Genomic DNA, 115343 nt, shown 5'->3' on the forward strand with positions numbered 1-115343 from the left:
TACGTAGAATAACTTGACCACCATTTCCGCCTTCACCTACATCTAATAGCGTTACATCATCTTTTTCTAACGTTACCTTCATGCCGTAAATATCCACTAAGACCTTTTTGAAATCATCATAATAACTTACAGTAATCTCAATAGGGCCAAGTCCATAGATTGCTTTGTCTTCAGGTACAGGTCCATTTTTCCACGGTGTTCCAGGTGCTACACCTTCGTTATTTTCATCTGAAAATAACTGGTAGCGTTGCCCATCTTCTTCTTCAAATGGTAAGACTTTTTTACCAAATAAATCTTGAATACCTTCATGTTTTACACCAAATTCATCAAAACGTGCTTGATAATATTCTAAGGCTGCATCATTTGGAACTCTTAAACCAGTTCTTGTAATCGCATTTGTTCCACGACTACCTCTAGGATTGTTTGGGAAATCAAAGAATGTCATATCTGTACCAGGTGAACCTACATCATCAGCAAAGAAGGTGTGATATGTTTGAATGTCATCTTGGTTAACAGTTTTCTTAACAAGTCTCATACCGAGTACATCTGTCATAAATTCATAGTTTCTCATTGCATCATTTGTCATCGCTGTAACGTGATGTATTCCTTTTAAATTAGTCATTGTAATTCCTCCATATAATATGAAATATCATTTTATTTTAGTAAGCTTTCTGCGTGAATTCCTATTCTCTTAAATAGATCAATGGCCACTGCGACTTCTGAGTCATTTAATTCTTCAAAGACAGTATTTATCAGTGCTTCTTGTTCTACCACTCTCGTCTCCATATACTTTTTTCCTTCGTCAGTAATACATAAAAAAATCTTTCTTCTGTCTTTTGGACAAGGTTTTCTATAGACAAAACCTTTATCTTCTAACTTATCGATGACATAGGTAATACTTCCACTACCCATGAGAATCTTTTTGCCGATTGATTGTATTGCTTGATCACCTTTGTGATACAAGAGCTCTAGTACACCGTACTCATTAAGATTAATCTCTTTCTTTAAAAAGTCTTGCTTAATTAATTTCTGTACAGACTGAGATGATTTTATAAAGACCGTAAATGCTTTAATTCTCGAATTTTGTTCTGTCATCTGTCGCACCTCCAATTAATTCGAATTTGAATATATTAAATTTAATCTATATTTAGTATAAGGGCACTTTCTCAAAAAATCAACCATTTAATTTCGAAACTGAAATAAATCACTATACTGACTTGTCTGAATATTAATTGTATTTAGACGATTATTGTGTTATCTTTATTGAAAATTAATTTAAAGAGGTTAAGCAATGATAGAGATAAAAGAATTGACGACGATTGAAGAATTAAAAGCTTTAAAACATATTGAAAAGGCTGTCTGGGACATGGATCCTTTACCCACACATCAAACTCTCACCGCCGTTAAAAATGGCGGTCTTGTTATTGGTGCATATGATGGGGAGAATTTAATTGGCTTCTCTTATGGCTTTGCCGGCTTTAGTGGAAGTCAAACATATCTGTGCTCACATATGCTCGGTATTATTGATAATTATCGCTCTAAGAAAATTGGAGAAAAATTAAAACAAAAGCAGCGACAAGTTGCACTTAGAAAAGGCTATAGCAAAATGCATTGGACCTTTGATCCTCTTGAGACAAGAAATGCCTACTTAAATCTTTCAAAATTGCGGGGCATCGTTGATGTTTACATAGAAGATGCTTATGGGGCAATGGAAGATGGTTTAAATAAAGGTTTACCTTCTGACCGTTTTGAAGTGCATTGGTTTTTATCAAGTGAGCACGCTGATAAATACTCACCACCTACTATTGAGGCCGCTTCACTACTTAATAAGATTGCCTACAATAATGATGTTCCGACTTTTGGGGAACATTTAGAAGAAACACTATCACAGGAAACATATGGTGTTGTGGTCCCTAATAATATCCAGGAACTAAAGCAAGATGCTCCTGATATTGCTTTGGACTGGAGACTAAAAACTAGACGTCTCTTTCAGGAATTAATTACAGCAGGTTATGCCGCTGTTCATTTATACCCTCATGAACGAACAGCTACTTATATATTTGTAAAAAAAGAATCATTAAATTTAGGAGATGAACAGTAATGAGAATAGAGAAGGTTACATTGAGATTGATGGAGATGGAAATGAAAGCACCATTCACCACTAGTTTTGGTACTTTTAAAACACGAGAATTTATACTTGTAGAGGCTGTCGATGCTGATGGTACAAGTGGTTGGGGTGAAACAGTTGCTTTTAACGTTCCTTTCTATAGTGAAGAAACAGTTAAAACAAACTGGCATATGCTTGAAGATTACTTGATTCCATTGATTTTACATAAGGAAATTGAACATCCTGATGAAGTAAATGAAATCTTTGCACCAATCCGTAAAAATAATATGGCTAAAGCCGCTATAGAAGGTGCAATCTGGGATGTCTATGCCAAACAAAATAACATGAGTCTTGCCGAGGCCTTAGGTGGTAAGAGAGAAAGTATTGATGTAGGCATCAGCATCGGTATACAAGACACAGTTGAAGAATTAGTTGAGATTGTTAGAGGTTTTGTCAATGAAGGTTACAAACGCATAAAGGTTAAGATTAAACCCGATTGGGATGTTGAAGTTATGCGTACTTTAAGAAGCGAATTCCCGGATACAGCTATTATGGCTGATGCAAATTCCGCCTATAGTTTAAATGATACAGCGCTCTTAAAACAACTGGATGAATTTGATTTGATGATGATTGAACAACCACTCGCTTCAGATGACATCATCGATCATGCAAAACTACAAAAGGAGCTCTCTACACCCATTTGTTTAGATGAAAGTATTCACTCATTAGAAGATGCTAAAAAAGCAGTGGAATTAGGTAGTACAAAAATTATTAATATAAAAATCGGACGCGTGGGTGGTTTAACAGAAGCTGTTAAAATTCATGACTACTGTCAAGAAAACAATATCCCAGTCTGGTGTGGTGGCATGTTGGAATCAGGAATCGGACGTGCACATAACGTTGCCTTGACTACTTTGCCTAACTTCACTTTACCTGGCGACACTGCAAGTTCTAGTCGTTATTGGGAAAAAGACCTTATTGAGCCGGAAGTTGTCTCCGTAGATGGTCTTATCGAAGTACCTAAAGCTAAAGGTATTGGCTATGAAGTTAATTTAGAAACAGTAGATCAATTTACAGTAGATAAGAAAGAATTTAACTAAATGAGGTCCGGTATATGAAGCAGAGTTTAAAAATTGGTAGTGCCTTCGTTGGTCTAATTGTTGGTGCAGGATTTGCATCCGGCCAAGAAGTCATGCAATATTTCACAAGTTTTGGTATTTGGGGTACAGTCGGAGCAATTATCACCGGCTTACTCTTTATCTTTTTGGGCTATACTTTCGCTCAGCTTGGCGCAAGCTTAAAGGCCAGTTCCCACAGAGCAGTTCTTTATCACATAGGCGGTAAATATATCGGGCCTATTCTCGACTTAGTCATTACCTTTTTCTTATTTGGTGTCGCTGTCGTAATGTTTGCAGGTTCGGGATCGACATTTGAACAAATGTTTGGAATTTCTCCTATGGTTGGTAGCATCATCATGGTCGTTCTCACTATCTTAACCTTATTGTTAGACACTAATAAGATTATTAGTATTATCGCAGCAGTCACACCGTATTTAATCGCTGTTATTTTAATCATAGTCGCTTATTCCATTTTCACCATGGATATATCTCTAACAACTGCAGACGCTATTGCTAAAGAACAAACATCCGCTTCATCTAACTGGCTATTAAGTGCATTTTTATATGTCTCATATAATATTTCAGCTGGTGCTGCCCTACTCATTATTATGGCAGGACAAGTTAAAGACAAAAAAGTCGCTGGCATTGGAGGCATTATAGGTGGCGCAATTTTAGGTCTCTTAATCTTATTAATTCACACGGGTATGTTAGTAAGAATTGATATCATTCAAGGTGTTGATATGCCTACTTTAGAACTTGCAACAGCCATTCATCCTGCAGTGGGTATTCTAACTGCTATCGCTCTCTTAGGGATGATGTACAATACGGCAGTTGGTATGTTTTATTCATTTGCAGCTAGGTTCTTCACACCTGATACAAAGACTTTTAAAATCGCTGTAGTCATAATTGGTGCGGTTGGATTTTTTGCCAGCCTATTCGGATTCACAAACTTGGTAAGTTCAGTTTATTCTCTAATGGGCTATCTAGGCTTTGCATTGATTATTCTAGCTATCATTGCCTGGTTCAGAAAACTAAAAGATAACAATCTTAAGGAGGTATAAATATGTTAGAAGAATTACTCTCTTCCTACGATAAAAATCTATCTAAACATGGCATTGACGGCGAACGTTTAGCCAGCCGTCTTGAAGAAATATCAAAAATTGGTCGTTTAGAAAGCGGTGGAGTTTATCGCCAGGGATTTTCTAAAGAAGAAAAAGATGCAAAAGCACTTGTGTCTAAGTGGATGACAGAAGCAGGTTTAACCGTCGAAACTGATGCTGCTGGTAACGTCTTTGGTCGTCTTATAGGACAAGATGATAGTCAATCTATCGCTTCTGGTTCTCATCTTGACACTGTACCAGCTGGTGGGAATTTTGATGGTGTACTTGGTGTCTTAGCTGCTCTTGAAGTAGCAGAAGCATGGCAAGCTAATAACTATAAGCCACAAAAGTCATTTGAAGTGGTAATCTTTACTGATGAAGAAGGTGCAAGATTCTCAAGTGGAGTGTTTGGTAGTCGTGCTTTTATGGGTTATTTAGATGATGATTTACTAGCATCTTTAGAGGATGATAAAGGTCAGAATCTAAGTGAAGTTTTAAAAAATTATGGCTCTTCTCTAGAGGCATTTAAAAAAGTGAGTCGTAGAGACTGGACTTTCTTTGTTGAATCTCATATAGAACAAGGTAAACGATTAGAAAAACAAAATTTACCGGTTGGTATTGTGTCTGGTATTGCGGGACAGTCTTGGTTAGAGATTGAATTTACAGGGCTTGCGGGCCATGCGGGTAATACACCTATGAATGACCGACAAGATGCACTTGTTGCAGCAGGTCAATTTGTCAGTGATATTGAAGCTTTTCCTAGTGAATTTTCTGAGACTGCAGTTGCGACTGTGGGTAAATTTGAAGTACTGCCAAACGGTGCTAACGTTATTCCTGAAACCGTCAAACTTATTGTTGATATAAGAGATATATTCGAAGAAAGTCGAGATCAATTACTCAATAAAATTCACAAACATGCAGAGACGATCGCTTCAGACCGTGGTATCTCTTGTTCGGTTAAAAGAACTTCTAGTGTCAAACCGATTCCTATAGAAGAATCTTATAAAAAAGAGCTAAAAAGTATTTTAGATGATATGGGTATCGATAGTTTAGAAGTTCCTAGTGGCGCTGGTCATGATTCCATGAATATTGGCTTAGAAATTCCAGTTGCAATGATTTTTACAAGAAGTAAAGATGGAATCAGTCATAATCCCAAGGAATGGACAGACCTCAATGATATTGTCTTAACCACTCAAGTTCTAAAGCAATTTTTAGAAGTTCAAATGGAAAAATAAGCTTGTTTCACGTGAAAAAAGCTAGGAATCTTTTGATTCCTAGCTTTTCTTTTAAATCGGTTCACTTCTTATATGAAACCTGACTCCACGAGGGCCTTCAACACTGAACATTCCACCAATACCTTTAACTACATCTACAGTAATCTGTGTATGTTTCCAATATTCGTATTGCTTTTGATTCATATAAAAAGGTACACCTTCAATATCTCCTAAATATACATCGACATTTCCAATAATCATCATTTCTTTTTTTAAACACATGGGACTGGAGCCGTCACAGCAGCCTCCGGATTGATGGAAGATCAATTCTCCATGTTCTTTTTTTAATTCATTAATGAGTGATTTGGCCGCTTCAGTTGCTTGTACTTTTTCAAGTACCGCCATTTAGAAGAAACCTTTTGGTGATTCACTATAGCTCACTAAAAGATTCTTAGTTTGCTGGTAGTGTTCTAACATCATCTTATGATTCTCTCGGCCAATACCACTCATCTTATATCCGCCGAAAGCAGCGTGTGCTGGATAATCATGGTAAGTATTTACCCACACACGTCCAGCTTGGATTGCACGTCCTAATCTATATGCTCTATTCTGACTTCTAGTCCATACTCCCGCACCTAAGCCGTATAGTGTATCATTGGCAATTTCAATTGCTTCGTCATCATCTTTATAAGTTGCAACTGCAAGTACTGGTCCAAAAATTTCTTCTTGGAAGATTCTCATCTTGTTATTTCCTTTAAAGATTGTTGGTTCAAAGTAGTAACCATTCGAAAGCTCCCCTTCGATTTCTTTTATATTACCTCCAGTAAGAATCTCTGCCCCTTCTTTTCGCCCAATGTCTAAGTAAGATGCAATTTTCTCTTTTTGTTCATTAGATGTTTGTGCACCCATCATAGTATTCGGGTCAAGAGGATTACCGACTTTAATTTGTTCAACACGTTTAATTACACGTTCCATAAAGTCATCAAAGATATCTTCATGAACTAAGGCTCTTGAAGGACATGTACAAACTTCCCCTTGGTTTAAGGCAAACATGACCAGACCTTCTATCGCTTTATCTAGATATTCATCATCTTCGTCCATGACGTCTTTAGCAAAGATATTTGGCGATTTACCGCCTAATTCTAAAGTGACAGGTATGATGTTTTGACTGGCGTTTTGCATGATAATTCGTCCAGTTGTTGTTTCACCGGTAAAGGCAATTTTATTGATTCCTGAATGTGTCGCCAGAGCTTGTCCTGCCTCTGAACCAAAACCGTTAACAATATTTAAAACACCTTTTGGTAGTAAATCTTCAATCAGTTCTACAAGGTGTAAAATAGTCGTTGGTGTTTGTTCCGCTGGCTTTAAGACAATTGAATTCCCTGCTGCTAGTGCAGGTGCAATTTTCCAAGTCGCCATCAGTAATGGAAAGTTCCATGGAATAATTTGTCCTACAACGCCTAGAGGTTCATGGTAATGATAAGCAACAGTATCATTGTCTATCTGTGATATACCACCTTCTTGCGCTCTAATTACTCCCGCGAAATATCTAAAGTGATCAACAACAAGTGGTAAATCTGCATTCAAGGTTTCTCTTACTGCTTTACCATTTTCAAAAGTCTCTAATACAGCAAGCTCCTCTAAATGTTCTTCCACACGGTCAGCAATCTTCAGTAAAATATTACTTCTTTCTGTCGGTGATGTTAAGCCCCAAGATTTCTGTGCTTCTTTAGCCGCCTCTACTGCCTTGTCTACATCTGCTTCTTTCGAACGCGGCACCTTAGATACTACTTCTCCAATCACTGGTGATTCGTTATCAAAGTATTCACTATCTAACGGTGGTGTCCACTCTCCTCCAATGTAGTTCTCATATTGATTCTTAATTCTGTACTTAGCGCCATCTTTATTCGGAAATTCAAAGACCATTTTACAACCTCCTTGTTAATTTAATTCATCTCCATTTTAACTAAATTTACTGATAAATGTAAAGGCTTTCAATTTACAGATAATTTATCCTGTGTTACATTTTTACTAGTTAATTATTGGTAATCGTTCGCATCTATATAAATTTTCATATAGAATATAAATATAAAAGTGTGATGAGGAGGAGCGGATTTATGAGAGCTGAACTCACAAAATTCAAGGTTAAAGAGGGTAAGAGCGCCCTAGTTGATGAGTGGATTCAATATATGCAGAACAATATGGATGATGTCTTATTGAATCTTGAAGGCGAAAAAATGTATGTAGAGACGATCTTTAGAGAGGTCTTTATGGATGTTGAATACTTATACTGGTACAGTCTTCAGTCTGATAATCATGAAACTATTGTCGACGAAGACCTTGATGAAAAACATCTTGAGTATATGGATGCATGTATTGATAAAACTTTTAGACCTGCTGATATGCAAGCTGAAGTTATGATGTTACCTGACCATATCAAGAAATTTATGAGATAAACAAAAGCCGATTATCGCTTGATAATCGGCTTTTGTTTTTATATATTTTTTAATTTATTTGCCATTTCTATAGCAGTAATAGCTGCCTCAGAACCTTTATTACCCACCTTAACTCCTGCACGGTCTATGGCTTGCTCAATATTTTCCGTTGTAATTACTCCAAAAATCACTGGAATGCCTGTCGTTATACTAGCATTACTAATACCTTTCGCTGCTTCAGCACAGACATAATCATAGTGACTAGTTGCACCTCTAATAACACAACCAAGCGTTATAACGCTATCATAACGCCCTGTCTCTGCAAGTTTCTTAGCTGCTAGTGGTAGTTCAAAAGCACCTGGTACATGCAGAGAGTCAATATTGCTTGCCGTTACTCCATATTTCAAGAGAGTATGCTCTGCTCCTTTTAATAATTGCTCTGTTATAAAGCCATTGAATTCTGAAGTTACAATTGCAATCTTTAAATTTTCTCCATTCATAGATCCTTGAATTACATTCATACGATTATCTCCTTTAAAGTAAGTGTCCTAACTTTTCTCTTTTTGTATTTAAGTACGATGAGTTATATTCATTGCCAGAAACAATATGGGCTTCTCGATTTACCACAATACCTTCTTGTCTTAAGCCATCAATCTTTTTAGGATTATTAGATAGTAGTGTAACTTCTCTAAGGCCTAAATGTTTTAACATTGCTGCTGCGACATCGTATGTTCTTAAATCTGCATCAAATCCTAAATGTTCATTGGCTGCTACAGTGTCATAACCTTCTTCTATATACTCATAGGCCTTTAATTTATTAGCTAAGCCAATCCCTCGACCTTCTTGCCTCATGTAAAGGATCACACCATCTTCTTTAGCAATAATTTTTAAAGCTAAGTCTAATTGTTCTCCACAATCACAGCGTGCACTCTTAAAAACATCTCCAGTGAGGCATTCTGAATGAATTCTAACTTTCATCTTGTCTTTTATCTCACCATGCACCAATGCGATATGTTCCTTACCTTGTCCATCTGTATATCCATACATTTTAAAATTACCATATGCAGTTGGCATGTTGACAGTTGCTTCGTGCTGAACTAGTGTCTTATTTTCAATATACGATTTTAAGTCTTCAATGCTGATCATTTTAAGTCCATGTTTTTCTTTATACACTTCTAAATCATCTAGGCGTGCCATGGTGCCATCTTCATTCATAATTTCACAAATCACACCAACAGAATTTGCGCCAGAAAGTTTTGCTAGGTCCACTGCTGCTTCAGTATGCCCTTGTCTTTGTCTTACACCCCCATCTTTAGCAATCAATGGGAACACATGACCGGGCTGATTAAAATCGTGTGTTGTTACATTTTTATCTGTGAGAGCTTTTATTGTTTCAAATCGCTCATAAGCACTAATGCCCGTCGTTGAACTCACATGATCAATCGAGATTGTAAATGCGGTTTTAAACTCATCACTATTATGAGTAACCATTGGTATTAAACCAGCATTTTTTGCTATGTCACTGGAAATTGGCGCACATATTAATCCCCTAGCATGTGTAGCCATAAAGTTAATTGCTTCTGCATCAATATAGTCAGCAATCCCAACTAAGTCGCCTTCATTTTCTCTATTTTCATCATCAGTGACTATGATTAATTCACCTTTTTTGAGCGCAGTCAGTGCACTATCAACGGAATCAAACATGTAGCTCACCTACTTTTCCATTAGTCCTCAGATGCTCGACATGTTTTATAATCATATCTGTTTCAATATTTACAGCATCTCCATGTGTTCTGTAGATGATATTAGTTTCTTTTTGAGTTTCAGGAATAATATTAACTGTGATTGTATTCTGCTTATGATCCACAGCAAAGAGTGTTAAGCTGATGCCATCTAGAGTGACTGAGCCCCTTTCAACCATATATTTCATAAGAGACTCCTGACATTTAAACTTTAATACTAAGGCAGCACCATCTTTCGCAATATCTATCACCTTTCCAGTCCCTTCAACATGTCCTGAAACTAGATGACCACCTAATCTATCAGACAGTCTCATCGCTCGCTCCAAGTTAAGTAGGTCTCCTTCTTTCACTTGACTTAGATTAGTCAGTCGCTTGGTTTCATTAATCACATCAACTGAAAAAGAGTGCTCTTTTAATTTCGTCACTGTTAGGCAGACACCGTTGATTGCAATTGAGTCTCCAATATCTAAATCATTAAATTTTGTATTTTTAATCTCAAAACTAGTCACTTGCTTTGTATTTTGGATGTTTAAAATTGGTGAAGTCGCTTCGATTAATCCTGTGAACATTGTCGAGTCCTCCTGTAGGTAAGTTTTATGTCTGACTCGAGTTTTTCAACTTTGTGTAATATCAAATTATCAACAGTTACTTCTTTAGCTTGATGAATTTGATATTCAGAATAACCAAATATTTTCGGGGCAATGTAAATAATGAGGTCGTCGAATAAGTTATTATTTAAAAATGAAGTCAGAATTGTTGAACCTCCCTCTACTAAAAGTGAATGGATGCCTTCTTCTAAACAAATTTTTAGAATTTTATCCAACTCATATTCTCCGTAGTAGATTTGAAATTCATTTGAAAACTTCAAATTATCTTTATTTGTAGTAAATACTATTGGTTTTAATGGATGTTCAAATATATTAAGTTCTGACGATAAAAGTTTAGAACCTAACAAGATGACAGGTCTGATTTCTTTATCAATAGCTGAAATGCGGACGGTTAAATGCGGATTATCTTTTAATAAGGTGTTGCCACCAATTAAAATACCATCATGTATGCTTCTAAGCAGATGAACATCTTTCCTAGACTGTTCATTGCTCACCCAATAGCTATCACCATTTTCCCGTGCAATTTTGCCATCTAAGGTCATCGCCGTCTTCAAAGTGATAAATGGTCTGTCTTCTTTTAATTTAATATTAAATGGACGGTATAATTCAAAAATTTTAGGATGTTGAAGAAGGATTACTTCTATGCCATGAGCTTTTAATACTTTGAGACCGTCTACCTTACTATTGTGGTCACAAGAGGCGTAAAATACACGCTTTATTCCAGCTTCGATGAGTGCATCTGTACAAGGTGGCGTTTTACCATGATGTGAGCACGGTTCTAAAGTGACATAAATGTCTGCTCCTTTTGGTGATTCTGTACAAGCTTTTAAAGCAGCTCGTTCCGCGTGATTTTCTCCTTCTTTTAAATGTGCTCCAATACCAATGACACGTCCATTTTTGACAATTACCGCACCCACTGGTGGGTTGGCACCTGTTTGACCATATACCGTTTCTGCTAAAGAAACCGCTAAATTCATATACTGGTTCAAGTTTTACCTCCTGAATTAAAAAAGCGCCGATGGATATATCCATCGGCGCTAATAATGTATGCTAAATAACACTGTTAAAATTAACAAGGTTAAATAAACGTAGTTGTAGTACTACGCTGTGCTCATTATTCTTTCTACCATCCAGACTATACTGTCGGCTTCAGATTTTCACTGAATCAGCCATGCATGAAACATGCACAGGTCGCGGGCTATCACCGCCGGTTGGGAATTTCACCCTGCCCCGAAAGAATTGTATTCAGTTGAAAAACTCTGTCTAAACTATAGTACATTACTCAGAAAAAGACAAGATTACTAGCTCAGACCAAGTGAACCATGAATATATCCGCTTATTATAGGGAATAGTCGAACAAGAAAATTGGGGGCGATGAAATGACAAATCTTGAAGATAAATTAGCTGAATTAAGTAGAGAAACTCACACTCAAGGTATACCACTCATGATTGTAATTGAAGGTGCTCCTGCCTCAGGTAAATCTAGACTTGCTAATGCTTTATATATGACCCTAGATGCAAAATATACGAATTTCATAGCCAATAGACCACCTAGAGAGTCATATTTACGCTATCCTTTTTTACATCGTTATTGGTATCATTTGCCTAAAAGCGGGGATATAAATATACATTTTAGAAGTTGGTACTCTCAACTGATAGAACAAAAGGATTACCATCATACACATAACTTAAGAACAGATTTACCAGAGCTTGAAGCGGACATAGATAATTTTGAGAACACCTTAGTTAATAATGGCTATGAAATTATTAAGCTATATATCGATACGGATGAAAAAGCAAGAGAGCATCATATTGATAAACTAAAATCGAACCCTATACTACGCTGGAAAGCTGAAGAATTCCAAGAACAATTGATCCACCATGACTATGAAAAAGAAATGAGCTATTTTTTAAATAAAAAGACCGTTAGTCCTTGGTCAATCATCCATTTTCATAAAAAATCTCAAGCCATTGATGATATGTATAAAGTCATCATTCAAAGACTCCAGAAGCGCCTTGAGTATGAAAAAGACAAACAGACAGAAAGAATTAATGGTGATTTTTCTAATAACTTTAAGACAAAATTATTTAACTTTGACTTTGCAAACGAAAAAATTGATAAGCAAGATTACAAAGAACGTCTATTAGAGCTTCAAGAAAGAATGCGAGAAATACAATTTCAACTCTATCAAGAAAAAGTGCCTTTGATTCTCGTTTACGAGGGAATGGATGCTGCTGGAAAGGGTGGAAATATTAAACGGACAAGAAAGCCTTTAGATCCAACAGGCTATACTAACAACGCTATTAGTGCCCCTACTGATATTGAGCTTCAACATCATTATCTCTGGCGTTTTCATAAGCGTATTCCACGCACAGGCCATATCGCCTTCTTTGATAGGAGTTGGTACGGAAGAGTATTAGTTGAAAGAGTAGAAGGCTTAGCTAACCGAACAGAATGGCAACAAGCCTACAAAGAAATTAATGATTTCGAACAATCTCTTCACAACTCAAGAGCAATCATCATAAAATTTTTCTTATCCTTAGATAAAAACGAACAATTGAAACGCTTTAAACAACGACAAGAAACGCCTGAAAAAGAGTGGAAAATTACTGCTGAAGATTGGCGTAATAGAGAAAAATGGGACTTATACTTAGAGGCATCTGAAGATATGATTGAACATACATCAACTCTCTTTGCCCCTTGGTATGTTATCCCTGCTAATGACAAGCGCTATGCGAGAATTACTGCTTTAGAAACTATTATAAAAATATGTGAAGTTCATTTAAATGGAGTATAATAAACCTAATCAACAAACTAGGGGGATTATCATGAAGTATGTATTTTTAACAGGTACTAACAGAGGGTTAGGTCAGGCGGTCAGTCAAGCTTTGACTGATAGTCAAATAATCAGTATTACACGTAGCCCAGTAGAAGAAACAGGAAATATTTATAAATCATTTCAAGTCAGTTTCACAGATACAGAAGAACTAGAAGATAAGTTGTCAGATATTTATACATCAATCAACCCTGAAGAGGGCGATGAAATTTATCTACTAAACATTGCTGGTTCAGTTAATCCGGTTAAATCATTAGCTAATCTCGGTGGTCAAGAGATGCTTGATAATTATAAAATAAACACACTTGCACCAACCTTACTTATTAAAGGTTTTGTGAAGCACTTTCAAGACTTCCAAGGTGAAAAAAGAATAGTGACAGTTTCAAGTGGTGCAGCAGTCAATGGTATTGAAGGCTGGGGTGCTTACTGTAGTTCAAAAGCTGCAATTGATATGGTGCACGATGTCTTAAGTAAAGAAAATAAACATCAAGCTAATAACGTTAAAAGCGCTATATTTTATCCTGGTGTTATCGATACTGGTATGCAAGAAACAATCCGTTCTTCTGATATAGAAGAATTTCCTAACCTTGATCGTTTTAAAGAATATAAAGAAAATGATGTCTTAAGAGACGCTAAAGAAGTTGCTAACGCTTTAATTAAAGTTGTAACGTTAGACGATTTCGGTTCAGATGAAAGCTACAATGTAAAGGATTATATATAGTATTTTACCGTTATAACGCATGTCGTTATAACGGTTTTGTTTTTGTGTAGTCTCATAAATTTAGGGTATAGAATAATAAATATGATTAGGAGGAGTAAGATGAATATTAAAGAAGAAGCTAAAAACTTAGAAGGTTGGACTTTAGAAGATGAGCGTATTATTAAAAAATTTAAGTTTGATACTTTCGTAGCAGGTATTGAGTTTGTTAATAAACTTGCAGAGTATGCTGAAGAGGTCCAGCACCACCCAGGTATTAGAATTAATTACTCTACCATTACAGTGATTTGGACAACATTCTCTACTCATGAACTAAAAGAAAAAGATATCGAAGGTGCTAAAGCTACAGATAAATTATATGGCTAGTAGGTGAATCATGTGAATAATGATGCCGTTTATTTATTAGGTGAAGTTAGAAAAATACGACAAGATGTTTTACAAAAATCCCGAAAACTTCTACAAGACTGGGATATAGACAATGCGAATAGTGACTACAAAGACAGTCTTATTAATTTGGCAAATTATATCGCATTTAGAAGCGAAGATCACAGACAAATACAAAATGACTTGATTCCTTGGGGAGTTTCATCTTTAGGACGCTTAGAACCAAACGTTCTAAATAGCCTTGATGCAGTAATTAAAACTCTAGGCTATATCGTGGGACAAGACCAAACAGACACTGATTATCATGTATACAAAGATGGAGAAGATCGACATAGTAAGTTAAACCACAACACAGAAGTACTATTAGGGCGAGTACCAGATAATCGTCAAACTCACATCATGGTGACTATGCCTAGTATAGCAAGTCATGATTACGAACTTGTTGAATCACTTATGAAAAATGGTATGAATACTGCTCGCATCAACTGTGCACATGATGATAAAAATATATGGGGAGAAATGATCACAAATATTGAGAAAGCATGTCGAAATACAGGAAAGTCTTGTAAAATCCTGATGGACATAAGTGGTCCAAAGGTACGCATTAAAAATTTATTAACATCAAAAAGAAATCCTAAACTAAAACTTGGAGAACTTTTTCTTTTATCTAATCAAGAAGCCATGACACTTCCGTCAAATATAGAAATTGCAGTCAACACAACTGTACCTGACGCCTTAAAAAATGTTGAACTTGGGCAGTTAATTAAGATTGATGATGGAACTGTTGAGGCTGTTGTTAAGGCAGTGATTGATGAAGGATTTTTATTAGAAGTGACGAAAGCCTCAAAAGAAAAAGGTATCAAAATTAAAACTGAAAAAGGCGTAAATTTTCCTGATTTAGACATTGATTTAAACATTTTAACTGACAAAGATTTAGAAGATTTAACTTTTGCGAGTCAGCATGCAGACATCATTGCATTTTCTTTTGTTAAAAGTAAAGATGATATGGCTTATATTGAAAAAGTATTATCAAAATCACTTCCTAGACAGAGGAAGGACTTGCCAATTGTTGCTAAGATAGAGACTGTAGAAGCAATCAAAGCTTTTCCTGAGATTATAGCAGAAGCCGCTTCAAAACGTCCTTTTGGAATTATGTTAGCAAGAGGGGACTTGGCTGTTGAAATCGGCTATGAGAGACTCAGTGAAATACAAGAGGAGTTACTATGGATTTGTGAGGCAGCTCATATTCCAATGATATGGGCAACACAGGTCTTAGAATCTCTTATAAAAAATGGCATTCCGACTCGCTCTGAAATTTCCGATGTAGTTGCTGGTGCTAGAGCAGAGTGTATCATGCTAAACAAGGGTGATTATATTGTAGAAGGTGTTAAAACTGTCGATGACATACTAAGTAAGAGTGAAGGTCATAACTATAAAAAAACTGCTATGTTAAGAGCGTTAAATATATCTAAAAACTTATTTAGCTAAGAAAAGGATGATTTCATGTCAGTACTGGACAATATCGAAGCCCCACATAAATTCAAATATAGAGGTGGTCAAGTGCAGTTCCACCTACATTATACTTTTAAATGTAATAACCGAGTCTTTTTTTCTAAGACAAGCCATAAAGATTTAATCGATCATGAATATAAATTGAGAGTTGATGTCAATTCAACTATTAATGATCGGGGCTTAGGATCTGATTTTATGGATATTGATAAGATGTATAAAGAAAAAATCGCAGTGTATTTAGATAATCAAATTCTGAATGAAACTTTAACAAATATGAATACAACTGCTGAAAATATCGCTTATTGGATTTTAGATCAATTTTCAGAACATCTAGAAGCTGAGGATGAAGTTGTCAGTGTCACACTGTATGAAAGTCCTAAGCATGGTTTAACAGTTTACAAGTAAGATAGACTTCACAAGATTCAACAACTGTACTATGATATAGATAATCAAATAATAACTCATCACCACTAGGGGTGCCAAATATGGCTGAGAATAACCCTTATTACCTGATCTAGATTATGCTAGCGTAGGGAAGTGGCATATTTTTATATGCACACCATTTCCGTTAGTGGTGTGTTTTTTTATTTGAAAAAATTAACGGAGGTTATGTTATGAACCAAAAACTCAGTTTATCTTTAACTGACATCTTGGTCACTGTTGTGATCGCTCTTATTTTCGCTGTTATTTATTCTTTATGGGATGGTGTATACACTATCTTGCAACCATTCGGACTTCATTTAAATGAGCTCGTCTATGGAATGTGGTTTATCGCAGCTATAGTTGCATATTTAATCATTAGAAAACCTGGTGTCGCACTGATTGCCGAGTTTGCTGCGGCATCTGGTGAGACCATTGTACTCTTGCAATTCGATATATCATTAATTATTTATGGGATTGTTCAAGGTTTAGTGTGTGAAATAGTATTTATGTTATTTAGATATAACAATACCAAAGTTTACACAGCTATTATCGCTGGTGTGGTTGCAGCGGTATCAACCTTACCGCTCGATTGGTACTATGGCTATCTAGGTCAAGTAGAGACATGGAATTTAATTTTAATGTTTTCACTAAGAATCCTTAGTGGTGCACTGCTTGCAGGTTACTTAGGTCATCAATTGTACAGGGGAGTTAAGGAAACTGGAGTGTTGAAATATGTCGGCAGAAGACATGAGGATTCCTATGAAAGTTAGTAAAGATGACTTATTCATTCAGGGTTTGGATCTAAATTTTCCTGAAGAAAAAAAGACATTCAACAAATTGAATCTTCACATTAAAGCAAAAGAAAAAGTTCTTTTACTTGGCCCATCTGGGTCAGGTAAAAGTACACTTCTTAATGTCTTAGGTGGTCTAATACCATCAGTCATTCACGCTTCTATGCAGGCTGACAATATACAATTAATAAGTAACAAAGCTTTTGTTTTCCAGGATCCAGATGCTCAGTTTACTATGCCTACAGTTGAAGAAGAACTCGCTTTTGTTTTAGAAAATCTACAGTTACCGAAAGTTGAAATAAGGGATAAAGCACTACAAATTCTAGAAAGTCTTAACTTACCAGTCTCACTAGATACAAATATCAATACACTGTCAGGTGGAATGAAGCAAAAGCTGTCTATTGCTTCTGCTCTCCTGCAAAACCCAAGTTGTTTATTCTTGGATGAACCATCTAGTATGCTCGATGAAGCAGCTCGAAAAACATTGTGGAACACTGTAGAGTCTATATGGGACAATTTAACAGTGATTATTATAGAACATCGTGTCGACTATATATGGGACAAAGTAGACCGTGTCTTGTTAATGAACAAAAATGGTGAGATTGTGGCTGATGACACACCACAAAATATTTTGGACAACTGTTTAAAACAATTAAACAATTTAGGAGTCTGGCACCCTTATTCATGGGAGCAGGCGCCAGTATTCAAAAAAATTAAGCCAGAGGAAGCTATACTGACTGTTGAAGATTTAACAATTAGAAGAAAAGATAAAACCTTGTTTACAGTAGATAAACTCACTGTGAATAAAGGGGAGTGGCTCACTCTAGAAGGACCAAACGGTTCAGGAAAAACTACCTTTTTAAACAGTATAATGAAACTCATTCCGAGTCATGGCTCTATAAAATTTAAAGGAAAAGTTATAAAGAAAACAAAGGATATCGTTGGGCAAGTTTATCCTGTTTTTCAAAATCCGGAATTACAATTTATTACCCATAAGGTCTATGATGAGATTTTTATCAACATGGAAAATCTATTCGATATTCAACAAGCTCAAAAAGAGACTGAAAGTTTGTTAAAAGCTTTTGATTTATCTCATGTGGCTCATTTAAATCCACTGGAGCTATCTATGGGACAGAAGCGTAGACTAAGTGTTGCAACTGCACTAGGTGGCTTACCTGATTTATTACTCTTAGATGAACCCACTTTTGGACTAGATCAGAAAAATACTTTTGATTTACTCAATCATTTCCATAATTTAATTTCTGAGGGTACTTCTATTATTATGATCTCACATGATTATAATATTTTAAAAAGATACCCAAGTCGAAGACTAGAGATAAGAAATGGTCAGCTCATAGAAAAAGAGGTTAGCTATGTTTGATTCAATAAGACTCTATGAAACTTTTATCAACCGTGTTAATCCTCTAAGTAAAATACTAATGGCTACACTGTTATTTGTAACGGTTCTTCTTATTCACAATCCGAACACTCTATTGTATTTCTTACTTTTTAATCTGATACTCTTAATCATCTTGAGCGGTATAAAACCGCAATATATTTTGGCTTTACTAGGTGCTATTTTTATTTCTGGAATCCTATCAAGTACCTATATGATACTATACGGACAAGGCGATACAACATTATATCGCTTAGGCATTATACACATCAGTCAAGAGAGTTTAATCAGAGGAATACATGTTGCAATGCGCGGCGTTATACTATCGTTATTTGGTGCGCTCATTATCTTTACCACTAGAATAACTGATATTTTTTACGCCTTAATGATTCACTTAAAGCTACCTCCAAAATATGCGTATTCATTTATGGCAGCAATCAGAATGGTGCCACTTATTATATCTGAATATATGCAGTTGAGGCAGGCTAAAAAAGTGCGTGCACCTTTAATAAATAAAAAGTATGTCACAGGTTTTGCAGCAGTTAAATCTACCATCATTACTTTGTTGAGCCAAAGTATACGACGTTCGTATCGCTTAAGTATTGCTATGGAATCAAAAGGATTTTCTAATAACAAACGCAGTTTTTACAGAGAAACTTCATTCTCGCGCTTAGATTTATATTTCTTTCTGCTGCTACTTATATCACTTCTTATATCAATATATCTAAGTCAGCATTGCTTTATATTTAATACAAACGATGCACGTTCAATTTAAACTCTTAACATTTGTTAAGAGTTTATTTATTTTTCAATAATTTTGTAAGCTCATGATATTATCAAGATGTAATAAGAAAATTATAATCTAACCTGAAAACATATTTCTTGGGGGTAACATAGTGACTAAGACAAAGGTTCTTGTAATCACAGGTTCATTTGGTCATGGGCATTTAATGGTCAGTAATGTACTAAATAAAGCGCTTCGCGATAAAAATATCGACGTTGTAACGCATGATCTATACCTTGAAGCACATCCTATCTTAACCCAGTGGATTAAAAGCTGGTACATGACTTGTTTTACTCATTTCAAACCAACTTATAAGTTTTTTTATTATGCAAGACAAGAAAAATTAGATTCATGCATCTATAAAACATATGGGCTAAGCTACTTAAAAGACATTATCAATAAGCATAAACCCGATATCATTTTAAATACATTCCCTACACCTGTACTAAGTATGGTGAAACAGAGATTTAGTCTAGACATCCCAATCCACACAGTAATTACAGACTACTGTGTTCACAAAAACTGGATTGTCGAAAATACAGATATTTACTATGTAGCTACCGAGAAAATGAGAAATGATTTAATCAAAAGGGGAGTAAATAAAAACATTATTAAAATCTCTGGTATTCCAATTAGTCATGAATTTAAAATTAAAACTGACCGTAATGCTTGGCTAAAAAAGCATGGTTTATCTATCGATAAAAATACCATTTTAGTGTGCACTGGTTCACTCGGCTTACTAAAAGGTTTTAAAAAATACGTTAAGAAAACATCAACTAAAAAAGATAATCAAGTTGTCATTATTTGTGGCAAGAACCAAGCCTTAAAAAATCAACTTAATATAGAATTTTATGATTATAATAATGTTCTTATTCTAGGCTACACCAGTAATATGAATCATTGGATGTCATCTTCAGACCTAATGATTACAAAGCCTGGTGGCATTACATTAACAGAGGCCTTAACTACAGAGACCCCTGTTATTCTATACAAGCCTACACCAGGTCAAGAGATGGAAAATGCAATATACTTTCAAGAAAATAAGATGGCTTTTATCGCGCATAATCGTAAGGACTTAAAGTATCATACTGAATTACTCCTAGAAAACGAAGATAAAATAGCAACGCTTAAAGAGCAAATGCGAAGTAACCAAAAACATGCTTCCATTGAAACTATAGTTGAGCATATTTTATAAACCTAACCATTCTCAATTATCTTTCTTATCGCTTTTGAAAACAGTTTGTCTTCACGTTTACTCGGAAACCATGATGAATGGTTTAGTAGATTCTTAAGAATCTTTTTATCGTTAGTTTTCATATATTTATAAACGGGTCCAAAATTAAAATATAGACTTGTGGCTACCTTATTAAATAACTTTACTTCTTCCTGTGAAAGCGTGTGCCCATCGGCATGTTTAAACATGAGTTGAAATGTTTTTATCAAATTAAGATTTAGTCCTTCATCGTCTTTTAAATCAGCTTCATATATTCCCGTGAAATTCCCTTTCATTTCTTCTTCTATCCACGCTAAATTCCTTGCATAATTTGCAATAATATCTCTGTTTGGTTCTATATCAGATAATATTTTTTGAGCTTCTACATCTTCATCAAAATAATAATTCATAGAATCATAAAATAAGAGTTCATCGTGTTTTCCAGAAATAAGCTTCCAAATACTCTTTCCATCAGCTGCAAATGGCACGATTGTCAGTACCCCTATTAAAAGATTAATTAAAATTCCGAACTCTAAGTAGCTATTCTCTATAGAGTATAGATGTTTTATAGCGACTAAGATAAAGAAAGCTATCATATTAAAGATTAAGCCACCTAAGTTCAATATAATAATGTCATTCTTTGTAATATGGTTTTTGTTGAGTGGCTTGTAAGCTAACATTGCTCCAAAACTAAAGTAGGCCGGAATCTTAAAATACCATCTACCATTCATATACATACCTGGTAAAAATGAGATAAAGCTTATTTTCATTCCACGAGTTTTTGCCATTACACAGTGACCAACTTCATGATAAAAAACTGTAAACAACCATATAGTAATAATCCCTATGAGATAGGCTGCATTAAAGTCTGTAAACCAGTGTACAAGTGGTAATACTAAATATAAAACTAAACAGATCAATACATTACTCGTCATAAATTTCATCTTTAACCATCCTTAAATTTTTTAGGAGTTAAATATAAAGTAGCTTAAAAGACAAATGACGATAATAATAAGCGGAAATGATAAATAGGTAATGATAAAGTCAGATACTGATGATTTTTTCCTTATTTCTTTTCCTTCAAGAAAGTCTATTACTTGCTTGTAAGTTTTAATATGGAATTTTCTCTTTAAGATTTCAATTTTAATTGAGGAAAATAACGCAATACAGTATATTAATGCTGCAAGCACAAATAAAAGAATACTGCTTTGTAACATAGCAGGTACAAATACAAAGCCTGCTAAAATACTCGCTATCGTCATTAAATTTGCCCAGAAATTCCAATGGTTTTCTTCTACTCTTTTCTTAAGAATTTCTTTGTCACCTTTTACAAGCTCATCAATCGACACATGAAATAATGCACTCATCATCATTAGGTTATGAACATCTGGATAGCTCTTCTCATTTTCCCAATTTGAAATTGTTTGCCGTGAAACAAATAACTTTTCAGCCAATTCTTCTTGAGAAAAATTGATAGTTTTTCTGTACTTCTTAATTTGACTCTTAAGCTCCATATCAGATTACTCCTATACAAAAAGTAAGGTATTCACATTTATAATAACACCAATCTCTTTTTACATTCGTATATTTATATGATAAAGCTCTTTGACATCGAGTGTTATCAGTCATTATATCGCCATACGTTATAAAATATCGCTATGCGATATTTTATAAATACTTGCTGCCTTCTCTGATACTGAGCTTTGATAAGCCAGCTTGATTTTTATCTATAAAGTTTTCTACCCAATTAGGGTTAACTTTACTGTATGATCTTAAAGCCCAACCAATCCCTTTATTAATAAAAAATTCAGTTGAATTTAAGTTGTTGATAATCACTCTTTCTAAAATCTCTATGTCAGTCTTTTCTTTATTCAATCTTTGATAGATGATTGAAATACGTCTTAACCAAATATTATCTGATTTGGACCATTGTAAAATCTCTGTTTTGAGTTCAGGATATTGCTCTACTAAATAAGCAATACTTCTGTCTATACTATCTATGGAATCCCACCATGATTTTTTAAGAGCTAACTTTTTTAGTTTTTCTAAATCACTCTTTTGTAGCTTTTTTCTTTGTTGAAATAAATAATCACAAGCAATATATTGGAATTCTCTTTCATTTTCTTCCCATAAGTCTTCTACCAATGTCCAATCAATATCTTGATCCTTTAGTTCTTTTAAAAGTGGTTTAGATAACTCTTTTCTTTTTGCTGCCTGGATGCCTAAGAAGTCAAAGTGGTTTTTCATATATCTTTTCATCTTTAAAGCATTATCTGCATTCGCATTATTTTTTAATATTTTTTTGATATTATACATATTTGATTCTCCTTATTTTTTCTGATAAGCAGACTATTAAAGCGTTATATATGATGTTATAATAGCGTTATAACTATGATATATATAGTGATATACATAATTAGACTTATTACTGATTGCAGCAACATTAACTTTGTGGCACACTTGAATTTCGGAATCTTATTTAGGAGATGAAGACAATGAACATCCATAAATTAGTTAAAGTTTTAGTATCAGCAGGAATAACAGCTTCTGTCGTAACAGGTGCAAATATAATAGATAATAATGATAATACATTACATGCTGCTGAAAAAGAAACGAGCAATTATAAATATCAAGGCGATACGGGCTATGGTGATGGTCAATTCTTATTAAATGATGCTTTTATCAAGACTTTAGAAACTGACGGATCTCTATCATTCAATGGCCAAGAAATAGAAGCTTCTAAAGCTGATTACGAGGCAGTAAAAGAAGAAAAATCTAAGTTCACAGAAGAACATGATCAAAAGTTTACAGTACGTGGAGATAAAGTCACTAAAGCTACTTTTCCAATCAAAGTAGACGAGTTATCAATTGAAGATGTCATTGATACTTATGGTAAAGATTATGAAAAAAGAGAAGCAAAAGATAAATCTTATGAAACCTATGTGTACGCACTAGGGGACCAAGATGATGAGGATAAGAAAAATGTGATTGCATTTAAAGTCAAAGATGATTTTGTAGTAGAAACCATCATTGGCTATAGTAAGTCATATTAAGGAAACTGCCACATATTACTGTGGCAGTTTTTTTAATTTCGAACGCTGTGCCGAAGAGAATATTAGAACGCCAATTCCTAAAAGTAGAAGAATTAAACCAGTCCATGATAAGAAGGACATTGTTTCACCTAATAAGAATACACCTAGCATAGTCGCAGTGAGAGGTTCTGCTAAAGAGAGTGTCACTGCTGTAGATGAGTCGACTTTGGCTAAACCTTTAGCAAACATAAAGTAGGATAAGCCTGTTGCAATAATTCCCATATACAGGCCAACAATAAGGCCATCAGTTGTAAAGACCCAAGATATATCAAAGATTAAGAGAAGAGGTGACAGCATTAGACCACTTAGAGTAAATACTACGGCCACTGCTGTTAATGCTGGTAGTTTTTCTACTACATACTTATTTGAAATCGTATAGCAAGCAAAGCTCAGCCCTGCACATAGTGCAAGTAAAATACCGATCGGTTCTACTTGTACAGAACCTTGACTAGTAAACAAAAGGCTCACACCAATCAAAGAGAAAACGGTAGATATAAGCCATGTTTTACTTATCTTTTTCTTTAAAAAGATAAACTCAATGAGACCAGACAAAACTGGTGCACTACCAATCGACACTACAGTACCTATAGCCACTCCTGTTATATCAACTGCATTAAAGAAGAAGGGTTGGAAGAGAGCCATACAAATGGCTGCGATTAAGACTGGTCTGAAGGGTATCTCCCTAAATCTCAACCCTTTTGTCAGTAAGACTAATATCAGGAGAAAGCCTCCTCCAATAAATAACCTGACCGCTCCAATAGCAACAGGTTGTGCTGAATCCGGCGCAAGTGCTTGAACAGTACCCGTCGTTCCCCAAAGTATTGCAGCAAACAAAATAAAAAGTGGTGCCAATTTTTGCATGATTTCACCTCTGATTTGTATATGTATTGTTGTTATTACACATAATGAAATCATAGTTTATTACTAATCTCCAATTTTAATGCTTAAAAAAAGCACCGAACTTATTGTTCAGTGCTTTTTTAAAATATTATTTTTTATTTTTCTTCATTTCATCGATTAGATTTTGCATCTCTTCAATGTAATCACGTTCATCTTCTTTACTTTCTGTTTCTTCCAACTCATTTTTTTCTTCCTGGCGTTTCGTAGCATCTACTTCTTTTTGAGTGATGATTTGACCATCAGGAGTCATGTACTTTTTATTCATATTACGTGTTTGTTTATCAACGTAACTATAGAAGATCGGTACAACAAATAGAGTAAAGAATGTACTACTTATGAGACCACCGATAACGACAGTTCCCATAGGAGCAATCATCTCTCCACCTTCACCAATACCAAGCGCGAGTGGTAACATTCCGAGCGCTGTAGTTAAGGCTGTAATGAGAATTGGTCTAAAACGGTGTTGCACACTTAAGCTCAGAGCTTCTATAGTTGGAACGCCTTTTTCTACTTGCTGGTTGGTGTAGTCAACTAGGAGTATCGAGTTATTTACGACGATACCGAGCAACATGATAATACCAACAAACGACACGATGCTCAGTGGACTATCCGTCACTATAAGTCCTAGTGCCACCCCAACAATACTTAAAGGCATGGCAATAATAACAACGAATGGATGTCTAAATGATTCAAACTGTGCTGCCATAACTAAATAGATAAACACAATACCGAGCGCGATTGCTAGTAACATTTGTGGAATTGCATCGCCCAACATTTCTAAGTCTCCACCAACTGAGTAGTGCGTATCATCACTAAAGTCAGCATCTTCAACCAAATCAGTAACGTAAGTACCTGCTTCATTCAGTGACATATCAGATGAGTACTTAACAGTTAGTTCACTAGTCTCTTCTTGATCATTTCTATTAATTAATGGCAGAGTCTCTGTTTCAACGAGTTCAGCAACTTCACTGATCGCGACATAGTCACCTTCTGCATTTGGAATTTTAAGGTTTCTAAAGTTATCCAGACTGTTTAAATAGCTATCCGGATATTTTACATTGATTGCTAGAAAATCATCTTCTCCTTCAATCGTTGTTGATTCAACTCCATTAGATGCCTCATACAGAGCTTGTCCAATTTGACCTGGCTGTAAGCCATTTTCACGAGCCTTGTCTCGGTCAACTTGAATTTGCATTTCTTTTACTAGATTCTCTCTACTAGAAATGACACTATCAATCTTGTCGTCACTTTCCAGTTTATCTATAATGACATCTTCTGATTCTTTAAGTCTTTCAGGATCATCATCAGAAACTTGGAAGACTAAAGTATTTGGTTCTGATGTCATGCCTGACTGAGACATCGGAATGACATTTATGTCTGCAGACTCATCAACAGCTTCTACTTCTTTATCAATCATATCGATAAATTCATTAGTCGTTACATTACGTTCTGATTGATCTACTAAGGTAGCAGTAATGCTTGCTTTATTACTTTCTTCCGTCATAGACATCATCGGCTGTGAACCTACGGAACTAAGGTACATTTCAATTTCTGAATGGTCCTCTAACTCTGCTTCAATTTTTTCTACTGTAGCTAAAGTATCTTCAAATACCGTACCTTGTTCTTTCTCAACTTCAATTGTGATTGCACCTTCATCACTTTCAGGCATCAAGCTCATACCTTGGTTCACAATTCCAAATATACCAATCACCATTAGTAAGACAGTGATGACTAATACAAGAAGACGATGTTTAAGCGTCCATTGGGTTGCTCTCGATAAAGCTCTCATATAAGGGCGATTTTGACGTTTTTCTTCTATATCATCTTTAGGCTTCTCAAGTATTCTACTCGCAAGCATCGGTACGACTGTTAAAGCGATAAAGAGCGATGCAAACAAGCTAAATACAACTGTTATAGCAAGTGGTGTAAAGAGTTGACCTACAAGACCACTTACAAAAACGACTGGTAAAAATACTGCTGCTGTTGTTAAGGTGGATGCAATAATCGCCGAAGCAACTTCTTTTGTACCTTCACTTGCCGCTTGTTTAGAATTTTTACCCATAGATAGGTGACGGTATATATTTTCAATAACGACGACTGAGTTATCAACCAGCATTCCGATTCCTAATGCTAAACCGCCTAGGGTCATAAGATTGATACTAATATTCGTAAAGAATAAGAGCGCAAATGTTGTTATGACTGAAAAAGGTATAGCGAGTCCGATAATCAATGGTGCTTTTAGATTTCTTAAGAAAGCAAATAGGATAATCATCGCTAATATCGCACCAGAAATCAGTGACGTCATTACACTATTGATTGCAAGGTCTATATATTCACCTTCATCGTAAAGTGTTTCAACATTTAAATTTGAAAACTCATCTTCAGCTAGCTTCTCATCCAATACTTTTTGGAATTCAGCATTAACCTGAGAAGCATTAGCATCTGAGGCCAACATAACGTCGATTGACATGGCGTTTTCTTGATTTAGACGCGTAATGGAATTGCTATCTTGATTTTCTATAGATATGTCTGCAACATCATCCAAAGTAAGCGGACCAGCATTTGGCACATCGGCAATCACTAACTCTTGTAGTGCTTCAACCCCGTCTATGCTGCTTACTGTACGTGTAGTAATTGATTCTTTGTTTTCACTATCAGTAATCGTAGCGTTAGGAATTGAGATGTTGTTTGCTTCTATTAAGCCAGCAATATCACTTTGAGATAAGTTAGCTTTTTCTAGTGCATCAATATCTAAGTTAACTTGAACTTCTTGTGTAACTGAACCATTTTCAGTTATAGAAGCGACACCATTAATATTTTCAAGTTCTGTAATTAAATCATCGACTTGTTCTTGGTAATCAACCACATTATCTCCTTCAGAATTCACAGCGAGTTGAATACTCGGTAACATTGAAATATCAAACTCTAAGAAGGATGGTGTTCCTGCTTGATCTGGCAATTCGACTGAATCAATTGCTCTTCTTATATCACTTTCAACGTCTTCTATCTTCATGTCATAATCAAACTCCATAATTACGACAGAAGAATTTTCTTGTGACTGTGAAGAGATGTTTGTCAGACCATTAATTGAGGATAACTCTGATTCAAGTGGTACTGTTACATCATCCTTTACCTCTTCAGGTCCTGCGCCCTGATAGGTCGTTGCCACTGCAGCAATTGGTGGTTCAATCGGTGGCATAAGTTGCAACGGTAAACGCGTTAATGAAACCGCCCCAAGTAGCATTAAAATAATCATGACAACGATTGTAAATTTAGGACGTCTTATGGAAAAATCGGATAGCTTCACTTATTATTCGCTCCTTAAAAATTAATTTTCATACCCAACAACGTGTTGTCCAACACCATATATTAATATATATTTATATAAGCAATCAATCAACAATTTACACAAATGTGTTGAAAAGGAGATCAGTTTATAAAAATGACACAAAAAGAACAAACTAAAGAGAATTTAGTCGAAGCTTTCTGGACATTATATAAGGATAAACCACTTGAAAAAATTACTGTAAAAGAAATTACTGATAAAGCAGGTTACAATCGTGGAACATTTTATAGTTACTTCAAGGATACATATGAAATGCAAAAGTATGTCAGAGATTCCTTATTACCAGACGAGCATTTTATCTTAGAACCATTTAAAGGTATTGAAGATGGCACTGCTAAGGTTTTTAATCGAATGGAATGGGCAGGTGAATATTTTGAGAATAATCACGACAAAATTGCCGTTCTATTCGGGCCATCAGGTGATCCTGCATTTATTCATGAATTTAAAGTAAGAGTTAGAAATATTATCATGGGTTACCTAAAAGATATAAATGTGAAAGACTTAGAAGCTATTGAACTCATGTTAGAATTTCATATCTCAGCCCTCATCGGTCTCTTTCAACTTTGGGTTGAAAAAGATAAACAAATCTCAAGAGCTAAACTAGAAACTATCATTGAACAAATATCTCAAGAAGGTATTATTTCAGCAATGGAAGAGAAGTTAGCTGAGAGAAAGTAACATGATATGTCGTGTTACTTTCTTTATAAAAATTTAAGCTAAAACCCTTTCCAACACTGACTTATAATGCCTATCGATATAAAATAACGCCTAAAGAAAATCCTTTAAAATCTTGCTGTAAAAAGGATCTTCTCCTATGATGACAACTCTGCTACACACTTGTTCAATTTCATTCATATCATGTGATGTATAGATGATTAAAATATTCTTTTCCAAGGCAAGTTTCTTCAAGAAAGCTCCAATTTCTATTCTAGAACGTAAATCAATACCCGCAGTAGGTTCATCTAAAAGCAATAATTTAGGATCAGAAATTAAACTTACTGCCAGATTTAACTTCCTTTTCATTCCTCCAGATAAGTTACTTACTTTTACTTGATCTGCTTGTAAGTTAACGCTCGATAAAAGTGCTTTTAAGTCTTCTTTTGATACTTTCTTTCTAGAAAGTTTCTGGAAAAACTTCATATTTTCCATGACTGTTAATTCTTCAAAAAGAGCGATATCTTGTGGAACATAGGCAATATACTCTCTTAGCTTCTTTTCATTTTTTCTATAAGTTTGATTCATTAAAGATATTTCTCCACTAGATGGCAAAGATAGAGTCGCTAGTATTTTAAGCAGAGTCGATTTTCCTGCACCATTTTCTCCAACTAAGCCGATTATTTCTCCAGCCTCGGCACTAAGTTCAAGATCTTCAAATACAGTCTTTTCTCCATATTTTTTTGACAAAGATTTAACTTCTAACAAGATTATCCCTCCTTAGCCAGATGAAAAATATAATTAATACAAGAGCAACTAAATAGATATTGTGTTGATTACTAACTAATTCCTCTACAGGGTGAAAACTAGCTAGCCAAGTCAGTCCATTTGGCAACCTGATGATAGACAGTAAAAATTGTGTGACCAATAACAGTATGAAAATAAGCAAAGCATTTACATATAAACTTAAAATATTTCTAGATAAAAAAGCGGTAAAAAATACGAATGCATTAATGACTAAACGATAAGTCAGTAAGATTAACAAGTTTGTTTTTGAATCCATTAAAATAAAATATGAAATGATATCAAAACCATACATCAAGATAGTAAGTGAAAGAAAAGAAACTAGCATAAAAGTCTTATAACTCACTGATAAATATAAAAATCTATGTTTTGTTTCTGAATTTGTTTCACGTGTAACAAAATCAAAGGTAAAGAAAGCAAATATTAAAACAGCATAACCATAAATTAGTAGCGGGTTTAAAGAGGATTCCGGACTTTCTTCCATAACTTGCCCTTGGAAATTAAACTTTTGATTCACAAGATTAGTTTCTTCTTCTATTTCCTTTTTAGTGTCAACGATATCATTGAATGATAAGTTGTTTTCTCCTAACCAATCTTCTTGTAAGGTTTGTACCTGTTGACTTAGTCGGTATTGACCAACTTCTTCCTGGACTAATGATGCAATTAATTCTTTAACAGCATCATATGTAAAAGACCGATCTGTATAGTAACTTTCAATTATATTTCTTCTTTCATTATTTTGAAGCTTCTCATTGAAATCTGCATCAAAAACAAAGAGACTATCATACTGATACTGTTCTAAATTTCTTAAGGGTTCATTTATATCATCGTAGACATCTAACTTAATATAGTCTGCATCTTTTAAACCTTCTATAATACTTGTGACTTCTGCATCTTCCTCTACCACAACTGCTACAGGCACTCTAAAATCATCAGAAGTATAGTGATATATCGACGTTATAACTATCGTTACTATCAATGGTAACAGCATAGAGATTAATAGCTTAAACCTTTTGCCTTTAAGGAGTAACCATCTAGCTAAAATCACCTTCATGTAAATCGACGCCCCTTAATATAACTGATGATAATCATGAGTATGATGACAATGACCAAAGTAACCATAAGCACATCAATTTCCATTGTGAAACGACCGTTAAGCATGATTTCTTCTAGCCAGTTTAAGCTTTGATAACCGTAAAAATAATCAAATATTTTATCAAGATAAGTTGGAAAATAGATTCTCGGTAACAGACTGCCAGAAAAAACAACTATAAATAAAATAACTAGTGATTGCGTGATTAAGCTGATTCTCACTGATAAAGATAGCCAATCCACAAGATTTAAAAGCACAACAGTGATTAAAATATGTAGAATAAGCAAGCTGATAACTCTTAAAATGTTATCTAAAGTAAGTGGTATGTCTAACATATATATACTTAACCCTAACACAAGAAGTATCGGGATTATAATGGCAATAAAAATAGATATTAACCGACCAAGTCCTTCACTTAGTAAAGACACTTTCAACATTTTCATTCTATCTTGGATGCCGCTAGGTGTATCTTTCATCAACAAGACATATAACATATAAACCCAAACAGTAAACACAATAAAGAGACCATTAACGACAAGATAAGCATTTCCTGAAGTGAAGTTTTGTGACTTCTCGTCTTCATCCATCAATGTATCCGAAGATAGCACTTGGATAAATTGATTAACAAACTCCTTAAAGATTAAATCATGTCGTTCTTCATCGCTCATACCAAAGTCTTTAGCATAGTGATTCAAAGTTAAAATATTGGATTGTGAATTTCTAATATGTCTAATTAAAGTATCTACAGCGCTACTAATTACATAGCTTTCGAATTGCCTCTTAGGGTTTCCTGTTACCTCTAAATCGCTCTTTTTTCCAGCCATCATATTTTCTGCGAAATTTGCAGGGAAGACTATAAATGCTGATACTTTATCGTGCTCTATTTTTTCTTCGGCATCTTCAATGGACATGCTCTCCATGCTTAAACCTTTGGTTAAATCAGTCTCTTCTGATAAAGAATCCACTAAAGTCTTTGTCATATCATTTTCGTCTAAATTCACTAAACCGATAGCAATATCTACGTCTGTCTCTTCTGAGACAAGGTTAGATAATAAAAATATTAAAGACACAATAAAGAGTATAGGAAGTATGAAAAGAAGAGGAAGTGATAACCACTTCCTCTTCAATCTTTTGATGTCATTAGCAATGAATACTCCTGTATCTTTCATAAATTTCATTGCTAACACATCCTTTCTCATTTAGAATGATCCACCAAAGTTTTCTCTTGCCCATTCCTCAAATTTTGGTTGTACTTCATCAGTAAAGTAAGCTTCAAGCTCCTCTTTAGACATCTTACCTAGATCTTTTTCATTGTCTGAAGAAGGAATTTCAACTTCACTTATAGTTGATGATTCATGAGTGATATTGATAACTGCAGTGTCTTTGGTGATTGTTTGACCATCTTCTGCATATAACTGAATATCTCCAGAAGCTTGGTCACTAGCATAGTTTGTTGATGATTCCATGAAGAGCTTAAGTGGTTGATCACTTGTAGCACCTTGGTTGATTGCTGCTTCTAAGTTCCATACGGTATTTTCATCTTCATCAGATTTAGTAGAAACCAGTTTGATTTGTTCTTCACCTGCTGCATTGACAGTGAACGTATCTTCGTAACCATTTTCTACTTCATTTAAGTCGAAGACAAATACTACCTCTTCTTCTCCATTACCAGTCAATGTGCTTGTAATTAAATTGCCATTTTCTCTCACTTCATTAGTCGTATCTAGAGCAATATCTGTTGTTTCACCTTCAGTAACAACTGAAACATCAAAATCCCTCTTCACGATATTTCCTTCACCATCTTGCCATACGACAGATGAAAGACCGTTAGGGAATTCGAGATCTTCAACTTCATTAGCAGCTTGCTTGAACATTTCGCTTGCTTCAAGGTCTTCTTCTTGTCCTGCTGGCATACCAAAGTTTGCCGACAAGAGCTGAGCATTCACTAGATTAACTAGTTTTTCATCTTCTGCCATTTTATTAAATAAACCTTTTAAGAACTCATGCATTTGTTCTTCAGTTAAAGTCATTGTTAGTTTTTCAGCATCAACTGTATTCTCTCCAACCTTAACTTCTTCTTTAGCTGACTCAAATGCTTCGTCTGGTAAATTTTCTTGCATGTATTTAGAGTATTCATCTACAAAATAGTCACGTTCTTCTTCAGTCAATGAGGATGATTGGAAGAAAGTAGAGAAATCAATTTCTTCATCCCCTTCAAAGTTTTCGGGGTTCGTTTCATGTAAAAGTTTTGGTGCGTCTTCTTCATTCACAACTAAATACTCTTCTATAAATGGTAATGTAAGTCCAAGCTTATCACCTGTTATATATCCATTTACATCTTCAATTGATAGAGTATTTATATTTGCACTTAAATCAAATGTACTCATTTCTCCTTCAATATCTTGGCTCGCATTTAAATTAATTTCTGCATTATTAATTATTTCAGCAAGTCCCATATCATTTAAAGAAGGGTCATTCGTTTCAGCAGTAACGCCAATAGATGTTTCTGACGGATTTTTCATTGAATTTTCGTACCATTCTAATTCATCTTCAAAACGTTCTTCAACTAATTCTGTAATATCTTCAGAGTTATCTAACTCTGCCATTAAATAAGCATTTTTAGGGGTGTTTACTAAATTCTGATAAAGAAAATATCCTCCAATCGCCAAAACGATTAGTGCACCAACAGATACACCGAGTATGGTAAATCCTTTTTTACCCATAGATACATCTCCCTTTATTTGTATTTTCACACTAAACTTTTAGATACTCCAAATCGTAACATAAATTATGTCTGAATCGTGTCTATTTTATGTATCTCATTACAAATACTTGAGAAATGTTTAATTCTTTATATCACTTCAAGTTCAGTCTTAATTTCTTTTACCCTAGCTTCGACACTATGAACCCAATTTTTTATAGAAAAAAAGGAGACACCTAAATGTCTCCTTCTTGATCATTATTTAAAGCTTACATTTTCTAAGCGTATATATCCTGCTGCATCTAATTCTACACTTTCAAGTTGATCAGAATTGTAGGCTAAAGTCATATTAGGGTGAACAAGAGGAATGTAAGGCAATTCTTCCATTAAAATTTGATGGATTTTTTCATATTCAGTCTGACGGACAGATTCTTCTGTAGCACTCCTAGCTTTTTCTAATAAGTCATCTACTTGATCGTTCTTATAGAAAGCACGATTACCGCCAAAACCTTCATTACTACTTAGTGTCAGTGAAGATAAGAGATAATCAGCATCACCTGTTGAAGCTGTGAAACTTAAGAGAAACATATCATGTTGTCCATTTCCTAAACGTTCAAGGAAAGTTGCCATCTCAAATTGCTCTACATTAATATTAATGTTTAATTCTTTAAGTTGTTCTTGAATATAGACTGACGTATCAACTAAATCTTGACTATCATTAACCCAGATAGTTGCATCAAATCCTTCCGGATATGAGGATTCTTTTAATATTTCTTTAGCTTTGTCCATATCTTCTGTAAGACTTGGTAATTCTTCTGAGAAACCAAATGCACTTTCTGAAACTAAACTATTAGGAATGGTCGCTTTGCCATCGTATATTCCATCTCTAATCGCTTCTCTATCAAGCGCATAAGAAATAGCTTGTCTAACTTTCACATCAGTAAATGGCTCAGATTCGGTGTTAAAGCCAAGATAATTCGTTCTTAATGATTCTGACTCTACCAATTCAGTACTTGGGCTATTGTCGATACGATCAAACATCGCCATCTCAACAGGACTCGTGATATTAATGCCTCCAGATTCTAGTTCTGCCATCATTGAACCAGATTCAGGGATAATCTCAAATGTTAGATTATCAACTTTACTGTCACCAACAAAATCGTCAAATCTAACCAACTCTAGATTTTGACCTGGAGCTCTTGCTTCAAATTTAACATGATTGGTACCATCAGGATGCTCTGATATGTATTCACTAGTGAATTCTGCTAGCTGGTCTGAGACATTTGTAAACTCTTCATTTCCACTTTCTCTAAGATCATAATACTCCTCTAAAGTAATATCTAAGTTTGCTGCTTCAATCGCATTAGTATAGTCTTGATCGATACTTTCCTTACTCATAATACTTGCTGCAGTATGTGCTAAATTATCTGCTAGAGGTGCGAAAGGATAGCGTGTTTTTATATTTATCTCATAATCATTCACAATTTCTATGTCCTCTATCATTTCAAATAGAAATTGAGTTGGCGCAGCAACTGTTGGATCAACGACACGCTCTAATGATGCTTTCACATCTTCAGCTGTAAATTCTGAACCATTATGAAACTTTACGCCTTCTTGAAGTTTGAAATTCCAAGTTGTTTCATCTACTTGTTCCCATTCTTTTGCTAAACCTTCTTTATGACTCATATCAGAATTTCTGGCGACTAAGGTCTGAAATATTTGTCGTCTGACCTGGATACCAACCACATCATTTGTACCATGAGGGTCCACAGTAGAGAAGTCTTGGTCTAAACCAACCGTAATATCACCAGTCTTTTCTTCGTCTGAACTAACTTCTTCTTCTACATTACTATCACTCGTACACGCTGCTAAACTAAAAATAAATACACTTATAAATAGAATTAAGATTTTTTTCATATAATGTTCCCCTTTAATTGTTTGAATATTTAAATTATATATACAAAAGACAATAAAAGCTATATAAACTATAAAATTTGACAAAACAACATCCTAGTAGTAGGATGTATATAGCCTAGTAATAGGATATCAAAAATGAAAGGAGAAATACGCATGATTTCTAGTTTAAAACGCATTAACGAACTGGCTCAAAAAAACCGTGCTGAAGGCCTAACTGAGGCTGAAATAGCTGAAAGAGCTGAGTTAAGAAAAGAATATTTACAGGAAATTCGTGGTCAGGTTTCTTCTAATATCACTTCAATTACGATTCAAAATGAAGAAGGTATAGATGTTACACCTGCCAAACTAAACGTTGAAAAAGTTAAAAAATACTTGGACGGTTTCCAATAAATAATAGCCTTCACCAGCTAAGGTGAAGGCTCATTTTGTTAGAGGAGTGAATACTTTGAATAAAAATATTGATACGACGCTTTTTAAACATTTAATTAACGCGTCTAAAATTATACATGATCAAGTATTTAAAGATATTAAAAAATATGGCTTAACTTATGAAAACTTAATGGTTTTAGAATGTTTATATCACCATGGTCCACACTACATACAAGTTCTAAGCGATAAACTATACATTCCTAGTGGAAGTATCACCTATATAGTTAATAAACTAGAAAAGAAATCCTTAGTCCGACGAGAAATACAATCCTACAATAAAAGATATTGCAAAGTGTTTATCACGGATGAAGGAGAATCTTTATTCACAAAAGTTGACGCAATTTATACCGACAATATCGAATTAAGCTTCTCTAACTTAAGTACCAATCGTAAAAAAGAAATAAACAATGCCTTAAAACAAATATGTCAAAAAGAGGAGTAGGGTTTTAATCCTACTCCTCTTATATATTATAATCCTAATATAGCTTTACTCTCTTTTCTAATTCCTCTCATAAGTTCATCGTCATCAATTAATGATTGTCCGTATGATGGAATCATCTCAACCAACTGCTCTTTCCACTCTTCAATATAACCCGGGAAATTTTTCTCAATAATTTCTAGAGCAACAGCAACGGATACAGAAGCACCAGGAGATTCTCCTAATAGCGCCATAATACTGTGATCTTCTGAATTAATAACCTCTGTTCCAAATTGGATATAACCTCGGCCATCGGCTTGACTGTCTTTGATTACTTGGACACGTTTACCGGCTATGTGTAAATCCCAGTCCTCATCTTTAGCATCAGGCACAAATCGTCTTAACTCTGTCATACGATCTTTTTTCTTCATCAACACTTGTTCAATTGAATATTGAATTAAAGGAAGATTTTTAGCACCAGCTATAAGCATTGTCATAAGGTTACTGCTATTTACTGATTTAAATAAATCGGTATTAGAACCATACTTCAACAACTTAGGTCCAATCGCTGCAAAAGGTCCAAAGAGTAGACTTTCTTGACCGTTTAAATAGCGACGGTCTAAATGAGGCACTGTCATAGGCGGTTTGCCCTCAGGCTCTTTACCATACACTTTGGCTTGGTGTGCATTCACTATAACAGGATTATTACAAACTAAGAAAGCGCCACTAATTGGAAAACCACCGATGTGCTTACTTTCTTTTATTCCTGTTTTTTGAAGTAGGGGAATAGCGTGTCCGCCAGCACCGATGAAAACATAGTCTGCTGTATGGAACTCTAAACTTCCTCTGTCGTTTTGCACTTGTACTTCCCATCGTCCATCATCTAAACGGCGGAAACCTTTAACTTCATGATTAAAATGAACAGATGTCCGATTTAAACTTGATAAATTGCTTACCAACTGACGGGTGAGCGCTCCAAAGTTCACATCTGTACCATAATCTACCTTACTTGCTGCGAGCGTTTCATTTTCTGATCTACCATTCATCATGAGTGGGATCCAATTCTTAATCTCTTCATGATTTTCTGAATATTTTAGTCCCTCAAACATCGCTAAGTCTTTTAATGCCTCATATCTTTTCTTAAGAAAATTAACATTTTTACTTCCTTCAACAAAGCTGATATGAGGGAGTGGTTTAATAAATGAAGATGGTTCTTCTAAGACTTCATTCTTCACTAGGTAGGACCAAAACTGCTTAGATATTTCAAATTGTTCATTAATTACTTTAGCTTTTTCAAAATCTATGGAACCATCTTCCTGTTCAACTGTATAGTTCAACTCACATAAAGCAGCATGTCCTGTTCCTGCATTATTCGTCTCATTAGAGCTTTCTAATGCCGGCTGATCTAAACGCTCGAACATCTTTATGTTCCATGATGGCTCTAGTTTTTTAATAAAAGTTCCAAGGGTGGCACTCATAATTCCTGCACCAATTAAAATAATATCTTTAGACTCTGACATAGGTGAACCTTCTTTCATATTAAACTCGAATTTATTTAATAATGATTACCGGTATATTAACACGTTTCGCAATCTTATGCGTTACATGTCCTAAGACATGTTTTATCTGCATTCTAGAGCGTTTGTTAGACATCACTACAACGTCATAATTACCGTTATCAATCTCTTCTTTTAAACTCGCAATAACGGGTCCAGACTTAAATTTAAATTCATAGTTTAAAGGACGGCTATCAAGTTCTTTTTTAAAGAAGTCCATATCTTCTATTCGCTCTTTAGTGATATCATCAAAATGCTTACCTTGAAATTTTACGTTATCCGCCATTTCATTTTCTGGAATGACATTAAAGACCGTCACTTTAGCTTCTTCGTTTCCACGAGTTAACTTAACAAGCTCATCTGGTACATTTGTAAATGAGTTTCCAAAGTCAAAGGGAACTAAAATATTTTTATACATTAAGCATTCCTCTCTTTCTATTTAACAATCATTACTGGAATATTGATTCGCTTAGCTATCTTATGCGTCACTTGCCCAAGTACATGTTTAATTTCTCGTTTAGAACGCTTGTTACTCATAACGACCATGTCGTAGTCATTATTTTTGATTTCATTCATAAGTGTTGGAATTACTCTACCTGTTTCAAAGCGAACTTGATAGGTTAGATTCAATTCATCAAGCTTGTCTGTAAAAGGTTTCAATTCTCTTTTCTTGTCCTCAACAATTTCATTGAAGCGTTTGCCATTAAATTTCACATCGCTAGACATTTCATCCTCTGTAATAACGTTAAAAATTGTTATCATCGCATTTTCGTCTGGGTCTGTTAATTTAATCAGTTGATCGGGTACATTTTCAAATGAGTTTCCGAAATCATAGGGTAGTATAATATTTTTGTACATTCACACTCATCCTCATCTATTTTTTCTCATCAATACAATACTCTTTCCCCTGTTAGGGTAATTTAAAGCATGATTTACAAAATCATATCAAATTCCAGCAGCCTTGAATACACCATTTATAGTGAAGGTATCGATATAATTTGCCATTTTCTCTACAGGTATGACACAGCCATCTTGTAACCACTTCATCATAATCCCCATATGAGCGTGAATAAGATAGATAATTAGATATTCTTCATCAACTTTTGATTTGAACTTAACATCGAATTCTCTACTTTTATCACTATAAAAGTTATACATATGTTGAGAAAATTTTTCCGATAAAGCGTTAGTACCTAAGCCAGCAGCAATGACCATTACTCTTTCTTTATTCTCTTTAATGTAGGAAAAAAATGAAATAATTACTTGGCGTAAATTTTTCTCATCTAAATCACTTAAATTTTCTCCTTTAATATTGTCGTATAATAAATGATCAATCGCTTCAACCATTTCTTTTTGGTAACTTTCAATCAGTTCATATTTATCTTTATAATATGCATAAAATGTCCCTCTATTTATCATGGCTTCATTACTAATATCTTGAATAGTAATTCTTTCAAAGGATTTCTTCTCTAATAATGATACAATTGCACGGTCAATTGCAGCCATTGTCTTTTGAACTCTCAAATCTTTTTTCATTTTATCCAACCTTTCCAAACGAAGTGTCGGTTATCTTACAAACCAAATAACATCGTCTATTGAAAAATTTAATTTGCGACATATAATGAATTATTGTACACTTTGTATAATAACTTTAACACAAAAAATGAAAGGATGATAAAATGCTCGATGACTTTAAATTTATTTTTAAAAAACCTGCACTTTTAGTTTCTCTACTCGCTATCGCCTTGCTTCCTGTAATATATGCTGTTACTTTTCTTGGGGCGATGTGGAACCCTTATGAAAGAACACAAGATTTAAATTTTCACATAGTAAATGAAGATACGGGTACTGAGGATATAAATATCGGTAATAATATAGAAGAAGAATTGGAAGAAAACGATCAGTTAAATTGGAAATTCACTAGCTTAGAAGAAGCTGAACAAGCACTCCATGATGGTCAGGCATACGGTTATATATTAATTCCTTCTGATGCCTCAGAAAATGCTGAAACTTTTCTAACAGACGATGCCAAACAAGTAAACCTTGAACTACACACTAACCCTGGCTATAACGTTATTGGTTCTATAATGGCTGAACAAGCGGGGTCTGAATTAGAAAACACTGTACGTTCAGAAATATCTAGCACCTACACAAGTGCTTTAATAGAACAACTTGGTCAATTAGCCGATCGTAGTGATGAAGCTGGACAAGCAATCACAGATTTAAAAACAGGTGCAGAAGACTTAGATGAAGGTATTGGTCAAGTAGAACAATCTGCTGGACAGCTTTCAGAAGGTGCAAATACTTTATATAGTGGAGAACAACAATTCTCAAGTCAGTTAGAACAATTAGCACCAATGTTAGGAAACTATGGTACACAATTAATTTCTGCTCAAAACCAATTAGAAAGTGGAGCAGGTGAACTCAACAACGGTCTAAATCAAATGACTTCAGGTGTTGGTGAATTAAAAGCAGGTTCAAACCAATTATCTACTGCGCTTGAAGACATCGATAATCAATTCCAAGGACTACAAGAAAAAATGGAAAATGAAAATCTCGCCTTTACTAAAGAAGGTGCAGATGCAATCACTAACCCAATCAATCTAACAACAGTCAATATTGTTGAAGCAGATACCTATGCACAAGGTTTTGCTCCATTAATCATTTCAATTTCTGTCTTTATTGGTGCAATTACTTTCAATGTAGTTTATCCAACTAATAAACAGTTCGGTACAGACACTTCAATCTTTAAACGTTGGATTGGTCGTGGTCTATTGATTCTGAGTCACTCATTAATCATCTCAGTCTTCTTATACATTGCTATGGCATGGGGAATGCAGATTGGTATTGCTGATAATCTTAAATTCTTTACCATCATGTTCTCATGGGCGGTTGTATCGATTACCTTAATTTCAGCCTTAGTCACAATGCTTGGAAATGTCGGTAAATACATTGGTATTATACTCTTGGTTCTACAACTTGCTGCAAGTGGCGGAACCTTCCCAATTGAAACAGCCAATAACTTTTATCAAAAACTCTTTGAAATCATTCCTATGGCTTACACCGTTACTGGGTTTAAAGAAGCTATTTTTGATCAAAGTTTCAATGTCGACTTCTCGACAATTATGCTCATCTTAGGTGCTGTTGCTTTAATCTCATATTTAGTGATACTTCTATTCTTCTTCTTGAAGAAAAAATTCCCTAAATATAAAGATAAAATCACTGAAATGAGTAGATTTGAAAGTTAAAAATAAGAAGAAAAAACCAGCTCAGTTAACTGAGCTGGTTTTTTTCCTACATATAATACTACAGAGTAGAAAGATATTCTTCTCCTTTTTCTTTATCATATGATTTCTCCCATTTAGCAATAAAGATTGCTGCGACCGAGTTACCTAAAACGTTGACACAAGTTCTAAGCATCTCAAGTATTCTATCTACACCAATGATTAAAGCTAATCCTTGTGGATTTAAGCCCATTGATCCAAGTGTTGTTAGAAGTACTACAATAGATGCGCCTGGAACACCTGCCATACCTTTAGATGTAATCATCAAAGTAAACATTAACAAAATTTGTTCCCCGATACTCAAATCAACGCCGTAAAGTTGTGCCACAAAGAGGGCCGCAATAGATTGATACATAGCTGCACCATCTAAGTTGAAAGAATATCCTGTTGGAATAACAAAGGATGCAATGTCTCTTGGAACACCAAAGTGTTCCATCTTTTTCATTACTATAGGAAGTACTGATTCAGAGCTCGCTGTGGAGAAGGCGAGTAGTAGTTCATTTTTTAATAGTTTAATTAAAGCAAAAATACTAACACCACAATATTTTGAGACAAGTCCTAACACTATAAAAATAAAGAAGAACATAGCCACAATAACAACTAAACATAATTTTAATAATGGTATTAAAGCAGACAAACCAAAAGTAATGATTGTCGTTGTAATAAAGGCAAACACTGCTAATGGTGCTAATAATAAAATTTTACTAATCATCCAAAACACTGCGTCAAGTACACCTGATAAAACATTCTTAACAGGTTGCGACTTCTCTCCAATAGAAGCTAAGGCAAGACCAAAGAAGACTGAAACGAAGATGATTGGTAATAAATCTCCTTGTGCCATGGCATCAATGATGTTCGGTGGAATAATATTAACCACAGTATCAATTAATGAATTCGCATATTTTGTTTCTTCTGCCGTCGTTGCAGTTTGTTCATATGAAGAAATATCTCCCTCAGGTAATAATGAAGGATCTAAACCTTCACCTGGTTTAAAGATATTACCAAATAAAGAACCTAAGAAAATTGCAAAGCTAGTCATAATGACAAAGTAGAGTAAGGTTTTCCAACCATATCTACCAATTGTTGCTTTATCTCCAACATTAGCAATGGCTAAAGATAAAGAACAAAAAATTATCGGTACGATAACCATTTTAATAAGATTTAAAAAGATATCTCCAAGTGGTTGAATATATCCTATTGCTGTAACGTTCCCATGCAAGATTGCTCCAAGGCCAATACCAAGTACAAGAGCAATTAAAATTTGTGCTGGTAAACTTATTCTCTTTTTCTTCATCTTGCTTACCTTCTTCCTAAAAAATTACACCAATCAACCCCTTATGAAAATGAACTCCCGATACAAAGTGGTCACACACTCTGTATCGGGCTTCAATTCATTCAAGTATTGTTTATCTCTCTATTTTTTAAAAAGATTTATATAAATTTTATAAAATGATATTGGTGTATTTAATGTTGTTCGCATTCTTTATTTAAAAATGCACATTTATTATTATAATCCGACTGTAAATAAAAGCATAGAAAAATTTTTTATTTAAATAACATTTAATTAAAACGATGGGGAAAATAAGAAATTATCTAATCAATTTAGTAAAAAACTGTTAAATTAACAGTTTAATTTCCATAGTGTTACTTCAATAGTCTGAAATAATACAGGAGTATTACACTATTACAAAGTAATGTCTAACTGTAATTGCATTATTATTGACCTGTAACATACGTAATCAAATTCTGTGGTACATTAGTAACTGTCGTAAAGAGGAAGTAGATACGAGTGCTTGTTCAGAGGAACAGTTAAAGAAGTGCACAATTTTAATATATTTATATTTTTTGGAGGAAGTAAATAATGAAGAAAACAATATTAGCAACATCATTAGCATTAGGATTAGGCGTAACAGGTGTCGTAGCAGATCAAGAAGCAGAAGCATCATCAATCAACAAAGAAGAGTTAGCTCAAACAGCTCAAAACAACCCAGCTGAATTAAATGCAGCTCCAATCCACGAAGGTGCATATGACTACAACTTCACACTAAACAACGTAAACTATGATTTCTCTTCAGATGGAAATAGTTACTCATGGGCTTACAGTGCAAACGGTAATGCTACAGCAACTAACTACACTAACGAAACTGTAGAAGCTCCTAAAGTAGAAGAAATCCAAGTTGAAGAAGTTCAAGAAGTTGAACAAACTAACTACACTGAGTACAACACTCAAGAAACACAAACTCAACAAGCTGCTCCTGCAGTTGAAGAAAAACAAGAAGTTTCTCAACCAGCAGCTCCAGCTCCAACACAATCAACTTCATCATCAAATGGTTCTACTAAATCACAATTCTTAGCTGCAGGTGGTACCGAAGCTATGTGGAATAACATCGTTCTTCCTGAGTCTGGCGGTAACCCAAGTGCAGTAAGCCCTAACGGCTACCAAGGTCTTGGACAAACTAAAGAATCTTGGGGAACTGGTTCAGTAGCTGACCAAACTTCTGGTATGCTTAACTATGCTAAACAACGTTACGGTTCAATTGACAATGCAATTCAATTCAGAAATGCAAATAACTGGTGGTAAGATCCGCTTTTAACAAAAATAACTCTGGAGTACATCACTCCAGAGTTATTTTTTTATATGCTGTATAATATATTTAATAAGTTTTAGTATTAAATTAAAAAATAGGAGGCATCATATGCAGTTTGAATCTAAAGCAATACATATAGGTAGACAAGTAGACCCAAACACCGGCGCAGTCACTACTCCCATCCACTTATCTTCAACCTACGAAAGACAAGGTGATGGATTATATATCAACGATACAATGTATAGTCGAAGTAAAAACCCAAATAGAAGATCTCTAGAAGAATGTCTAACATCTTTAGAAAATGGCTTTGACACTATTGCCTTTTCTTCTGGTATGGCAGCTATTACAGCTGTTATAGAATCTTTACCTACAGATAAACCACAGCGAATAATCTTACCAGTTGAGATGTATTTTGGCGTTAAACTACTCTTAGATAAGACAGATATTGGCCGCCGTTTTGAGTTTGAAATGGTTGATATGACTGACCTTAAAGCAGTTGAAAAAATAATTAATGAAAAGCCAACAGGTATGGTATGGATAGAATCTCCTTCTAATCCACAAATTAATATTACAGATATTAAAGCTGTAGTTGCTCTAGCTGAAAAAGTAGGAGCAGTCACTGTTGTTGATAATACGACTGCCTCTCCTCTATATCAACAACCACTGTCTTTAGGTGCAGATTTTTCTCTACACTCTGTAACTAAATACATCGGAGGACACAGTGATGTACTTCTCGGTGCTGTTATCGCTAAAGAAAATAGTGAGATGCTAGAAAGTATGAGGCTTCATCAAGCAAATAAGGGTGGTGTGCCTTCACCATTTGAATGTTGGCTTGCACTTCGTGGTATTGAGACACTTGCCATAAGAATGAGAGCTCATAGCGAAAATGCTATGGCAGTTGCTAAGTTTTTAGAAGCTCACGAAAAAGTTAGTGCTGTACATTACCCAGGTTTAGAAACTCATCCTAGTTATGAGATTGCAAAAAATCAAATGAGTGGTTACGGTGGTCTTTTATCGTTTGAAGTAGTAGGGGGAGAAAAAGAAGCGCTCAAAGTAGCAAACAGTGTAAAAATGATTGTTCAAGCGACTAGTTTAGGAAGTACGCATTCTTATATTGAGCATCGTGCTTCTGTAGAAAAAGAACTCACTATCTCACCGGAAAGTCTTTTAAGATTGTCTGTTGGACTTGAAAATGCTATAGATATTAAAGCTGACTTAGCACAAGCTTTAGACAATATATAAATAGAAAGGCCGCCAAACGCGGCCTTTCTATTTATTTTTATATTTATTTAAAAGATCAAGTGGAATGTGGCAATAATCATTTGGATAATGGTCCAAACGATCTTGATGTTCATCTGCACTTCTTATGTAATTCGATAAAGGTCGCACTTCAACAGCGATTTCATCTCTATCTTCTCTAACTTCAATAAAAACTCTTGCCTCATTCAAGTGATTCATGTTTTCACTGTATATACCAGTTCTGTATTTAGGGCCTATATCTTCACCTTGTGCGTTGATACTATAAGGATCGATGATTTCAAAAAGATAGTTCATTAAATCTGACACAGAAATCACACTGGGGTCAAAATCCGTCTTAACACATTCAACATAACCATCATAAGTACCATCTAAAGTGTCTGAATCTCCATTCGCACGTCCCGCTTCAGTATGTATTATGCCAGGTAATGTTTTTATAAAAGCTTGAACACCCCATAAACAACCACCAGCTACATAAATTGTTTCCATTAAAATACCTTCTTTTTCTAAATTTCGCTGTTCCACTCTTTATAAAATTGCTTTAAGAACAAACGCATAAAGTCTTCTCTTTCTTTAGCCAACTGAACAGCTCTATCTGTATTTAAATAATCCTTTAATAACAATAACTTCTCGTAAAAATGATTAATAGACGTCGACTTCCCTTGTCTATATTCCTCAGCACTCATTTCTTCTCTTACACTTATAGCTGGATCATACATCGGCTGACCTTTTGCACCTCCATATTGAAAGGTTCTGGCAATACCTATTGCTCCTAGAGCATCTAAACGATCTGCATCCTGGACAATTTTTGCCTCAATAGTTGTTAAGGGCTCACCATGGCCACCTTTAAAGGAAATTGTTTTAATAATATCCATAATTGTAGTGACTCTTTCTTCAGAGACATTTAGTTGGAATAAAAACATCTCAATTTGCTCCATGGCTTTATCCACATTTTCTACTAATTTATCGTCAGCAAGGTCGTGTAATAGAGCTGCTGCGATAACAACAAAGTCGTCAGCTTCTTCATATTTCAATAAGTCTTTTGCAAGATTTGCCACTCTTTTAAGATGATACCAGTCATGACCTGTAGTCTCATTTAATGACTTTTGTTTGACCCAGTCTTCAATTTTTAAAATTTTCTCTTGATCGTCCATGTTTTCCCCCAATGGTTATTCCTTAAATTTCGTTTTTGTATCTTCGCCAATCAAATATTTCTTTTCTTCTAAAATACTCGCTAGAGCCTCTACGTTCTCTCCTGATTGTGGTGCTAATCGACTACCATACTCAACAACTAATGCCTCAATTATCGAAATTATAGAAACGACTGTAAAATGTTTAGTACTCGCTTCTACCTTTAATATCACTTTAGCATATTGACTCATTGGATTAGACAGTTCATCAGTAATTAAAATAAGGGGGACTCCTTTTTCATAGGCGGTCTCAGCGACATCAATCATACTCTTTGCATAAGGGGAGAAAGAAATCAGTACAATAGCATCCTCTTTATCTAGTAAGAGTGTACGATCTAATATACTATCTGTATCCATAGCTAACTGATTCACCCTAGGTTCAAATTCTAATATGAGTGTTTCCATGTACATCGCTAATGGACGATATGGTCTAGATCCTGTCAGGTAGATATGGTTACTATCTACCAGTATATTTACTGCCTTATGAACGCTATCTAATAACTGAGCTGTTAAAGTTCGGTCTAACACTTTGATATTTTCTTTCCAGATTTCCTCTGATAGTTCATTCGATTCTATTTCAAAAGATGATTGAACTGTTCCCCATTTATAAGCGCAGATTCCTATGATATATCATTAAATGCCATGTTCGGTCCTAGTATCGGACGCGTTATTGATTACTTACTTATTTTCTTTTTATACGGCACAACAATCATTATGATTGCTGGCGGCGGAGCCGCATTTTATGATGGCTTTAGAGTACCCGCTTGGCTAGGTTCTCTCATTATTGTGGTACTTTTATTTATTGTTTTACAAGTTAAATTTGATAGAATCATTTCCATATTAGGTGCAGTGACACCTTTATTAATAATTACTGTTTTAATTATTGCAGGTTATAACATAATCGATCCACCTGTGCCTTTTAGCGAGGTAGATTCATATACAGATAAGTCGACTACACCAACAAAAGTATGGTGGTGGGATGCCGTTACTTATGGTGGTTTGATTATTGGTAATAGTTTTTCCTTCCTAACGATCGTTGGAGCAGATGCTGACAGACATAAAATTGCTAGACGTGGAGCCTTGTACGGCGGTGTCATCTTCTCTGTCTTATTACTGATTATGGTTGCAGGACTCTTGTTCAATATCAAAGAAGCAAACACTGTAGAACTCCCGACCTTACTGATGGCAGAACAGATCCACCCAATTTTAAAATATGCTATGGCAACAGTCATGGTCGCTGTTATCTTTAATAGCTGTGTGGGTATGCTCTATCCTTTATTAACAAGATTTACTACACCAAATACTAAAAAATATAGACTCGCACTAATAATTTTACTTATTTTAGCTTACCTATTTAGCTTTGTTGGCTTTGCAGAATTAGTAAACCTAGTCTATCCACTATTTGGTTATATTGGCTTATTCATTACACTCGCTTTATTAATTAGATGGTTTAGAAATAAATTTACTAAGAAAAGATTAATGTAAGATAAAACACCCTAATGTCATGAAAAATCATAGCATTAGGGTGTTTCTTCGTTATGTTTATATGTGCTTACTATTATCTGTAGACGATACCGCCATCTGTTAGAATCGCTTGACCAGTAATATATCCTGCATCTTCTGAAGCTAGGAAAGCGACTAAGTTGGCAACATCTTTTGGTTCTTGAGTACGTCCGAGTGAAATACTTGATGCATATTGCTCTAGAGCTTCACCTTTTTTCGTACCAATCACTTCCATGAATTTTTCATCAAGACGATCCCACATACCTGTTGCTGCAATACCAGGACAATATGCATTCACTGTAATATTATCTTTAGCGAATTCTTTAGAAGCAACTTGTGTTAATCCACGTACTGCAAATTTAGATGCACTGTAAGTAGATAGGAAATCAAATCCTTCATGACCAGCAATACTTGATGCGTTTATGATTGTACCACCGTGTCCTTGTTTTTTCAGTTGAGTTGCAGCTGCTTGTATACCATAGAAAACACCCTTAACATTGACGTCTAGGACAAAGTCCATGTCCTCTTCAGTAATGTTTTCGAATTGCTCAACAGCACCTTCCACTCCAGCATTATTAATGTAAGCATCGATATGACCGAAAGCATCAACAGCTGCTTCGATTAGTGCTTCATGGTCAGCTTTTTTAGACACATCAGCAACTTTTGCAATGACATCATAGCCTTTACCTTTCAGTTCCTCTAACGTTTCATTTAGTACTTCTTCATTGATATCACTGAGAACAACTTTAAAACCGTTCTCTCCTAATTTCTCTGCAATTCCTTTACCTAAACCTTGAGCTGAACCTGTTACTACAGCAACTCTTTCATTATTAGCCATGAATATACCTCCAAATTAATGTTATACATTTATATATTATACTCTGAATATAAAGAAAAAACTAATTTTTAGACTTGGGTTTTTATGATGATAAGTGGCGAAGAAAACTTTCCAAAATAGAAAGAAAAGACACTCTGTGCTATAATTCGAACGAAATATAGGCAGGTGTCTTTATGAAAAAAGTGGAATTTCTTAAATATATTTTGATTTCATGTGTAGGAGGTCTTCTAGATTTAGGCCTCTTTTATGCATTGGTTACACTAACTGATATTCATGTTCAAATAATAAATTTAATCAGTACTTATGTCGGCGTCTCAACCAATTTCATCTTAAATTACTATTTCAATTTTAAAGCTGCCAGTAAGTTTTTCAAAAGATACCTTGCTTTTCTAAGCGTTGGCATCGTCGGACTGGCGATTGTATCTTTGTTAGTGTTTATTTTTCATCAAACTCTTGGATGGAATCCTGTACTTGTTAAAATTTTAGCAACCATGTTTGCTACTGTGGTTCAGTATTTATTTAATCGCTACATTTCTTTTAGAAGATATAGAGCTGAGTAAACTCTAAAGAAATAATTCATGAATTAAGCTCCACTTATTTTTCAGCTTTATACAAGATTGTTTGAATAAAGAAGGTAATGAAGCTGAGTAGAAGTGTTGCTCCGCCACCAATGTAAAGAATTAAAGTAACCACATCTGGTAAACCAAGTGAAGCGACATTGTTTACAAACATACCTAATACTAAACCTGTCGTCCCAATGACTGCTGTCCATACATGGAACTTAGCTAGACCATTGTACTTCACATTAAATGTTTGATAGAAGACTGCCCATTAGAACAAGCTAAGCCATCCGACCACTAAGATATGTGCATGAATTGGACGTAGGGCATATGACCCTGATCCTGCCATATGAGCACCCATGAGTGAACCAATTAAGCCAAAAATCCCAGCAGCAACTAATAGAAATTTAACTGGACTTTTCATAAAAATTCTCCTTTGATGTTTTATAATAAGTCCATTATAAAATCTCAATATGAACTCTATATGAACACATCAGAATTTTTTAAACAAAGCAACATGCAATGCTTAATACTGCTAGTGACGTATAATAGTCATTAAAAAGGGATTATGAAATAGGTGATTAAATGAAAGTTCTAATCTACGATGGAGACTGTAACATGTGTAGTCGTCTCATCCAATTTGTGGTTCTTATAAATAAAGATAAAGACCTCTATATTACAGACTTTAATAGCCAATGGACTAAAAACAATAGTGACTTAGTTCCTGAAATAAATAGTCTAGTTTTTGTAAATGATTCTCAAGTTTCCGTTTATTCAGAAGCGGTCATCGAGCTCTCAATCGCTTTACATCCGCTATTAAAACCTATCAAACTCGGTTATCTCATCCCTAAAAAATTAAGAGATGGTTTATACAAAATAATAGCTAAAAATCGGCATAAATTCTTCAAACAAGATGCCTGTAAATTAGCTAATGAAAAATTTAAGGCCATGTATTTAAATTAGAGGCTTGTTATAAAGTTCTCTTCAGCTTCACTAGATGGAGAAAAAACTATTTCTTCTTTGATATCTTGCTTCATAAACTCATCGTAAAGTTGTTTAGCAACAGTAGCGTTAAAATCATTTTGAAATTCAAAATACACTTCAATTTCATTATCATTTTCGGCTCCAACACCTACTAGATAAGCAACAATATCTTCTTCAGTGCATAAAGTTAAATACTTTACGTTTTTAATATCAAGTTGCTGTTCAAAGTCACGAATCGCTTCTCTTTCAACAGTTTTAATTTCCACTAATAAAACCTCCTTTTGTTTAAATACATTTACCCTATTCTATAATCCGACAATCTTTATAACATTCACATATAATAAAAATGATTTTATTGTTAAAAAATCTCTATTCTCTTTTACATTAAAGACAGTTAAAGTTAGACTTAGAAAACAACACTCTCACTTCTAGAGTTGAGAGGCAGGAGGAAAAGTTATGAACTCAGATGAAAAATCAGATGGTTTTTCCTTAAAATCTACCATTTCTCTTGTAACTATGGTAGGTGTCATTGGATTATTAATATGGCTGAGTTTTAACGTCGATGTCCCTGAACCTAGAGTCTTAAGAGAGATGATTCAAGGTTATGGTTGGGCAGGATGGCTCGTTTTTATAGGAATTACTGCCTTAATTGCCATCACTCCTATCCCTGTAACGATTCCCGCTCTAGTAGCTGGTTCTTTGTACGGAGCAATTGCCGGAAGCTTATTCTCTTTTGTAGGTGTCTTAATCGGTTCTTGGTTAGGATATTGGTTAGCACGATTAACTGGACAAGAAGTCACTTTTAAATTACTTGGTCATCACGGAGATACAGTCAAAAAATATTTAAGTAATGCTGGTTTTTTAGCTATGTGCACAGCAAGATTAATGCCAGGCCTTCCATACTGGCCAGTTAACTATGGTGCAGGGGCTTTAGGCATCAATCAATATACATTTTTATCTGCAACTTTTATCGCAACGATGCCAGGACAAGTTTCTCTAGTTGCTCTTGGTGCCTTCTTAACTAATCAAACTTTTTTTAACGGTTTAATCTTAGTCATCGCATGGATTGTAGTGCTGGTATCTACCTGGATCTCATATCGTTATTGGCGTAGTTCTAGAAAAAATTAAAAAACTGTTAGCCCCTAAAGGCCAACAGTTTATTTTTCTTCACCAACAACAGTAAAGCGTTCGTTTTTATGTTTTTTATCTTCTATTTCGTCTACAACCGCAATTGCATAATCTGCATAACTAATGTAACTATTACCAATTGAATTCACTAACAAATTATCTTTACCTGTTTGATATGAACCTGTTCTCACACCATCTGCTCTAAAGTCTGCAGAAGGACTAATAAATGTCCATGTTAAATCTGTTGTTTCTTTTAAGTCCTTAAGATTTCTACCTTGCCCTTTAGCAGTAGGCTTGAACGCATCAGGAAATTCTGGTGTATCAATTAGTGCAGTTGTTTGATCTTCATCTACATATAAACTCCCAGCACCGCCTACAACAATTAATCTTGTGTCTGTACCACTTAAAGCTTTAATTAAGCTTTGACCAGCTTCTACATGGATATCCTCTTCACCGAGTGGTGCACCAAATGCATTGACGACAACTTCAAATTGATTTAAATCTGTAGTGGTCAAATTAAAGATGTCTTTTTCAATTGCGATAACATCTTTATTCGAGACCTTAGCAGCATCTCTAACAATTGCTGTCACATTATGGCCTCTCTTTACTGCTTCCTCTAAGACTAAACTTCCGACTTTTCCACTTGCACCTATAACTCCTATATTCATATAAAAATGCCTCCTATTATCTTTTATCATATTCAATAATCTTACTTACTATATTCTCGAGAGTGACATTTTTTAGTACGCTTTCCATAGCTGTCTGAGCATTTTCTAAGATAACTTCGAGCACCATCTGGATATTTGCTCCAACAACACATTTAATATTAGTATCCTCGTGAATTTGGAATAATTCTCTTTCCTCTACAACTTCGACTGCTTTATAGACATCAAATAAAGTAATATCTCTCAAAGGTTTGACTAACTCAATCCCCGAATTACCTTGAGATACATCTATGAACTCAGCTTCTTTGAGTTTAATCATCAATCGACGGATAACCACAGGGTTTGTGTTAACACTATCGGCAATTTGTCTGGAAGTTAAATTACCATAATCATCAAAACTTATCAGCGCTAACATATGGGCTGCTACGGTAAAACGACTACTAATTTTCAAAATATCACCTCTTGTAACCATTGTAGTTACAAGTAATCACCATTACAATTTATATGCTTGAACGACTGAAAATATATAAAGTAAATAATTTACAGAAAAGTTACATGTTTATTATTTAGAAATTAGGTAATAAGTTGGTAACAAACAATAAGGGGAGTATTGATATGAAAAAAGCTTGGATGTTATTTGTGTTAGCAATGGTAACTGTTGTACTAGCAGCATGTGGTAGTGAAGAAACCAGAACTTTTGAAATGGAGGATACCGGTCTTACGAGCACACTGACTTATACTTATAGTGGCGACGAAGTAACAAGCCAAACAGCTGAGAACGTTTTAAATTATGAAGAATTAGGTATTGAAAAAGCTGATGCAGAAGAAATACTTAATCCTGTAGCTGAACAATACGAAGGTTTGGAAGGCATTGAATACAGCATTGAATATGGGGATGAAGAAGCTGTAGAAAGTATTGAAATTAATTATGAAGAACTGGACTACGAAAAAGCACAAGGGGTAGAAGGAATTCAATTAGAAGGTAATCCAGAAGATGGCGTCAGCATGGAGAAATCTGCAGAAATGGTAGAGGAACAAGGCTATACTGAAGTTGAAGAATAATCTCTAAAGAGAAAAAACTGAACAGATTAAGTAATATTATTTCCAATATATGTAGATTTTAAATTCTAAATTTTCTCAAAATATGTTTTTTTGTGAAAAGTTGGGTATATTAGATATATAGTATCATTAATAATATTAGGGGGTCAGTTTATGTTTTTCAAAAGATTATTGATGGCTGGTGGGCTTTCTATGGTGCTTGTACTCGGCGCCTGCGGTGGTTCAGATGAAGAGAGTACGGAAGAAGAAGGTACAGAAGAAGGTGCGACGACAGAGGAAGACAATAGTGCATCTAGCGGCGATGTTGATGCTGAAGGTATTGCGCGTGATAACTGTGCATCTTGTCACGGTGAAGACTTCTCAGGTGGCGTAGGACCAGCACTTGCTGGAACAAGTCTTAGTGAAGCTGATTTCGAAGAAACTGTAAGAAATGGTCAAGGTCAAATGCCTGCATTCAGTGAAGATCAAGTTAGTGATGACGAACTCTCTGCACTTTATACATTCTTTAGCGAACAATAATAACTTAAGATTATAGGTAAATAAATAGTTTTTAGCTGGGATATGAATATATTCATATCTCAGCTTTTTCATATTACACTATTTAAAAAATATTTCCTTTGTTTATTGTGAATAAAATCACATGTTAAATATGTAGAGTTGTATATACATTCTGAAAATTATGATGATATAATTAAGTTAAGGAAAACAATATGGAGGTAATGGAATGTCAAAATTACAAGACAAAGTCGTCATTATCACTGGTGGTATTTCAGGAATCGGTAAAGCTTCTGCAGAGTTATTTAAACAAGAAGGTGCCAAACTCGTACTAGTAGATTTAGATGAGACAAAAGGACAAGCAGTTGCAAAAGAAATCGGTGGAGATACTATATTCGTTCAAGCTGATGTAACTAGTGAAGCTGATGCGAAGAAAGTATTTGATACAACAACTGAAAAATTTGGTCGCTTAGACATACTATTTAACAATGCCGGTGTAGGTGCAACCAAGCCAACTCATGAAGTTTCTTATGAAGAATACCGCAAAACAGTCAACGTTGATCTAGATGCTGTATTTTTATTCTCTAAGTTTGCAATCGATTTATTCAGAGAACAAGGTAATGGCAATATCATTAATACAGCTTCTATGTATGGGTTGATTGGCGCAGCAGGTAGTGCCGCTTATAATGCTGCAAAAGGTGGCGTAATCAATTTAACACGTTCTCTTGGTATAGAGTATGCAGCTGAAAATATTAGAGTAAATGCCTTATGCCCAGGTTTTATAGATACCCCTATTATTCCTGCAGAGATGAAACAATCTCTGTCTGATATCACACCGATTGGTCGTTTAGGAACCTCAGAAGAAATGGCAAAAGCAGCGTTATTCTTAGCATCAGATGATTCATCATTCATGACTGCTAACACTCTTACAGTCGATGGTGGATTTACAGCGCAATAAATTCTAAATGACATATTAAAACAGGAAGAAAATCATAATGATTTTCTTCCTGTTTTTCATTTATCTCATTGGCATAATTTTTAAGTAAGTTAAGCATCTCCAAATATACTCTAATGGTCCGTATCTAAAGGCTTTAAGCCAGAAGTAAGTGAAGATTAATTGAATTAAATAAATTACGATAGAAAGGATAAGTGTGTGTATTAAACGAACTGGCCCATTAAACAAGAACGCTCCTGCTAGGTAAATTAAGATTGTTTGGCCAATATAGTTGGTTAAGGCCATTCGTCCATAATATTTTAAAGGTGTTAATAATTTCTGTCCTATATTGGTGTTTAACAAACTAATCAATAATGAAGTATAGAATATTGTCAGTACAGGCGATAGCATAAAGACAACATGGTTATATGTGTTTACTTGAATCGGGTATTTCTCATAGGCCTCTTTAGTTTGTTCTATTAACTCAAAGTGAGGCAAGACATAAAATGATTGCATGATTATAACTGCTACAACGCTTGCAATCCCTGAAACCACACCAACAATTTGCCATTTTCTTTTAGCCGTCTTAAATGTATAAATTAGGTCGTACTGTGCAAAGACATATCCTAATATAAAGTATGAAAGTACGGCTATTATCTTAACGTCAAAATATAGACATGCACCTAGAAGTAGTATGCCAAGAACTAAGTTCACTTCTTTCTTTAAAAATGAAAAGATGATCAATATTAAACCAAATATTGAATAACTCAACAAGGCTTCTCCAGGCTGAAGTTGCATGTGAAGTAAACCAAATATTGCTAGCACTATAATTCTTCTTAAGTACAATAGGTAGGTGTTTTGTTCTTTCTTTTTCGTATTACTTATAAAGATATAAAAACCAATTCCAAAAAGTGTAGAAAAGATTGTAAAGAACTTACCTTCTACAAAAAAATCTAAAAGTTTCCTGTATAAAATATCAGTTTCTGTCTGTGGCCACTGAACAGCAATAATCGCACCGACATTGACTAGTATAATTCCGAGTAATGCAAATCCACGTAAGTAATCTAAGGTATCAATTCTTTTAGGTAGTGTAGTCATTTTATTTTCATCTCGTTTCTCGTATTTTTCACAAGATGTATCGTACCGCATTAAATATCTCTAAACAATAACTGTGACAATAATGTCACCTCAAGAGTCTAAAGTGTAAGAAAAAATATATTCTATTTTTCTGTTTTTAATTACAGAAATAAGAAAAGTAATTTTTATAATAATAAGTTTATACTTTATACCGAAAGGAAACTTTCATGGTATCAAATATAAAGGAGACTATTGTTATGAAAAAAGCTTACATGTTTTTTGTATTTGCGATCTTAACTGCAGTAATGACTGCATGTGGTAGTGAAGAAACTAGAACTTTTGAAATGGAAGAAACCGGCACGAAAAGTACTATTACTTATACCTACAGTGGTGATGAAGTATCTAAACAAACAGCTGAAAATATCGTAAATTATGAAGAGTTAGGTATTGAGAAAGCTGATGCAGAAGAAATAATTAAAACTGTAGCTGAACAATACAAGGATATAGATGGTGTTGAGTACAGTGTTGAATATGGCGATGAAGAAGCTGTAGAAAATATTGAAATTAATTATGAAGAGCTAGATTATGAAAAAGCTCAAAAAACAGATGGAATCATGTTACAAGGTGACCCGGAGAAAGGTATTAGTATGGAAAAATCAGCAGAAATGATAGAAGAGCAGGGTTATACTGAAGTTGAAGAATAGATTATAAAACTAAGAGCCCTGAGCATTTTATGCTCAGGACTTTTTTTATTCACTAGTATTTGTTTTAATGATGATTTTTTCCATAGTATTTTGATTACGAGTTGTGAGTGAGATACCAAGCTTCTTTTCTAAGAAATTGTTGTTCACCTTAGAATTATGCATACCGTTAGGAAGATAATAATATATCGCCTCTTTTGTGAAGGTTACATACTCTTCATCTTTTGATAAAGACAGTATCTCAGCTTCTTTTTCAACTTCAATATGCGACATACTTGTAGCGATAAAAACAACGTTATTTTTATATGATGCATCTTTATATGGATTGTTTTTCATTATAACTTCAAGCTCAGCAACAGTTTTAACGACTACTGGTAATTCAGCACCTAACTCACTTTTTATTACGTTATGCATATGCTCGCTAATCTCTTTTGCAGATTGCTCAGAGTCAAAGATAATATTCCCACTTTGAATATAAGTCATAACATTTTCATAACCAGCTTCTGTTACAACCTTACGTAAATCCGCCATCATCACCTTATTTTTTCCTGTAGGCATGACACCTCTTAACAAAGCAATATATTTCATCATTACCCTCCTTAAAATACCTTATTATAAATTATTCAAGCTAATATTTTGATTATTCTATCTAATCATTCCTATACTTAAATTACTAACTATAAAGGAGTTTTGCAATAATGACAGAAAAAATTGTACTCATCACAGGTGGTGCCGGTGGAATTGGTCAAGCTATTGCGAAAGAACATTTAGATAAGGGTAATAAAGTTGTACTTGTCGATTTAAAAAACGAAGCGCTGATTGAAGCGAAGAAAAACCTTGATAGTAAAGATATTGAATTAATTGTTGGTGATGTTACTGATGTAGATAGTGTGAAAAACTTTGTTGATTTAACAGTTGATAAATTTGGTCGCATAGATATTTTTTATAATAATGCAGGCATCAATGGTCCTTTTAAACCTATAAAGGAATTAGATAAGAATGAATTCGATACGATTATGTCGATTAATACAACAGGTATTTTTCTCGGTCTAAAATTTGTTATTCCTCAAATGGAAAAACAAGGATTTGGTAGTATTGTGAATACCGCTTCAAACGCAGCTTATATAGGATCTGCAGGGATGGCAGGTTACATTGCTTCTAAACATGCTGTAGCTGGTTTAACGAAGACTGCAGCCTTAGAAGTTGCACCACACAATATTAGGGTTAATGCGATTGCACCAGCTGCGATTGATACGGACATGCTGGCAGATATTCAAAATAACTTATCTCCAGGTGAACCTGAAAAATCAGGAGAAGCGCTTAAACAAGGCATCCCATTCGGTCGCTTTGGTACTCCTGAAGAGGTTGCAAAAGTAGCATACTTCTTAGCATCTGATGATGCTTCTTTCGTTACAGGGTCCCTGTATAACGTTGATGGTGGTATGCAGGCAGATTAATATTTTCAATGGCAATAACATATATTTCTCATAAAATTATCTTCCTCATAAGTTAAATTAGCTTATGAGGAATTTTTTAGTATGCTAAATAAAGAGAATTATAGTTGAGGAGTGCTTAGATGAAACAGTATGTTGTTGATGCTTTTACAAACCAAGTTTTCAAAGGTAACCCAGCTGCAGTATGCATAATGGACAAATGGTTGGATGATGAAACCATGCTTGCCATCACAAAAGAGAATAATTTATCAGAAACTGCTTTTGCAGTGAAAAACGAAAATAAATATCAGTTAAGATGGTTTACTCCAGGTGGAGAAATAAATTTATGTGGTCACGCTACACTCGCTACTGCCTTTGTCATCATGAACTTTGTAGATAAAGATATTAAAGACATTACTTTTACTACGCTTAGTGGAGATTTAGAAGTGACTAAAGAGAAAGAACTTTATCGTATGACATTTCCAGCTTATGAATTGAAGTCTTTAGATGTTTCACAAGAAATCATTGATACTTTAGGGGACACACCAGAAGAAGTATATATAGGACGAGATTTATTATGTGTGTTTAAAGACCAGGAACAAGTCACGAACATACAGCCAGATATGGATAAAGTAAAACAACTCGACGGTTTGTTGTTACACGTCACAGCAGCTGGTAATGATAGTGACATAGACTCTATTTCCAGAAGTTTTGGACCTAAACTAAATGTAGTAGAAGATCCAGTGTGTGGTTCAGGACATTGTCATATTGTGCCGTATTGGTCAAAAGAGTTAAACAAAGAGGAAATTGTTGCATATCAAGCTTCAGAACGTGGGGGAATGCTGTATACAAGATATCAAGGGGACAATGTGACCTTAGCAGGAGAAGCGGTACTATTTTCAAAAGCTGAGATTTTTGTGGGTTAAGTGAATACTTCATATCCTTTGGTTTTTTATCATGATAGAAAGATAGCCAAATCCCAAGTGGGTTTGGCTATTTGATATTTACTTAAAAATGTGAAATTAGGGTAAAGAATGAAGGGTAAGACTTTAAAAAATATACGTTATAGTTTTTCTTTTATTATATATCCATAGTAAAATAATAATACTTTAATGAACAATGAGCAGATAAGGATGATTTTATGAAACCTAGGATTGTTTTTCTACTTAATTCTATAGATGTAAACAGAGGTGGATTGACTCACGCATCTTTAAGACAGGCTAGTACTTTTGCCGATAATGGTTATGATACTCAAATTCTAACCTTCCATTATGAACCTCGCTTTCCTGTCATTTGTAAAAAGCTTAAAGAAACAGGGAAAGTTAGCGAAAAAGTCATCATCCGTAACATGTTTGAAGAGATGGCTCTTTACAGTGAAAAAGAAAAGGTCAACATTCGAAAAATGAAAGTAAAGATTTCCGATTATGCAAAAGATTATGCCATAGCTCAGAGAAAGAAGCATAATGCATATCGACTTTATAACAATGGCCTCTATGAGAAATATATCGCTCTCCGTGATGATGACACTCTTGACTTCATCGATTTTTTCAATGAAAATCGCTACAGAACAAGACGTGAGAATTACAACTATTACGGTCATTTAAGCAGAGTACAATATTTCAGCTTTGAAGAGAATAAGGGCAGACAGCAATTGTTTTTCGATAAAACAGGTCAGGCCTTCTTAAGTTTCTGGAATGAACCTGCTAGTGGAAAAGTCAGTCGGGTCATCCACTTCGGAGCTAATAATGAAATAATCAGTGAAACAACAGGTGACACGGTACCTCATAAACTTCACTGGCTGAACAGTATCTTAAATGAATCCAATTCAAAAGTAATGGCTATTTCTGATACACGTAGTACTGATGAGTTGCTCGTCAAACTGAAACACCCACAAACTCTAACAGCACTGCGTATGCACAGTAACCACCTTAAAAATCCTGATGATCCTACTTCTGAATTAAACAAACGGAATGGCTTTGCTATAGAAAATATTAAAAATGTCGACGCACTTGTCGTCCTGACAGAGAAACAGAAAAATGATATAGTTAATCGTTATGGATATGAGGATAAAATCCATGTCATTCCTAACTATTATGAAGTGAATAGTTCTAAAATCAAAGGTTTAAAATCCATATTTAGCAATATGACACAAAACAATAGTCAAAGGGACATGTCTAAAGTTATAGTCATATCTAGATTCTCAGGTATCAAAAATATAGACCATACCATCATGGCCTTTAAAAATGTCGTTAAAGAAGTTCCTGAAGCAACATTAGAAATCTGGGGCTCAGGAGAAGAGAAGAAGGAATATGCCGAACTGATAAAATCACTTGATCTCACTGAAAATGTACTGCTCAAAGGCTATACTCAGAATCCTGAAGAAATTTATCAAAGTGGTGGTTTATCCGTCTTAACTTCTAATGCTGAAGGGTTCTCTCTTGCAGTTATGGAAAGTATGGCGAATAAAACTCCTGTTGTCAGTTATAACATCAGATATGGCCCTTCTGATATGATTGAAGACGGGATAAATGGCTTCTTAATAGAAAAAAATGACATAGAAGCGTTATCAGAAAGAATCATACAAATGCTTAAACACCCTGAAAAAACACAACAGATGGGTAGTGAAGCAGGTAGAACAATACAAACGAAATTCAGCAAGGAAATCTATCAAAAACTATGGTTTTCTTTCACGGACCAGCTGTTTAACAGATAAGAAAGGAACAATAACCATGAACAAACTAATTTCAGTAATCACTCCAGCAGAAAAAAATGAACAATATATAAATACTGCTTTGGAATCTTTAAAAAATCAAAAGTATACAAATTTTGAGGTGTTAATACTCCATTCAGATATAGATTCATTGAAAAGAGTGGTTGATGATGAATACTTGAATGATGAAAGATATAGATTCATTAATACACCTGTAGGTATTTACGTAGGTGCTGCACGTAATATCGGAATTGAAGAAGCTAAAGGGGACTATATATATTTCCTTGATAGCGACGATTATATATCAGAAAACATGCTACAGCTAATGACTGATAATATCGGAGAATTTCCAATCATCCGAGGCAGAATGAAATCAACAGACTTCAGCACGAGCTCTGTCGTCATACTACCCGGTACAAATAAAACAAAAATGTATTCAACCAACAGATACAACTTGCTCAGAACAGAATCAGCAATCAACTTTATGATTTCTAAAAAGTTCATCGATAGTATGAACTTACGATTTTCTGAACAATTCAAAACCTATTCAGACCTTACATTCATGATTCCATTGATGGAAATAGTTGAAGTCATTCCTTATTCTTACGAGGCTATTTACTTCAGAAGAAGAGGGAATGATCCAATCAACAATCCTTCTCTTAGGCAGTCTTCTCTAAAACAGCTGACGCCTGATCTTTTCGGTGTTTATAATTACTTAAGAACAGATGAATTAAGTGAAGAAGGACAAAAATATCTAGACGATAAACTGCTTAACTTTTACAGAAAACGTTTGGTAGCGGAATTTAAAGATGATTCAACTATCGAACGATACTTCTCAGGCTTAGTTGAAAGCATAAATAAAATCGATCCGGAACGTTTAAAAAATAAAGATTTCATACTGAAAAATGATGTTAAAGTAATAAAATCTAACAATATAAGCAACTTCCGAAAACTAAGCAATTTTAATCACTTTCTAAGAGACATTAAAAATGGTATTTCTTCTAAAAAAGGCCGAAAAGATTTGCTTTATAAGCGAGTGTTTAACAATATGAAAATCAAGGACGACCTAGTCGTTTTTGAAAGTTTCCAAGGTAAATCTTATTCAGATAGTCCAAAATATATCTATGAATATATGCTTAAACACAAAAGTAATTATAAATTCATATGGGTGATGAACGAACGCACCAATATACCAGGTAACCCTGAAACTGTTAAACGTTTCTCACTCAAGTATTATTACTATATCGCAAGAGCAAAATACATCGTGAGTAACGTAAGAATGCCGAACAAATACATCAAGAGAAAAGAGCAATCATATCTCCAAACTTGGCATGGTACGCCACTTAAAAGACTGGCCGGTGACATGTCTAGTGTCCATATGCCAGGTACAAATGCTGAGCGTTATAAGAAGAACTTTAACCGTGAAACTGATAAATGGGACTATTTGATTGCACCTAACCAATATTCTTCTGATATCTTCAGAAGAGCATTTTGGTTTAATAATACAATGCTTCAAACAGGCTATCCAAGAAATGATATTTTGACAAACTATAATGATGAAGATAGCATCAATAGACTCAAAAGAACAAACGCGCTTCCAACTGATAAAAAAATTATTTTATACGCACCAACATGGCGTGACGATGAATATTTCAAAGTTGGAAAGTATAAGTTCGACTTGAGCCTCGATTTACACAAGATGAAAGCACAATTTGGAGATGAATATATCATCTTACTTAGAATGCATTATCTTGTTGCTTCAAATATGGATTTAACAGGCTTAGAAGGCTTCGCTTACGATGTATCAAAATACAGTGATGTTAGTGAATTATACTTGATGTCTGATATACTCATCACTGATTATTCATCAGTATTCTTCGATTACGCCAACTTAAAACGCCCGATCTTGTTCTACACTTATGATATTGAAAAATATCAAGGACAGCTACGTGGCTTTTACATCGATATGGAAAAAGAACTACCAGGTCCACTACTCATGGATAATGATGACGTGATGAATGCTATTGAAAACATCGATGAAGTTAGCGAGAAGTATAAGGATCGATATAATGAATTTTACGAAAGGTTCTGCAGTTGGGATGATGGAAGATCATCAGAAAAAGTAGTTGATGCAGTATTCGAGTAAAAACAGCATAAGAAACGGGACTAATCTGAATTAGTCCCGTTTTTTTGTTCAGGGTATACAACTTCACCATCATCCTCAATTATAGGCATCGCACCCCATTGCCCTAATTTATGTGGAACGATATTGATTTCATCTTTATTGACAATGATATGTTTTACTTTTGTGTCGTGTGCTTCTAACCAGTTGCTAATAATCAAGCGATGACATCTTGAAAGATGGCGTTCTGCACACAGCATAGCAACAACATCATTTTCACTTTCTTTCATCAACTTTTTGATCCCTTGTTTGAAATCATTCGTTAAAGTGTAATCTGCATAATTGTGAAATGATTGGTTCTCCCAAGCTGCATTTAAGTTCTCGCCAACTTCAGAAGAAACTTTTCTTCTTCCTCCAAGTTCGGTAATATGCCCATATTTAATATCATGTTCTTTCAACCAAGATTGAAAAGTATCTTGGTTATATTGTGGATGCTTTTTGCTACATGGAAATGCTCGCACATCAATAATTTTTGTTATTTTGGCTTTTTCTAACATTTTAAGAAAAGTGTCTAAACTATAGTTATAGTGCCCAATTGAAAATATTGTCATTTAAAATTGAGTCTCCTCTATTTTCTTTTCCATATCTCATAAGTGTGGGGATGTTTATTCTTCTCATCAACAGGACCTGACCAATATTCGACTCTTTCAAACTGGTCATAATCAAATGATGAAGGGAAGTGCACATCGCCATCAAAAGTGTCATGAATCACTGTACGATAAAGTTCATCGACTTCCGCTTCAAACATTAGAAATAACGAACTACCACCTATGATATATAGATCTTTACCATCTTTCTTTGCAATATCTAAAATCTCTTTTTTTGAATGAACGACAGTCGCTCCCGGTGCTACATAGTTTTCATCTGAAGTTAAAACTATGTTTCGACGCCCAGGTAGTGGTCGTCGTGGAATAGTTTCGTAAGTTTTTCGTCCAGAAACGATGTCACCACGCATGGTAATATCTTTAAAGAACTTTACATCTGCAGGCAATCTCCAAGGCAGTGCATCTCCATCACCAATTAATCTGTTTTCATCCTCTGCCCATACGTATGCTATCAAGTGTTTTCATCTCCTTTTAAATCTACTTCAAATGTATGATGTTCCTTAGAATCATCCATGAATTTCATTTTTCTAGGCGTAATTTTTAAGGCTGTTAAGTCAGGGTTTTTGGGACTATCGAAGTAAACACTATCAAGGTCCTCCCACATCCAGTCAATAATTTCTTGATCGTCAGTTATCTCCACATCTCCAAGAATTTCAACAAAATCGTGATTATTGCCATCATTGTAGCCTAATAAAATATGCACAATTGGATTCTCCAAAATCTCTTCATATTTTGGAGACTTTTCATTTGTTTTCGCATATAAGGTTAAACCGTCATTGTAAAACCACATATACCGTGAATTCGGCACATTATCTTTAGCAGTAGAACAAACTCCAACCTTAGATTCATTCAGAACTTCAGTAATTTTTTCAATTGCATCATTCTTATTCACTTCATCACGTCCTAAATTTATATTACTTACTATTTACCACATCTTCTGTAGAACTAACCAAATGTGGGCGAGGACTGACCTATACTTAACAAAAGTATTTCTCTGTTTCTTCTTTTAAAATAGCTAAGCCAGTTTCTAATTCTTCAAAAGAGGCATAAGCATAAGAAAGACGAATATGGTGATAATCAGTAGAGTCATAAATGTAACCGGGATTAATAAGTATATTTCTTTTAATCAGATTCAAGAATAATTGCTTATTCACTATAGCTTTGTTAAATCGCAACCATATATAAAAACCGCCTTTAGGTTTTTTCCATGTAGCAATATCTGAAAAATTTTCTGCTAAGATTCTTTCTGTAAATTCAGCTCTTTCTTTCAATTTCTCACGTAAGTCACTTAAGTGTGTTTCATACATTCCGGATGATAGAAAGTAGGAGACTATTTCTTGTGAAATCGCACTGGAGCCATAGTCTGTCTGCATTTTAATGTCTGCTAAGCGTTTTATGACTGCCTCTGGGCCTACTACCCATCCTATTCTTAACCCTGGACTGAGTGTTTTTGATACACTTCCTAAATACAATACTAGACCGGAATCATCAATTGATTTTAAGGTTGGTCGTAATGATTGCTCAAATAACAATTCATGATAAACATCATCTTCAATAATTGGTATTTTTAACTCCTTGCACGTGTCATAAAAATTCTGTCTTTCTTCCATACTCCAATTACCACCACTTGGGTTTTGAAGCGTTGGTGAGCAGTAGAACAGGGATTGTTTTTTCTTTTTGATATTTCTTAATGTACTCTTCAATTCAGCATTTCTATGCACAGCTATCATATTCATTCCTGCAGACTGAAATGTATGTATAGAATTTAAATAAGAAGGAGCTTCCTGAAAAATTATAGAGTTTTCTTCAAGTAATCCTAAGGAAACTAATTGAAGTGTTTGAAGTGCCCCTGAAACAATCAGTATGTTGTCAATATTTGCTTGTATACCTCTTTTATTTAGATAGTCACTCAAAATTCTTCGTAGCTTCTTGCTGCCTTGTGGCTCAGAATATCCAATAGCTCTACCATCCAATTGTATCTCTTTTAAAGATTCCTCAATCTTTTTAGAAGGAAGTAAATCAGGTGACAATTCTCCAGTTCCCAATCGAATAATATCTTCTTTTTGTTCATAGTCATTAATCAACTGTATCGTATGATAATTCGCCTTATGTATACTCATTTCAATGTGCTGCTGCCAGTTAGGCTGAGATTTACTTAAAAGTACATTCCATGAGTTATTAGATACATATGTGCCTGAACCTATCTTTGACTCAATTAGTCCAGCTGCTTTTAATTCTTCCATAACGTTATTGATTGTACTTCGATTCACTCCAAGTAATTCTGCCAAATGTCGTTGTGTAGGTAGTTTTGTCCCAATTAACCAATCTCCTCGATCAATGCGTGATTTTATCCATTCAATAATCTGTGTATGTATAGTCAGGTGAGAGCTTCTATCAGGTTTCCAGTGCATTAAAAAACTCCTTTTTAAAATTGGTTGGTTAAAAAACCATCCAATTGGTTCTTCTATAATACTTTTAGCATAGTTAAAGTATTAATGAAAGGAGGATAAAAATATGGAAGCTGTTATACATGGCGTTATACTTGCTATCGGTTTAATCTTGCCACTTGGCGTGCAAAATGTTTTTTTATTTACACAAGGCGCTACTCAACCAAAACTTCGAAATGCATTACCAGCTACAATAACCGCTGCCTTATGTGATACTTTATTAATACTTTTGGCAATTTTTGGTTTATCACTTATCATTCTTCAATTTGAATGGCTAAGAATTGGCATCATGACAATAGGAATCTTATTTCTAATATATATATGGGGTATTCTATCTGGAAATCTACACCAGCTACCTCTGCCAAAGGCAAAGCCTTGTCTACTAAAAAGCAAATTTTGTTCGCAATGTCCGTTTCCTTACTCAATCCACATGCAATATTGGACATTGTAGGCGTAATTGGGACGAGTGCTTTGAACTATACGGGAATAGATTTAATTACTTTTACGATTTCTTGTATTGCAGTTTCTTGGGTTTGGTTTATAGGGTTAACTATTGCAGGATCAGTCATGAAGCGGTTAGATAATCACTATTTCCTAATGAGTATTTTCAATAAAGCTTCAGCTCTGTTTATTTGGGGAACTGCCATTTATCTCTTAGTTGGGATGTTCTAATGAGAGCATCACTCTTAAAGTAATACTATCTCATAAAAACTATTTTCCAATATTTTAATTGAAGTGATTGATGTTTCTCTACATCTATTTACTGTATGATAAAAATAACCACAGTTTTAATTTAGAAGGGGAGAAAATTAATGAACTACAAACAAAAATGGGATATGGAGAGTGTGTTTCCTGGTGGAAGTACGTCTGAAGCTTTCCAAAAACGATTATCAGAAGTAAGAGATAGTATTGCAACTTTTTCTTACGAACTCGATAATTGGGTGCTAGACGAAAATTCAAATGATTTTACGGCACTGAAGGGGATTTTACAACACTACGAAAAAATTTCAAATGCGCTTAGTGAGATGGGAAGCTTTGCAAATGGTTTAGTATCTGCGGATGTTACCGATCAAAAGGCAATGCAGAATTTAAATGCAGTTGCAAACTTACGTAAAGACCTCTCATCACAGAATATTATTTTAAATAAAAAGATCAGTGCGTTGACTGAAGATCAGTTTAGCAAACTGTTAGAAGATGATTTCTTTAAACCGATGCGTTTCCCGTTAGAAGAAATACGACAAAAAGAAAAAGATTTACTATCAACAGAAGAAGAAACAATCATCAATCATTTATCACTAGACGGCTTACAGGGCTGGGGTAATATGTACAATCAACTCGTTGCTTCTATTCAAGTTCCAGTAACTGAAGATAATGAAACTGTTTATTATTCAGCAGGTCAATTTGAAAACAAGATGAAGTCAGAAGAAAATCCAAAAAATCGTGAAGAACTTTTAAAAACTTGGGAAGAAACATGGGCGGAAAAAGCTGATTTATTCTCTACAACGCTAAATCATTTATCAGGCTTCCGTTTAAACGACTATGAACTTCACGACTATAAAGATTATATGAAAGTACCACTAGACTACAACCGTATGGAAGAAGAAACACTCGATACGATGTGGGATACTATTACAAAAAATAAAACACCTTTCAAAAAATATTTTGAACGAAAAGCACAACTCATTGGTGTTGATCAATTAGGATGGCTCGATGTTTCAGCAAGTGTTGATGTAGGTGATTATACGAATAAGCAGTATACGTATAATGAAGCAGCAAGATTTATTATCGATAACTTTAAATCATTTAGTCCAAAAATGGCAGAGATGGCACGTCGAGCTTTTGAAGAGCAGTGGATTGAAGCGGAAGATCGTCCAGGAAAACGTCCAGGTGGATACTGTTCAAATCTTCCTGAATCTAAACAGTCACGTATTTTTATGACCTTTGCCGGTAGCACAAGCAACGTGTCAACACTCGCACATGAACTCGGACACGCATTCCATAGTTATGTCCTGCGTGATTTACCACTATTTAACCAACGTTACGCAATGAACGTTGCAGAAACAGCTTCTACATTTGCAGAACTTGTCGTTTCAAATGCAACGATTGAAAATGCAACGTCAGATGCAGAAAAAATCAACCTACTAGATGAAAAAATTGCTAGAAGTGCGACCTTTATGATGAATATCCATGCACGTTATATATTTGAACGTAATTTATATGATGAACGCCAACAAGGTACTGTAGACAGCAATAGACTGCAAGAACTGATGGAAGATGCACAAAAAGAAGCCTATCAAGATGCACTTCGTTCATACCATCCAATGTTCTGGGCAACAAAGTTACATTTCCATATTACAGGTGTACCTTTCTATAACTTCCCGTACACATTTGGATACTTTTTCAGCCTAGGTATATACAACCGTTTCTTAGAAGACGAAACGCTACTTGAAGATGACTATATTGCACTACTTCGCGATACTGCGAGCATGACGACAGAAGACCTCGCTGAAAAACACTTAAATGTTGACCTAAGAAAACCAGAATTCTGGCAAAAAGCACTGGATTCAGTGCATAAAGATATTGAAGAATTTTTAGAACTAACAGAATCATATATTTAATTTATAAATAAGCCGTACCTTAGCATTTTAGGGGAATCCCTAGAAGTCTAAAGTACGGCCTTATTTTATATTCGTATCTAATTATTATTTATTGAGAGAAGACGACCCTTGCAGCAGTTTCATTGAAGGTAGGATCTCCGTAATATGTTTCAAATAACTGATCGATATTATAGATTGCTCCAATTTGTCTTAGCTCTTCATAGGTCGAAAAAGATTGTGTGCCTGTCACAACAACCTCATTTGCTGCACTATCAACAATCATAAGTGCAACCGCATTAGCCTTAGCTGGTGATACTCGATAAACTCTTTGTTGCTCCGTCATGCCAGGGAACGTATTGTAATCTTCAGGTGTTAAAACCAATTGACTTACTTCTTCAACTGTAGATGGTCCTGGACCAGTAGGTTCAAATGAACCATTCAATAATTCACTTGCTGTCACACTAATATCACTCACAAATTCATCCTGTATCGCCATGGCAACGGTGTCAGCATCAGTAAGACTTTCGTAAGCCTGTTGTTTTTCTATAGTTGCAGTATCTTCTTCTTGGTTTTCTTCTGTTGCATTTTCACTAGATGTATCTTCATTCTCTTCGATATTTGATTCATCTGTTTCATCTGACGCTTCTTCGCTTGCTTCCTCATCTGTGCTCTCCTCAGATGAGTCTCCACTTTCTTGTTCAGAGTCATCACTCTCTTCAGTGCTGGACTCTTCAGACGCTTCTTCACTTTCATCGTTTTCACTCGCTTCCTCATCTGTGCTTTCTTCAGATGTATCTTCACTTTCTTGTTCAGAGACACTATTCTCTTCAGTGTTTGACTCATCTGATTCTCCTGCTGCTTGATTACAAGCTGAAAGTGCAAGTACTAAAACAAAAATCAACATCAACAATCGTTTCATAATTACCCTCCTCAGTTTTCAAGAAAATTATGTGATTGCAAGTTCATCTTCAATTTTATATACCACTGAAATGGGCATGCATCACTACATCTATTATCTCTATCCCTAAAAATAAATCCATATATTTTCCAAAAATGTAAGGTAATTATTAATAAAAGTTACATCTCTTGCGATAACTCTCGGCGTATCGTTTTTCGATGCGTAACTCTGTAAATATCATATGTTTCTTGTTTCATTACCTCCTCATATTATTATAGAAGACATAATCACTAGCCGAAGACTATACAGTCAATGAGTCTAGTTTTGAATGATTAAGCAAGATAATATCAACCAAACTACTTGTTGGTTATCTAAGTCATTTAAAGACAGATCGAGTCGGCTTTCTATCTTTTTAATTCTGTATGACAGGGTATTACGATGAAAATGCATTTTTTTGGCCGTTAATAATGTATTACAACCATTCAGTAAATATGATTTAAGTATATCCAAATTTTCTAAATTGATATCACCTTTTTTATATAACCTAAAAATCATAGGGTGTATCGTACTCTCGTAATTAGGAATTTGTTGGAGAAACTTAACAAAAAATTTCTCATAAATATCTTCTACTAAAATCAAAGGAGATGTCTTAACGGATGTTAAGTCTAGTTGAGATACAATTTCTGTTTGCTTATATGCATAGTTAAGTCGTAAAAATGAATTAAAATTAGTACTGCCTATACCTAATAAATGATGATTCAATAAAAACTGATTAAAGTTTTGGTTCGCACTGATACTTTCTTCATTAACTTTTATAATCGCCAGAACGGTTTGCTTATATGGAAAAAAGACAGCAGTTGGGAAATATTTCTGTAACCTCTGAGTGAGGGTGATAATGTCTGTCTGCAACATAGGTTCTTTTTTCGTAGTCGTAATATTTATCAGTTGATAGTTATCTTCAATTTTCCAATTTAGGTTATTCAAATGGTATTCAAGAACTGATTTCTCTCCCATATCTCCACGCAATAAATTTTCTAAAATATAGTTGGGGAATGAATCCTGTAATAAGAAAATGTGGTAATAATCATTCACATTTTCAAGTACAGTTTTCAGATGATAGAAAATTGAATACTGTTCATCTGTGATAGGAGCTGTGATATCAGCCATTCCTATGGTAGCGAAAGGTTGATTATCTTGAAATAATATTAGATAGGCAATTTTTTCACTATCACCATATTCTTGTATTGTAGAAGGAATTCTATCTCCAGCATTTGAAAAATCTCTATATACTTTTTTTTGCTCATCAAAATCTAGAAATTCTATATCAAAAGCTTGATTTTCTAAAATCTCTTCCCAAATTGAACCTTCAATATTTTTCGGCAATTTACCTTCATGAAATAAAAGCTTTGAAGATATATCAAAGATAGCGATGGGGTTTTTTAGCATATTCGTGGCAATCTTCATAAAAGATTGTAATGGATATGTGTATCTATTATTTAATTGCATAAATGGTTGTTTCAGTTGTTCTTCCCATAAATTAAATTTCTGAAAACAATCATTAACTAAATCTGCGATGAGTGAAAGAGAAACATTTTGGGCTATATAAATACAATCTTCAATTGCCACACCTTTTGGCAAATCCCCAACAACAATAAAATTATACTTTTTAAATTCATTCATAAAAGTAGAATGATATTCTGCTGGCATTATATAAAGAGTTTCAACTCTATGATCGAAATCTGTTTTATCTATAATAATTCTACTTCTATCAATTATTAGTTTTAAATTTTTTGAGGTCTGGAGAACTGGATTAAAGCTTTGTAGATACTCAGAAATAATATATATATTCAAACGCATCAAAAAAATCCTTTCCTATTTGCAATTGGGTAATATTGACGAAAAAGCTCCACTTTATTGAACAGTTTTTATAATGCAAGCACTTACATATATTCTTATAATGAATATAACATCTATTGTCCGTCTATACTTACTCTAATTATTTTCATCATAAAGTTATATTTAACAATGAATACAGGAGGAATTTATTTTGTCAGATAAAAAAGCAGATTTCAGTGTACAAACTGGTAGAGAATCGAGCGGTATTTATAATTTAAATTCACCAGCTCTAGAATCCGCAACTCTATTGTTTCAAATGGCACCCGGAATATTACTCCCTTATGAGTTTGGTGGAGTAAAACATGAAATTACAAGTTATCCAAAAACCGCCTGGATAGGAACAACGCTAATGATTTCGCCCATATATGATATCAAAGGTCCTGACTCTGTAAAATTTTTAAATTCAATTGCTATAAATGACTTCAGTAAATTGACTGAGAAGGGCTTGCGTCATGCGGTTCTTTGCAATGATGATGGCCATGTATTAACTGATGGAGTAGTTATCAAAATAGGTGAAGATCATTATCGTACTTATTGGCTAAACCCACCAATTGATCATTACGTTAAAGAAAGTGGTTTGGATATTGAAGGTATTGACATGACAGGAAAAGAATACTTTATTCAAATTGCAGGAGAAAAATCTTTAGAGATTCTAGAAGATGCTTTCCAATCTGATTTGCATGATATTAAGTTTGCACGTCACCGTAAGGCTAAGCTAGGTGAAAAAGAAGTTGAAATTATCAGACTTGGGATGTCAGGTAACTTAGGTTATGAAATTCATGGTCCGATAGAAGAATTTGACGAAGTTTACGCAAAAGTCTGGAAGAGTGGACAAAAATTTGGCGCAGAAAAGTTAGGCATGCACGCTTATAATTTGTTTAACCATACGGAAGCAGGATTCCCGAACATTCATATTCATTACCCACTTCCATGGTTTGAATCTGATGAAAAAATGACAGAATATATGTATGACAATCCTCAAGCAGCATCTTATAACATTAACCGTACATTAAAAGGTAGTTTAGGTGATAACTTACATGAACGTTTTGTAACGCCTTATGACGTTGGCTGGGGATTCTTAGTAAATTTTAATCATGATTTTAGAGGGAAAGAAGCACTTGAGAAGATTGCTAAAAATCCTCAACGTACGGCTGTCACTTTGGAATGGAATGCCGATGATATAGGTGCTGTTTTTGCTACTCAGTTCAAATCAGATCAAGAGGCTGCTGAATCAATAGCTGGTGAATCCGATATGAACCTTCCAGGTAATTCATTTGCCGGTGAAACTGTCTACCGTAACGATCGAGTACAACATAAGGGTATAGACGTTGGTATGAGCACAGGTCGCATAGTCTCTTATAATTATAATCGTATGATTTCCCTTGGTTTCATTAATCCAGATTACGCTGAGATAGGTACTGAATTAATCTTAATTTGGGGAACTCCTGGTACGCGTCAGATGCCAATACGTGTAAAAGTTGCTCCAATGCCTTACAATTTTGATTTGATTTCTAATCAAAAGAAAGACGTTGAAGAAATTCCTAGACATTTCAAATAATTAATACTGATATTAATTATACCAAGAAGACCTAATTACTTAATTGTCATTAGGTCTTCTTTCACTACTTGATGTACATATCACTTGTGATAACTCTCGGGTATCGTTTTTCTATGCGAACGTTTAGTAATTTGATTGAATCTCATTCTTAGTTTTCAATACATAAACAAGAATAATCCCACTAAAGTAATGTACTCTAGCAGGATTAAAAACAACATTCATATTATGATAATCTGGTAAATAGGTTACCAACCAGTGTTGTCCTCAGTCATCCATTTCGATAACTCAACTGTATTTTCTAAACTCTTATATCCATCTTGATCTAGAATAACTTCTTCATTTTCAAATAATTTTTCTACTGTAAGATTTTTATCCCAGTAGCCTTTGTTGGAACCAACGAAGTTCTCAGCGACTCTACCTGCCGCCACTTCAAAAATTTTACCATTGTATTGATTATCTTTGTGAGATAACCACAAAACAGCAGGTGAAACCCGTTCAGCTCCAATTCGTTCTCCCTGACGCTTCCTTCTTCGTTTTCCATACTTCCAGACAATGCTGTGAAAGCACCAAACGCCAACATATTTACCGTAATACCACGCTCCAATCCTTTAGCTGCCAATGTTTTACCTAAAACAAGTACCGTTGATTTAGAGGCCGCATCATGACTTATCAAAGGTTGACTGATGAATGAGTAGGAGGAGAGGTTTATATTATAATTCTAGGTCTCTAGCTTTGTTTTCTCCTTCAATCAGCCTATCAATAATACCTTCACAGATTTCCTTATGTTCCTATATAATATCTAGACTCTTGAAGGATTGAAAAACGTAAAGGCAGTTAAATATCACATTACCTTTCCTTAAATTAATGTTTATGTTAAGTTTTTTACATAACATACTCGTGCTAGAAAATGATGAAATTATCATTTGTGTTATGAGTTGTGATGCTGATAACTATTACCTATACAATGAAATGACGGGTTATAGTAATAATGAGCAATGCTTTTATAAAACATGGAATAAGACGGTCCCTCGGTACTATACGTGATAAACAGCACTCATTCTATAATTTATTAGATCAAATATCAGAATAAGATATATTTTCTTAAATAATTTTAGGGGCTGGGACAAAACCATTCCCTTCAAAAATAAGCCGGACGTTAGCTTTTCTGGGGTATCTGTGTGCCTATAGTCTCACGCAGATGCTATTTCCTAGAAGTCTAACGTCCGGCTATCTATTATTTTTCTATATCTTCAAGACTTTTGTCCCATCCCCTAATTTTTTGCATGCTTTATCTCACTGTCTCCTAGTTACATATTCACTTTAAGTATTATAGAATTGTAGTTAATAGATATAGTAGAAGAGAAATTATGGCAAGCCGCTGATAAACTCAGAGGAAGAATGGATGCCTCAGAATATAAAAGTGTGGTTCTTGGATTAATCTTCTTAAAGTATGTCTCAGATGCATTTGAAGAGAAAAATGCTGAACTGATTCAAGATGAACATATGGCAGAGAATATTTTCTGGGTGCCAAAAGAAGCACGCTGGACATATATCAATGAAAACTCTAAGAAACCTGAAATCGTTCAACTGATTTCTAACGGTGTGAAAAAACACAATAAAGCAGCAATCATGGTGACACACGATGAACGTATGCTTGAATACTGTGACCGCGTGTTCCAAATGAACGACGGTAAGCTTGAACAAGTGATAGATTATTAAAATATTAACTCTGCTACAGACAAAATGTAGCAGAGTTTTTTTGTAAATCTATATACATATACGGGGTATATTCATTGAATAAAACGCTATATACGATACAATATATATAAGAAGATTTTTATTTTTCAGACAGCCTTAAGGAAATCTAAGCGGAAGGATTTTTATCATGTTCAACTACTTATTTACAAACAGGCAGGGACAGTTTCTCGTTGCAGGGATTATCTCTATAATTCTCGGATTTGCGTTGATGCCGGTAGAGGGTATCTACAGTACCATTACATTTTACATTGCAATTTTCTTCCTCGGTTTCTATGCATCTAAAAATGCGGTCATCGAGACAATTAGAGAACGTTCACCAAACGTTGACTTACTGATGATTCTTGCTGCCATTGGTGCAGTCATCATCAATTATGAGTCAGAAGGTGCACTGTTACTTCTAATCTTTGCGGGTGCTGAAGTGCTTGAGAACTACGCGACGAGTAAATCCACAAAAGCCATTTCTGAACTGATGTCCCACCTTCCTTCAACAGCAAGTAGAATCGGGGCTGATGGAGAAATTACGGAAGTTCCTACAGAAGAACTGATCCAAGGCGATATCGTCCTTGTTGCTAAAGGGGAACAAATCCCAATCGATGGACAGGCAGACCGTCAAGTATCGGTCAACGAAGCAGCGCTGACAGGGGAATCTGTTCCGGTTGTAAAAGAAAAGGAAGAAGAAGTATTTGCCGGTACGGTAAACGATGGCAACTCGTTTAGATTAACTGTAACGAAAACGAGTGATGATACAATCTTCTCGAATATCGTGCGTATGGTTGAAGAAGCACAACAAAGACCATCGAAACTATCGAAAACCATCGATCGAATTGAATCCAAATATGTAATCTCTGTTTTAATCGGGGTACCGGTATTTATCGCTATCCTTTACTTCTTTAATAATTTAGGATTTGAAGAATCATTCTACCGTGGAATGGTCATGCTGACAGTAGCAAGCCCGTGTGCGCTCGTTGCATCGGCAACACCAGCGACACTGAGTGCAATTAGTAACGGTGCGAAAAACGGTATTCTGTTTAAAGGCGGTGCCGCGATGGAGGCACTGAGCACGATGGACATTCTATATAGTGATAAGACAGGAACACTCACATACGGTGACTTCGTCGTTGAAGAATATGCAGCGGATGAAGATACATTAAAAGAAGTGGTAACGATTGAACAACACTCGAGTCACCCGATCGCAGAAGCGATTGTGAAGAAGTTTAAAACTTTAGATTTAGATAGTGTCGATCACAGTGAACCAGTAGAAGAAATCGTCGGCAGCGGAATGAAGAAAGGCGATATCATCGTCGGTAAACCCGATTCATTTAAAGACTACACAGACCCATCGAACTACAGAGATCAAATCATTGCTGGAAATACGAATATCTTTGTCGGAGAGAGTGGACAAATTACTGGATTCTTCTCGCTGGCAGACCAAGTCCGTGATGAAGCAGTACATGCCGTTGAAAACTTCCAAAACTCTGACATTGAAGTCGTACTCTTAACAGGAGATAATGAAACTGTTGCAGAAAAAGTTGCTGGAGAAGTGGGCATTACAGACTACACCGCATCATGTCTCCCTGAGGACAAAGTACGCTTTGTAAATGAAAGTCAGAAGAAGAGTAAGATTGTCGGAATGATCGGAGATGGAATCAACGACGCACCCGCACTGGCAAACGCTGATATCGGTATTGCAATGGGAAGCGGATCATCCGTTGCGATGGAATCATCAGACGTCGTAATCGTTAAAAACAACTTACAAAAACTATTCTATAGTTTCATGTTAAGTAATCGACTCAATCGCATTATTTTAGCAAATATTATCTTCTCTATTAGTGTGATTGTTATACTTGTATTATTAAATATATTCGGACTCCTAAATCTACCAACAGCAGTGCTCTTCCACGAAGGATCAACGATACTCGTTATCCTAAACGGATTAAGACTGTTAAGAGCGAAAGAATAGTATATTTATCTACTGTAAGAAGGAATACACCTTGTATAAATCAATATTGCTCGCTGCAGACGGTTCGGAAAACAGTCTGAGAGCAGCAGAAGGATCATTAAATTTCATCAATGAAGAAACGACGGTGACAATATGTCTTAGACCCGTCCGATGCGAGAGATAATATACTACACAGTATGCCGAGTGGCAGTAATTCACACATTAAAATGACAAACTGGCGAAAATTATTGAAGTATATGAAATGAACAATATTCCTTACAAGATACAATATGAAAATGGAACGCCGAAAGAAAAAGTAATTAATGTGGCAAATCAAGGAGAAATTACGGTGTTGATAGTTAAATAAAGAGAGAACCACAAGTCAGCAAGCAGTTCCATCGATTGTTTCCGTTTTTCTGGATCATAAGTGTAAGTGACAATAATCAATTCATCAGCACCTGTGTCTTTAGCAAATACTTCAAGCTTTTAAGGAAATTAAATGAGACATAAAATAAAGGAAGCCATTTCTGGCTTCCTTTTAATTTTAATTAAACTTCGCATCACTTATGATATCCCTCTGTGGTTAACACATGTGCGTATTGTGTCTTAACACGCACTACTTGTGATACGCTTCGGCATATCGTTTTTCTATGCGGATACTTAATAATTTACGTATATCAGAATAATTAGGATATTAAATCAAATCTCTCTATATTTGGAGTTCCAACTTAAACATACATACTAGAGTTCTTTATGCCAAAGGTGTTAGCAAGACTTGTAGGTAAGGATATAATAATGACACAAAATCAATTACATCAATATCTGATGAGTTTTCAATTTCAAGAACAGGTGTCAACAAGCATTTAACCATATTATATGAATCTAAACTTGTATCCAAGTAGAAAGCTGGTAGAGAAACCAGATATAGAACTCAAGCTCAAGAACTGTAAGAAGTGAATGACTGGTTGCAATATTTTAATATGTACTGGGACAATAAACTGGAAAATCTTAAAAATTGTGTAAATTACTACTGAATTAAAAACACAAAGTAGCCCTCTCATATTATTTAGTCTAAGAGAGGGGTTATTTTTACTTAATCTACAATGGAATGGTTATAAAATTCTAAAGTGATTTATTAAGAGTATGATTAATGTCACTGAAACTTACAAAGTTTTCATAAATTCAATTATATCAGAATCATTTATTTTGCTTTTTATAGGTATCGAATTTAAAATTGATTCTCTGTATCGATAATTATTATAATTCATTCTTGAGTCTAATATAGTTAATAAGCCTCTATCATTTGATGTTCTAATTAATCGGCCAGTACCTTGCTTTAACTTCATAATCATTTCAGGAACTAACACTTTTTCTCTGTCACCTATTAATTCAATCTTTCTTTCTATTACTGGGTCTGGCACAGGGAACGGTAATCTCACTATTACTAGTGAAGTTAAAAGTTCACCTTTTAAATCTATCCCTTCCCAGAACACCCCAGTACCAAGAATTATTCCATTCGTTTTTTTGAACCTTTGAATGATTTCATTTTGACTCATCCCATCGCCATCTATATAAAGAACTTTATGAATCTTCATCTTTTTCAATTCATCAGCTACCAATAAAATATCTTCTTTTGAAGTAAATAAAGCCATTGTACCACCATTACAATATTTCGATAAATTGTTAATATGCTCTGCTATTTTCTTATAGTATTCAGTATCCCGATTTTGACAATCTGGCAATTCTGAAGGAATATATAGTCTACTTTTATCATATGGAAAATCATTTTCTTCAACTTGTTCGTAGTCTCCCTTAAACCCAATACTTTCTATTATATAACTATATCCATTTTGCTCACTTGTATCATTGGTAATCGTTGCCGAAAAACACGCAATAATATTATCACCATTAAATAATGTTTTCATCAAAATTTCAGAAGTCTTACTAGGACAATAAGAAATTTTGATTTGATTTTTGGATACCATTTCACTCCATACAACAAAATCATCATTATTTACTTCAATAATTTTTAAAGCATTTATTATATTAATTATTTCTTCCAATTCACTCTCATTCGAACTTTTGTAGCGGTTAAAGGTACCCAAATTACTAAACTCAATTTTTACTTTTATTTCGCTTAAGCCTTCAATTATTTCTTTTAGCTTGTTACCATTATTATTTTCAATGAATGCTTTCGTATTATTTGTGTCTCTATTACGTTCATCCAATTTGCATGTCTTTACATGATTTATCTAATCATCAAACCATTTCTGTAAATCATTCACACATTTTAAATAATATTTATTACCATTATATTTATTTATCGTCTTTCTCAATACTTTAATACAATTTAGAGAGTTTACACTTGTAGTGTAAACAGATCGTTGATTCTCTTCCAAATTATGTACTTCATCGATCACAATCAAACAAGGATCATCACAAATTATTCCTCTTTTACCTAACTCTATGTTTTTATAATGTTGCAAAAGTAGATTTTGATTTACAATTATTACTTTGGGTTTATATCCTCTAAGTCTAATATACTCGTTTCCATTGACCATTTGATTTCTCATTTTCATAAAAGAACAATCTTTACTATGAATGCACCTTTCATGAATACATCTATCTACATTTATTTCATTCCAATCTAAAGACAAATTATTTACTTCCTGTTTAGTCAATCCTTTATTTGCTATGTCTAAAGCAGTGTTTAATTCTTTAGATTTTAAATTATCATATATTTTTTTAAAGCAAGGATAGTTTGCAGCGCCTTTACCAATTACACATTCAATATCAATGTTAAGAATATTTTCAACTTTTTTTATATCATTAGATAATTGCTCAGTTAATTGGATGGTTGAACTAGCGACAATTAATGGCTTATTAGTAATCCTTGAAATTATTACATCTGGTATTAAATAACCAAGTGATTTACCAATGCCCACTTGCGCTTCCACAATAACATTTTCATTATTTTCAAAAGCCTGACATACATTAAACATTAAATTTTCTTGACCTTCTCTAGTTTCCATTCCTGCCTTATGCATATTTTCCAATGCATCATAAGTTTCTTGATAAATACTATTATAATTCATCTAAGCACCTCCAGAACGTAAGTTCTTATATTATAACATAAAGGAACTTATGTTCTTTTAATTCTAACTATGGAATAAGGTATAATTATAGAAAATTTATAAAGAAATACCGATGAAATTCAGTATTTCTTTTTTTCAAAACACTTCTTCAAGATTTTTTGGGGAATTTTCTAGTATATTTTACAGACTTACTCTTCACACTGTTACCTACATAGTTAAATTACATATGTATTCGGCAATACACAAATTAATACATTCGGAGATAAATAATTATGAAGTACATAGGTGAAGAATTTAACGAACTTAAAAGAAGACGTTTAGGTACTACTTTCAGTTTATCTGAAAACACTACATTTACATTACATGACTTAAAAGTAAACGCTGACATCTGTTCACCTACTCCCAAATAAATTAAAGTCATATTCAAAAATTAAATGTATATTATAATAGTAGAAAAAATTAGAAGATAGGAGTAAGAGTATGCAATTTAATTGTCAAAACAACCACCCATACAAGAATCTAATAGAGTATATTAATGAAATTGAAGCTGCTAATCTCGCCGATTGTAAAATTAAGCTAGACACATAAGAAAAGCCACTCGTGATACACTCAAAATGAATTTCCAACCAAAGAAATCATAGGAGTGATCACGAATGACCTATACCCATCTTAGCACGGATGAATTGGTAATAATAGAATCCTATTTTCATCAAGGCACCTCTATAACCCAGATTTCAAAACAGGTGGGCCGCGCCCGTCAGACGGTACACAATGTGGTGACTTTTCTGAGAGACGGACACACGGCACTGGATTATTACAAGCGCTATAAGCAGAACAAGAAACGCTGTGGTAGAAAACAGACTGTACTGCCCGCCGATCAACATCTCTATGTTGAAGAAAAAGTCGCTCAGGGCTGGACACCCGATGTGATTGCCGGCCGGCGCGAACACAACATCGGCTGTTCCGGACGGACCCTGTACCGTATGTTCAAACGCAACGCCTTTGATATTTCCACGTTGCCAATGAAAGGCAAAAGAAAACCCAACGGCCATAAGGAACGCCGTGGGAGACAGGCTTTCAGACGGAAACTCTCTGACAGAAAGACGGACTACCCAGCATTCAAAGAAGGATTTGGACATCTGGAAGGCGATACCATCGTCGGCATCCATCATAAAAGTGCCGTTGTGACACTTGTAGAACGGCTGTCGAAAGTGATCATTACCCTCAAGCCCGAGGGCCGGACTGCAAAGGATATTGAAACAGTCATCAACGCATGGTTCCATCAGATCCCCAGAAATGTGTTCAAATCCATTACTTTCGACTGTGGTAAGGAATTCTCAAATTGGCAGTCAATGAGCAACCGAAATGATATTGATATTTACTTTGCCGACCCGGGCACGCCTTCCCAAAGAGGATTGAATGAACATTCCAATGGACTGCTTCGGAAAGACGGCCTGCCCAAGCATATGGATTTCAACACAGTGGATCAGAGGATGGTTGCTTCAGTAGCCTCCAAGAGAAACCACATACCCAGAAAGTCTTTGAACTACCAGACACCGCTGGAAGCATTTATGAGTTACATGGATATAGGCAGGCTGTCTAGCTTATTTTGACAAACGAAGTAACTAAATTATTTTTTGTTAATTTTAAAGAGAAGTCAGATTCCTTCAATTCATTAGGAGTCTGACTTTTTTAGTATAGATAATTATTAAATAGCTTATTTAAAATAATAATATATTCCAATAAAGAGTTTAGCTAACTGGAGAATATATATCATTTTAATTTTATGAATATTTAGTTTATCAAAATTTTATATATATATTGATAATTCAGATAATTAATGATAGTATTTTCTACTATAGGGAGGGGATATCTTGGAAGAGGAAGAAATTTTTGAACATATTGAAAAAAATCGTGATAAGTATATAAAATGGCTTACCGATATTTGTTCAATACCGAGTGTGGCAGCCCAGAATAGAGGAATGAAAGAAAGTGTCGATTTTATTTCGAAGTTATTTAAAGATGAACTTGATTGTGAAGTAGAAGTAGTCGAAACAAGCGGTTATCCTATTTTATACTGTGAAATCGGCGGAGAACATGAAAAAACCTTAAGTTTTTACAATCATTATGACGTTCAACCTGAGAATCCTATAGAACTGTGGGATTCAGATCCCTTCAAGCCTGAAATTAGGGACGGGAAAATTTTTGCGAGAGGTGTTGCTGATAATAAAGGGAATTTAATTGCCCGAATAGCCGCTCTCTCTGCAATAAAAGATATTTATGGAAACTTCCCGATAAATTTGAAATTTATTATTGAAGGGGAAGAAGAAATAGGAAGTATTAACTTAAGTGACTTTTCGAACTTACATAAGGACAAACTGAAGGCTGATGCTTGCATCTGGGAATTTGGATATAGAGACATGGATCATACACTACAACTAACACTGGGTGTAAAAGGAATGCTTTATGTTGAACTTAAATTAAAAGGTGCTAACACCGATCTACATTCTGCAAATGCATCAATAATTGAAAATCCAGCATGGAGATTAGTGTGGGCGTTGAATTCTTTAAAAAATAACAATGAAGAAGTTCTTATTCCCAACTTTTATAAAGATATTAGAGAACCAACAAATGAAGAGCTAGAACTTCTTGATCAATACTTCTTAGATGAAGAGGAAATGCTTGACTATTTAGGCTTAGATAAATTTATTAATGACTTAAATGGGTCTGAATTAAAACATAAACATCTTTATGAACCTACCATGAATATTTGCGGTTTCGGAAGCGGTTACACCGACGAGGGAGCGAAAACAGTTTTACCTTCTGAAGCTAGCGTCAAAATAGATTTTCGCTTAGTACCTGGACAAGACCCAGAAAAGATTTTGAAAGATTTAAGAAATCATTTAAATGATAACGGTTACAAAGATATAGAGATTATTAGTCATTCTAAAGAAAAAGCAGCACGAACCTTATCTACAGAAGAAATTGTGGGTTCAGCCATTGAAGCAATTAAAAAAGTCACTAAGAAAGAACCTAATATTGTTCCAAATACACCAGGAACAGGACCCATGTATGAACTGTGTCAAAAACATGGAATTCCATCAGTTTCTTTTGGAGTAGGTAATTTTTCATCTCGTAATCATGCGCCAAATGAAAATATTTTAGTTGAGGACTATATTGAAGGGATTAAGATTCTAGTATCACTAATAAATCAGTACAAAAACTAAAGGAGGTAAATATAATGAAGTTTTTTAGGTATATTTTATTGTTGATAGTGTTGTTACTTGCTGCTTGTTCTGGAGGTAATGATGAAGAGGGTGCAGAGGAAGGAACGTCAAATGATTCTTCTGACGGTGCATCAGACGAAGTATTAACGATTGGTAATAGCAACGACATAGTAAGTTTTGATATTCATGATCACAATAATACAAGTACAGAAGCAGTACATGTAAATATGTTTAACTACCTAGTTAAAAACGATCCTGATGAAGGATTTATACCCGACTTAGCAGAATCATGGGAAAACGTAGATGAAACTAAATGGGAATTTAAATTAAAAGAAGGAGTAAAATTCCATAATGGTGATGAACTTACAGCTGAAGATGTTAAGTTCACATTGGAACGAGTTGCAAATGATTCTGCACTTCTAGAATATGGTGCTTATCGTCAAATCGAAGAAGTAGAGGTAGTAAGTGATTATGAATTCGTAATTCACACTTACGAACCAGAACCAGCATTATTAAACCGAGTTTCAAGAATTGGTTCAGGAATTTTACCTAAGAATTACATAGAAACAGAGGGATGGGATGTATTTTTAGAGAATCCTGTTGGTACAGGACCATATCAATTTGAAGAATGGCAGAAAGATAGTCAGCTAACGCTAACTAGATTCGATGACTACTTTGGAGACGAACCGAAGTGGAGTCAGGTCGAATTTAGAGCTATTCCAGAAAATTCTACTAGAGTTTCAGAATTACTAACAGGGGGGATTGATTTAGCTGTAAATATTCCACCAGATGATATCGAAAGAATAGAAAGTTCAGAAGATACTACCGTTATGAGTGCACCATCTCAAAGAGTAATGCTCTTTGTACTTCGCACTCAAGGAGATTATCCAACAGCAGATCCTAAGGTTAGAGAAGCTATAGAGCTAGCAATAGATAAAGAAGCTATAATCGAATCTGTTCTAGAGGGACATGCAGTACCTACAAGAACAAGAGTAACACCAGGAAACTTTGGTGCAAATGAAGAATTATACGATACGCAGTTATATGATCCTGAAAGAGCCCGTGAATTATTAGAAGAAGCGGGTTATGCAGACGGTGTAAACATTAAACTAAGTTCTCCAAGTGGCAGATATCTAAAGGATAGAGAATCTGTAGAACTAATGGTTGCAATGCTTCAAGAGGTTGGAATTAATGCAGATGTAGAATTCCTTGAGTGGAGCGCCTTCTCAACTCCATACAGTAATAAAGAATTTGAGGACGTATTCTTCATTGCATATGGTAACTCTATGTTTGATGGTTCTCAGGCACTACAAAGATTAGAACTTGAAATGGCTGCAGGAGAGACAGATTATGATAATCCTGAAGTTGAAGAACTTTTAAGTGAAGCTATGAATAATATGGATGAGGATTCAAGATTAGAACAATATCAAAAAGCGCAGGAAATCATTTCTGAGGACAGACCTATTATCCCTCTATTCCAAGTAGAGTCAATATACGGCGTAAATGACAGAATCAACTTTGAGCCGGAGCTCAGTGAAATGCTGTATGTAGATGATATTACAATTAAATAAAAAGATATTATTGGGAGAGATTTTCCTCCCAATAATTTTAAGAGGGTGAGCTTATGAAATACTTCTTTTTAAATGTAATTAAAACCGTACCAGTATTGATATTAATTACTTTAATAGTATTTATTCTTGTCAGAGTAACTGGTGATCCAGTGGCACTCATGATTTCTGAAAATGCCACTGAGCAAGAAAAGGCTGAATTAAGAGAGGCATTGGGCCTTAATGACAATCTCATAGTACAATATATCAACTATATGGGAAGTATAATACAAGGTGATTTTGGAGAATCATTTAGGTATAACACCGATGCGTTAACACTGGTTCTTGACAGGCTACCAGCATCAATTGAATTAGCAATTGTATCAATGATATTAGCAACGATAGTGTCAGTGCCATTAGGAATATTGTCTGCAATTAAAAGAAATAGTTTACTTGATCTTTTTATTACTGGAATCTCTGTTGTGGGGAAAGCAATGCCAAACTTCTGGCTGGGAATTATGCTTATTTTAGTATTTTCAGTGATGCTAAGTTTATTACCGGTATCTGGAAGTGGAACTTTGGCACATACTATTCTTCCTGCTGTCGCTCTAGGTACGGGTATTGCAGCGGAAATGACCAGACTGATAAGGTCCAGTATGTTAGAAATATTAGGACAAGATTTTATTAGAACAGCACGAAGTAAAGGATTATTTGAGGCTGTAGTAGTTAATGTTCATGCTTTTAGAAATGCTTTAATTCCTGTTGTGACTATTATGGCATTGCAAACGTCCACATTAATTGGTGGTACTTTAATTACTGAAACAGTATTTGCGTGGCCAGGTGTAGGACAATTGCTTATACAAGCGGTCAACCTAAGAGATATGGCAGTCGTTCAAGCTGCAGTGTTTATAATTGCCATAGCTGTAATAGTTAGTAATTTATTAGCAGATTTAATTTATAGATTACTTGATCCTAGAATAAAATATGATTAACGAGGAGGGCATAATATGGGAGTAACTAGTATAGCTAGGTCACCTTCTTCAAAACGTGTAAATAAAAAAGTGTTCAATAGATTATTGGCGAGTCCAACAGGACTTGTTGGTTTATGTATTGTATTTTTCGCTGTTACTATAGCGATTTTGGCTCCAGTAATTTCTCCGTATGATCCAGCTTTAACCAATCCAGTTGATAGATTAGTCCCACCTTTCTGGTCAGAAGGAGGAAGTACTAAATATATTTTGGGAACAGATAACTTAGGAAGAGATATATTAAGTCGTCTAATTTATGGCTCTAGAATCTCCATTTTAGTTGGGATAAGTGCTGTAGTTTTAGCGGGAGCTATAGGTATGTTTTTGGGGTTGATTGCAGGTTATTATGGGAAAATATGGGATTTCGTTATTATGAGAACTGTTGATGCATTTCTTGCAATACCGAACATACTTTTCATGCTTATAATTCTTGCGGTTTTAGGACCTAGTTTAATGACTTTGATTTTGGTACTAGGTGGTACAACTTGGGTTGTTTATGCAAGAATGGTTCGAAGTGAGACGTTAAGTATTAAAGAAAAGGAATATGTTAAGTCTGCCAAAGCAATAGGTGCTAAAAATTTTAGAATAATATTTAAATATATTATGCCCAATGTATTACCCTCATTTATCGTAATTGCGACATTAAACGTTGCTACAACTATAATCTTAGAAGCGAGTTTGAGCTTTTTGGGATTAGGAATACAATCACCTGAAGTGTCATGGGGATTGATGCTTAGTGATGGTAGGGATTATGTTGCTACAAGTTGGTGGGTTGCAACGTTTCCAGGTTTGGCAATTACAATTACTGTGTTAGGGGTTATTTTCTTAGGTGACTGGTTAAGAGATGTATTAGACCCTAAACTTAAAGGATAAGAAGGTTGGTATTATGGAAAAACTACTTCAAGTTGAAAATCTTAAAGTGAGATTTAAGACAAATGAAGGATACGTATCGACAGTAAATGGTGTATCGCTTGAAATGAAAAAAGGCGAAATTTTAGCGATAGTAGGAGAATCAGGTAGTGGCAAAAGTGTTACGTCATTATCTATTTTGGACATATTACCACCGAATGGTGAAGTTTATGATGGTGAAGTATACCTTGAAGATAAAAACTTAAATAAGATAAGTAAAAATGAATATAGAAAACTTAGAGGGAAAGAAATGTCTATGATTTTCCAAGAGCCTATGACAGCTCTCAACCCTGTTTTTACAATAGGTTTCCAACTTAGGGAATCATTACAACTTAACTTAAAAATGAAGAAATCTGAGGCCACTAAAAAGGGAATTGAAATGTTAGAACTAGTAGGTATTCCTGATGCAGAAAAGGTAATGACAAGATTTCCTCATCAACTATCTGGTGGGATGAGACAAAGAGTAATGATAGCAATAGCTCTTTCGTGTGATCCCAAGTTGTTAATCGCAGATGAGCCTACTACTGCTCTGGATGTAACAATCCAAAAACAAATCTTAAAACTAATGAAGAATATTAGAGAAAAACTTAATACAGGTATATTAATAATTACACACGATTTAGGTGTTGTAGCTGAGATTGCAGATAGGGTAGCGGTAATGTATGCAGGAGAAATAGTTGAAGAAGCATCAGTATTCGAGTTATTTAAAAATCCTAAACATCCGTACACGAGGGGACTGATGGCCTCAATACCAAAAATACACGATGTAGTAGATAAATTGCACTCTATTGAAGGTATGGTTCCAAATCCAGCAGAAATGCCAAGTGGATGTAAATTCCATCCTAGATGTCCTTTAGCTGATAACGAATGTGTCAGTAATCACCCCAAATTAGAAAAAATATCTGATACTCATGCGAAAAGATGCTTCAAAGTATAGGGGGGACAATATATGAATAAGATTTTAGAAAATTCTATTGAGAAAAAAGTTGTTCTAGAGGCTCGAGATTTAAAAAAACATTTTGAGATAAGTAAGGGTATTATTAAAAGAGAGAAAGTCAATGTTAAAGCAGTAGATGGGATTAATTTTAAGGTATATGATGGCGAAACATTAGGTATTGTAGGGGAAAGTGGATGTGGTAAATCGACCACGGGTGAACTTTTATTAGGATTATTAGAACCTACAGCGGGAGAAGTCATTTTTAATGATGTTAATCTTTCGAAAATGAGTCAGGAAGAATTAAGATTAGCTAGAAAAGATTTGCAGGTGATTTTCCAAGATCCATACTCTTCACTTAATCCTAGAATGACTGTAGAAGAAATAATTAGTGAGCCTTTGATCGTGCATAATATTATGAAGGGGAAAAAACTAAAAACTCGTGTTAAAGAGTTGATGAACTTGGTTGGCCTACAAGAGCATCAATTAAAAAGATTTCCTCATGAATTTAGTGGAGGTCAAAGACAAAGAATTGGTATTGCACGAGCATTGGCCCTTGATCCCAAGGTCATTGTATGTGATGAGGCAGTTTCTGCATTGGATGTTTCAATACAAGCACAAATCCTAAACTTATTGAAGAAACTGCAGGATGAATTAGATCTAACTTTTGTTTTTATCGCTCACGGTTTACCAACTGTACGACATATTAGTGACAGAATTGCGGTAATGTATCTTGGGAAAGTAGTAGAACTAGCTGACAAAAATGAATTGTTCGATAATCCACTACACCCATATACACATGGTTTGCTTCTTTCTGTGCCTGTTCCAGATCCTGAACTTAGAAAGGATGATCCGACTACGATGAAAGGAGAGATACCAAGTCCAAGCAATCCGCCAAGTGGCTGCCATTTTCATCCTAGATGTAAATTTGCAACAGAAAAGTGTAAGGAGTTAGTGCCTGAATTTCGGGAAATAATAGACAATCATTATTTAGCGTGTCACCATCCTTTAATTAAAGAAGATAATGAAGTTTTCGATACCTCAAATGATTAGAAGATACGCATGTGATTAATTCATTTGAAAGGAGAAGTCTGCTATCGAGATTAAAAATGAACTTCAGGATATGATTAAATTATTGGAAGAGTTGGTCAATATTGATAGTGGATCTATGCACAAGAACGGGGTAGATAAAGTAGGTTCTATTATGCAGAAAAGATATGAGGTGATTGGATTTAGAACTGAGGTTATAAATCAGAAAAAATTAGGTAATCACTTAATATTAAAACATGATACAGTTGAGAATCCTAAAATTCTTCTCATAGCACATATGGACACAGTCTTTAAAGAAGGGATTGCTGAAGAACGACCATTCTACATAGAAAATAATAGGGCTTATGGGCCGGGTGTAGCCGATATGAAGGGCAGCCAGGTCTCATTGCTCTATGCTATGAAGTATTTATCAAAACATTCTCCAGAATCTCTGAAGAAAGTGATTATTTTTCTAAATAGTGATGAAGAAATAGGATCAAGAACTTCACGTCCTATTATAGAGGAGCTATCAAAGAAGGTAGATTATGCGTTAGTTATGGAACCTGCAAGAAAAGATGGATCAATTGTTACATCAAGACGTGGTGGAGGGACATTCAGATTAGAAATCACAGGGAAGTCTGCGCATTCTGGTGTAGCTCCAGAGGAAGGTCGTAGTGCAATTGAAGAAATGGGCCATAAAATCGTAAAGTTGAGTCAGCTTACTAACCATGAAGAAGGAATCTCTATTAACGTTGGACAAGTTAAAGGTGGTAATGCGACCAACGTTGTCGCTGATTTAGCTATCTTGGATGTAGATGTAAGAGTTAGTAATACCGAACAAAGTGATGATATTGTTCGACAAATTGAGTCTATATGTTCTATCCCAGATATAGAAGGAACCAAAATTGAATTAACAGGTGGTATAAGAAGGCCTCCGATGGAACTTGATAAACAAAATCAGGAGTTGTTGAGAGTTATTCAAAATGTTGGTGAAAACCTAGATCTTGAAGTTTCTCATACGCATACTGGTGGAGGTTCAGATGCAGCCTTTCCATCGGATTTAGGCGTTGCAACAGTTGATGGTCTAGGTCCGATTGGTGGAGAGATGCATAGCGAGAATGAATACTTAGAAGTAGATTCTTTAGTTGAAAGAACTGAACTTCTAGCAGAAACTATAAAACATCTTGCGATGCACAAATAATTTTGTTTAGCCGATTTACAATATATATTAACCCTTTAAGCAGACATTTTCCATTTGGGAAGGTGTCTGCTTCCCTATTTTATAGATTGATTTTATCGAAAAGGGTATAAGTAATATTAACTGATTGAATGACAGGAGGCGTTATTGTGAAAGACAGATATACTCCGAACGTTGAGTTTTTAACAGTGGGATTAGAACATGCATCGATTGAGGTGGAGGCATATGTTAACCTCGGTTGTCCATATAGTGCTAAGTTTTTTGAAATTTCAAAAGATGTTATAAAACCATATGCGGATAGCGGCCATGTGAAGTTTGTAGTAAAACATGTAGACCGTTCAGAAGGTCAGTTACTACACGGAACAGTAGCGAATCCATATGTTGATCACGATGACCCTGTGGTAGGATTCGACACGATGAAAGAACTGTTCAAATCTCAAATGTCATGGGTGAAAAGTTTTAAATAGACTTTAGAGAAATGTGAAGGTGAACTCGGATTACCGGAAAATACATCGGATGCAGCACGCGGTGTTAGGGTGATGAAGGAATACAATGAACGCGGTTTGGAATACGTTCCATCGGTATTTATTAATGGTGAATTCCTAGAGGAATATAAACCACGAGATCAGAAAAATGATGAAGTACGTCAATTGTTAAAAGTACGTATATCCACCGGATCTTCAAAAGATGGCAGTGGATAATGTAGTAGAGCAGACAGAGTTAATGGCAAGCATTTTATAATACTTTTCAGTTAAGTAGTTAGTATACTTTGGAAAATTTTAAAACTGAAAACCAAGCAGTTTATGAAATTCTAGTAAGAACACAGCTTGGGAATTTTTTGAGCTTATTTGAACAAATGGGAGAAAATATTGAAAAAATTCACGTACTTTAAATCATGTTGTAGATAGCTTTATAGAAAAATATCAAGATGAACAAAAAAGTGAGCACGAAGAAATTGAGTTTGAGAGAGCAATAGAGGGATTAGTTGATGATCAAGGAATGAGCTAACAAACATTATTCAAAATAAAGATAAGGTAAAAATTATAAGAGTATATAATATGAGGGAGAACACAGAATCTCGTTGTATAATTATTGACGATTTTGAAAAATATCATTCTTTAGAGGAATTATTAAATAATAAATTTAATCACACTGTAACTAATGCTAAAATAACCGGATTGAAAATGGATTAATATTTGTAATCATCGAACTATAATTTATAGCGTCCCTAGAGCACAGACAACAGCTTAAAAATTCAGGATTTCTTTTTTATAGATTGAAATAGAATTTATTAAAAAAGAAAAAAATTATGTGCGGAAAAGGAAAATTTATATGATAAAATTATCGGAATTTATTAAAACTCCTAATGATAAGTGTACTAAAATCAAATTAAATATGAACCCTTCAGATGCAAACATACGAGCCTGGGATCTCCTATTGGAAGACGACACTGAGTGGATTATTATGAATAGTTGGAAGACAAAGCAAAGTAATAACAACTTGAACCACGCAGATTACTTAATCGCGATGGCTCAATACTATCCTTACGGACCAGAATATTTTGTTTTTGGTGGACTTTATCAAGTTGAAAAGAAATACCCTGAAGTCTTTAATGATGTTGGCTATAAATTAACATTGATGGAAGATTATCAAGAATTCACAAAAAGATTAATTATTAAAATCGATCGACCAATTGGAAGAGATTTATATAATCGTCGATATCACACCATTCAAGATCAATTAAATCCGGAAGTTTATGAAATTGCCCCTAATATTAAACTAGGGCACTTCCCGGGGTATCAGAATATCTGGATGAGCCATAAGGAAATGCAACAGGTCCTTCTAAGAGAAGATCCTAGCTGGAAAGCTGCTCTTAGTTATGTTAAAGCTGTCTATGTAATTACGGATAAAAGTAATGGAAAACTTTATATCGATTCTGCTTCTGGTAATACAGATGGCATATGGCAACGGTGGGCAGGATACGCACACCTAGAAAATTTAACGGGTGGCAACAAAGAATTCAATAGTATTCTATTATAGAAAGGTAAGGAACATATTCAAAAATACTTCCAATACTCTATTCTTGAAATATTTGATACGAGAACCAAAAGTGAAATTATTATTGAGAGAGAAAACTATTGGAAAAATGTTTTCGACACAAAGAAGCATGGGATGAACCATAGCTGATTAATCTATAGCTATATTCTATTCATTAAAAAACCAGCTACACGCCTAGGATTAAATATCCTAAATTGTGTAGCTGGCTTTATAACTAATAAGAAACTCTCAGTAATTCTTCTATTAAAAGTTTATGAAACAACTTAGGTTAGAATGTTTTATAATTTTAAAGAACCTGCTGCCTTAGCTTGAACTCTTAACACGTTACCTGGCAAATAAGAAAGGGGGACCGCTTCTATATCAACAATTTTAGTATCTGAACTATCAGCGCCCATTTCGATTGCTCTTTCCATTGCAACACTCTTAGCTTCTTCAATCGCTTCATCTCTAGTTTTGTTATCTAAAGACCAAAGTTGGTCAATTTCTCCACTAGCATCTGCTATTGCAGCACCAATTGCGTTAGCACATCCAGAATTTTCTGGCTTAAGTAACACTTCTGATGCAGGAACAACAATGTTGCCGCCTCCAACAAGTATAATTGGTAAAGGATCAGGCGATGTTTTAATTTTATCGCATGCATCTAAGACTATTCTTTCAATTTTTGAGATAGCTTCTTTAATAAGATCGGTGTCTAAATTTGATAGTCTTTCGACATCACAATCCTCGTCATCAATTTGAGCAATACCCGCAGCCAGTGCAATATCAGTGACTGTCAAAGTGTCTCCTCCAAAAGCTAGTGCCTTCTCTTTTAATTGATATCCCACACTCTCTGGACCTATTTGTATATTATCATCTTCATCCATTTTAACAATACTTCCTCCACCTAATCCGATAGATATCAAATCAGGCATTCTAAAGTTTGTTAATACACCGCCCACCTCTACGGCGAGAGCTGATTGTCTTGGAAAACTATTTACCAATATTCCTACATCCGTCGAAGTACCTCCAATGTCAGCCACAATACAATTGTCTTCATCTGAAAGATAAGCAGCTCCTCTGATACTGTTAGTGGGACCAGAACCTATTGTTAAAATAGGATAATTAATCGCCTGTTCTACAGACATTAGTGTTCCATCATTTTGAGCAAAGAAGATTTTAGATGTTACATTCATTTTTTCTAAAGATGTTATTAGCCCCTGTACTGCTTTTCTTGCAACACCTACAACACTTGCGTTTAGTATTGCGGAGTTTTCCCTTTCTAATAAGCCTAGACTACCAATTTCAGACGATAACGTTACTGGAAAATCATCTCCTAAAATTTCTTTTGCGTGCTGTGCAAATTTTACTTCATGATCATTCTTTGCTGGAGAGAATATACTGCTAACCGCTAATGATTCAAAGTTTTGAGTCTTAATTTCTTCTAAAACTTTTGCACATTCTTCTCTATCTAAATCTTCCAAATATAGTGGCTTTCCATCAAATTCGAAACCTCCATGAACCATATATACCTTAGCATCTATTGATTTTATTAAATCATCTTCCCATTCGGACATTGGAGGAACACCTTTACCAGCAGGTAAGGAAATTCTTACAACAGCTGTTTTTGAAAGTCCTTTTCTTTGAATAATAGCATTAGTGGCATGAGTGGTCCCTAATGATACGAAAGAAATTAATTTTTTATCAATATTGGAAGTTTCGATAGCCTTGGTTAAACTATTTAAAATACCAGTTTGTACATCTTCTGTTGTTGGAGATTTGACAGCAATAATTGTGTTATTATTTTGATCTAGAATTACTGTGTCAGTATTTGTGCCTCCAACATCAACACCAACTTTATAATGAATCTTAGTCATTGGTCATCACCCTTTCTTCTACTGGCACAAACGGAAGATCATAGCCAAAATATTTAGGTCCCCAAACTTTCAATGCTTTTTCCGTTCTCATTATTGATGGGGTAGGTATTGCCAGACATAATACACGGTAACCATATCTCAATGATTCTGTTGTTAAAGGTTTAAAGGTTTCTAAATCTAAGAATGTTATCAAGTCAGGCACTGTGACAATAGGTCTATCATCTTCAAATGCTATTAAATTTTCATTTTGGAACTCCACAACATATGTTTTTTCTGTATAATCGTTTATACCTTCAAGTTTGACTGTTCCTTTAGCAAATCCTTGTTCTGTACTTCTATCTACATCAACGATTTTTGCTTCAAATAAACCAATTGGTTCACCGTAGTCAGAAGTAGATAATACTTTTTTCATTTTATCTAAAGGAGAAACATAATTGTCATCTTTACTTCTGAGTATGCTTCCTAACTCCATTGAAAGGGTAGTAGTATATCCAATAGATGCTGACTTCATCTTTTTTCCAGTCATGGTATAGTGAGCAATGTAGCCTACGCCACCCATGCGAATCGTAATACCTCTCGCTAAATACTCCATCATGTCATTATCTTGAGTCTCTATAACTACAAAATTATCTTTTTCATCACTAACAACCATAGGAGTGCCTGAAACATCATAAACATTGAAAGTCTCCATTTGTAACTCAGGAAATGCTCTTCCCATTCCATCGGCATCTACAATGGGTAAGCCTGTTTGTGCTGCTACTACAAAAGGAATGGTAGAGTTCAAACCACCACATTCCATTGGCATAACTGCATAGACTTTTTTACCCATGTATTTCTCTAACCTTCGTAAAGACTTAGTAGTTTCATCCCCATTAGGAATTTTTTCTATAAATACTGTTGGAGCACCCATCATAGCTACAGGAACCACTAAAGCATCATCTGGTACTTCATTTGGTTCTAGTAATGTAACAGGTCCATATTCCTTAATAGCTTGTTGCGCCATTAATTTACCAATATGTGGATCCCCACCGCCACCAGTGCCAAGAATCGCTGCACCTAGGGCAATATTCTCTATATCTTTCTCATCTATCAAACGACTCATTTAAATTCCCCCTCATCGAATATAAATATCAATTATTTCTTATTAGCAAATTTACTTAATAGTAAATGCACTAAAAATGCAACTACTAATGAGTTTACAGCTGCTATACCAAAATTTAAAAACAAACCAGCTAAAATTCCTATACCCCAAGCTAGAAATGCAGGCCAAATAATATTTGAATCGGTATAATTTCTTTTTAAGTACTTTTCTTTATTTAGAATATAATAATCAGCAACCACTACTCCCGCTATAGGAGGGATGATTGTTCCTATTGTAGAGAGGAACAATGTAAAATAATCTGCAACACCTATTGCCCCTAAGATTGTTCCCACAATCCCAACTATTAATACTATATACGCTCGCTTTATCTTGAAAACGTTTGCAAAAGAAATTGAAGCGGAATATAAATTACTGTCATTACTTGTCCACTGAGCTCCAATTAAAATTATTAGACCAGGTATTCCTAAACCAAGTGAAACCATCGCCGCAGGCAAATCACCTGTACCCATTGCCAAGGCGGTAACAGCACCTGCAAAAACTATGAAACCATTTGCCACCACCATTCCCAAAAACATAGCGATCCAAGCATCCTTTGCAGACTTTGCAAATCTCGATATGTCTGGTTGTATAACTGCTCCAGTAACGAATGTCCCAACTACAATAGTTGTTGCTGAAAGAACTGTTAAGGATCCTTCAGTAACAGTTTCTAGTTCGCTCCAACCTCCAACATAGCTCAAAGCAGTCCATATTCCGACAACTGATAAAATTAACAGCAAAGGAATGGCTACATTACTCAACATTCTGATAGCTTTATAGCCTATGAAAGCTGTAGTTATCATCAATGCGCCCCCCCAAAGCGAAGCAATTGACGTAGAAGTTAAGAAGTTATCTCTTGGAAGCATTGCATTAATTGCTTGTCCAAAAAATCCAGTTTGAACTGAAAACCATCCAACTAATACAATAGCCCAAAGTAAACTTATTAAAATAGCAGCATATCTACCAAAAGCTCTCTTTGCTATCATTGAAGTGGGGACGCCCGTAGTAGCACCTATTGCTCCCATTGCTCCACCAATGACGGTTAATAAGATGTTCCCAAGGAGTATCGTTCCGATGACGCTCATTAAAGTCATCTCTGTTGCTAATGCTGCTCCTGCGAACATCCCAGAAACAGCTAAACTAAATCCTGATGTTATAAAGGTTATTTCCCACCAACTTCGTCTCTCATTTTGAGGAACTGGCTGGTCAATATAGTCATAACCAATTTGATCTACTTTTTCTTCTTTCATAGATTCACCCCCTACACAATAGAATAATAACAATATTCTGAACATTGTACAACGTAAAACAATTTAATTTGAAATTTTTAGAAGACTAATTAATTGAAAAGACTTAAAATTTCACTTATTCAATTCGTTTTGGAGCTACTGAATCAATATATCTAAAAATGAATGATTATTTGCTACTGTCGAATTTAGTTTGGCAGTTGAAAATTTCAATACTCTTAAAAATGTATATTTTAATCATAGAATAAAGAATTTATACGAGTTGATAAAAGATGAATAAAGAATTACAAAGAATGAATGATGCAGATTGGAAGGTATATAACTCGAAGGACATTATGCAGAATGTTTTAATCATAAAAGATCAATTCAGAAATAAAACAAAAAAATAGAAATGGTCTATGGTTTGGACATTTCAAAGTACAGGAAATCTAAAGATGATTTCGCATTAAACCTTATATTTAACGAAAATGAATTTGAAATTTTATATAGTAACATTGATAAATTTCCACTTAAAGGAATGAGCTAGTACAGCTTTAGCTATTCTGAACACAACAAAATTGGACAACATACTCATTCTACTCCCACCTTACTTGAACAGAAACGCATAGCAAATAAAGTTGGACAATATCTATTAAATACACGTAAACTAAATCAATTTATAAATTCATAGATTATAAACTTTATCAAATTCGTTTACTCTAACTTATTTGATAAAGTTTTTGCTTAAATAATACTTTTACATTCAACTAAAAATCTCATCAACGATTATATACTTCAAATTACTATAATTAATTTTCGGAAACACGCACTAACGATGATACGCTTCAAATTATCATAAATAATTTTCGGAAACACGCACTACTTGTGATACGCTTCGGCATATCGCTTTACGATGAGGTTTTTACAAAAAGGAATGAAAATAAATTTACAGAATTTTTACGATTAAAATTCAGATTTTCAAGTTTTTAAAAAAATTATAGGCTATACTTAAATATAAGTATAAATTTACAAGGAGGTAATGATGAGAACATTTATTCTTATGGCACTTTTTATCATACTTACCGCGTGCAGCACAACGGAAGAAAGCCCAGATGAATCAAATCAAAAAATAGAGGATACAGAGGAAGGTACTGAGGACAAATCAACAGAAGCAGAGGCTACTTCAGATGAAGATCAGGATGAATCAAATACTAACTCTGAAGAAAATGAAACGACAGAAGAAGAGACAGCATCAAATGAATCAGAAGATATTGAGATAGAGATTTCTTTAGAATCTGTTCTTGAGGAAGAACAAGGAACAATGATAAACGCCTCAAGGCAGGAAATTGAAGATGAGCTAACATCATTCATTGAAGATAATAATGGTGATGTCACAGATGAGATGGTCTATGAGAAATTACTGGAAATGTTAGGTGGTCACCCTGACATGCAGGAAGGAATTAAGTACTTTCAAGACTTTTCTGCTGAGTTAGTTGATTTAACTGACCAGCCCGGAGGCTTAAAGGTTGAGGATGGTGAGTTGTCGCTTAGAAACAATGTCTATATTTTAATGGATAACAGTGGCAGCATGGCTGATGAAATAGATGGACAGACTAAGATGGATGCGGCTCGAATGATGTGAAATTTAATACAATTATTGATTTTATGAAAAAAAGGAAACAGCTGAAAAAAGATGAATTAGTGATTACCTGGCCGGAGCCGCTCGACATGCTCAGTGTGAATAATAAAGATGGCAAAGTCATTGTGACTGATATAGAAGCAGAAGAATTTAGAATTACAACTGAAGAAGGTGCGATTGAATGCGCTGGACTGACAGGGAATTATGGAGAACTTAGATCAGCGATGGGTGCTTTAAAGCTGGAATCCAGTGACTTTATGAACCTGTTTATGGAAACTGAGATGGGCAGACTTACAGCTGCAGGAGTATCATCAGAACGCTATCATCTGGTAACAGAATTAGGTAAATAGCGCTCGATAATTTAACTGCAGACAGCGATTTAAAAGCCTTGAGCAAGATGGGATCTGTGAGTGTGAATTACCGTGAGAAGCCGAGATTTACTAAAATTGTGGCCAGAGCCAATGTGGGTAAAGTGAAAAATGCACTTGAAAAAAATACAATTGAAAAACAGAACTACCGTGCAGAATATATGAGCGAGATGGGTTCTGTTAAAATTACTGTGAATTAAAAGGAGCCGTTTGTTATGGCGCACTGTACGAAATGTCAAACAGAATGGACGTTTAAAGATAAGCAGAGAACCGTTAAAAATTTGGACGGATCAGCCAAATGTCCATACTGCGGTGAAAAACAATATATCAGTTTGAAGACGAAGAGACAGGGATCCATGCTTAGTATGATTATTATACTGGCGATATTTATACCTGTATTTTTTGATATACCGCTGATGGTACATATATTAATTGGCGCAGCTTCAATAATAGCAGTACTGATCCTGCAGGTTGCCATTATTCAATTATCAGGAAAAGAAGAATTTCCTGAGTAAATATGAAATATAAAAGGGATTTTTTGATAAAGGTATGTTTTCTGTAACCTACAGGAGATGTACCTTTATTTTTGATTGGATCCTAAAGAATTTACCAGCATGTCACAGGTGTCACTTCAATGTTGTTTTGCACTGATTTAGTCGATAATTTTCACTATAGTTAATAAACCCAGCTTATCTTTTCAAGGAGATAGTTGGAGTTTAACATTGGCTAAGAAAAATAACTCTTATAAAATATATGAAATTTATCGTTATAAATGACAACACGAGCATATGCAACTTTCATTAAGTCAATTCTTTTTGCTAACACTAAATTTACACCCTAATCATACACTTAAACTGCAATGTTATCAGCAATATAATTATGTATGTTTAGGGTCTACTCAAAACATCCGATTTTCATAAGCAAATTTATCTGGCTTATTTTAGTGTTGAATTTAAATTTATTCATAATTTGAAATGTCACATTAAATACTAATAAAATGCACAGTTTCTTTAAAAATTTGATTTAAGCTAAATAATTAGAGAGGAAATTTTTAATAGCTAAAATTGGTAATAAGACTAGTGTACGAATGATTTCTTATTCTAATAGAATAGTAAGTTTGTTTGAAAATTATCTTTCAAAATTAACTATGTATGAGGTGCAAGATGAAAGTAATTGCTACTGGAGGTGTAAGAGTATGAAGAAAAAAACAAGGAAGATTCTAAGAATCAGTATTATACTGAGTGTCATTATTTTGTTAGGTGTGACCTTATGGTTCAACTTAACTTCTGATACAAAAGCCTTACAAGTAGGCGATGAATCAATTGATTTTCAATTGGAGACGTTAAATGGTGATTCAATACAATTATCGGATATCAATTCAGAAAAAGGTGTTATTTTGAATTTCTGGGGGACTTGGTGTAAGCCGTGTCGTGAAGAAATGCCTGATATGAACCGAATTTATAATGAAGGACATGAAGACTATGAAATCATTGCAGTAAATGTTTCTGAAGATGAGCAGCAGATTAATCAGTTCTTATCCAGTTTAGATGAAAAGCTTAATTTTCCAGTTGCATTGGATCGCAATAGAGAAGTGACTAAAGCGTATCAAGTAGGCCCACTGCCAACGACAATAGCAATCAATAAAAACGGCATTGTTGTGGATAAGAAAGAATATCAGTTAACTGTAGATGATATTTATAGATTTGTAGAACAATCATCTTCTGAATAGGATGAGAGTTTATAGGATTGAAAGAAATAAAATGTGGAAGAAATTCGTTCGGATTATTTAAAAGATGCAATATGAATGGAGTGTTTTTTTGGGTAGTGAAATGACTTTCTTTCTTGCATTTGGAGCTGGTTTTTTAAGTTTTGTCTCACCTTGTGTGCTTCCAGTATTTCCTGCTTTTATCTCTTACATAACAGGAATGAGTTATAATGAAGTAGAAAATCAAAAATTCAATGCACGCGCAATATTCCACACAATTTTCTTTCTTGTGGGATTCAGCTTATTCTATATAGCCCTGGGGTTTGGCACGTCCTTTTTAGGCGGAATATTGATTGAACATGCGAATCTGATCAGACAACTGGGTTCAATCTTGATTATTTTCTTCGGGCTTATCATTACCGGCGTGCTTAATTTAAATTTCTTGATGAAAGAGAGGAAATTAAAATTTAAAAACAGACCGTCAGGATTTTTAGGTTCAACTTTAATAGGTATGGCTTTTGGTGCCGGATGGACGCCGTGCAATGGACCGATTATCGGAGCTATTTTCGCAATGAGTGCCAGTGCACCAAACGATGCTTTAATGTTAATGGTTATTTACTGTCTGGGCTTTGCAATTCCATTCTTTATATTGAGCTTTTTCGTATCTCGTACACGCTGGATGCTGAAATACTCGAATACGATTATGAAAGTTGGTGGGGTCATCATGATATTAATGGGAGTACTTCTGTATTTTGATGGATTGACTCAGATTATTATTTGGCTGCAGCCGTACTTTGGAGATTTTCAAGGCTTCTAATTATGAATACATTAAATGACTTGTTTATATAACTTTCATAGAAATGATATATTATTATAAAATTTGTTTAAAAATTATTGTTAAAATTAAATATCAAGGAGGAATCTGGATGAAAAAATATTTAATGCCAGTTTTGATGGGCGTAATCTTTATTTTAACAGGTTGTAGTGATGACTCAGCATCGAACGAATCAAATATTAAAGAAATGGTTTCGGAATTAAGCGCTAGTAATATTGTAGAATCAGCATCTATAAATGATAAAACACTTATTGTTAAAGATAGTGGAGATGAGAATGTCTATACTTTGCCAGACGATGAATTTTTTGTATCTATTGCACCATACATCTCATATACACATCCTTGTGAATTTCATAGCTTAACAGGTTGTCAGGGAGAGCTGATGAATGAAGAGATGGATGTAAAAATTACAGATGAAGATGGAGAAGTTCACGTTGATGAGAAGTTGACTACCCTTGAGAATGGTTTCTTGGATTTTTGGCTGCCAAGAGATAAAAATTACTCTTTAGAAATTAATTATGATGGAAAAAAAGTTGAATCTAATTTTTCAACTTTTGAGAATGACAGCACCTGTCTGACAGATTTACAGCTTAAATAATATTATTAAATGCAGATTACCCAATGCTATTTAGTGTTGTGGAATCTGCATTTTTAATTCAATGTTAAATCTCAGAGTAGCAGTTAATTTATTTTTACTTAGTTTTTAAATACATGTAGTGGATAGTTTCTGCACATATATTTTTTATAATAAACTTAGTAAATTAATAGCTTGACAAATAACGACTACAGATGTAAACTTAAATTAATAAATCGTTTACACTTGTAGTCTTATTATAATGTAGGAGGGGGAAAGAAATGAATAAAGAAGATAATCATAATCATGCTGAGCACGAAGAAAGTCATCATAACCATGAGGAGAACCATGAATCCCATAATCATAACGGTCACGATCATCATGCACATATGGTGACAGATTTTCGTAATAAATTCTTCATTATCCTGATATTCACAATTCCAATTGTACTTCTATCTCCGATGATTCAAAATTTCATAGGTGTGGATTGGCAATTTACTGGAGATAGTTATATTGTGGCAGCGTTGGCCACGTTCGTTTATTTCTACGGGGGTTGGCCATTCATTAAGGGCGCTTACGATGAATTGAAAAACAAAGAACCAGGCATGATGACATTAATAGCAATGGCGATTTCTGTCGCTTACTTCTATAGTATGGCAGTTGTTTTTGGATTCAATGGGGAAGAAATTTTCTGGGAGCTGGCAACTCTTGTATTAATCATGCTTCTGGGACATTGGATTGAAATGCGAGCTATTAACAATGCTTCCAAGGCTCTGGAATCCCTCGCATCATTAATGCCTGATACGGCAAACCGTATCACTGAAAATGGTGAAACAGAAGAAGTTCAGATTGATGATATTAAAGCGGGTGATTTACTATTAGTAAAACCCGGAGAAAAAATGCCGCTGGATGGTAAAATCGTTAAAGGAAAGTCGCAAGTTGATGAATCTATGCTGACAGGTGAGTCCGTCCCTGTCGAAAAGTCCATTGATGACGAGGTCATTGGAGGTTCAATAAACAGAGAAGGTTCTCTCACTATTGAAGTAGAGAAACTGATGAATGAATCTTATCTGACACAAGTTATAGATATGGTTAGAGAATCACAACGTACTAAATCGAAAACTCAGGATGTAACTAATAAAGCAGCTAAATGGTTATTCTATATCGCTTTAGCTGCCGGTATTATCACATTTATCGTTTGGATAAGTATTGGAGCAACTATAGATACTGCTATCATGAGATTGGTAACAGTTTTGGTTATTGCTTGTCCTCATGCTTTAGGTCTGGCAGCACCGTTGGTTATTTCAGTATCTACATCACTTGCTGCAAAGCACGGTTTGTTAATTCGAAAACGTCCACAGTTTGAAAAGGCTCGTAAAATTAACGCTGTGATCTTCGATAAGACGGGTACTTTGACTGAGGGTAAATTTGGTGTTACAGATATACAGACTTTCAATAATATTGACGAAAATATCCTTTTAAGTTATGCAGCAACAATAGAAAATGAATCGGAACACCCTATTGCGAGAGGTATACTCAATGAAGCCAAGTTAAAAGAACTTGAATTGCTTGAAATGTCAAATTTCAATTCAATTACTGGTGTAGGAATTGAAGGGACGATTGATGATAAACAAGTCAAAGTAGTGAGTCCGGGATATGTACGTAAACAAAAAATAGATTTTGACGATAAGAACTTTAATAAATGGTCACAACAAGGTAAGACGGTAGTTTTTCTTTTGGTAAACGAAGAATTAGCAGGTGCCATTGCACTGGCAGATAAGATTAAGGAAAGTTCTAAGCAGACAATAGAACAGCTGCATAAGAGAAATATTAAAGCTATAATGTTGACCGGAGATAACCAAAAAGTCGCAAATTATGTCGCAGAACAAATTAGGATTGATGAAGTCTATGCTGAAGTAATGCCCAATGAGAAAGCAGATAAAGTGACAGAAATCCAAGAACGTGGTTTGGTTGTTGCAATGACAGGTGACGGAATCAATGACGCACCGGCATTGACTAAAGCAGATGTTGGTATCGCAGTGGGTGCAGGCACAGATATCGCGATGGATAGTGCAGACATCGTTCTCGTTGACAGTAATCCGAAAGATATTCTTGCAATATTCAGCCTGTCTAAAAGAACATATAATAAATTGGTACAGAATCTGATCTGGGCAACCGGATATAACGTGATTGCCCTCCCATTGGCAGCAGGAGTGCTGGCGCCTTGGGGGATAATACTCAGTCCGGCTGTAGGTGCGATTTTGATGAGTCTCAGTACAATCATCGTTGCAATCAATGCGCAGTTACTTCATAGATTTGAAGTAGAATAAAATAAATGCCGACAAATCCTTACTTAAGGATAGTCGGTATTTTAATTCTTTACTGTATGAAATATGAAAGGCATCTTAAAAATACTTGAAAAAATTAGAGGTGAAAATATGACCAAAGCAATTGATTCAAATATCACAGATTCCGAATGGGAAGTGATGCGGGTCGTTTGGGCACAAAAAAAAACTACGAGTAAAGATATTAGAGATATTATAGAAAATAAAAAGAATTGGAAACCGGCCACGACCAAAACACTTATTGGGAGACTTGTTGATAAAGGCGTATTAAACACAGAAAAGGACGGCAACAAATACATTTATTCAACTAATTTAAAAGAAAGTGACTTTCTCAAAAGTACACTTGAACAAACTTTCGATAATATATGTAATAAAGACATTGGAAAAATTATTGCAGATTTAATTTCAAAATCAACATTAAGCTATATAGATATAGAAGAGTTGGAAAAAGTGTTAGAGATGAAAAAAGAGGATGCAGTTGACGTAGTGCCATGTAATTGTGTTCCAGGTCAATGTAACTGTTAATCAGCAGTAGATACAATGAATTAAGTAAGATAATTGATTGGTTAAATAAAAAAATAGAGAAAATATAAAATACCTGCCTGGGGTATGATGAAATTATTGTATAGCGTAATCTAATTAAATTTTAAGGAGGAATTTATATGTCAAAAGTAACACTTAATGTAGAAGGAATGTCATGTGGGGCTTGCGTTAATAAAGTTGAGGGAAGTGTCAGTCAATTAAATGGCGTTGAATCAGTCAAAGCTCAAATTCCTGAAGGTAAAGTAGATGTAACATTTAATGACAGTACAATTAATTTGGCAGACATCAAAGGTGCTATTCAAAATACCGGCTACGAGATTAAAGAGGATATTGATAAAGAAGATGGTTCTGCGTGTTCATGCTGCAGCTAGTTAATGACAAAAGATTTTAAGAATTTAGAGTATCATCTTTTTATGTCATATTGATTCTATATAATAATTGTAGAAAGAGACCAAGATAAAAAATCCGGCAAATCTTAATTCAAGATTTGCCGGATTTTTTCTTTGTAATCAGGAATCCATGCTTCTATCCTATATTACTATTCACTAATTTATTCCACATGTGCCAGTTCACTTTCTGTAACCCACTTATGATTCTGCACTTCTTCTTCAGTATCTGTTGTAACAAAATCTACCATATAGACAGTCGTTTCTTCAGCTGAGTCAATCGTGGCTGTTGCACCTTCCATGCCTTCCATGTGTGATGCATTCATTACTGCTTCATCGCCTGGTTCTAATGGGGCTTCTCCCGGTTCTTCCAATTCTTCATGAATGACCCATTTATGATCTTCTACCAGTTCTTCGCCGTTCGTCGGTGTGTATGAGACAGTATAGACAGTGGTGTCAAAAGCACCGGAAATTGTTGCTTCAGCACCATCCATACCTTGCATGTGTTCTGCTTCAATAATCGCTTGACTTCCAACTGCATAAGTTGGATTTTCTGCTTCTTTCAAATCTTCAGGTACTTCACCGGAACTGGACATCTCATCAGCTGAATGTTCCATATGACCTCCGGAATCTGATTCCATGTCCATTTCCTCCTCAGAGCTGGACTCTGTTTCAGTGCTTTGGCTTTCTTCATCTTCATTAGGCTGAGTTTCCCCATTACCACAGGCAGCCATTAAAAATACAGCGAATATGGAAAGAAGCCCTAATAATATTTTGTTTTTTACCATGTATATACCCTCCATTTTATTAGTTCTACTGAGAACTCTACCCATAATTTTTGCAGTTTACGTGCAGATTCAATGAAAAATAAATGTATTTAATCAAGAATAATATTACCGACTCGACATATTGGATTTCAATTTAAAGGTTTATTAACCGTGGATGATATCTCAGCGCTTCCTTCAAATCTGCACGAAAAATCGATATTTAAATAATAAAATGTATAAAGAGAGTAGCGAATCATGATACCAAGAAAATTAATAATTAATACTATAATATTATCATCTATATTTTTAGCGGGATGCGGTAAAATCACTCATGTAACTTCGAGTTACCCTTTAAATTTAAAAAGTTTTGACGGTCAGGTGTTATACTTAGTCATACATTTTTTAGACTAAAACTTCGTTGCAGCTGCTACCTCTGCTAGATTATTTTTATCGAAAGATAGTGAAGATGAAAGATGATGGTATTTTGTATGTTGCAATCAATCCACAGAACGAAGATGAGTTAGAAATCTAGACTATAAACAGAAATAGTTATGTGTCTAATGACGGCTCATAAGAACAGTGGAAGAAAATTTTAGTTGTAGGCAAAGTAAAATAAGCTGAATTATTCATAATAAAAATACTACTTTTCTATATAATATGACTAATGAACAAAATGATAAGATAATCTATTACGATTTATGCTGTTGCAGAAAACTGAGGAGGCTTTTATGTTCAATAAATTAGCTTTAAAAATCGGACTTTTGTTTTTTCTGGTGATTCTTATTATTGAAATCATATTATTCTATATCCTATATACAAATCTGGTCGCTGATCGTGTGGAGGAAGTGATGGGGGATTTATTGGCCCGGGGGAATACACACAGAGACGTATTGGAAGAAAACTATACAACCACGACATTGGAACATGTTGCGATTATGGAGTCAGAATCAGATTTTATTGTGGTGATAACAGATGAGAATGGAGAGATAATCATCAATTCTGATCCGGTTGAACCAGAAATGATAACTGTTATTGAACATACTGATTATGGTGAAATACCACAAGAAGGAGTTATCCTGAAATCAAATTGGTCAGAAGAAAAATATGTCTCTACAGACAGCCCCCTAACTTTTAACGAAACTCATAGCGGGCATGTTTTTATGTTTGCTGAAAGTGATAGCATCGAACGGATTATTGATCATCTCAGCCATAAGTTTTGGCTTGTGGGTCTATTGACTTTACTTCTGACTGTTATAACGGTGTTTATTCTTTCCAGAGTTATTACCCAACCGGTATTGAGGATGAAAAAAGCGACAGAACAATTAAGTAGAGGCAATCATAACGTGGAATTGTATACACATCGAAAAGATGAGCTTGGAGATTTGGCGACTTCGATTACTTTGCTGTCGCAAGATCTGGAACGTTTAAAAAACGAGAGAAATGAATTTTTAGGGAGTATATCGCATGAGCTACGAACACCTTTAACCTATATGAAAGGGTATACGGATATTATTAGCAGAAAAGAAATATCCACGACGGACAGGAATAGATACATTAAAATCATTCAGGAAGAAACAGAGCATTTAGCAGACCTGATAAAAAATCTGTTTGAATTAGCTAAAATCGATCATAATGAATTTGCCATCACAAAAGAGAGGGTAGTATTTAGCGCTTTGATTGAGACGGTTTTAGCACGAATCCGTCCAGCGCTCAATGAAAAAAAGATAGAGCTTTTCTTTCATTGTCCGGACAACTTGGTTGTTATGGCAGATCCCGAAAGAATTCAACAAGTTATATTGAATATATTAGATAATGCAATAAAGTATACTCCCGAGAAAGGTCATATCACAATGGAAGTTATTCAAAATAAAAATGAAATTTTAACAACTATTTCAGATACAGGAGAAGGAATCCCAGAAGAAGATATACCCTTTATATTCGATCGACTGTATCGTTCTGAAAAGTCTAGATCCCGGGTAAGCGGAGGGTCTGGTCTCGGGCTGACAATCGCTAAAGAAATTGTGGAGTTGCATGGTGGCGAGATTGGAGTAGAAAGTACACTCGGCAAGGGGACTGTTTTCGTCATATCTTTAAAGAAGGAGAATGTAAATGAATAAAGTGCTGTTAATCGATGATGAAGAGAGAATGCTCGAACTGTTGACATTATACTTGAAACCTTACCCTTATTTTTGTCGAAAAGCAGTAGGTGCAAAAGCAGGGCTTAAGTTTGTTAAAGAAGAGAAGTTTGATCTTATTCTACTGGATATCATGATGCCTGAAATGAATGGATGGGAAGTATGCAGAGAAATACGGCAATACTCAGATGTACCTATTATCATGGTGACTGCACGTGAGCAGAAAGAAGATATTGTAAAAGGACTCAAGCTGGGTGCAGATGACTATATCACAAAACCTTTTAATGAAGAAGAATTGGTTGCAAGAATGGATGCATTACTAAGAAGAACAAGACCTGTCAACCGGATTGAAGTCGAAAGACTGTTATGGGACGAAGATCAATTTGAACTATCCTATAAAAAACAGCTTGTAAAATTAACACCAAAAGAATTTGCACTCATTGGATTACTCATGAAAAATCCAGGAAGGGTATTTTCTAGAAATCAATTGATTGATTTAGTGTGGGGCATGCATTCTGAAACGGAAGGACGTACTGTGGATTCCCATGTTAGAAATATGCGGGAAAAAATTCGGGAAGTCGGCTTTCCTATCGATGATTACTTTCACACGGTGTGGGGCGTGGGCTACAAGTGGATTAGAAAGTAGCTTTCTCATATTATCGATTGCTTAAAAATGTAGATTTTGAGCACATTGCTAAAATTAATTTGAAATATTTTAAAAACTGCACACTAACTGCACAAACCATGGGCATATGTTTTAGAGACTATTATTTCTGAGGTGATTCTAATGAGCGAATATATCCTGAAAATTCATTTAACCCAACAGCAAGCCCTCTTTGCTTAGGTTTGGAGATGTCTATTTTCATATTTACTGTCATAGACCATGTTAATCCTTGATTGATGCCCAAGAAAATATTTGCAACTACAATCATCCACCATGAAGTTGCGAATATCACTAATAAAGGAACGAATAAGCCGATACTCCAACCAATTAAAAGGACTTTTTTCTCCCCAATCTATCAGCGATGGCACCAGCAAAGGAATTAACTATTGCCTTTGAAAATCCAAAACTTATAATGAAGGACAATGCTGCACTTGCTGATGCTAAACCAAAATCTTCTTTACCAATGATGGGAAGAATAGTTCTTTCCACGCCAACCATTGAACCCACAAAGAAGTTTGTTATAACCAGAAGTATAAAATTTAATGCATTTTCTTTAATTCCGATTTGTACTTTACTCAAAACTGTCTCCTCCTTAAAGAGAATAAAAAGAAGTTCCAACGATTATTATTTTTCTCATTTCGCTGATTATATAACTGAGTTAACCATAAAAAAGGTCACTCGTGATACACTCAAAATGCTCTTCTGATTAAAGAATATTTTGAGTGATTACAAATGACCGGTATCCATTTTATATGGGTGTACTGTTAACAATAGAACTTTATAACCAACAGGAGATCCTTGTTTCAATATTCTGGGTCGTTGGGCAGTGCCATGGGACAGTACACTATTAGAATACATTTTTGAGTTACAAGAATCCAGGCAAACTGCCTTGCTTATTTGATGAATATAACATTTAAAAAAAGATTTCTCCCCATATCTTCAAAGAAGTTCCTAGGATGAGCAGGGCCAGAATCCATTGGAGTATTTTAACATTCATCTTCTGTCCCACTTTTGCGCCGATCGGTGCTGCAATGAGACTCGCAACTATCATGATGGCTGCAGGTCCATAGAGTACCTGGTCTGTGGCAACTTTCCCAATCGTGGCACCGATGGATGAAATGAAAGTGACCGCCAGACTTGTGGCAATCGTTACCCTGGTGGGTATTTTAAGCACGACAAGCATGATTGGTACAAGAATGAATGCCCCTGCTGCACCGACGATGCCTGCTGCTGCACCAGTTATAAACGCAAGCGCTGCTGCCAGCGGCCCATTGAAATCAAGGTCATCACCAGGATTGTATGGGATTTCTTTCTTTGGCAGGAACATCATGATGACAGCAATTGTCGCAAGTACTGCATAGACGATATCTATCTGGGTCTCGGTGAGAAATTCTGATCCGTATCCGCCGAGAAGACTGCCGATGAGTATGGCGCCACCCATATAGGCAATCAATCTCATGTTTAAATAACCACTGCTTTTATATGCCCATACACCAGCAATCGTTGCAAAAAAAACCTGTACGGCACTGATGCCGGCTACCTCGTGGGAGGTGAATGCAGCGATTCCAAGCATGGGTGGAATATAAAGCAACATCGGATACTTGATGATGGAACCACCGATTCCTACCATCCCCGAGATGAAGGAACCGATGAATCCGATCAGAAATATAACGATTATAAAAGTAATGTCCATTAGTTCATCGCTTCTTTAATGCCGGCATAGCCTTTTTCTATATTGACGACATTATCGAAGCCACGTGCTTTAAGTGCACTCATTGCGATGGCTGAACGTACACCGGATTGACAGTGGACATAGATTGTATCGTCTGTGCTGAATGGCACTTCTTTTTCGTCGAGATGTCCAAAGTGGACATGGTGCGCATTCTCGACATTGCCTTCCTTGTACTCGGAAGTGGAACGGACGTCCAGAATATGCTTGTCTTCATAGTTCTTAACCAAGTCTTCAGGTGACACATTTTCATATGAGTCATCGAAGTACTTGTCGGCTTTGTCAGCAGGTACGATCAGCTTAAGGTTGTCAAAACCGATGGATGCAAGATCTTCCTGGAGCGTTCTGCTGTCTTCCGGATTTGCAATGACTGTCATCGGCTGGCCATAATCGATATACCATCCGGCAAACTGAAGGAATTTGTCGTTGTACGGGATGTTGATGGCGCCTTTTTTGAATCCTTTTTTGAATTCTTCCTTGCTTCTGAGGTCGAACAGCTGACCTGGAAGCGTATCAGGTGTACCGATTTCGACTTCCTTCACCTTGAATTCAGGCAGGCCTTCCTTATTGACTTTCTTCATCTGTGCAAAGTAGCTTGGCGGCTCCGGCTGGTCACTTGTCAATTCTTTGATGAAGGCATCTTTATCTTCGTATTCGAACACCCAGTTATTTTTGCGCTCATATCCAAGAGTGGACAATGGCACAGCACCGAGGGATTTACCACATGCACTGCCGGCTCCATGGCCTGGCCATACTTGCATGAAGTCCGGATAGTCATTCATCTTCTTGAGGGAAGCGAACATCGCATTCGCGCCCTCTTCGGTTGTGCCTTCCATTTTGGCTGCTTCTTCGAGCAGGTCGGGACGGCCGATGTCGCCAACGAAGATGAAGTCACCTGTGAAGATGCCCATCGGTTCATCACTGCCGCCACCACGGTCGATCAGCACGAAAGAGATGCTTTCAGGTGTATGACCTGGGGTGTGGATCACTTTCAATTCGACATTGCCGACATTGATGATGTCGCCGTCTTTCAGGTAGACGGTATCTTCTGGCATATTTTCATATTTCCAGTTCTCATCGCCTTCGTCGGACACATAAGCTGTGGCGTTGAAGCGTTGTGACGCATCACGCAGACCGGACGCGAAGTCGGCGTGGATGTGTGTTTCCGCCACCTGAGTAATATTGAAACCTTCAGCCTCTGCTACTTCCTGATATTCATCAATGACACGTTTTGGGTCGATGATGATGGCTTCCTGTGTTTTCTGACAAGCGACCATATAGGAAGTTTGTGCAAGTTTTTTATCGAAGAACTGTTTAAAGAACATTGATATACACTCCTTGAAATTTTAATTGATTGTTGGGATGCGCAGGGCAACCTGTTCAATTATATGAACAGGTTCAGGTTGCCATTTTCTGCATCGCCGAGATAAGTGCCTACGCCACCGAAATTGACATTAGGGAGAAGCTCATCTTCGTCAATGGCCATGATATCCATGCTCATTGTGCAGGCTACCATTTTGACTCCGAGTTTATCTGCCTTTTCAATCATTTCAGTAAGCGCGTCGACTTTTTTCTTCTTCATTACATATTGAATCATTTTGGATCCCAGTCCGAACATGTTCATGTTGGAGATTGGCAGTTTGGAGGCGGATTTTGGCATCATCATGCTGAATGCCTTATCCAGACCGGCTTTATTCTTTTTCGGTGCATTTGGATCCTTGATGACATTCAGTCCCCAGAATGTGAAGAACATGGTGACATCTTTGCCCATGCTTTTTGCACCGGTAGCAATGATGAATGACGCCAATGCTTTATCCATATCGCCACTGAATACGACCATTGTTGCTCCGTCTTTCGTTTCCACCATCTGATGGCCTTCACCCTCAGCTTTGGCCTGAGGGGCATTCTTCTGCAGCACCACTATGACCTTGTCTTCTGATTTTTCATTTTTAAGAATGGAATGCCCTGTCTTACGGGCCCATGCTTCGACATCCGTACAGAAGCCGAAGTCTGTGACCGTGATTTCCATCTGTTGACCGGGTTCAAGCTCTCCCATCACTTCGTTCACCTTGAGAAGGGGGCCGGGACATTGCAACCCGCTTGCTTCCACTTTTACCCGATTTGGGTCAATTTCAACATTTTCAGTTGCTGCATCTGCAGTTTCACCTGCTTCGTCTGCAATGTCGTATTTTCCTGTATAGGCTGAATAGCCTTCTTCAAGGTTCACTGCGTCGAAACCATTGCGTTTCAGTATTTCAACTGCACTTGCACCGCGTTTTCCGCGCTGGCAGTATACATGGATCTTTCTATCCTTTGGAAGTTCTTCAAGGCGTTCTTCAATTTCATTTACGGATACATTGTCTGCCTCAGCAATGTGTCCCATTTCATATTCAAAAGGTTCCCTTACATCCAATAAATATTTATTTGCTTCGACCAACTGGTCGGCATCATTAATGTGGTACTTTGTTTGCGTGTTACTCATATTGCTAAATCATCCTCCTGTTTTTAATACCTATAAGGGTATAATAGCAATGCTTTTTCAATTTGTCAAATACCCATAGGGGTATTTTTAAAAATAAATAAAAACAGATGGGATCATCTGCTCTTATTAAGCAATTCAACTGCCTCTTTGACGAGTTCGTCTGTATCTTCATCCGGATTGTTCATCGTTTCTTTGACGCACTGGACAAGGTTTTCGCTGACGATGACGTTCATTGTACGATTGAGTGCACTTTTCGCTGCGCTCAATTGGATGACGACATCCTTGCAGTCCTTGCCTTCTTCAATCATTTTCAGTGCGCCGTTGATCTGGCCCTGCAGACGATTAATGCGATTGATTACTGCTTTATCATAAACAGTCTGTTCTTCCAATGTAGCCAACAACATCACCCTCTTTTTTGATATACCCATATTATAAAGAATGAAATTCCACATGTCAAATACCCTGCCAGGTATATAAAGTTAACCATTTCCCTTCCTTACATACCCGTCCGTGTACAGAGTATACACTAGGGGAGGAGAGCATGAAGAAGTGTCAGACTGTGAAGGAAAAGGATAGTATTACGTCATCAAAGCCGTCGTGAATGGACAAAGAACAAAAACACGGGTGGAGATTGAGTTGAATCTAACCTGTGATCGACCGATTGATTCATATCTTGCCGGAAGAAGCCCGTCACAGCCATTGATCCGCATCTGAGATGGACAATCATCCGGTTGTATCGCAAACAGTACAAGGGGTATAACTTTAAGCATTTCATGAAAAAATGAGAGATACTGAAGGCGTCTCCATTCCCCATACATCCCTGCTAACCCTTATGAACAGCGAATGAGGAAAGACCAGTTGAAACAGAAGGACCAGTCCCATCAATTTTTGTTTAGTTCTAACGGCTCATTTCAATAAAAATGTTTAATCCGGCGATTAAAGAGGGAATTTTACCAACAGTATGAATAAAAAAGAGAGGAGCAATAAGTATGTTTAATTACACAGTAGAAACATCAAAAAGCAGAGACGAAGCTGTCCATACACTTGAAGAGAATTTAAAGGAAGAAAAGTTTGGTGTCTTATGGAATTTCGATTTGACGGCCAAACTTCAGGAAAAAGGGACCGACTTTGACACGCCATTTACAGTACTTGAAGTTTGCAATCCACAGAAAGCGAACCAAGTTCTTTCAGAAGATCTGCTGGTCGGCTACTTCCTTCCTTGCAAAATTGTGGTGTATGAAGAAAATGGTACAACAAAAATCGGGATGCCGAAACCAAGTGCACTGATTGAAATGGTGCAGAACGATTCCATAAAAAAAATTGCCGTTGATATTGAAGAACGATTGATTGGTTGTATTGACAAGTCGGTGTAATGACATTTTTATAAGATAATATACGTCGGCCGTTAATAACTGGGCTGAGCGTTGGGAGGAATTTGATATGATGGTAAAATCTATATCTCCCCAAGATATTGTAGACCAGGTGACGAACCAGAAACCGGTTTAGGTGTACAGTAAAAATGGACTGGGATAGACAGGATTTCGGCACGAAAAGTTGTCATGTTTCCGGGTTTATATAGTGAAAAAATTAGAAAAAGCAGTAAATGAAACTCAGCGAAAGAAAGGATAATTCCTATGATGACAGGTGGAATGGGCTTATTTATGATGCTCTTTTGGATTGCAATTCTAGGATTGCTTATTTATGGAATTTACCGGCTGGTCACTACTAGAGCAACAAAAAAGAAAGATGGGGCCTGTCGATTCTAAAAGAACAATTTGCACGAGGAGAGATTAGCGAAGAAGAATATGAAAAATGAGTGTTTAATATGATAAAAACTAAATGTAAAATTAAGTTTAAAAAACGACCGTTAACACGCACTACTTGTGATAAGCTTCAGCGTATCATTCTACGATGCGGTTTTTATCTAACTTTTAATAACTTTAACAGCTGATTTATTCATCCCAATATTTACTATATTATTTTGGTATAATACATAAAAACAAACTTTTAATGAAGGGAGGACGAAGTAAGAGATGATAAAGTTATCAGAGTTTATTAAAACACCAAATAATGCTCATACGAAAATAAAATTTAATATGAATCCCGCTGACCCAAACCTGAAGGCCTGGGATCTATTATTAGAGGATGATCCGGAATGGCTCATCATGAATAGTTGGAAGACAAAACAGTCCAACAATAATCTTAATCATGCTGAGTACTTGATTGCTATGGCTCAATATTATCCTTATGGACCGGAATACTTTGCATTTGGGGGACTTTATAAAGTTGAAAAGAAACTCCCTGAAGTTTTTAATGATGTAGGTTATGAATTGACTTTAATGAAAGAGTATCAAGAATATATAAAAAGATTAATTATTAAAATTGAGAAGCCTATTGGTAGAGATGTTTATAACCGTCGCTATCATACGATTCAAGATCAATTAAACCCTGAAGTATACGAAATTGCGCCAAATATTAAACTAGGTCATTTTCCTGGTTATCAAAATGTCCGCATGAACCATAAAGAAATGCAACAAGTCCTCTTAAGAGAAGATCCTAGTTGGAAATCTGCTCTTAGTTATGTTAAAGGTATATATGTGATTACAGATAAAAGTAATGGCAAACTATATATTGGTTCTGCTTCCGGAAACACTGATGGCATATGGCAACGATGGTCAGGTTATGCCCATTTGGAGAACTTGACAGGAGGCAATAAAGAATTCAATAATATTCTTTTAAATAAGGGCAAGGAGCATATTCAAAAATACTTTCAGTATTCCATTCTGGAGATATTTGATACCAGAACCAAAAGTGAATTTATTCTTGAAAGAGAAAATTACTGGAAAAACGTATTCGATACAAAGAAAAATGGGATGAATCATAACTGATTACTAAATGATAACGTTCTTTATTTAAACAAATTCATTTTATAGTCTATATTCTTTAATACAGTAATTCAATACAAGGGGACATGCTCCTCTTTTAGGATTAAGCTACCTCACTAATCTAAGGGAGAGAGTAGCCCTTTACATCAGATATCATTCAAGCTTACTGAAAAAAGATGATTAATACCGTGCTACACACTTATCTAGTGTTTTTCCATCTTTGTTCTTCCACATTGTCCATCCATTAGAGGATTGACGTGCAACAATTGAAGCTGCGGTAGAAGGTTTAGTGAAAGTATAGTCTTTTACGAATATACCTTCATCGTCGATTATTTTAGTTTCCTTTAGTTCATTAAGCAATCTCCAGCTTGAAAAGCTTTTGGTTGAGTTTGAAGCAATTCTCGATCCTTTTATGACTGTCATCCCATCTTGAGAATATATAGCTTTAGCATCCGATCCTCTACTAGTAATATAATAATAATTGTCTTGATCTCTCATCTCTTTTTCATTCATTTTTGGCATGAATATAGGAAACCCCAAAAAAGATAATAGATCTGCGATAGAACTATACATATCCATTAAATCCGCCTCTCTAGCTTCATGTACAAAAGACTGAGTAGGTGTATTCTGATTCAATGAGTACCGATCCGCTTCTAACGCTCTTTGATAACAGTAATTCTCTAAGTATTTTATGTCTGCTTTTGTTAGTTGATTCTCTTCGCCTGTAGTTGTAAATACTACAGCCACAGACCAATTTTCTCTTTCTTTATGGTGACGCTTTAAACGATTGTATATAGTTTCACTTTCACCTATATATGCTGCCGCTCTGCTGTGATCTATAACCGGCTCCTCTTCTTCGAATAAAAAATATATACCATATTATGAATATATTAAGCAAGCTTCAACCGATTTCTACCACGCAAAATATATAGATTTTGAAAAGTATAATCTAACTATATTACACTTCAGATTGGTGACCTAAATAAGTTTAAACATACCGATTAGACGTAATATGTCTAATCGGTTTTATATTTTTTTACTAGCCTTTTAATCAGCTTTAAAATAATAGTGTGATAAGAAGAGAGGTGATTAATATATTGGAAATCTGTCGGAGAAACTGTACTTGGGCTGGGAACCTTGCTATTGACGGTATTATCGCATTATCTAATAGCGATAAATTACAAGATTTATCAGAGAAGTCAGTGGATGCTCAATTTAAATATATCGAGAAAGAACATGAAAAACTTCAAAAAACAACAAGAATAGATTGCTAAAGATATTTAGTATATAAAGCGACTAATATTAATTTAATAGTCTCTTTCTATTATAAAATTATAATTTTAATATTGTTTTTGTGAAATTATCTGATAAATAAATTTAATTACCTTATAATAGAAGTACATACAATATTAAGGAAGAAGTGAGTTTAGTTGAAAAAGTATTTACTACTATTATCGCTATCTTTG

At 35.1% G+C, this 115343-nt stretch carries 116 protein-coding genes, 4 pseudogenes and 2 riboswitches (2 of these 122 running past the window's edge); of the genes and pseudogenes, 67 read left to right on the top strand and 53 right to left on the bottom strand.

Annotation, left to right across the window (positions count from 1 at the left end; translation table 11 throughout):
- Window positions 1-622, bottom strand: partial view of a ring-cleaving dioxygenase MhqE gene (mhqE, locus tag JEOSCH030_RS00985; protein WP_185124764.1) — the 5' portion only. 332 nt of this gene lie to the left of the window's left edge; only the first 622 of its 954 coding nucleotides appear in the window; it begins with the start codon at window positions 620-622; the stop codon falls past the left edge of the window.
- Between the two features lie 32 nt (window positions 623-654).
- Window positions 655-1095: a MarR family winged helix-turn-helix transcriptional regulator gene (locus JEOSCH030_RS00990; protein ID WP_185124765.1), complete on the bottom strand. Its 441-nt coding sequence runs from the start codon at window positions 1093-1095 to the stop codon at window positions 655-657.
- Between the two features lie 196 nt (window positions 1096-1291).
- On the opposite strand from JEOSCH030_RS00990, the gene JEOSCH030_RS00995 reads away from it, so the two are divergent.
- Genes JEOSCH030_RS00995 through JEOSCH030_RS01010 form a run of 4 tightly spaced genes read left to right on the top strand, consistent with a single transcriptional unit; the run spans window position 1292 to window position 5560 of the window.
- A complete protein-coding gene (locus JEOSCH030_RS00995) occupies window positions 1292-2101 on the top strand; it encodes a GNAT family N-acetyltransferase (RefSeq protein ID WP_185124766.1) in 810 nt (269 codons plus the stop codon).
- Window positions 2101-3207, top strand: a complete 1107-nt coding sequence (menC, locus tag JEOSCH030_RS01000; protein ID WP_185124767.1) for an o-succinylbenzoate synthase — start codon at window positions 2101-2103, stop codon at window positions 3205-3207. The genes JEOSCH030_RS00995 and menC overlap by 1 nt, the downstream gene beginning before the upstream one ends.
- A 14-nt stretch (window positions 3208-3221) precedes the next feature.
- Window positions 3222-4286 carry a YkvI family membrane protein gene (locus JEOSCH030_RS01005; protein WP_185124768.1) on the top strand — a complete coding sequence of 355 codons (1065 nt, stop codon included), beginning with the start codon at window positions 3222-3224 and terminating at the stop codon, window positions 4284-4286.
- A 2-nt stretch (window positions 4287-4288) separates the two neighbouring features.
- Complete coding sequence (locus JEOSCH030_RS01010; protein ID WP_185124769.1) at window positions 4289-5560, top strand: M20 family metallo-hydrolase; 1272 nt, start codon at window positions 4289-4291, stop codon at window positions 5558-5560.
- Between the two features lie 51 nt (window positions 5561-5611).
- Here the strand turns inward: JEOSCH030_RS01010 and JEOSCH030_RS01015 are convergent, their stop codons facing one another.
- Window positions 5612-5944: a DUF779 domain-containing protein gene (locus tag JEOSCH030_RS01015; RefSeq protein WP_185124770.1), complete on the bottom strand. Its 333-nt coding sequence runs from the start codon at window positions 5942-5944 to the stop codon at window positions 5612-5614.
- Window positions 5945-7465, bottom strand: a complete 1521-nt coding sequence (gene exaC, locus JEOSCH030_RS01020) for an acetaldehyde dehydrogenase ExaC (RefSeq protein ID WP_185124771.1) — start codon at window positions 7463-7465, stop codon at window positions 5945-5947.
- 191 nt (window positions 7466-7656) lie between these two features.
- On the opposite strand from exaC, the gene JEOSCH030_RS01025 reads away from it, so the two are divergent.
- A complete protein-coding gene (locus JEOSCH030_RS01025) occupies window positions 7657-7995 on the top strand; it encodes a DUF6176 family protein (RefSeq protein WP_185124772.1) in 339 nt (112 codons plus the stop codon).
- A gap of 38 nt (window positions 7996-8033) precedes the next feature.
- Here the strand turns inward: JEOSCH030_RS01025 and ribH are convergent, their stop codons facing one another.
- The 4 genes from ribH to ribD are packed head-to-tail and all read right to left on the bottom strand — an operon-like array spanning window position 8034 to window position 11313.
- Window positions 8034-8495 carry a 6,7-dimethyl-8-ribityllumazine synthase gene (gene ribH / locus JEOSCH030_RS01030; protein ID WP_185124773.1) on the bottom strand — a complete coding sequence of 154 codons (462 nt, stop codon included), beginning with the start codon at window positions 8493-8495 and terminating at the stop codon, window positions 8034-8036.
- Between the two features lie 13 nt (window positions 8496-8508).
- Window positions 8509-9678, bottom strand: a complete 1170-nt coding sequence (gene ribB, locus JEOSCH030_RS01035; protein ID WP_185124774.1) for a 3,4-dihydroxy-2-butanone-4-phosphate synthase — start codon at window positions 9676-9678, stop codon at window positions 8509-8511.
- Entirely contained in the window at window positions 9671-10285 is a 615-nt protein-coding gene (locus JEOSCH030_RS01040; protein WP_185124775.1) for a riboflavin synthase, read from the bottom strand. The genes ribB and JEOSCH030_RS01040 overlap by 8 nt, the downstream gene beginning before the upstream one ends.
- A complete protein-coding gene (gene ribD, locus JEOSCH030_RS01045) occupies window positions 10270-11313 on the bottom strand; it encodes a bifunctional diaminohydroxyphosphoribosylaminopyrimidine deaminase/5-amino-6-(5-phosphoribosylamino)uracil reductase RibD (RefSeq protein ID WP_185124776.1) in 1044 nt (347 codons plus the stop codon). Before ribD ends, JEOSCH030_RS01040 begins: the two co-directional genes overlap by 16 nt.
- 125 nt (window positions 11314-11438) lie before the next feature.
- Window positions 11439-11566: riboswitch (FMN riboswitch) on the bottom strand.
- 137 nt (window positions 11567-11703) lie between these two features.
- Between ribD and JEOSCH030_RS01050 the strand changes: the two genes are divergently transcribed.
- The 9 genes from JEOSCH030_RS01050 (at window position 11704) to JEOSCH030_RS01090 (ending at window position 20364) form a co-directional block, all read left to right on the top strand.
- Entirely contained in the window at window positions 11704-13122 is a 1419-nt protein-coding gene (locus tag JEOSCH030_RS01050; protein ID WP_185124777.1) for a phosphate--AMP phosphotransferase, read from the top strand.
- A gap of 31 nt (window positions 13123-13153) precedes the next feature.
- Window positions 13154-13882, top strand: coding sequence for an SDR family NAD(P)-dependent oxidoreductase (locus tag JEOSCH030_RS01055; protein WP_185124778.1), 729 nt, complete (start codon window positions 13154-13156; stop codon window positions 13880-13882).
- A gap of 99 nt (window positions 13883-13981) precedes the next feature.
- Complete coding sequence (locus JEOSCH030_RS01060) at window positions 13982-14245, top strand: 4a-hydroxytetrahydrobiopterin dehydratase (protein ID WP_185124779.1); 264 nt, start codon at window positions 13982-13984, stop codon at window positions 14243-14245.
- Window positions 14246-14257: 12 nt separating this feature from the next.
- Window positions 14258-15751, top strand: coding sequence for a pyruvate kinase (locus JEOSCH030_RS01065; protein ID WP_185124780.1), 1494 nt, complete (start codon window positions 14258-14260; stop codon window positions 15749-15751).
- Between the two features lie 15 nt (window positions 15752-15766).
- Complete coding sequence (locus JEOSCH030_RS01070; RefSeq protein WP_185124781.1) at window positions 15767-16180, top strand: 6-pyruvoyl trahydropterin synthase family protein; 414 nt, start codon at window positions 15767-15769, stop codon at window positions 16178-16180.
- A 57-nt stretch (window positions 16181-16237) separates the two neighbouring features.
- Window positions 16238-16328: riboswitch (TPP riboswitch) on the top strand.
- Window positions 16329-16389: 61 nt separating this feature from the next.
- Window positions 16390-16968, top strand: a complete 579-nt coding sequence (locus JEOSCH030_RS01075) for an ECF transporter S component (protein WP_185124782.1) — start codon at window positions 16390-16392, stop codon at window positions 16966-16968.
- Window positions 16931-18370, top strand: a complete 1440-nt coding sequence (locus JEOSCH030_RS01080) for an ABC transporter ATP-binding protein (RefSeq protein WP_235962183.1) — start codon at window positions 16931-16933, stop codon at window positions 18368-18370. Before JEOSCH030_RS01075 ends, JEOSCH030_RS01080 begins: the two co-directional genes overlap by 38 nt.
- Window positions 18363-19160, top strand: a complete 798-nt coding sequence (locus JEOSCH030_RS01085) for an energy-coupling factor transporter transmembrane component T family protein (RefSeq protein WP_185124784.1) — start codon at window positions 18363-18365, stop codon at window positions 19158-19160. Before JEOSCH030_RS01080 ends, JEOSCH030_RS01085 begins: the two co-directional genes overlap by 8 nt.
- A 121-nt stretch (window positions 19161-19281) precedes the next feature.
- Window positions 19282-20364 carry an MGDG synthase family glycosyltransferase gene (locus tag JEOSCH030_RS01090; protein ID WP_185124785.1) on the top strand — a complete coding sequence of 361 codons (1083 nt, stop codon included), beginning with the start codon at window positions 19282-19284 and terminating at the stop codon, window positions 20362-20364.
- A gap of 2 nt (window positions 20365-20366) precedes the next feature.
- Here the strand turns inward: JEOSCH030_RS01090 and JEOSCH030_RS01095 are convergent, their stop codons facing one another.
- From JEOSCH030_RS01095 to JEOSCH030_RS01105, 3 genes are all read right to left on the bottom strand, one after another.
- Window positions 20367-21326: a zinc metalloprotease gene (locus tag JEOSCH030_RS01095; protein ID WP_185124786.1), complete on the bottom strand. Its 960-nt coding sequence runs from the start codon at window positions 21324-21326 to the stop codon at window positions 20367-20369.
- A gap of 21 nt (window positions 21327-21347) precedes the next feature.
- Window positions 21348-21896, bottom strand: a complete 549-nt coding sequence (locus JEOSCH030_RS01100) for a helix-turn-helix domain-containing protein (RefSeq protein WP_185124787.1) — start codon at window positions 21894-21896, stop codon at window positions 21348-21350.
- A gap of 154 nt (window positions 21897-22050) precedes the next feature.
- A complete protein-coding gene (locus tag JEOSCH030_RS01105; RefSeq protein ID WP_185124788.1) occupies window positions 22051-22698 on the bottom strand; it encodes a DNA alkylation repair protein in 648 nt (215 codons plus the stop codon).
- 179 nt (window positions 22699-22877) lie between these two features.
- Here JEOSCH030_RS01105 and isaB point away from each other — a divergent pair, with 179 nt between their 5' ends.
- Window positions 22878-23435: an immunodominant staphylococcal antigen IsaB family protein gene (gene isaB / locus JEOSCH030_RS01110; protein ID WP_185124789.1), complete on the top strand. Its 558-nt coding sequence runs from the start codon at window positions 22878-22880 to the stop codon at window positions 23433-23435.
- 15 nt (window positions 23436-23450) lie between these two features.
- On the opposite strand, the gene JEOSCH030_RS01115 is transcribed toward isaB, so the two are convergent.
- Both JEOSCH030_RS01115 and JEOSCH030_RS01120 read right to left on the bottom strand, forming a co-directional pair.
- Window positions 23451-24335: an EamA family transporter gene (locus tag JEOSCH030_RS01115; RefSeq protein WP_185124790.1), complete on the bottom strand. Its 885-nt coding sequence runs from the start codon at window positions 24333-24335 to the stop codon at window positions 23451-23453.
- A 127-nt stretch (window positions 24336-24462) separates the two neighbouring features.
- The gene (locus JEOSCH030_RS01120; RefSeq protein ID WP_185124791.1) at window positions 24463-27681 is read right to left on the bottom strand and encodes an efflux RND transporter permease subunit; all 3219 of its coding nucleotides are present in this window, start codon (window positions 27679-27681) and stop codon (window positions 24463-24465) included.
- A 135-nt stretch (window positions 27682-27816) separates the two neighbouring features.
- On the opposite strand from JEOSCH030_RS01120, the gene JEOSCH030_RS01125 reads away from it, so the two are divergent.
- Complete coding sequence (locus tag JEOSCH030_RS01125; protein ID WP_185124792.1) at window positions 27817-28398, top strand: TetR/AcrR family transcriptional regulator; 582 nt, start codon at window positions 27817-27819, stop codon at window positions 28396-28398.
- A gap of 90 nt (window positions 28399-28488) precedes the next feature.
- On the opposite strand, the gene JEOSCH030_RS01130 is transcribed toward JEOSCH030_RS01125, so the two are convergent.
- The 5 genes from JEOSCH030_RS01130 to JEOSCH030_RS01150 form a co-directional block, all read right to left on the bottom strand.
- Window positions 28489-29142, bottom strand: a complete 654-nt coding sequence (locus JEOSCH030_RS01130; protein ID WP_185124793.1) for an ABC transporter ATP-binding protein — start codon at window positions 29140-29142, stop codon at window positions 28489-28491.
- On the bottom strand, window positions 29129-30232 hold the full coding sequence (locus JEOSCH030_RS01135; protein WP_185124794.1) for an ABC transporter permease: 1104 nt from the start codon (window positions 30230-30232) through the stop codon (window positions 29129-29131). Before JEOSCH030_RS01135 ends, JEOSCH030_RS01130 begins: the two co-directional genes overlap by 14 nt.
- Entirely contained in the window at window positions 30229-31470 is a 1242-nt protein-coding gene (locus tag JEOSCH030_RS01140; RefSeq protein ID WP_185124795.1) for an ABC transporter permease, read from the bottom strand. The genes JEOSCH030_RS01135 and JEOSCH030_RS01140 overlap by 4 nt, the downstream gene beginning before the upstream one ends.
- Window positions 31471-32994 carry a DUF6583 family protein gene (locus JEOSCH030_RS01145; protein WP_185124796.1) on the bottom strand — a complete coding sequence of 508 codons (1524 nt, stop codon included), beginning with the start codon at window positions 32992-32994 and terminating at the stop codon, window positions 31471-31473.
- A 236-nt stretch (window positions 32995-33230) separates the two neighbouring features.
- The gene (locus tag JEOSCH030_RS01150) at window positions 33231-34889 is read right to left on the bottom strand and encodes an ABC transporter substrate-binding protein (RefSeq protein ID WP_185124797.1); all 1659 of its coding nucleotides are present in this window, start codon (window positions 34887-34889) and stop codon (window positions 33231-33233) included.
- 153 nt (window positions 34890-35042) lie between these two features.
- Between JEOSCH030_RS01150 and JEOSCH030_RS01155 the strand changes: the two genes are divergently transcribed.
- Both JEOSCH030_RS01155 and JEOSCH030_RS01160 read left to right on the top strand, forming a co-directional pair.
- Window positions 35043-35279 carry a DUF896 domain-containing protein gene (locus JEOSCH030_RS01155; protein ID WP_185124798.1) on the top strand — a complete coding sequence of 79 codons (237 nt, stop codon included), beginning with the start codon at window positions 35043-35045 and terminating at the stop codon, window positions 35277-35279.
- Between the two features lie 55 nt (window positions 35280-35334).
- On the top strand, window positions 35335-35760 hold the full coding sequence (locus tag JEOSCH030_RS01160) for a MarR family winged helix-turn-helix transcriptional regulator (RefSeq protein WP_185124799.1): 426 nt from the start codon (window positions 35335-35337) through the stop codon (window positions 35758-35760).
- 26 nt (window positions 35761-35786) lie between these two features.
- On the opposite strand, the gene mqo is transcribed toward JEOSCH030_RS01160, so the two are convergent.
- The 4 genes from mqo to JEOSCH030_RS01180 form a co-directional block, all read right to left on the bottom strand.
- Window positions 35787-37256 carry a malate dehydrogenase (quinone) gene (gene mqo / locus JEOSCH030_RS01165; protein WP_185124800.1) on the bottom strand — a complete coding sequence of 490 codons (1470 nt, stop codon included), beginning with the start codon at window positions 37254-37256 and terminating at the stop codon, window positions 35787-35789.
- 31 nt (window positions 37257-37287) lie between these two features.
- Window positions 37288-37710 carry a universal stress protein gene (locus JEOSCH030_RS01170; protein WP_185124801.1) on the bottom strand — a complete coding sequence of 141 codons (423 nt, stop codon included), beginning with the start codon at window positions 37708-37710 and terminating at the stop codon, window positions 37288-37290.
- Between the two features lie 17 nt (window positions 37711-37727).
- Window positions 37728-38150 carry a universal stress protein gene (locus JEOSCH030_RS01175; RefSeq protein ID WP_185124802.1) on the bottom strand — a complete coding sequence of 141 codons (423 nt, stop codon included), beginning with the start codon at window positions 38148-38150 and terminating at the stop codon, window positions 37728-37730.
- 87 nt (window positions 38151-38237) lie between these two features.
- Window positions 38238-38828 carry a TetR/AcrR family transcriptional regulator gene (locus tag JEOSCH030_RS01180; protein ID WP_185124803.1) on the bottom strand — a complete coding sequence of 197 codons (591 nt, stop codon included), beginning with the start codon at window positions 38826-38828 and terminating at the stop codon, window positions 38238-38240.
- A 143-nt stretch (window positions 38829-38971) separates the two neighbouring features.
- Here JEOSCH030_RS01180 and JEOSCH030_RS01185 point away from each other — a divergent pair, with 143 nt between their 5' ends.
- Window positions 38972-40540, top strand: coding sequence for a YhgE/Pip domain-containing protein (locus tag JEOSCH030_RS01185; protein ID WP_185124804.1), 1569 nt, complete (start codon window positions 38972-38974; stop codon window positions 40538-40540).
- Between the two features lie 58 nt (window positions 40541-40598).
- Here JEOSCH030_RS01185 and JEOSCH030_RS01190 read toward each other — a convergent pair whose 3' ends face one another.
- Window positions 40599-41870: a cation:dicarboxylate symporter family transporter gene (locus tag JEOSCH030_RS01190; RefSeq protein ID WP_185124805.1), complete on the bottom strand. Its 1272-nt coding sequence runs from the start codon at window positions 41868-41870 to the stop codon at window positions 40599-40601.
- A 567-nt stretch (window positions 41871-42437) separates the two neighbouring features.
- Here JEOSCH030_RS01190 and JEOSCH030_RS01195 point away from each other — a divergent pair.
- Window positions 42438-43157: an aggregation-promoting factor C-terminal-like domain-containing protein gene (locus JEOSCH030_RS01195; protein WP_185124806.1), complete on the top strand. Its 720-nt coding sequence runs from the start codon at window positions 42438-42440 to the stop codon at window positions 43155-43157.
- 115 nt (window positions 43158-43272) lie between these two features.
- Window positions 43273-44406: a trans-sulfuration enzyme family protein gene (locus JEOSCH030_RS01200; RefSeq protein ID WP_185124807.1), complete on the top strand. Its 1134-nt coding sequence runs from the start codon at window positions 43273-43275 to the stop codon at window positions 44404-44406.
- Between the two features lie 27 nt (window positions 44407-44433).
- Here the strand turns inward: JEOSCH030_RS01200 and JEOSCH030_RS01205 are convergent, their stop codons facing one another.
- The 3 genes from JEOSCH030_RS01205 to JEOSCH030_RS01215 are packed head-to-tail and all read right to left on the bottom strand — an operon-like array spanning window position 44434 to window position 46139.
- On the bottom strand, window positions 44434-44910 hold the full coding sequence (locus JEOSCH030_RS01205) for a peptide-methionine (S)-S-oxide reductase (RefSeq protein WP_185124808.1): 477 nt from the start codon (window positions 44908-44910) through the stop codon (window positions 44434-44436).
- Between the two features lie 17 nt (window positions 44911-44927).
- On the bottom strand, window positions 44928-45575 hold the full coding sequence (locus JEOSCH030_RS01210) for an HD domain-containing protein (RefSeq protein ID WP_185124809.1): 648 nt from the start codon (window positions 45573-45575) through the stop codon (window positions 44928-44930).
- Between the two features lie 15 nt (window positions 45576-45590).
- Window positions 45591-46139 carry a MurR/RpiR family transcriptional regulator gene (locus JEOSCH030_RS01215; RefSeq protein ID WP_185124810.1) on the bottom strand — a complete coding sequence of 183 codons (549 nt, stop codon included), beginning with the start codon at window positions 46137-46139 and terminating at the stop codon, window positions 45591-45593.
- 114 nt (window positions 46140-46253) lie between these two features.
- Here JEOSCH030_RS01215 and JEOSCH030_RS01220 point away from each other — a divergent pair, with 114 nt between their 5' ends.
- Window positions 46254-47096, top strand: a complete 843-nt coding sequence (locus JEOSCH030_RS01220; RefSeq protein ID WP_185124811.1) for a YkvI family membrane protein — start codon at window positions 46254-46256, stop codon at window positions 47094-47096.
- 73 nt (window positions 47097-47169) lie between these two features.
- On the opposite strand, the gene JEOSCH030_RS01225 is transcribed toward JEOSCH030_RS01220, so the two are convergent.
- Window positions 47170-47952, bottom strand: coding sequence for an acetoin reductase (locus tag JEOSCH030_RS01225; RefSeq protein ID WP_185124812.1), 783 nt, complete (start codon window positions 47950-47952; stop codon window positions 47170-47172).
- Window positions 47953-48125: 173 nt separating this feature from the next.
- Between JEOSCH030_RS01225 and JEOSCH030_RS01230 the strand changes: the two genes are divergently transcribed.
- Window positions 48126-48512 (top strand): GtrA family protein, encoded by a 387-nt coding sequence (locus tag JEOSCH030_RS01230; RefSeq protein WP_185124813.1) that lies wholly within the window; start codon window positions 48126-48128, stop codon window positions 48510-48512.
- A gap of 34 nt (window positions 48513-48546) precedes the next feature.
- On the opposite strand, the gene JEOSCH030_RS10885 is transcribed toward JEOSCH030_RS01230, so the two are convergent.
- Both JEOSCH030_RS10885 and JEOSCH030_RS10890 read right to left on the bottom strand, forming a co-directional pair.
- Window positions 48547-48756, bottom strand: a complete 210-nt coding sequence (locus JEOSCH030_RS10885; RefSeq protein ID WP_328794770.1) for a hypothetical protein — start codon at window positions 48754-48756, stop codon at window positions 48547-48549.
- 27 nt (window positions 48757-48783) lie between these two features.
- A complete protein-coding gene (locus JEOSCH030_RS10890) occupies window positions 48784-48936 on the bottom strand; it encodes a hypothetical protein (RefSeq protein ID WP_328794771.1) in 153 nt (50 codons plus the stop codon).
- Between the two features lie 161 nt (window positions 48937-49097).
- On the opposite strand from JEOSCH030_RS10890, the gene JEOSCH030_RS01240 reads away from it, so the two are divergent.
- Window positions 49098-49475: a thiol-disulfide oxidoreductase DCC family protein gene (locus JEOSCH030_RS01240; RefSeq protein WP_268883974.1), complete on the top strand. Its 378-nt coding sequence runs from the start codon at window positions 49098-49100 to the stop codon at window positions 49473-49475.
- Here JEOSCH030_RS01240 and JEOSCH030_RS01245 read toward each other — a convergent pair.
- Window positions 49472-49762, bottom strand: a complete 291-nt coding sequence (locus tag JEOSCH030_RS01245; protein ID WP_185124815.1) for a hypothetical protein — start codon at window positions 49760-49762, stop codon at window positions 49472-49474. The genes JEOSCH030_RS01240 and JEOSCH030_RS01245 overlap by 4 nt on opposite strands.
- 190 nt (window positions 49763-49952) lie before the next feature.
- Between JEOSCH030_RS01245 and JEOSCH030_RS01250 the strand changes: the two genes are divergently transcribed.
- Complete coding sequence (locus JEOSCH030_RS01250) at window positions 49953-50624, top strand: TVP38/TMEM64 family protein (RefSeq protein WP_185124816.1); 672 nt, start codon at window positions 49953-49955, stop codon at window positions 50622-50624.
- A 29-nt stretch (window positions 50625-50653) separates the two neighbouring features.
- Here the strand turns inward: JEOSCH030_RS01250 and JEOSCH030_RS01255 are convergent, their stop codons facing one another.
- Window positions 50654-51292 carry an NAD(P)-dependent oxidoreductase gene (locus JEOSCH030_RS01255; protein WP_185124817.1) on the bottom strand — a complete coding sequence of 213 codons (639 nt, stop codon included), beginning with the start codon at window positions 51290-51292 and terminating at the stop codon, window positions 50654-50656.
- 16 nt (window positions 51293-51308) lie between these two features.
- Window positions 51309-51761 (bottom strand): Rrf2 family transcriptional regulator, encoded by a 453-nt coding sequence (locus JEOSCH030_RS01260; RefSeq protein WP_407929459.1) that lies wholly within the window; start codon window positions 51759-51761, stop codon window positions 51309-51311.
- 143 nt (window positions 51762-51904) lie between these two features.
- Between JEOSCH030_RS01260 and JEOSCH030_RS01265 the strand changes: the two genes are divergently transcribed.
- The 3 genes from JEOSCH030_RS01265 (at window position 51905) to JEOSCH030_RS01275 (ending at window position 53801) form a co-directional block, all read left to right on the top strand.
- Window positions 51905-52351, top strand: coding sequence for a YehR family lipoprotein (locus JEOSCH030_RS01265; RefSeq protein ID WP_185124819.1), 447 nt, complete (start codon window positions 51905-51907; stop codon window positions 52349-52351).
- Between the two features lie 150 nt (window positions 52352-52501).
- Window positions 52502-52867 (top strand): c-type cytochrome, encoded by a 366-nt coding sequence (locus JEOSCH030_RS01270; protein WP_185124820.1) that lies wholly within the window; start codon window positions 52502-52504, stop codon window positions 52865-52867.
- 205 nt (window positions 52868-53072) lie between these two features.
- Entirely contained in the window at window positions 53073-53801 is a 729-nt protein-coding gene (locus JEOSCH030_RS01275) for an SDR family NAD(P)-dependent oxidoreductase (protein ID WP_185124821.1), read from the top strand.
- Between the two features lie 60 nt (window positions 53802-53861).
- Here JEOSCH030_RS01275 and JEOSCH030_RS01280 read toward each other — a convergent pair whose 3' ends face one another.
- Entirely contained in the window at window positions 53862-54926 is a 1065-nt protein-coding gene (locus JEOSCH030_RS01280) for a DUF418 domain-containing protein (protein WP_235962184.1), read from the bottom strand.
- 185 nt (window positions 54927-55111) lie between these two features.
- Here JEOSCH030_RS01280 and JEOSCH030_RS01285 point away from each other — a divergent pair, with 185 nt between their 5' ends.
- On the top strand, window positions 55112-55558 hold the full coding sequence (locus tag JEOSCH030_RS01285) for a YehR family lipoprotein (protein ID WP_185124822.1): 447 nt from the start codon (window positions 55112-55114) through the stop codon (window positions 55556-55558).
- 45 nt (window positions 55559-55603) lie between these two features.
- On the opposite strand, the gene JEOSCH030_RS01290 is transcribed toward JEOSCH030_RS01285, so the two are convergent.
- Entirely contained in the window at window positions 55604-56143 is a 540-nt protein-coding gene (locus tag JEOSCH030_RS01290) for a DUF1697 domain-containing protein (RefSeq protein ID WP_185124823.1), read from the bottom strand.
- A 110-nt stretch (window positions 56144-56253) separates the two neighbouring features.
- Between JEOSCH030_RS01290 and JEOSCH030_RS01295 the strand changes: the two genes are divergently transcribed.
- The 4 genes from JEOSCH030_RS01295 to JEOSCH030_RS01310 all read left to right on the top strand — a co-directional run bounded on the left by JEOSCH030_RS01295 (window position 56254) and on the right by JEOSCH030_RS01310 (window position 61844).
- The gene (locus JEOSCH030_RS01295) at window positions 56254-57012 is read left to right on the top strand and encodes an SDR family NAD(P)-dependent oxidoreductase (protein WP_185124824.1); all 759 of its coding nucleotides are present in this window, start codon (window positions 56254-56256) and stop codon (window positions 57010-57012) included.
- Window positions 57013-57131: 119 nt separating this feature from the next.
- Window positions 57132-57914 carry a PhzF family phenazine biosynthesis protein gene (locus JEOSCH030_RS01300; RefSeq protein ID WP_185124825.1) on the top strand — a complete coding sequence of 261 codons (783 nt, stop codon included), beginning with the start codon at window positions 57132-57134 and terminating at the stop codon, window positions 57912-57914.
- A 215-nt stretch (window positions 57915-58129) separates the two neighbouring features.
- Window positions 58130-59701, top strand: coding sequence for a glycosyltransferase (locus JEOSCH030_RS01305; RefSeq protein ID WP_185124826.1), 1572 nt, complete (start codon window positions 58130-58132; stop codon window positions 59699-59701).
- A 16-nt stretch (window positions 59702-59717) separates the two neighbouring features.
- Window positions 59718-61844, top strand: a complete 2127-nt coding sequence (locus JEOSCH030_RS01310; protein ID WP_185124827.1) for a bifunctional glycosyltransferase/CDP-glycerol:glycerophosphate glycerophosphotransferase — start codon at window positions 59718-59720, stop codon at window positions 61842-61844.
- Between the two features lie 20 nt (window positions 61845-61864).
- Here the strand turns inward: JEOSCH030_RS01310 and JEOSCH030_RS01315 are convergent, their stop codons facing one another.
- The 4 genes from JEOSCH030_RS01315 to JEOSCH030_RS01330 all read right to left on the bottom strand — a co-directional run bounded on the left by JEOSCH030_RS01315 (window position 61865) and on the right by JEOSCH030_RS01330 (window position 64896).
- Entirely contained in the window at window positions 61865-62431 is a 567-nt protein-coding gene (locus JEOSCH030_RS01315) for a DUF488 domain-containing protein (protein WP_185124828.1), read from the bottom strand.
- Between the two features lie 17 nt (window positions 62432-62448).
- Window positions 62449-62940: a dihydrofolate reductase gene (locus JEOSCH030_RS01320; RefSeq protein WP_185124829.1), complete on the bottom strand. Its 492-nt coding sequence runs from the start codon at window positions 62938-62940 to the stop codon at window positions 62449-62451.
- Window positions 62937-63377, bottom strand: coding sequence for a pyridoxamine 5'-phosphate oxidase family protein (locus JEOSCH030_RS01325; protein ID WP_185124830.1), 441 nt, complete (start codon window positions 63375-63377; stop codon window positions 62937-62939). Before JEOSCH030_RS01325 ends, JEOSCH030_RS01320 begins: the two co-directional genes overlap by 4 nt.
- 85 nt (window positions 63378-63462) lie before the next feature.
- Window positions 63463-64896: an aminotransferase-like domain-containing protein gene (locus JEOSCH030_RS01330; protein ID WP_185124831.1), complete on the bottom strand. Its 1434-nt coding sequence runs from the start codon at window positions 64894-64896 to the stop codon at window positions 63463-63465.
- Window positions 64897-64999: 103 nt separating this feature from the next.
- Here JEOSCH030_RS01330 and JEOSCH030_RS01335 point away from each other — a divergent pair.
- Both JEOSCH030_RS01335 and JEOSCH030_RS01340 read left to right on the top strand, forming a co-directional pair.
- A pseudogene (locus JEOSCH030_RS01335) lies at window positions 65000-65604 on the top strand (LysE/ArgO family amino acid transporter).
- Between the two features lie 140 nt (window positions 65605-65744).
- Entirely contained in the window at window positions 65745-67550 is a 1806-nt protein-coding gene (locus tag JEOSCH030_RS01340; protein ID WP_185124832.1) for a M3 family oligoendopeptidase, read from the top strand.
- Window positions 67551-67638: 88 nt separating this feature from the next.
- Here JEOSCH030_RS01340 and JEOSCH030_RS01345 read toward each other — a convergent pair whose 3' ends face one another.
- Entirely contained in the window at window positions 67639-68448 is an 810-nt protein-coding gene (locus tag JEOSCH030_RS01345) for a hypothetical protein (protein WP_185124833.1), read from the bottom strand.
- 297 nt (window positions 68449-68745) lie between these two features.
- Window positions 68746-70134 carry a PucR family transcriptional regulator gene (locus JEOSCH030_RS01350; protein ID WP_208454270.1) on the bottom strand — a complete coding sequence of 463 codons (1389 nt, stop codon included), beginning with the start codon at window positions 70132-70134 and terminating at the stop codon, window positions 68746-68748.
- A gap of 340 nt (window positions 70135-70474) precedes the next feature.
- On the opposite strand from JEOSCH030_RS01350, the gene JEOSCH030_RS01355 reads away from it, so the two are divergent.
- A complete protein-coding gene (locus JEOSCH030_RS01355) occupies window positions 70475-71881 on the top strand; it encodes an aminomethyltransferase family protein (RefSeq protein ID WP_208454271.1) in 1407 nt (468 codons plus the stop codon).
- 245 nt (window positions 71882-72126) lie between these two features.
- Here JEOSCH030_RS01355 and JEOSCH030_RS01360 read toward each other — a convergent pair whose 3' ends face one another.
- Complete coding sequence (locus JEOSCH030_RS01360) at window positions 72127-72357, bottom strand: hypothetical protein (RefSeq protein ID WP_185124835.1); 231 nt, start codon at window positions 72355-72357, stop codon at window positions 72127-72129.
- Window positions 72358-73225: 868 nt separating this feature from the next.
- Between JEOSCH030_RS01360 and JEOSCH030_RS10870 the strand changes: the two are divergent.
- Window positions 73226-73540: pseudogene (locus JEOSCH030_RS10870) on the top strand (type I restriction-modification system subunit M N-terminal domain-containing protein); the annotation flags it as partial.
- 226 nt (window positions 73541-73766) lie between these two features.
- Complete coding sequence (locus JEOSCH030_RS01370) at window positions 73767-75599, top strand: heavy metal translocating P-type ATPase (protein WP_185124836.1); 1833 nt, start codon at window positions 73767-73769, stop codon at window positions 75597-75599.
- 1142 nt (window positions 75600-76741) lie between these two features.
- On the opposite strand, the gene JEOSCH030_RS01375 is transcribed toward JEOSCH030_RS01370, so the two are convergent.
- A complete protein-coding gene (locus JEOSCH030_RS01375; protein WP_185124837.1) occupies window positions 76742-77806 on the bottom strand; it encodes an ATP-dependent DNA helicase in 1065 nt (354 codons plus the stop codon).
- Window positions 77807-77830: 24 nt separating this feature from the next.
- Entirely contained in the window at window positions 77831-78673 is an 843-nt protein-coding gene (locus JEOSCH030_RS01380; RefSeq protein WP_185124838.1) for a DEAD/DEAH box helicase, read from the bottom strand.
- A gap of 272 nt (window positions 78674-78945) precedes the next feature.
- Between JEOSCH030_RS01380 and JEOSCH030_RS01385 the strand changes: the two genes are divergently transcribed.
- The 12 genes and pseudogenes from JEOSCH030_RS01385 (at window position 78946) to JEOSCH030_RS01440 (ending at window position 90585) form a co-directional block, all read left to right on the top strand.
- Window positions 78946-79083, top strand: a complete 138-nt coding sequence (locus tag JEOSCH030_RS01385; protein WP_185124839.1) for a hypothetical protein — start codon at window positions 78946-78948, stop codon at window positions 79081-79083.
- 243 nt (window positions 79084-79326) lie between these two features.
- Complete coding sequence (locus tag JEOSCH030_RS01390; protein WP_185124840.1) at window positions 79327-80286, top strand: IS30 family transposase; 960 nt, start codon at window positions 79327-79329, stop codon at window positions 80284-80286.
- Window positions 80287-80547: 261 nt separating this feature from the next.
- On the top strand, window positions 80548-81900 hold the full coding sequence (locus JEOSCH030_RS01395) for a M20/M25/M40 family metallo-hydrolase (protein WP_185124841.1): 1353 nt from the start codon (window positions 80548-80550) through the stop codon (window positions 81898-81900).
- Between the two features lie 14 nt (window positions 81901-81914).
- Complete coding sequence (locus tag JEOSCH030_RS01400) at window positions 81915-83471, top strand: ABC transporter substrate-binding protein (RefSeq protein ID WP_185124842.1); 1557 nt, start codon at window positions 81915-81917, stop codon at window positions 83469-83471.
- Between the two features lie 53 nt (window positions 83472-83524).
- Window positions 83525-84439 (top strand): ABC transporter permease, encoded by a 915-nt coding sequence (locus JEOSCH030_RS01405; RefSeq protein ID WP_185124843.1) that lies wholly within the window; start codon window positions 83525-83527, stop codon window positions 84437-84439.
- Between the two features lie 15 nt (window positions 84440-84454).
- Window positions 84455-85348 (top strand): ABC transporter permease, encoded by an 894-nt coding sequence (locus JEOSCH030_RS01410; protein ID WP_185124844.1) that lies wholly within the window; start codon window positions 84455-84457, stop codon window positions 85346-85348.
- Between the two features lie 10 nt (window positions 85349-85358).
- Window positions 85359-86321, top strand: a complete 963-nt coding sequence (locus JEOSCH030_RS01415; RefSeq protein ID WP_407929461.1) for an ABC transporter ATP-binding protein — start codon at window positions 85359-85361, stop codon at window positions 86319-86321.
- A 12-nt stretch (window positions 86322-86333) separates the two neighbouring features.
- The gene (locus JEOSCH030_RS01420) at window positions 86334-87371 is read left to right on the top strand and encodes an ABC transporter ATP-binding protein (protein ID WP_185124846.1); all 1038 of its coding nucleotides are present in this window, start codon (window positions 86334-86336) and stop codon (window positions 87369-87371) included.
- 70 nt (window positions 87372-87441) lie between these two features.
- Window positions 87442-88548, top strand: a complete 1107-nt coding sequence (locus tag JEOSCH030_RS01425; RefSeq protein ID WP_185124847.1) for a M20 family metallopeptidase — start codon at window positions 87442-87444, stop codon at window positions 88546-88548.
- Between the two features lie 146 nt (window positions 88549-88694).
- Window positions 88695-89012: a thioredoxin domain-containing protein gene (locus tag JEOSCH030_RS01430; protein ID WP_185124848.1), complete on the top strand. Its 318-nt coding sequence runs from the start codon at window positions 88695-88697 to the stop codon at window positions 89010-89012.
- Between the two features lie 190 nt (window positions 89013-89202).
- Window positions 89203-89286, top strand: a pseudogene (locus tag JEOSCH030_RS10930) (SAM-dependent DNA methyltransferase); the annotation flags it as partial.
- A 654-nt stretch (window positions 89287-89940) separates the two neighbouring features.
- Window positions 89941-90585, top strand: coding sequence for a GIY-YIG nuclease family protein (locus tag JEOSCH030_RS01440; protein WP_235962185.1), 645 nt, complete (start codon window positions 89941-89943; stop codon window positions 90583-90585).
- A gap of 296 nt (window positions 90586-90881) precedes the next feature.
- Here the strand turns inward: JEOSCH030_RS01440 and JEOSCH030_RS01445 are convergent, their stop codons facing one another.
- The 3 genes from JEOSCH030_RS01445 to JEOSCH030_RS01455 are packed head-to-tail and all read right to left on the bottom strand — an operon-like array spanning window position 90882 to window position 94844.
- Entirely contained in the window at window positions 90882-92456 is a 1575-nt protein-coding gene (locus JEOSCH030_RS01445; RefSeq protein WP_185124850.1) for a hydantoinase/oxoprolinase N-terminal domain-containing protein, read from the bottom strand.
- Window positions 92449-93558 carry a DUF917 domain-containing protein gene (locus tag JEOSCH030_RS01450; RefSeq protein WP_185124851.1) on the bottom strand — a complete coding sequence of 370 codons (1110 nt, stop codon included), beginning with the start codon at window positions 93556-93558 and terminating at the stop codon, window positions 92449-92451. Before JEOSCH030_RS01450 ends, JEOSCH030_RS01445 begins: the two co-directional genes overlap by 8 nt.
- Window positions 93559-93590: 32 nt before the next feature.
- Window positions 93591-94844 (bottom strand): cytosine permease, encoded by a 1254-nt coding sequence (locus tag JEOSCH030_RS01455; RefSeq protein WP_185124852.1) that lies wholly within the window; start codon window positions 94842-94844, stop codon window positions 93591-93593.
- A gap of 1018 nt (window positions 94845-95862) precedes the next feature.
- On the opposite strand from JEOSCH030_RS01455, the gene JEOSCH030_RS01460 reads away from it, so the two are divergent.
- From JEOSCH030_RS01460 to JEOSCH030_RS01505, 10 genes are all read left to right on the top strand, one after another.
- A complete protein-coding gene (locus JEOSCH030_RS01460; RefSeq protein WP_185124853.1) occupies window positions 95863-96462 on the top strand; it encodes a hypothetical protein in 600 nt (199 codons plus the stop codon).
- Window positions 96463-96485: 23 nt separating this feature from the next.
- Complete coding sequence (locus JEOSCH030_RS01465) at window positions 96486-96809, top strand: DUF4097 family beta strand repeat-containing protein (protein ID WP_185124854.1); 324 nt, start codon at window positions 96486-96488, stop codon at window positions 96807-96809.
- A gap of 62 nt (window positions 96810-96871) precedes the next feature.
- Entirely contained in the window at window positions 96872-97027 is a 156-nt protein-coding gene (locus tag JEOSCH030_RS01470) for a hypothetical protein (protein ID WP_185124855.1), read from the top strand.
- A 15-nt stretch (window positions 97028-97042) separates the two neighbouring features.
- Window positions 97043-97342, top strand: a complete 300-nt coding sequence (locus JEOSCH030_RS01475) for a TIGR04104 family putative zinc finger protein (protein WP_185124856.1) — start codon at window positions 97043-97045, stop codon at window positions 97340-97342.
- 680 nt (window positions 97343-98022) lie between these two features.
- Window positions 98023-98556 (top strand): thiol-disulfide oxidoreductase ResA, encoded by a 534-nt coding sequence (gene resA / locus JEOSCH030_RS01480; RefSeq protein WP_115885833.1) that lies wholly within the window; start codon window positions 98023-98025, stop codon window positions 98554-98556.
- An 88-nt stretch (window positions 98557-98644) separates the two neighbouring features.
- Window positions 98645-99349, top strand: a complete 705-nt coding sequence (locus tag JEOSCH030_RS01485; RefSeq protein ID WP_328794772.1) for a cytochrome c biogenesis protein CcdA — start codon at window positions 98645-98647, stop codon at window positions 99347-99349.
- Between the two features lie 109 nt (window positions 99350-99458).
- Complete coding sequence (locus JEOSCH030_RS01490) at window positions 99459-99965, top strand: CueP family metal-binding protein (RefSeq protein WP_026859513.1); 507 nt, start codon at window positions 99459-99461, stop codon at window positions 99963-99965.
- Window positions 99966-100222: 257 nt separating this feature from the next.
- Window positions 100223-102271, top strand: a complete 2049-nt coding sequence (locus JEOSCH030_RS01495; RefSeq protein ID WP_185124858.1) for a copper-translocating P-type ATPase — start codon at window positions 100223-100225, stop codon at window positions 102269-102271.
- A 63-nt stretch (window positions 102272-102334) separates the two neighbouring features.
- Window positions 102335-102811, top strand: coding sequence for a CopY/TcrY family copper transport repressor (locus JEOSCH030_RS01500; protein WP_407929460.1), 477 nt, complete (start codon window positions 102335-102337; stop codon window positions 102809-102811).
- A gap of 137 nt (window positions 102812-102948) precedes the next feature.
- Window positions 102949-103200, top strand: coding sequence for a copper ion binding protein (locus JEOSCH030_RS01505; protein WP_051239034.1), 252 nt, complete (start codon window positions 102949-102951; stop codon window positions 103198-103200).
- A gap of 179 nt (window positions 103201-103379) precedes the next feature.
- Here JEOSCH030_RS01505 and JEOSCH030_RS01510 read toward each other — a convergent pair whose 3' ends face one another.
- Window positions 103380-104003 (bottom strand): YdhK family protein, encoded by a 624-nt coding sequence (locus tag JEOSCH030_RS01510; protein ID WP_185124859.1) that lies wholly within the window; start codon window positions 104001-104003, stop codon window positions 103380-103382.
- A gap of 707 nt (window positions 104004-104710) precedes the next feature.
- On the opposite strand from JEOSCH030_RS01510, the gene JEOSCH030_RS01515 reads away from it, so the two are divergent.
- Window positions 104711-106099 (top strand): sensor histidine kinase, encoded by a 1389-nt coding sequence (locus tag JEOSCH030_RS01515; protein WP_185124860.1) that lies wholly within the window; start codon window positions 104711-104713, stop codon window positions 106097-106099.
- Window positions 106092-106763, top strand: a complete 672-nt coding sequence (locus JEOSCH030_RS01520) for a response regulator transcription factor (protein ID WP_185124861.1) — start codon at window positions 106092-106094, stop codon at window positions 106761-106763. Before JEOSCH030_RS01515 ends, JEOSCH030_RS01520 begins: the two co-directional genes overlap by 8 nt.
- Before the next feature lie 148 nt (window positions 106764-106911).
- Here JEOSCH030_RS01520 and JEOSCH030_RS01525 read toward each other — a convergent pair.
- The 5 genes and pseudogenes from JEOSCH030_RS01525 to JEOSCH030_RS01545 form a co-directional block, all read right to left on the bottom strand.
- A pseudogene (locus JEOSCH030_RS01525) lies at window positions 106912-107360 on the bottom strand (MFS transporter); the annotation flags it as partial.
- A 334-nt stretch (window positions 107361-107694) separates the two neighbouring features.
- Entirely contained in the window at window positions 107695-108474 is a 780-nt protein-coding gene (locus JEOSCH030_RS01530) for a sulfite exporter TauE/SafE family protein (protein ID WP_185124862.1), read from the bottom strand.
- Window positions 108474-109835 carry an MBL fold metallo-hydrolase gene (locus tag JEOSCH030_RS01535; protein WP_046790828.1) on the bottom strand — a complete coding sequence of 454 codons (1362 nt, stop codon included), beginning with the start codon at window positions 109833-109835 and terminating at the stop codon, window positions 108474-108476. Before JEOSCH030_RS01535 ends, JEOSCH030_RS01530 begins: the two co-directional genes overlap by 1 nt.
- A gap of 59 nt (window positions 109836-109894) precedes the next feature.
- Window positions 109895-110992: a DsrE/DsrF/DrsH-like family protein gene (locus JEOSCH030_RS01540; protein ID WP_185124863.1), complete on the bottom strand. Its 1098-nt coding sequence runs from the start codon at window positions 110990-110992 to the stop codon at window positions 109895-109897.
- A gap of 113 nt (window positions 110993-111105) precedes the next feature.
- Window positions 111106-111381 carry a metal-sensitive transcriptional regulator gene (locus tag JEOSCH030_RS01545; protein ID WP_235962196.1) on the bottom strand — a complete coding sequence of 92 codons (276 nt, stop codon included), beginning with the start codon at window positions 111379-111381 and terminating at the stop codon, window positions 111106-111108.
- A gap of 600 nt (window positions 111382-111981) precedes the next feature.
- Here JEOSCH030_RS01545 and JEOSCH030_RS01550 point away from each other — a divergent pair.
- The 3 genes from JEOSCH030_RS01550 to JEOSCH030_RS01560 all read left to right on the top strand — a co-directional run bounded on the left by JEOSCH030_RS01550 (window position 111982) and on the right by JEOSCH030_RS01560 (window position 113880).
- Complete coding sequence (locus JEOSCH030_RS01550; RefSeq protein ID WP_185124864.1) at window positions 111982-112365, top strand: DUF302 domain-containing protein; 384 nt, start codon at window positions 111982-111984, stop codon at window positions 112363-112365.
- 386 nt (window positions 112366-112751) lie between these two features.
- Entirely contained in the window at window positions 112752-112808 is a 57-nt protein-coding gene (locus tag JEOSCH030_RS10895; RefSeq protein WP_328794774.1) for an SHOCT domain-containing protein, read from the top strand.
- A 217-nt stretch (window positions 112809-113025) separates the two neighbouring features.
- A complete protein-coding gene (locus tag JEOSCH030_RS01560) occupies window positions 113026-113880 on the top strand; it encodes a GIY-YIG nuclease family protein (protein WP_185124865.1) in 855 nt (284 codons plus the stop codon).
- Window positions 113881-114057: 177 nt separating this feature from the next.
- Here JEOSCH030_RS01560 and JEOSCH030_RS01565 read toward each other — a convergent pair whose 3' ends face one another.
- A complete protein-coding gene (locus JEOSCH030_RS01565) occupies window positions 114058-114624 on the bottom strand; it encodes a DUF4357 domain-containing protein (RefSeq protein ID WP_185124866.1) in 567 nt (188 codons plus the stop codon).
- A 350-nt stretch (window positions 114625-114974) separates the two neighbouring features.
- On the opposite strand from JEOSCH030_RS01565, the gene JEOSCH030_RS01570 reads away from it, so the two are divergent.
- A complete protein-coding gene (locus JEOSCH030_RS01570) occupies window positions 114975-115151 on the top strand; it encodes a hypothetical protein (RefSeq protein ID WP_185124867.1) in 177 nt (58 codons plus the stop codon).
- A 189-nt stretch (window positions 115152-115340) separates the two neighbouring features.
- Window positions 115341-115343 carry the start of a hypothetical protein gene (locus JEOSCH030_RS01575; RefSeq protein WP_185124868.1) on the top strand. The gene runs 1044 nt beyond the window's last position, so the window shows 3 of its 1047 coding nt (coding positions 1-3); its start codon is at window positions 115341-115343; its stop codon lies off the right edge, out of view.

This window comes from Jeotgalicoccus meleagridis, from assembly GCF_903994045.1.
GTDB lineage: Bacteria > Bacillota > Bacilli > Staphylococcales > Salinicoccaceae > Jeotgalicoccus > Jeotgalicoccus meleagridis.

Bases quoted from the DNA above. Each gene is read 5' to 3' on its own strand.
- JEOSCH030_RS01145 (WP_185124796.1), bottom strand. From the start codon at position 32,994: ATGGGTAAAAAAGGATTTACCATACTCGGTGTATCTGTTGGTGCACTA.
- JEOSCH030_RS01115 (WP_185124790.1), bottom strand. From the start codon at position 24,335: ATGCAAAAATTGGCACCACTTTTTATTTTGTTTGCTGCAATACTTTGG.
- JEOSCH030_RS01150 (WP_185124797.1), bottom strand. From the start codon at position 34,889: ATGAAAAAAATCTTAATTCTATTTATAAGTGTATTTATTTTTAGTTTA.
- JEOSCH030_RS01465 (WP_185124854.1), top strand. From the start codon at position 96,486: ATGAAAAAAAGGAAACAGCTGAAAAAAGATGAATTAGTGATTACCTGG.
- JEOSCH030_RS01390 (WP_185124840.1), top strand. From the start codon at position 79,327: ATGACCTATACCCATCTTAGCACGGATGAATTGGTAATAATAGAATCC.
- JEOSCH030_RS01550 (WP_185124864.1), top strand. From the start codon at position 111,982: ATGTTTAATTACACAGTAGAAACATCAAAAAGCAGAGACGAAGCTGTC.
- exaC (WP_185124771.1), bottom strand. From the start codon at position 7,465: ATGGTCTTTGAATTTCCGAATAAAGATGGCGCTAAGTACAGAATTAAG.
- JEOSCH030_RS01515 (WP_185124860.1), top strand. From the start codon at position 104,711: ATGTTCAATAAATTAGCTTTAAAAATCGGACTTTTGTTTTTTCTGGTG.
- JEOSCH030_RS01560 (WP_185124865.1), top strand. From the start codon at position 113,026: ATGATAAAGTTATCAGAGTTTATTAAAACACCAAATAATGCTCATACG.
- JEOSCH030_RS01075 (WP_185124782.1), top strand. From the start codon at position 16,390: ATGAACCAAAAACTCAGTTTATCTTTAACTGACATCTTGGTCACTGTT.
- JEOSCH030_RS01180 (WP_185124803.1), bottom strand. From the start codon at position 38,828: ATGAAAAAAGATTTGAGAGTTCAAAAGACAATGGCTGCAATTGACCGT.
- mqo (WP_185124800.1), bottom strand. From the start codon at position 37,256: ATGTCAGAGTCTAAAGATATTATTTTAATTGGTGCAGGAATTATGAGT.
- JEOSCH030_RS01420 (WP_185124846.1), top strand. From the start codon at position 86,334: ATGAATAAGATTTTAGAAAATTCTATTGAGAAAAAAGTTGTTCTAGAG.
- JEOSCH030_RS01490 (WP_026859513.1), top strand. From the start codon at position 99,459: ATGAAAAAATATTTAATGCCAGTTTTGATGGGCGTAATCTTTATTTTA.
- JEOSCH030_RS01440 (WP_235962185.1), top strand. From the start codon at position 89,941: ATGAACCCTTCAGATGCAAACATACGAGCCTGGGATCTCCTATTGGAA.
- JEOSCH030_RS10890 (WP_328794771.1), bottom strand. From the start codon at position 48,936: ATGAAAAGTCCAGTTAAATTTCTATTAGTTGCTGCTGGGATTTTTGGC.
- JEOSCH030_RS01295 (WP_185124824.1), top strand. From the start codon at position 56,254: ATGACAGAAAAAATTGTACTCATCACAGGTGGTGCCGGTGGAATTGGT.
- JEOSCH030_RS01505 (WP_051239034.1), top strand. From the start codon at position 102,949: ATGTCAAAAGTAACACTTAATGTAGAAGGAATGTCATGTGGGGCTTGC.
- JEOSCH030_RS01460 (WP_185124853.1), top strand. From the start codon at position 95,863: ATGAGAACATTTATTCTTATGGCACTTTTTATCATACTTACCGCGTGC.
- JEOSCH030_RS01260 (WP_407929459.1), bottom strand. From the start codon at position 51,761: ATGGTTACAAGAGGTGATATTTTGAAAATTAGTAGTCGTTTTACCGTA.
- JEOSCH030_RS01380 (WP_185124838.1), bottom strand. From the start codon at position 78,673: ATGAATTATAATAGTATTTATCAAGAAACTTATGATGCATTGGAAAAT.
- JEOSCH030_RS01220 (WP_185124811.1), top strand. From the start codon at position 46,254: ATGTTCGGTCCTAGTATCGGACGCGTTATTGATTACTTACTTATTTTC.
- JEOSCH030_RS01155 (WP_185124798.1), top strand. From the start codon at position 35,043: ATGATTTCTAGTTTAAAACGCATTAACGAACTGGCTCAAAAAAACCGT.
- JEOSCH030_RS01225 (WP_185124812.1), bottom strand. From the start codon at position 47,952: ATGGCTAATAATGAAAGAGTTGCTGTAGTAACAGGTTCAGCTCAAGGT.
- JEOSCH030_RS01125 (WP_185124792.1), top strand. From the start codon at position 27,817: ATGACACAAAAAGAACAAACTAAAGAGAATTTAGTCGAAGCTTTCTGG.
- JEOSCH030_RS01200 (WP_185124807.1), top strand. From the start codon at position 43,273: ATGCAGTTTGAATCTAAAGCAATACATATAGGTAGACAAGTAGACCCA.
- JEOSCH030_RS01300 (WP_185124825.1), top strand. From the start codon at position 57,132: ATGAAACAGTATGTTGTTGATGCTTTTACAAACCAAGTTTTCAAAGGT.
- JEOSCH030_RS01240 (WP_268883974.1), top strand. From the start codon at position 49,098: ATGAAAGTTCTAATCTACGATGGAGACTGTAACATGTGTAGTCGTCTC.
- JEOSCH030_RS01315 (WP_185124828.1), bottom strand. From the start codon at position 62,431: ATGACAATATTTTCAATTGGGCACTATAACTATAGTTTAGACACTTTT.
- resA (WP_115885833.1), top strand. From the start codon at position 98,023: ATGAAGAAAAAAACAAGGAAGATTCTAAGAATCAGTATTATACTGAGT.
- isaB (WP_185124789.1), top strand. From the start codon at position 22,878: ATGAACATCCATAAATTAGTTAAAGTTTTAGTATCAGCAGGAATAACA.
- JEOSCH030_RS01340 (WP_185124832.1), top strand. From the start codon at position 65,745: ATGAACTACAAACAAAAATGGGATATGGAGAGTGTGTTTCCTGGTGGA.
- JEOSCH030_RS01410 (WP_185124844.1), top strand. From the start codon at position 84,455: ATGGGAGTAACTAGTATAGCTAGGTCACCTTCTTCAAAACGTGTAAAT.
- menC (WP_185124767.1), top strand. From the start codon at position 2,101: ATGAGAATAGAGAAGGTTACATTGAGATTGATGGAGATGGAAATGAAA.
- JEOSCH030_RS01445 (WP_185124850.1), bottom strand. From the start codon at position 92,456: ATGACTAAGATTCATTATAAAGTTGGTGTTGATGTTGGAGGCACAAAT.
- ribB (WP_185124774.1), bottom strand. From the start codon at position 9,678: ATGTTTGATTCCGTTGATAGTGCACTGACTGCGCTCAAAAAAGGTGAA.
- JEOSCH030_RS01350 (WP_208454270.1), bottom strand. From the start codon at position 70,134: ATGCCAGCAGAATATCATTCTACTTTTATGAATGAATTTAAAAAGTAT.
- JEOSCH030_RS01535 (WP_046790828.1), bottom strand. From the start codon at position 109,835: ATGTTCTTTAAACAGTTCTTCGATAAAAAACTTGCACAAACTTCCTAT.
- JEOSCH030_RS01025 (WP_185124772.1), top strand. From the start codon at position 7,657: ATGAGAGCTGAACTCACAAAATTCAAGGTTAAAGAGGGTAAGAGCGCC.
- JEOSCH030_RS01060 (WP_185124779.1), top strand. From the start codon at position 13,982: ATGAATATTAAAGAAGAAGCTAAAAACTTAGAAGGTTGGACTTTAGAA.
- JEOSCH030_RS01055 (WP_185124778.1), top strand. From the start codon at position 13,154: ATGAAGTATGTATTTTTAACAGGTACTAACAGAGGGTTAGGTCAGGCG.
- JEOSCH030_RS01015 (WP_185124770.1), bottom strand. From the start codon at position 5,944: ATGGCGGTACTTGAAAAAGTACAAGCAACTGAAGCGGCCAAATCACTC.
- JEOSCH030_RS01170 (WP_185124801.1), bottom strand. From the start codon at position 37,710: ATGTATAAAAATATTTTAGTTCCCTTTGACTTTGGAAACTCATTTACA.
- JEOSCH030_RS01405 (WP_185124843.1), top strand. From the start codon at position 83,525: ATGAAATACTTCTTTTTAAATGTAATTAAAACCGTACCAGTATTGATA.
- JEOSCH030_RS01455 (WP_185124852.1), bottom strand. From the start codon at position 94,844: ATGAAAGAAGAAAAAGTAGATCAAATTGGTTATGACTATATTGACCAG.
- JEOSCH030_RS01520 (WP_185124861.1), top strand. From the start codon at position 106,092: ATGAATAAAGTGCTGTTAATCGATGATGAAGAGAGAATGCTCGAACTG.
- JEOSCH030_RS01530 (WP_185124862.1), bottom strand. From the start codon at position 108,474: ATGGACATTACTTTTATAATCGTTATATTTCTGATCGGATTCATCGGT.
- JEOSCH030_RS01135 (WP_185124794.1), bottom strand. From the start codon at position 30,232: ATGAAGGTGATTTTAGCTAGATGGTTACTCCTTAAAGGCAAAAGGTTT.
- JEOSCH030_RS01270 (WP_185124820.1), top strand. From the start codon at position 52,502: ATGTTTTTCAAAAGATTATTGATGGCTGGTGGGCTTTCTATGGTGCTT.
- JEOSCH030_RS01050 (WP_185124777.1), top strand. From the start codon at position 11,704: ATGACAAATCTTGAAGATAAATTAGCTGAATTAAGTAGAGAAACTCAC.
- JEOSCH030_RS01370 (WP_185124836.1), top strand. From the start codon at position 73,767: ATGTTCAACTACTTATTTACAAACAGGCAGGGACAGTTTCTCGTTGCA.
- JEOSCH030_RS01385 (WP_185124839.1), top strand. From the start codon at position 78,946: ATGAAGTACATAGGTGAAGAATTTAACGAACTTAAAAGAAGACGTTTA.
- JEOSCH030_RS01005 (WP_185124768.1), top strand. From the start codon at position 3,222: ATGAAGCAGAGTTTAAAAATTGGTAGTGCCTTCGTTGGTCTAATTGTT.
- JEOSCH030_RS01290 (WP_185124823.1), bottom strand. From the start codon at position 56,143: ATGAAATATATTGCTTTGTTAAGAGGTGTCATGCCTACAGGAAAAAAT.
- JEOSCH030_RS01185 (WP_185124804.1), top strand. From the start codon at position 38,972: ATGCTCGATGACTTTAAATTTATTTTTAAAAAACCTGCACTTTTAGTT.
- JEOSCH030_RS01265 (WP_185124819.1), top strand. From the start codon at position 51,905: ATGAAAAAAGCTTGGATGTTATTTGTGTTAGCAATGGTAACTGTTGTA.
- JEOSCH030_RS01205 (WP_185124808.1), bottom strand. From the start codon at position 44,910: ATGGAAACAATTTATGTAGCTGGTGGTTGTTTATGGGGTGTTCAAGCT.
- JEOSCH030_RS01495 (WP_185124858.1), top strand. From the start codon at position 100,223: ATGAATAAAGAAGATAATCATAATCATGCTGAGCACGAAGAAAGTCAT.
- JEOSCH030_RS01140 (WP_185124795.1), bottom strand. From the start codon at position 31,470: ATGAGAAAGGATGTGTTAGCAATGAAATTTATGAAAGATACAGGAGTA.
- JEOSCH030_RS01085 (WP_185124784.1), top strand. From the start codon at position 18,363: ATGTTTGATTCAATAAGACTCTATGAAACTTTTATCAACCGTGTTAAT.
- JEOSCH030_RS01510 (WP_185124859.1), bottom strand. From the start codon at position 104,003: ATGGTAAAAAACAAAATATTATTAGGGCTTCTTTCCATATTCGCTGTA.
- JEOSCH030_RS01230 (WP_185124813.1), top strand. From the start codon at position 48,126: ATGAAAAAAGTGGAATTTCTTAAATATATTTTGATTTCATGTGTAGGA.
- JEOSCH030_RS01475 (WP_185124856.1), top strand. From the start codon at position 97,043: ATGGCGCACTGTACGAAATGTCAAACAGAATGGACGTTTAAAGATAAG.
- JEOSCH030_RS01250 (WP_185124816.1), top strand. From the start codon at position 49,953: ATGAACTCAGATGAAAAATCAGATGGTTTTTCCTTAAAATCTACCATT.
- JEOSCH030_RS01330 (WP_185124831.1), bottom strand. From the start codon at position 64,896: ATGCACTGGAAACCTGATAGAAGCTCTCACCTGACTATACATACACAG.
- JEOSCH030_RS01280 (WP_235962184.1), bottom strand. From the start codon at position 54,926: ATGCGGTACGATACATCTTGTGAAAAATACGAGAAACGAGATGAAAAT.
- JEOSCH030_RS01195 (WP_185124806.1), top strand. From the start codon at position 42,438: ATGAAGAAAACAATATTAGCAACATCATTAGCATTAGGATTAGGCGTA.
- JEOSCH030_RS01080 (WP_235962183.1), top strand. From the start codon at position 16,931: ATGTCGGCAGAAGACATGAGGATTCCTATGAAAGTTAGTAAAGATGAC.
- JEOSCH030_RS01400 (WP_185124842.1), top strand. From the start codon at position 81,915: ATGAAGTTTTTTAGGTATATTTTATTGTTGATAGTGTTGTTACTTGCT.
- JEOSCH030_RS01305 (WP_185124826.1), top strand. From the start codon at position 58,130: ATGAAACCTAGGATTGTTTTTCTACTTAATTCTATAGATGTAAACAGA.
- JEOSCH030_RS01540 (WP_185124863.1), bottom strand. From the start codon at position 110,992: ATGAGTAACACGCAAACAAAGTACCACATTAATGATGCCGACCAGTTG.
- JEOSCH030_RS01190 (WP_185124805.1), bottom strand. From the start codon at position 41,870: ATGAAGAAAAAGAGAATAAGTTTACCAGCACAAATTTTAATTGCTCTT.
- JEOSCH030_RS01105 (WP_185124788.1), bottom strand. From the start codon at position 22,698: ATGTATAATATCAAAAAAATATTAAAAAATAATGCGAATGCAGATAAT.
- JEOSCH030_RS01255 (WP_185124817.1), bottom strand. From the start codon at position 51,292: ATGAATATAGGAGTTATAGGTGCAAGTGGAAAAGTCGGAAGTTTAGTC.
- JEOSCH030_RS01500 (WP_407929460.1), top strand. From the start codon at position 102,335: ATGAAAGGCATCTTAAAAATACTTGAAAAAATTAGAGGTGAAAATATG.
- JEOSCH030_RS00990 (WP_185124765.1), bottom strand. From the start codon at position 1,095: ATGACAGAACAAAATTCGAGAATTAAAGCATTTACGGTCTTTATAAAA.
- JEOSCH030_RS01285 (WP_185124822.1), top strand. From the start codon at position 55,112: ATGAAAAAAGCTTACATGTTTTTTGTATTTGCGATCTTAACTGCAGTA.
- JEOSCH030_RS01070 (WP_185124781.1), top strand. From the start codon at position 15,767: ATGTCAGTACTGGACAATATCGAAGCCCCACATAAATTCAAATATAGA.
- JEOSCH030_RS01095 (WP_185124786.1), bottom strand. From the start codon at position 21,326: ATGAAATTTATGACGAGTAATGTATTGATCTGTTTAGTTTTATATTTA.
- ribH (WP_185124773.1), bottom strand. From the start codon at position 8,495: ATGAATGTAATTCAAGGATCTATGAATGGAGAAAATTTAAAGATTGCA.
- JEOSCH030_RS01040 (WP_185124775.1), bottom strand. From the start codon at position 10,285: ATGTTCACAGGATTAATCGAAGCGACTTCACCAATTTTAAACATCCAA.
- JEOSCH030_RS00995 (WP_185124766.1), top strand. From the start codon at position 1,292: ATGATAGAGATAAAAGAATTGACGACGATTGAAGAATTAAAAGCTTTA.
- JEOSCH030_RS01210 (WP_185124809.1), bottom strand. From the start codon at position 45,575: ATGGACGATCAAGAGAAAATTTTAAAAATTGAAGACTGGGTCAAACAA.
- JEOSCH030_RS01425 (WP_185124847.1), top strand. From the start codon at position 87,442: ATGATTAAATTATTGGAAGAGTTGGTCAATATTGATAGTGGATCTATG.
- JEOSCH030_RS01010 (WP_185124769.1), top strand. From the start codon at position 4,289: ATGTTAGAAGAATTACTCTCTTCCTACGATAAAAATCTATCTAAACAT.
- JEOSCH030_RS01275 (WP_185124821.1), top strand. From the start codon at position 53,073: ATGTCAAAATTACAAGACAAAGTCGTCATTATCACTGGTGGTATTTCA.
- JEOSCH030_RS01100 (WP_185124787.1), bottom strand. From the start codon at position 21,896: ATGGAGCTTAAGAGTCAAATTAAGAAGTACAGAAAAACTATCAATTTT.
- JEOSCH030_RS01175 (WP_185124802.1), bottom strand. From the start codon at position 38,150: ATGTACAAAAATATTATACTACCCTATGATTTCGGAAACTCATTTGAA.
- JEOSCH030_RS01345 (WP_185124833.1), bottom strand. From the start codon at position 68,448: ATGAAACGATTGTTGATGTTGATTTTTGTTTTAGTACTTGCACTTTCA.
- JEOSCH030_RS01450 (WP_185124851.1), bottom strand. From the start codon at position 93,558: ATGAGTCGTTTGATAGATGAGAAAGATATAGAGAATATTGCCCTAGGT.
- JEOSCH030_RS01310 (WP_185124827.1), top strand. From the start codon at position 59,718: ATGAACAAACTAATTTCAGTAATCACTCCAGCAGAAAAAAATGAACAA.